The organism is Cellulosilyticum ruminicola JCM 14822 (assembly GCF_001311925.1).
GTDB classification, from domain to species: Bacteria; Bacillota; Clostridia; order Lachnospirales; family Cellulosilyticaceae; genus Cellulosilyticum; species Cellulosilyticum ruminicola.
Map to the genome: position 1 here is coordinate 57,672 of NZ_BBCG01000001.1, position 112,917 is coordinate 170,588.

Sequence of the window (112,917 nt, forward strand, 5' to 3'; positions counted from 1 at the left end):
CATTTATTTAAAAAACATTCATATAGATACGATATAATGTAGAAAGCATAAATGAATGAGGTGAAAATAATGATCTTAGAAATTATTATGGATATCCTATTAATCATAGGGGCAATTAGCTTCTTTAATTTACTTGTAGCACTATTTAAAGTAAGAAGAATAATGAAGATGCAAAAAGATAATCCCAATATCCAAGGCATTAGTATTGTGAATGGTGAAGTGAAAATTATTGAAAAAGGCCAAATGCCAGATGAAATGGTAAAAGAAAAATCTCCAGCAGAAGAAATTGTTATAGATCCAGTTTGTCATAAAGAGATTAAAAAAGGAGACGCATACCGCGTATTTAAAGATGGAAAAGAATATTTCTTCTGCTCTTGGGATTGTCGTGAAGCATTTTTAAAAGCAGATCATATTCAGATAGAAGAAAAATAATCAAAGTGTTACAAAACTAGTAATCAAAGTTTTGTAACACTTTTTTTAAAAGTTTAATTATAAACTGTGATATAATAAAATTTATATTACAAAGAGAGGTGTATGAAATGAAAGCAGAAATTATTGCAGTAGGAAATGAAGTTGTAATGGGAAATACAATCAACACGAATGCAGGATATATTGCAAAACAGTTGCAAACAATGGGTATTATGCCTAAATATCATACAGCTATATGTGATGAACCAGAAGCGATTAAATCAGCAATGGACATTGCTTTAAAACGTGCAGAAGTGGTTATATTAACAGGGGGGCTTGGGCCTACTAAAGATGATTTAACAAAGGAAGTTATATGTGAGCATTTAAATAAGCCATTAGAAATGAACCAAGAAGCCCAAGAAGCCCTTGAAGCTTATTTTAAAAGTATTAATCGTATCATGAGTGAAAATAATAAAAAACAAGCATTATTTCCTAAAGATGCTTATATATTAACAAATAATCATGGGACAGCACCAGGTTGCATTTTAGAATATAATGGAACACCAGTTGTATTACTTCCTGGTCCACCAAAAGAAATGCAGCCTATGTTTAATGATTTTGTGATACCATATTTTAAAAAACTCATGACAATTTATTATGAAACAATTGATGTGAAGTTGTTCGGTATAGGGGAGAGTATTATGGCAGAGCGAATATCAGACTTGTTAGGTGAGTTTGAATGGGGAACAGTAGCACCTTATATTAGTGGTTATGAAGTCATTGTACGTATTATAGCAAAAGGATTTACAAAGACCGAAGCTAAGCAAAGAGCACAGGCACATAAAAATAAGGTTGAAACACGTTTAAGAGAATATGTTATCGGTTATAATGAAGATAAACTGGAAGAACAAGTCCTAGAATGCTTAAAGAAACATGACTATACCGTATCAACAGTAGAATCATGTACAGGAGGTCTCTTAGCTGGAAGATTAGTAAATTGCAGTGGTATTTCAGCTTATTTCGAACAAGGTATGGTGACTTATAGTAATGAGGCAAAAACCAAGTTAGTCGGTGTTAAAGCAGAAACACTAGCAAGTGTAGGAGCAGTGAGTCCAGAGACAGCTAAGGAAATGGCAGAAGGGGTCAAACGTGTTACAGGTGCAGATATAGGTTTATCTACAACAGGGGTAGCAGGCCCTACAGGAGGAAGCAAAGAGAAACCAGTAGGCCTTGTATATATTGGTTTAGCATTACCAGATCAAACATATGTTCATGAGTTACGTTTAAAAGGCACAAGAACACAAGTAAGAGAAAAAACGGTAAAAACAGTATTATATGAACTCTATAAACTTTTAAAATAAATCACTTGCTATTAAGTGTAAAGTTATGTATAATGTTTTTAGAACAAATGTTCGATTTGACAAAACGAGTATTAATCATCTATAAGATTTAATTTAAAAGATAATCGAGTATAAATGTACGATGAAGGAGAGATAAACAAATGAACGAAGAATCAAAAAAGGCATTAGATGCAGCCATTTCACAGATACAAAAACAATTTGGTAAAGGGTCTATTATGAAGCTTGGGGAAGCTACAGATACTAATGTACAAACATTTCCTACAGGTTCATTAAGTTTAGATATCGCCCTTGGAGTAGGTGGACTTCCAAAAGGTAGGGTTGTAGAAATCTATGGACCAGAATCTTCAGGTAAAACAACAGTTACACTTCACATGATAGCAGAAGTTCAAAAACAAGGTGGTATTGCAGCGTTTATCGATGCAGAACATGCGCTTGATCCAGCTTACGCTAAAAAATTAGGTGTTAATATTGATGAGCTTTATATATCACAACCAGACAATGGAGAACAAGCATTAGAAATTGCAGAAATAATGGCGCGTTCAGGTACGATTGATTTAATCATTGTTGACTCTGTAGCAGCGCTTGTACCACGTGCAGAAATTGAAGGAGATATGGGAGATTCTCATATGGGTCTTCAAGCAAGACTGATGTCACAAGCTCTTAGAAAGTTAACAGGTGTTATTAATAAATCTAAATGTACAATCGTATTTATCAATCAACTTCGTGAAAAAGTTGGAATTATGTTCGGAAGTAATGAAACAACAACAGGTGGACGTGCTCTTAAATTCTATGCATCAGTTCGTATGGATGTACGTAAAATTGAAACACTTAAACAAAGTAATGAATTTATCGGAAGTCGTACACGTGTAAAAGTCGTTAAAAATAAAGTAGCACCACCATTCCAACAAGCTGAATTTGACATCATGTATGGTGAAGGTATTTCTAAAGAAGGAGATGTTCTTGACCTTGCATCAAATATCGATATCGTTAATAAGAGTGGTGCATGGTACTCATATGGGGATATTCGTTTAGGACAAGGGCGTGAAAACGCTAAGATTTATATCAAAGAGCATCCAGAATTATTAATGGAAATCGAAAATAAAGTACGTGAACACTATGGTGTAACAGCACTTAGTGAAGAAGGTCATTTTGATTTAGATGAAGAAGAATATAAAGACTTTGATGATGAAACAAGCATTGAAGAATAAGGATAAAAGATAGGGAATTCCCTATCTTTTATTTTATGTAAAAAAATTCTAAAAAAGTAAGTTGATATTATAAGGGATATATGGCACAATGCTTGACAGCATTTTTAAAAAGTTATACAATTATGTTGTAATTTGCACACTGATAATTAATGGGAGGTGGTAAAAATCGATGCAGATCTTAATTGATATTATAATTTTAATTTTAGCAGTAATAATAGCCTTTTCAGGTGGCATTTTTTATAGAAAACGTATAGCGGAGGCACAAATTGGTAGTGCAGAAGAAAGGTCACGTAAAATTATTGAGGACGCTATAAAAAATGGGGAAACAAAAAAGAGAGAGATGCTTTTAGAAGCAAAAGAAGAAGAAATTCGTGTTAAAAGTGAACTGGATCAAGAAGTTAAAGAACGAAGAAGCGAACTTCAGCTATCTGAAAGAAGACTTTTACACAAAGAAGAGACATTAGATAAGAAAGCAACTGCTTTAGAACAAAAAGAAGAGCAGATGCAACGTAAACTTGATAAAATTGATAAGACTAAAGATGAGATTGAATTACTTGAACAAAAGCAAGTTGAAGAGTTAGAAAGAATATCAGAGCTTACTTTAGCTGAAGCTAAACAATATTTGTTCCAAAAAGTTGAAGAAGAAGTTAAACATGATTCAGCCATTTTACTTAAAGAAGTTGAAGCAAAGACAAAATTAGAAGCTGATAAAAAGGCAAGAGAAATTTTAACAAATGCGATTCAAAAATGTGCTGTAGATCATGTAGTAGATACAACAGTATCGGTCGTACCATTACCTAATGATGAAATGAAAGGGCGAATTATTGGTCGTGAAGGTCGTAATATTCGTACTTTGGAAACACTTACAGGTATTGATCTTATTATTGATGATACACCAGAGGCAGTTATTTTATCTGGGTTTGATCCAATTCGTAGAGAAATTGCACGTGTAGCACTCGAAAAACTTATTGTAGATGGTCGTATTCATCCAGCTCGTATTGAAGAGATGGTTGAAAAAGCTAAGAAAGAAGTTGAAGTTCTCATTCGAGAAGAAGGGGAGTCAGCAACATTTGAAACTGGGGTACATGGACTTCATCCAGAACTTATTCGTTTATTAGGTAAAATGAGATTTAGAACAAGCTATGGTCAAAATGTTTTGAGACATTCAATCGAAGTTTCTAATTTAGCTGGTCTTATTGCTGGAGAATTAGGGTTAGATGTACGTCTTGCAAAACGTGCAGGTTTATTACATGATATTGGTAAGTCTGTAGACTATGAAGTAGAAGGTTCTCATGTAAGTATCGGTGTAAACTTATGCCGTAAATATGGTGAAAACCCTATTATTATTAATGCAGTGGAGGCGCATCATGGCGATGTGGATCCTGAAACTGCTATTGCAGTTATCGTACAAGCTGCAGATACTATTTCAGCAGCTAGACCAGGTGCACGTCGTGAAACATTAGAAACTTATATTAAACGTTTACAAAAACTTGAAGAGATTGCTACATCATTTAAAGGTGTAGATAAATCATATGCAATTCAAGCTGGACGTGAAGTGAGAATTATGGTTGTTCCAGAGGAAATTGATGACAATGGTTTATTACTTCTTGCAAGAGATGTAACGAAACAAATTGAAAATGAAATGGAATATCCAGGTCAAATTAAAGTAAGTATTATTAGAGAAACAAGAGCAACAGAATATGCTAAATAATAAAAGGTGCTACACTTAGTAGCCAATGTCATTAAGTTAAGATGACAAAAAAGATTTCTATACTAATCAAATGGTATAGGGATTTTTTTGAAAAAAATATTGACAAGTCTAAAAAATGTGTGGCCGCTCTCACTACTGACTGAATATAAAGGTAGTGAGAGCGGCCCTTGTAATTAAAGGAAACTTAGTTACAAGGAGGATACATATGAAACCAAACCAAATTAAAAAGCTTTTATTAAATAAAATTCAAAAGATAAGTAATAATCCGCATGATTATTGTATTAATCCAAATTGTGATTTTTACGCACAAGAAAATTGTCTATGAATAAGGTTTTACCTAGAATCATTGGGAATGGGAAGTGGAAGTCTTACAAATGAATTATTAGATTTATTTGGTGCATCTGTAGATACGCCAACTTCTTCTGCGTTTGTTTAGCAGAGAAAAAAGATAAAGCCTGAAGCGTTTAAGAACATATTTGATGGCTTTTTAAGCAAACTTACGGCTAACTTTAATGAAGATATGCCTATACTTGCTGTTGATGGGTCTGATGTATATCTTCCAATTAATCCTGATGATCTAAATTCATTTCATTCTGGAAAAGATGAAAGAAAACCATATAATCTTCTGCATATAAATGCATTGTATAATATAAATTATTCTATTTATCATGATGTAATAATACAAAAGTCTAAAGAAAAAAATGAACATAATGCTTTACAAGAAATGGTCGATCTATCAGCAATTCCTAAAGCTCTCGTTATTGCTGATAGATGTTATGAATCTTTCAACAGTATGGCTCATATTCAAGAGAAAGGATGGTTCTTTCTTATTCGAGTTAACGATGGGATTAATGGTATAAAAAATGGACTAGATCTACCCAAAATAGACTGTTTTGATATGGATATTTCATTAAAACTTACAAGAAAGAAAACAAATGAAGTCAAAGAACTTTTCAAAGACAAAAACCATTATCGAAGTATTTCTTCAACTCAACTGTTTGATTATTTACTACTTAAAAACAAGAAATCTGAACCTGCTAAATTCTATGAATTACGTTTTCTTTCATTCAAAGAAGGTGATGTGCATCCAACAGGAAATCTATGCACATATGATAATGTATAATTTTTCGGAAATGATCACCTCGCATGTAGTCATTGAAAAAAACAGAGAAAACATACATATAAAGCTAATTTCTCAGTTGCAGTACATATGTGTAGGTTATTCTATCATGGAAAAGCAACACCACCTGATTTAGAAGCTATAATTGCAAAAATCTTCCTATAAGGCCTGATAGGCATAGGAAACGACACCTAACTATTAAGATTTTTCATAGCTTCCTTTATAGGGTAGGATAAATTTTTATAATTGAATAGAAATTTTGAGACAGATGCAAATCTGTCTATTTGTAGTGCCTAAAAATAGAAAAAGAAGTTGAAGAAATGAATCTTCAACTTCTTTTTCTAAAGAGTGCGTTTCTAACATAATGTTAACTTAATGACAGTGCACTTAGTAGCACCTTTTATTATTTGTATGAATAGTAAAGATTAGTGGTTTTGTTTTAGAAATGCTCAAATTTCGAACAAATTATGTTGAGAATATGGAAATGTTCGAAAATGCGTTGTCAGAAAAGGCTTTTTTTTGTATAATATAATCATCATTAAAATAAGTGAAAGGAAATGAAACATGAGAAACGCTTATAAAAGCCCATTACAAGGGAGATATGCAAGTAAAGAAATGCTTTATTTATTTTCAGAGGAAAAGAAATTTAGAACATGGAGAAAGTTATGGGTTACTTTAGCTGAAACAGAAATGGAATTAGGCTTAAATATTACACCAAAGCAAGTTGAAGAACTTAAAAAATATAGTGAAGATATTAACTATGAAGTAGCTGAAGCTTGGGAAAATAAAGTAAGACATGATGTTATGGCACATGTACATGCTTATGGGGAACAAGCAACTACAGCTATGCCTATTATTCATTTAGGTGCAACAAGTTGCTATGTAGGCGATAATACAGACCTTATCATTATGTATGAAGGATTAGAGCTTATTCGTAAAAAACTTATTAATGTAATTGATCGATTAGCTAAGTTTGCTGATGAATATAAAGAATTACCTACTTTAGGTTTTACACATCTTCAACCAGCACAACTTACAACTGTAGGGAAACGTGCAACATTATGGCTTCAGGATTTATGGCTTGATTTAATGGAAGTAGATAAGATGTTAGAGAACAAACGATTAAGAGGTGCCAAGGGAACAACGGGTACACAAGCTACATTTTTAACACTATTTGAAGGAGATTACGAAAAAGTCAAGAAATTAGATCAAACAATTGCTAAGAAATTAGGTTATGATGAAGTATATCCTGTGACAGGGCAAACTTATACAAGAAAATTTGATTCATTGGCACTTAATGTATTAAGTTCTATTGCACAATCAGCTTATAAATTTAGTAATGATATTCGTATTTTACAACACTTAAAAGAAATTGAAGAGCCATTCGAAAAGAATCAAATCGGATCTTCAGCAATGGCTTATAAACGTAATCCAATGCGTTCTGAACGTATTTCTTCACTTGCACGTTACGTAATTTGTGATACACTTAATCCAGCTATTACAGCATCTACACAATGGTTTGAAAGAACATTAGATGATAGTGCGAATAAACGTATTGCTATTTCAGAAGCATTTTTAGCTGTAGATGCTATCTTAGAAATTTACTTAAACGTTGTATCTGGGCTTGTAGTTTATCCAAAAGTTATTCGTAAACATATTATGGCTGAACTTCCTTTTATGGCAACAGAAGTTATTTTAATGGAAGGTGTAAAACGTGGAGGAGACCGTCAAGAATTACATGAACGTGTACGTGTCCTTTCTATGGAAGCTGGCGCACAAGTTAAAGAACATGGTAAATCAAATGACCTTATTGAACGTATCTTAGAAGATGAGGCATTTAAAATGACAGAAGAAGAACTTCATAATATTTTAAAACCAGAAAACTTTATTGGTTGTGCACCAATGCAAGTTACAGATTTCTTAAATGAAGTGATTAATCCTATATTAGAAGTAAATAAAGAGTTATTAGGATTAGATGGTAACGTAAGAGTATAATTTAAAAATAGAATGAAAAAAGAGGGCATTTTTAAACTGGACCCTTTGCTAAGGACACAATAAAAAAGAGATTAAGCAACATTTAAAAGATGGCTTCTATATTGTTTAGGAGTCATCTTTTTGTAATCCCCATTGGCATCTATGATTTTTATAGTATATAGTATTCTATATATTCATCAACTACAGTAATGATTTCTCTTAAAGTGTTACATGCATTAAAATCTATCTCATTTTTCATGTGTCCAAGGAAAGATTCTTGAGGTGCATTATCCTAATAATTACTAAGTCTTGACATTGATTGACCTAGATTATTTTCCTTTAATAACTTTTGAAGCTTTGGACTTGTATAATGAACGCCTTGAGCCGAATGAATAAATGCATCCTTATGCAGTTCATCTTTATGAGCTTTAATAAGCTCCTCTATAGTTATTGTTGCAAATATCAAGTGTAATATGCCTAGAAACATAATGGACAAGAATATCATTACTGCTTCTATCTTTTATGCATGATAAATAAGCCATCTGGTTATTACCATATGGCAGATATGTAATATCAGCTAATAATACTTTCACAGGTATACCTTGCTTAAAATTTCTATTAAGTAAGTTTGGGACTACTCTATGTTCTTTAGTTGCACTAGTCATTTTTATATAAGGATTTGCTTTATGGATAGGGTACACGGTGTTATATTTTCTCATGATTCTTTGAATCTTTTTTCTAATATATCTAATGTTAAAGACCTTCTCTAGGGTCATTTTTTAATATTTTTATATCTTCTTCTGAAAAAATAATTTTACTCATAATCTAGTATTTCCTTCAAGTCATTTATAAGTATATACAAAAAAAGTACCTATAGGCTAGGCGCATTTTTTCTATGTGTCTAATCTATAGGTACCAGTTTAGAATGATTAACTCTTTTTTATTGATATTAAAAGAATATATTATTTGACGGCTGGTTTAGTATTTTTAGAAGCTCCGTCAGAAGACATAACTTCTTTAATGCCTTTAAATGTACCTAAGAAGTTGATTGCATCTGAAGGAAGAACAAGTTTACTAGAATCACCTTCAGCGATTTTTTCAAGTGCTTCCATAGAACGAATAGCAAGAACATTATCATCTACACCAGATTCTTTAATCGCTGCAAATACTGCGCGAAGCCCATCTGCTTTAGCTTGTTGAAGTTTTAAGATAGCGGCAGCTTCACCTTCAGCTTTTAAGATTTCAGCTTGTTTTTGACCTTCAGCGCTACGGATCATAGCTTCTTTTTTAGCTTCAGCTTGTAAGATGGTAGACTGCTTTTCACCTTCTGCCATAAGGATAGCAGATTTCTTTTGACCTTCAGCTGTAAGAACTGATTCACGTCTTTGACGTTCAGCACGCATTTGTTTTTCCATGGCTTCTTGAATATCTTTGGGTGGAAGGATGTTTTTAAGTTCTACACGGTTAACTTTGATACCCCATTTATCAGTAGCTTCGTCTAAGATGATGCGAAGTTTAGAGTTGATAATATCACGAGATGTAAGTGTTTCATCTAAATCCAATTCACCAATAATATTACGAAGTGTTGTGGCAGTAAGATTTTCAATGGCGCTAATAGGATTAGCAATTTCGAAAGTATAGTATACAGGGTCTGTGATTTTGTAATAAACAACGGTATCTATTTGCATTGTGACATTATCTTTTGTAATAACAGGTTGAGGTGGGAAGTCAATAACAACTTCACGTAAATCAACTCTTCTGTAGATGGTTTCTACAAAAGGAATAATAAAGTTTACACCCGTCTCAGCGCGACGACTAAATTTACCAAGGCGCATAACAATACCAACTGTAGATTGTTTGATGATGCGTATTGAACTAAAAGTTATAATGAAAACTAAAATTAAAATGAATAGTAATGCATACATATGAATGCCCCCTTAATTTTGGATAGAAGATACGATTAAACGTACTCCATTGATTTTTTTAATTTCAACCAAAGAGCCTTTTTCAATTACTTCATCATGTAAAGATGTAGCTGTCCAGACTTCACCGTCTAATTTTACAAGTCCTGGTTCAAGACTGTTTTTGCCAATTGCTTCAATAACAATTCCCTTTTTACCAATGAGTCCATCAATGTTCGTTGCAATAGTTGATTGCTGTGAAAGTTTTTTTGTAATACGTTTTGTTAAGGTGATAAGTAGTATGAGAGAAACAATTAAAAATATAACTGTTTGAATAATAAGATTACTTGTAAAAAAAGAAGTAATCAGAGCCACTAAGCTACCAATGGCAAACCATATAATGAAAAAACCATTGTAAAGTATTTCGGCAACACAAAAAATAATAGTAGCGATTAGTCAAATATACCACATAAAATATTCCTCCTTTTTAATAAAATATTCTCTCGGAATTTATAAGCCAATAAAATCAAGGCTTTTAGATTCCTTTTTTATTAAAATCCCCCACTTTTTTTACCAATAAACACTTGACATTAACCTCAAAAAATGCGGCGCTACGCGCCCTTGTCGATAAGCATATTTTGGTTCTGGCCACGCCGGTGATGTTTATTGATTGGAGGCGATTTTTTGTTACCTATTATTTTAGGCGGGCATTCCGCCTATCAAAACTTTGTTCTTGAAAATCTCCGTAAATACTATCCTAATCCTAATTCTATTCCTTGTTCTACTTGGAGATTATTGATCGTTTTTGGAACCTTGATCTTTCTTTTGCTGATGATTTTTTGAAAAATAAATAATCTAAATTCGGTCCTAAACCACGTATTCCTTCTTGCATGCAACGCTCTTATCTTTTATCCATTGCTTTTAAGGTTACTTCAATAACTGTTTGGGCTGCTCAGCTTAAGATCAATCCTTTATATGCCATTTTAAGTGGTTTCCAAGTCGGTGATACTCCTGGTGTCGGTACCTTTTATGACTTTTTTAAACGTTTATGGGATTTAGATGATAATAATCTTTCTCCTCATATTCATCCTATTAAGTTGAAAGTTAAGAAGCCTAAAACTAAAGGGTCTAAAGCTGACTCTGTTGAAAAAGTAACTGTGGCCGAACTACTCTCAATACTTGAAAATACTACATTTCACATTGAAGGTCAGCCCTACGGTTCACTTTTTCAGTTATACAAAAATGAATTTCTTAATCTTTCTGTTTCTAAAGGGCTTATTAATAAAACTTCTCTTGCCTTAGCTGGTGATGGTACACCTGTAGTCACTTCTCACAGAGAATGTAAGCATCGTGTTTGTGATTGTAAATCTAAAGGTGTTTCTGATTGCATTTGTGATAGATATTTTTCTCAACCAGACTGTGATATAGGATGGGATTCTTCACGTGATTACTTTTATCATGGCTATGATCTATATATGCTCGTTGCTTCTGACTCTGAAAGTAATCTACCCGTATTCCCTCTACTTTCAAGTACATCTACACATGATTTACATGGCTTTTTACAAACTTTTTTTAGAATGAAGGACTTTCTTTCCGACTACAAAGCATCTAAACTTCTTCTTGATTCTGCTCATGATGCCATGCCTTATTATGAATACTGCAAGCGTGAAAATATAACCCCTTTTATTGATCTAAAGGGAAAAGGTGGCGTCAAACACGCTTATAAAAATGACTTTATCATTGATAAGGATGGTGTTCCTCTGTGCAAAGAAGGCCTTCGTATGCACTATGATGGCTCTGAGCCATCATAGTATCGTATTAAATATAGATGCCCGCTTGCTAGCAGAAAATATGGTTGCTATTGTGAGCATCCTTGCTCTGATTCAAAATATGGAAGGACGGTTCATTTAGCTATGAAAGATAACCCAAGATTATTTAACATACCACCTCAAGATAGTGACGATTGGAAAAAGGAATATAATGCAAGAACTTCTGCAGAACGCTCTAATAAACGTGAGAAATGGGACTATAAATTAGAAGACGGCAAACACCGATCATCTAAGATGTGGTACTGTTGCCTATATCATATCCTCATGCTTCAGCATTTGGAGGCTTGGGATTTGCTATATGAATCTCCACTGAGAAAGTTGATTCAACACACGGCATAATCTTAAAACTATTATACTATTTTTTTGACATAGCGACAGTTATGTCTATTTCTTATGCTCATTTTTCTGTTCTTTGATTGTATTTACTTTTCAATGTTCAGTGTAAACAAACTGTTGGCATGATCACTCAAAATTCCGAGAGATCATATAATAAATATTATTTGTTATTGAAAATTAAGTTAATTATATCATAATTTTGATAAAAATTAAAGTTCATAATTAAGCATAAAAAAGGAAAGAAAAGCATAGGGTATAGAAGGATAAAAAGGAGGAAGCCTTATGAAGAATAAATGGATGAATTACATAGTGGTAATAATAGCTATTCTAGCAGGGGTTGTATATTGCATATATTTACAAAATTATAATATGGATTTTTTTAAAAGTATTTATAAGCATATGTTAAGTATATATCAACAAAAATTAGTGGGGAAATTATTTTTGAACTAATTTTTGAGTATGTTAAGAAAATGTGTATAGTCTTTGTTATGGCTAGTTTTGGAAGTTTAATGCCATTAGGAGTTATTGTGATTGCTATTATTGTATTTAGTTATAGCTTTTCGATTAGTTGTTTTGTTGTATTATATGGTATAAAAGGAGTTTTAGCAGCATTTCTATTGTATGGTATTCAAAGTATGATTGTTATTGTATGGAGTTTTTATATATTAAGCTATGGAAAACGAGTAGAGAATATGGAACGAAGTAAGATTTATATGGTTGGAATAGATATTTTGGGATTAGGAATAGTGGTAGGCTTGGATTTGGTTGGTATATTGAATTTTCATACAATAGGACAGTTACTTATTTAGCAATTAGCCCCCAAAAACAAGCGTTTTTGAAGTTGTAATACAATTACATTTATTTACATATTCTAGTACTTTCAATATTTTACCAATAAATATATATATTTAAAAATGAATTAGAAGTTAAGATACCTTTTTTTTAAAGTATCTTAGCAATTTATTGAAGTTATATCCTCCAATTTTGAAGTCAAACACTATTTTTGCGTTTCTTCATCTACTTCAAAAAAACTATATGACAGCTTCTCTTGGGTTGGTGATTTTCCTACTAATTGACTTATGGTACTTTACTGAGGGCATCTAGTACATCTTCACAAAATCTAATATCAGAATAGGTGTTAGGTTTAAGATCATAATGTGTAATAACACCACTATTGTCATTAAAACTTTCTACTAGATTTGCAACATATCCTACATTTCCACTATATTTCTCTCTATAGGTTGCATCTGAATCACTTGGATTTTGAAGTATTTCAGAATGAAGGCTCTTCCCATCCTTTGGAACAGTTTTACCTTCTTCATTTACTTCTACTTGTTCTTCTAGGAGACGCTTTAATAGTTCAAATGCTCTACATTCTAGAATCTGAGTATCATATTTTGAACATACTTCCTTTTAAAAGGATTGAATGTCCTAATAGCCATTCTAACTTAGTTGTAGCATCTTTATCACGTGTTCTGTGGATTGTTTCGTTTTTATGTCCTTTCTTCTAAATAGCACTTTAGATCTTCTGGCATAAGCTTTGAATCAATCTTATTGAGTGCTTTTATGAGCTTTAGATTAACAGTATAGACTAATTCAATACGAGACAGTTTATTACAGGATGAACTTATCATCATAGAATCCATACGAAGCATTTTGCCATCAAGTTTCATCTCTGTTTCAATAAGCGCAGCAAGAACTTCTATTTCTTCTTTTATCAAGTCTCTACTTATTTTCTTTTCATACTCCAAGACTCTTGTTCTAAAGTTATAAAGAGTATTGATGGATACAGGCTGTTTCTCATAACTTGTTGTGCTTAAAGCGAACTGAAATCTCATATCGAAATTTAAAGCGCCAATAAGGTTTTCGTCTGATAAACTAAAGTTCTATTTAAGAATAAGAAGACCTACTAATACATTAACAGGAGAATTTGGTCTAAAAACTTCATCACTATAGAGCATTTCAAAACGTTCTTCATTAATGTTAGAAAAAATATATTTATTAAAAGGAGTAGCCCAACTCTTCTTAAGATTTTTACGAAGATATTTAGGTAGATTAATTGTTGGATCCTTAAGATTAAGTTATTGGACTGTATTTTTACGAAACATAAAATTATCCCCTTTATTTTTTGCTTAATTATATCATAATAATGTAAAGTAGTTTTAAAAACTAGCTTTTTTGTGGGCTAATCATTTAGCTATATCATTTAATTGATGTAGCTATTTTTTTGTTACGAATATGTGTTTTTTTGTAAAACTTTGTTGTATAAAGTGTGAAAAAGGATATCATAATTAAGAATATAAATGTTTTTGTAGTTAAAAAGTGGGAAATAACTAAATATTGAAAAAACTTATTGAAATGTAGTAGTTGTTTACTTGTTTGTTAATATTTATTGCTTTATGAAAAAGAAGAATATATAATTAAAATTATAGTAATAGAGAAAAATTTTAAATAACACAAAATGTTAAGATAAAACATTGAAAAAGAGGGGGAGCACATGGACTTATTTGCTAATATAGATTTGCTAAATAGAGCGTTAGATGCAGCACTTGTTAAAAAAAATGTAATTAGTGAGAACATTAGTAATGTAGATACACCAAACTATAAAAGGAAAAATGTGAGTTTTGAAACTATTTTGCAGAAAGAAATAAAGAATAAGAAAAGTATATTAAATGTAGATTTTAATAATATTCAGCCGAAGTTTATGTTGATGAAGCTTCATCTCGTTACAGGATGGATAATAATAATGTAGACATTGATGTAGAAATGGCAGAAGAAGCTAAAGTATATGCCAGATACAATGCACTTATTACAAGAGTTAATGCGCAGCTTAATCGTTTTACGACTGTGCTACAAAATATAAAATAATAAGGGGGAAGTCGAATGGGATTTTTTGGTTCAATGGACACAGCTACGACAGGGTTGACAGCTCAGCGACTTAGATTAGATGTAATTTCACAAAATATTGCAAACGCTAATACAACAAGGACAGCTGAAGGTGGCCCTTATAAACGTAAAAGTGTTATTTTTGAGCAAATTGATAATACAGAAGGTAGCTTCGCCAATATACTTCAAAAAAAGATTCAATCCGGCAATAATGGTGTAAGAGTGTCACGTATTGTTGAAGATCAAAGTGAAGGGGCAATGACATATGATCCGACGCATCCAGATGCAAATGAACAAGGATATGTTGAATATCCCAATGTAAATGTAGTTGATGAAATGGTAAATATGATTTCTGCAAGTAGATCATATGAAGCTAATGTAACTTCTTTTAATACAATGAAAGCAATGTTTAATAAAGCATTAGAAATTGGTAAATAAGTGGTAGGAGGAAGAAAATGATATCGCAGATACAAACGCTAAATGGCTTAGTAAATGCATCTGATGTGAATAAACGAAATGTAAATATTACAGGTGATGCAAGTTTTACTAATAGCCTACAAGTTGCTAAAGATTTAATAAATGCGAATCTAAAGGCAGAACAAGAAACAGATAAGTTAACAATAGATTTTTTGACAGGGGCTAATGACAACATACATAGTTTACTTATTTCACAATCTAAAGCAAGCATTTTATTACAATATACAATGCAAGTTAGAAATGGTGTATTAGACGCATATAAAGAAATTATGCAACTCTCAGTTTAATACCTGCTTTTAAAAGGAAGAGGTGAATATATTGCAAGAAACGGTAAGACAAATATCAAATCAGGTAACTGAGAAATGGAATGGTTTGAGTAAAAAACATAAGATAGAAATAGGTATAGCAGTAGGACTTTTGATGATTATCATTGTAGTAGCTGCCTATTTAACAAGACCACAAATGCGTGTACTTTATAATGATAAGATGGATACAAAGTTTGTGGCACAAACAACTCAAGTTTTAAGTGAAAATAATATTACATACAAAGTCATTAATGATGGTACAAACATTGAAGTGAATGAAGATCAATATAATGCGGCAGTATTAGCTTTATCATTAAATGGTGTAACGGATACAGATTATTCGTTTGCTGATATGATTAATACAACGATGTCGACTACAGAAAATGAATGGAATGAACGTGTAAAACATCTTACAAAAGAGGATTTACAAGCAACTTTAAAACAAATTAAAGGTGTAAAAGATGCAACAGTACAACTTAATATTCCAGAAGAGAAGAATTCATTTATTCAGTCTAAGCAAGAAAGTTCAGCAAGTATATTCTTAACACTTAGTGAACCACTTTCAAGTAAACAGGCTGAAGGCATTGCCAGTTTTATGGCTTATGCAGTGAAAAATTTAGATAAGAAAAATGTTATTATTTTAGATTCAACTGGTAATACCATCTATCAAGGTGGTGAAGAAGCAAGTTTAGCTTTAAGCCAACAACAAGAAGTTAAAAAAGCTGCAGAAGCTGTTGTAAAAGAAAAAGTAACAGATTTATTAGGTGATATTTATAATGATGTACGTATAAGTCCTAACCTTGTATTAAACTTTGATCATTATGTAGAAAATAACAAAGAATACACAGCACAAGGTGATGATGGACAACGCGGTGTAATTACTCAAGAAAATACAATGAGTAGTTCTTCAAATTCAACAGATGAAAGTGGCGGAGAACCTGGTACTGCTACAAATGGTGGGGATGTAACAAATTATGTACAAGATGATAATTCAGGAACAAGCTCAAGCAAAGATAATCAAAAAGAGATTACATATGCACCAAATGTAAAAGAAACACAATATCAAAAAAATATGGGGGATATTGATTTAGAAAAGTCTTCTATTGCGGTTAATGTTATTCGTAACAAGATTTATCGTGAAGAAGAAATTACACCCACTTTAGTTGGTACAACATGGGCAGAATTTAAAGCTCAAAATGGTAATCAACAAGCCTTTACTATAGAACAAGGAGTTGTAGATGCTATTAAAGCAGCAACAGGTATTCAAACAGTAAGTGTAAATGGATATGAAATTCCTAAATTCATTGATCAAGAGGCATATGCAATTAGTATTAAAGATTACTTAATGTACATTGTACTTGCATTAATCTTTATAGTTGGTGCGTTAGCAATTGTTATGAGATTTAGAAAACATGATAATGAAGTGGAAGTAGAACCAGAATTAGAAGTAGAAGAAATGCTTAAGACAGCAAAAGAAGAAGTGGAACTTGAAGAGATTGAACTCAAGGAAACACTTGAAACAAAACGACAAATTGATAAGTTTGTAGATGAAAAACCAGAGGCAGTTGCTAACTTATTACGTAACTGGATTACTGAAGAAGATTGGGAGTGATCGTTTGACTAAGGATGAATATACAAGTAAACAAAAGGCAGCTATGCTCCTTATAGCTTTAGGTCCTGAGAAATCATCTAAGGTATTTAAACATTTAAAAGAGGAAGAAATTGAGCAGCTTACATTAGAAATTGCCAATATTAAAGCGGTATCTCCTAGAGTAAAAGAGGAGGTACTGCAAGAATTCTATGAAATGTGTCTGGCACAAGATTATATCGCAGAAGGTGGTATTGGTTATGCAAGACAACTTCTAGAACAAGCATTAGGGTCAGATAAAGCAGTTGAAGTGATTAATAAATTAACTGTATCGCTCCAAGTAAGACCATTCGAATTTGCAAGAAAAACAGATGCATCTCAACTTGTAAATTTTATACAAAACGAGCATCCACAAACAATTGCACTTATCCTATCTTACTTAAAGCCAGCACAGGCGGCACTTATTATTCGTTCACTGCCAGCAGAAATGCAATCTGATACAGCACGAAGAATTGCACTTATGGATCGTGCGTCACCAGATGTTATTAATCAAATTGAACGTGAGTTTGAAAAACGACTTTCAACACTTGTTTCTGAGGATTACACAACAATTGGTGGTATTGATTCAATTGTAGAAATCATCAACCAAGTAGACCGTACAACCGAGAAGAATATTATGGAAAACTTAGAAATCGAAGATCCGGAACTTGCAGAAGTTATCAGAAAACGTATGTTCGTATTCGAAGATATTACTATGCTTGATCCAAAATCTATCCAGCGTGTTCTTCGTGAAGTTGATAATCATCAACTCGCAGTTGCTCTTAAAGGTGCAGGTGAATCTGTTAAATCTGTTATCATGGAAAACGTTTCAAAACGTCTTGCTGCTATGATTGAAGAAGATCTCGAATATATGGGACCAAAACGTGTTAAAGAGATTGAGGAAGCACAACAACAAATTGTTAACATTATCCGTAAATTAGAGGATGCAGGTGAAATCATTACATCACGTGGAGCAGGAGATGAGGTAATTGTCTAGTATTATAAAAGGTGAACGCATAAGAAACCAAAGTATTATCAATTTATCAGAAAGATTCAAAGCTATTCATATTGAATATGAAAAAGCCGAAATAGAAGATGAAGCTTTTGAAAGAATAAATCATACAACTATAGGAGTTGCACAAAATGAAGTATTAGCTACTATAGTTGATAATACGGAAACTGTAGCTACCCATTTACTACAGCAGAATGTACCAGATGAAATAATCGAAGAAGCACAGCAAATGGCAGCACAAATTCTTGCAGATGCTAAGCAACGTGCAGAAGAAATTTTGTCAGAGGCTCTTGCAAAAGCTCAAGGAATTAAAGAAGACACAAGAGCAAAACAAACACAGTTACTTTATGAGACACAAGAAAAAATGCAGTCAATGCTAGAAGAAGCACATCAAGAAGCTAAAATAATAAAGAGACAGGCACATGAAGAAAAAGAAGAGCTCATAAGAAGTTCAGAAAAAGAATTAACAGAAGTACTTCAAAAACTTCTGGGACATATTGTAAGTGAAGAGTTATTTGACAATACCGACTGGCTTGCATGTTTAGTACATAAAATGTTACAAGAATGTCCTACAAAGGAAGAGATTATAGTATGTGTATCACCAGAAACTTATGAGAAGTTAAGTGAGGAAGTAAAAACAAATATTATAGCCTCAGGCGACAAGATTAAATTAGAAGTAAAAAATAACGTAAGTAATACAGCCTGTATAGTAGAAACAAAACAAGGTAACATTGTTTATGATGTTATGAAAGGCCTGGAACGTGTGATTTCACAAATTAAAATTTTAGACAAGTTGTCATAGGAGAGCATATGGTCGATTTAGGGAAATACATCAATATTACAAACAATCAGTTATGGACATATACAGGTGAAGTTACAAAAGTTGTAGGTATGGGGATTGAATCTTGTGGGCCGATGGCCAATATTGGGGATATTTGTTATATTACAACACGTAAAGGTGATAGGTCAATCAAAGCAGAAGTAATTGGTTTTAGAGACCAAAATCTATTACTTATGCCATTAGGGCAATTAAAAGGTATAGGGCCTGGATGTAAGGTAACAGCTTATGGTGATAAACTTAATGTTAGTGTAAGTGAGAATCTTTTAGGGAAGGTTGTAGATTGGCAAGCTAAGCCTATTGATGGGACTGAAATATACTGTGCTGATACAGTATCTATTGATAATGAAGCACCTAATCCATTAACAAGGCAAAGAATTCATGAACCTATTTCACTGGGCATACGTGCTATAGATGGCATGCTTACTGTAGGAAAAGGTCAAAGATTGGTATTTTTGCAGGTAGTGGTGTTGGGAAAAGTACATTAATGGGTATGATTGCTAGAAATGCTTTATCAGATATTAATATCATTGCTCTAATTGGTGAACGTGGGAGAGAGGTTCGAGAGTTTATTGAAAAAGACTTAAAAGAAGAAGGTCTTAAACGTTCTATAGTTGTTGTTGCAACATCAGATCAACCTGCACTTATGCGTTTGAAAGCTGCAATGACGGCTACAGCATTAGCTGAATATTTTAGAGATCAAGGTAAAAATGTACTTTTAATGATGGACTCATTGACCAGGTTTTCAATGGCACAACGTGAAATTGGTCTTGCCGTAGGTGAACCACCAGTTTCAAGAGGTTATACACCTTCAGTATTTGCAGCATTACCTAAACTTTTAGAAAGGGCAGGTAACTCGGACAAAGGAAGTATTACAGGAATGTATACAGTTTTAGTAGATGGGGATGACTTTAATGAACCAATTACTGATACTGCAAGGGGTATTTTAGATGGACATATTGTTTTATCTAGAAAGCTTGCTAATAAAGGCCATTATCCTGCTATTGATGTACTTGCAAGTATATCTAGGGTTATGAGTGATATTGTAACAGATGAGCATAAAGCATTTGCAAGAGAAATTAAGAAACAGATGGCTGTTTACAAAGAATCAGAAGACCTTATTAATGTAGGAGCGTATAATCGAGGAAGTAGTCAAGAAATTGATGAAGCTATCGATAAGATTGGACCAATTAATCACTTTTTACAACAACTAACATATGAAAAAGTAGATTTTGCAACGACTTATGCAATAATGTCACAAATAACAAAGTAAGGTGAGTAAATGTTTAAATTTGAATTACAACCAGTCTTAGCTCTCAAGGAAAAACTTGAAGATCATAAAAAAAGAGAATTAGGTGTAGCCAATACACGTAAGGTAAAGCTTGAGAGCGAGAAAAATACGCTAATGGGACTACATGATGATGCTTATAATGAGATATGTAGGCAATATCAAGAAGGAATGAATGTAAATCAGTTAAAGCAATTTAATTATTATACAGCGCATCTTAATAAACAAATTGAAAAAAAAGAGCTTGAAATTGTTAAAGCAACAAAAGAAGTAAATCAAAAAAGAAATGAACTTCTTGAAGCAGTCAAACAAAGAAAAATTTTAGAAAATCTAAAAGAAATTAAGTTTGAGCAATTTAAAGGTGAAGAAATAAGAGCAGAAAATCAAATTGTAGATGAAATTATAAGCTACAAATATGGCGCTGTGAAAAGGAGTGAATAACAAGTATGGCAAAGATGGTAGAGAAAGCTGAAGACATAAAAAATAAAACTCCTTCCACTAAAGCAGTAAAACCTAAAAAGAAAAAAGTTTTTTTAATTATTTTAGTACTACTTCTTTTAATCGGGGTTGTCGGTTTTATCTTTCGTAAGCCATTAGGTAAGCTACTAAAAGATGTTCCTGTGGTAGGTAGTTTCATACCAGTAGAAGAAGAAAGTAAGCTTTCTTATAATGAATTACAAAGCAAACTTGCAACTACAGAATTAGAAACAACTACTTTAAAAGGAAAAGTGGAAAATTATGAAGCTGAAATTAAGGCATTAGAAGAAAAAATAGAAACACTCAAACAGTATGAAACAAGTTATAGTAATTTCTTGGCACAAAAAGAAGCTTGGGACGAAAGTGTAGCAGGTACTAATAAAGAATTGTTCATTCAGCAGTTTGAACAAATGTACCCAGAAACAGCAGAAAAGATTTATAGTCAATTTAAAAATAAGAGTATAATGTCGAAAGAACAAAAGGCATATGCAAATACAATTGGCCAAATGGATGCACAACAAGCTGCGAGGGCATTAGAAATTTTATTAGGCACAGATCCGGAAATTATCCAAATGATTTTTGAGAATATGGGGCAAGAGCAAAAAGCAGCAATTATGGATAATATGAGTTCTGAGAAAGCTGCACAAGCAATAAAGCTTATATCACCAGATATGACAGAGAGTGAGTAGGAGGTGTCAAATGGGTAGTGTGAATTTTGGAAATTTATTAGTTAATATGCAAACAGGTTCTGTTAATAATGGTGAGACAGGAACAAATAATACAAGACCAAAAACAAATAGCCATGATGAATTTCATAAAACATTAAGCAAAACTCAAAAAAGGGGAACTGGTGTTGATAAAAAATTGACAACAGGTGTAGATAGGGCTGTTGTCAAAAAATCTGGAAAAGCAGGTGATACTAACCTAGAAAAAGTAGAAGAAATGGAAGAAGTTACAGAAAAAGTAATGGAAGCTGTTTTAAGTACATTAAGTCAACAGCTTAATGTGCCAGTAGAAGATATCACAAGTAAGTTAGGAGAACTGGGGCTTACACCAATAGCTCTTTTAACTGAAGATGGTTTTTCACAGTTTATAACAGATTATTATGGTGACAACACATTAGATCTTTTAACAGAGAATGCTGATATGAAAGATATTAGCAAATTATTTACTAAGCTTGAAGAAGTAAGTAAACAAATTGTAGGAGATGAGTTACATAAGGTTATAGAACAAACTATTGGTCAAGGTCAAGATAACATACAAAAATTACAAACAATAGTTACTGAAGAAATTGGTGATGGTTTAGGTCAAGATATGGCTGAAATTTTAAACGGTATTTGGAAGCCAACAGAAGAAGTAATTACTCTAGAAAGTGATACAGAACCAGTAGTAAGTAGTGATTACATGGCTGTAACACATGATATAGAAACACTTAAAGATTTAGGATTAACTGTGCCAGTACATGCATTTGGAACCACTATGAATGTAAAAAATGATGTGGCAGCAGTAAATACCTCAATCACTGATGATGTATATGTGAAACCACAGCTTAATTTGACTTCTCAAATTGTAGATCATATAGAGGTTACAAAGCTTGAGCAAATGCAAGAAATAAAAATGCAATTATCACCTAGAGAATTAGGACAACTTACAATTAAAATGCTTGAAAAGAATGGAATGTTAGTTGCGGAGATTCAAGTAGAAAGTGAAAAAACAAAAGAAAGTATTCTTAATGAAATTAATTCACTTAAAGAGAGTTTAACTTATCAAGGCCTTGAAGTTGCCAATGTACAAGTAGATGTAAGACAAAATGATCAAACAAAACAAATGTATCAACAACGCCAAAAGAGTTCAAAACGTATTCAAGAAATTATTTCAAAACATCTACAAGAATTTGAAGATGAAGAAGTTCAAGCAAATACAGCAGAGAGATTAGATGTTGGTGAAAATGAAATAGACTATATGATTTAAGGAGGGTGCTATGAGTATAGTTAATTCAGTAGTTGCTGCAGATAGTGATTATTTAAAATTACAAGAAGCTACAAAGACGCAAAGTGAAATGGACAAAGATGCTTTTATTAATCTACTAGTAACACAAATGAAATATCAAGATCCAATGGAACCAATGGAAAATACTGAGATGCTTGCACAACTTGCACAATTTACAGCACTTGAACAAATGCTTAATGTAGCACAAACTAATCAAAAGCAACTCGCTAATAGCATGATTGGTAAGTATGTAGAGTATCAATATATAGATAGTATATCAAATCAAACAACTGATGAAGTTGGTAAAGTAGATTATGTAAAACTTTCAGGGGATACACCAATTCTTGGAATAGGTGATAAAGAGATAGAACTGGATAAAGTATATCAGGTTGTAGATACAAACAATATCCAAACAAGTTCAACAGCCTTTGATGTTATTGATAAGACAATTCAAGCTAAATATGCTGAAAAAGGTACAGACGGTAAAGATGTAGAATCTGTCATTGAAGGAAAAGTACTTAGTGTAGAAATGGATAAAAATGAACCTTACGTAATCATTGGAACTGGTGATAAATCAGTTAAAATTCCATTCAAAAATAGTCAAGGTATTATACAGACACCAAGTATTACTGGAAGACAGATTACAGCAACTACCGTTGATAGTAATGGTAATAGTGAAACAGTATCTGGTGAAGCTGAATATATTAAGATTACATCTGCTGGTACAGAAATATATGTAAATGGAAAATTTGTAAACTTTACGGATATTAAAACAGTTAAATAGATAGAGTTTTAGAGGAGGTAGATCATTATGATGAGATCAATGTTTTCTGGTGTATCAGGACTTAAGGTACATCAAACAAAAATGGACGTTATTGGTAACAATATTGCCAATGTAAATACAGTAGGATATAAGTCACAACGTGTAACATTTAGTGACGTGTTCTCACAAACACTTCAAGGGGCAAGTTCCGCTAGCGATGATACAGGTCGTGGAGGACTTAATCCAATGCAAGTTGGTTTAGGTGTAAAAGTTTCTTCAATTGATATGCTTATGACACAAGGGGCAGCACAGAGAACGGACAATCCATTTGACCTTATGATTAATGGATCTGGGTTTATCGTTGTTGGTGATGCAACAGGGCAATACTTTACACGTGCTGGTGCATTAAGACAGGATGACGAAGGTAACCTAACAATTGCAAATGGGATGAGGGTACAGGGATGGCCTTCAGTATATAATGAGAAAACAAATAAGTATGAAATTTCTCAACAAGAGGTAAGTTCAATTAACTTAGCAGATCCAACAATCAAAAATTCAAAACCAAGTATGACAACTAAAACACAACTTTCAGGGAATATTTGTAATACTGCCGACGCAGCAACTACAACAATCAGATTTTATGATAGTGTAGGAAATCCATATACATTAGATATGCATTTCAAAAAAGCAGAAGGTGCACAAAATCAATGGAATATAGAGTTAGGCACAACAATTAAAGATTCAGCAGGTAATGAAATAAAACTTGCTAAGGCGCCTACACTTGCAGAAGGAACAAGTATTACGTTTACACCTAATGGTTCATTAGATAGTGATAAAGGACATTTAGCACTTAAATTTGGTGATGGAAATAATAGTGATAATGGAGGAGCTACTTTACTAGAAACGACTGGATCAACAATTAGTGATTTAGATATTGATATTTCTGGTCTTACACAATATGCAGTACAAACAGATATTGATCCTAAAACATTAAATGGTAATGCAGCAGGTACGCTTACAGGATATAGTGTTGGTAGTGATGGTATTATTACAGCATCATATAATAATGGAGATAAACGTTCTATTGCACAAGTAGTAGTTGCTGAATTTGATAATCCAGAAGGTCTTGAAAAAGCTGGTGAAAACTTATATACAACAACAACGAACTCAGGTGATTTTGATGGTGTTGGTAAAGCTGGTATATTTAATACAGGTGTATTAGAAATGTCTAATGTAGACCTCTCAAGTGAATTTACAGATATGATTATTACGCAAAGAGGATTCCAAGCAAACTCAAGAATTATTTCTGTATCAGATGAGATGTTACAAGAACTAACTCAACTTAAATAATTAGGAGCAGAATATGGTTATACTTACTAAGTTAAATACGCAGAACTTTGCACTTAACTCAGATTTAATAGAGACAATAGAAGAAACACCAGACACTGTAATTACAATGACAAATGGCAACAAATATGTGGTGAAAGAAACAACTCAGGAAGTGATAAACAAAATTATAAACTACAAAAGGCAGATATCACTTCCTGTAGAAAGTTAGGAGTGGAAAGATGGATATTTCAACAATAGTAGGGTTAGCAGTAGGGGCGTTCTGTATGGTCTTCGGGGTTATACAGACAGGAACAAGCTTAATGAGTTTCGTAGATCCAGGTTCTATCTTAATTGTAATTGGTGGAACAGTTGCCGGATTACTTATTTCTAATCCATTACCTAAATTTATAGAAGGATTAAAAACAATCAAATATACATTTTCAAATCAAGAATCAGACCCAGTGCATGTTATTAAAAAAATCAATGAACTTGCTCTTGCAGCAAGAAAAGAAGGATTACTAGCACTTGAAGAAATTGCACAAAGTATGGATGATGCGTTTTTACAAAAAGGTATTATGCTTATTGTCGATGGAACAGATGCTGAATTACTTCGTAGCATTATGGAAACAGAGATTGCATTTGTTGAAACAAGACATAAGGATAATCAAAGTTCTGGGATGCCATGGCAGAAGCAGCTCCAGGTTGGGGAATGATTGGTACACTTATCGGTCTTATTGGGATGTTAGGAGCTCTCGATGACCCTACGGCAATCGGGCCTAAAATGGGGGTTGCGTTAATCACAACTTTATATGGTTCAATGATTGCCAACTATATAGCAGGACCAGTTGCAAGTAAGCTTAAAGTAAGAAGTGCAGAAGAAATCTTACATAAACAAGTTATGATTGAAGGATTACTTTCAATACAAGCTGGGGAAAACCCACGGGTAATTGAAGAAAAATTAAAAGCCTTCTTGGCACCATCAAATCGTGGGGCAATTAGTGAAGAAACTGCTAAAGAAGAGTAAGGTGGTGAATCTAGATGAAAAAGAAGGAAGATGAACCTAAGAAAGGTGCACCCGCCTATATGAATACATATGGAGATATGATGACATTGCTCCTGACTTTCTTTGTATTACTTTTCTCAATGTCTACAATTGATGCTGCAAAATTCAAAGCAGTTATTGCTTCCTTTGAAGGATCAATTGGGATATTAGATGGAGCAGATACAATTAGTGAAAGTGCTAATATATTAGGGAATGGTGTTAGTCAGTTTCCGGGTTCAAGTGATCGCTCAACTTTAGAACAAGAAGCTAAGTTAGAGGCAGAACTTGAGAAAGCAAAAGAAGATTTACAAGAGTTCACAAGCAATGCGAATATAGACGATCAACTTGTAGTTGAAAGAAATGGTGATGAAGTTATTATTCGATTTGCAGATACAGTACTTTTTGAAAGTGGAAAAGCAGAAATTAAAGCAGGTGCTATTCAAACTTTAGATACTTTATCTTCTAAATTAAAAGAATATAGAAGATGGTTATTCATTAAGATTTGAGGGGCATACAGATAATGTACCAATTCATACAGCATATTTCCCAAGTAACTTTGAACTATCAAGTGCAAGGGCATCAGCAGTAGCAAGATTCTATATTGAAGAAAGAAGCTTTAGTCCAGAAAAGATTTCGATAGAAGGTATGTCAGAGTATCATCCTATTGCAGATAATAAGACAGAAGAAGGCAGAAGTAAAAATAGACGTGTAGAGATAAAGATTGGTAAATCATTGACAGCAAGGTAGAAAGGCATGGATATACTTAGAAAATAAATTTAAAATATTTGGAATAGTTGGTTTTGTTGTTTTAGGGCTAGGAATAGCGGGAACTACATTTTTTGTTTTAACCCAACTGAATAAAGATCTTAAAGAAGTAATTAAAGTACAAGAAGATGAATTAAAAAAATAAATCTTGCAAAAGTTGAATTAGCTGACGCTATTACAAGTAATGTATATGGTGAAGACAATATGTAGCATATTGCTAGAATTAGTGTAAGTTTAGGTGTAGATTAATCTGACAAAAAAGGTTATGAAGCCTTTTCAGTATTATATACTGAAAACGTAGCACTTGTTAGAAATGAAATTATACAAGTTATACGTGAACAAACATATAGTATGATGTCAAAAGCTGATGCACAAGTAAAGCTTGGTAGTGAAATCATAAATAGACTTAATAAGCTTTTAGATACAGAGCTTATTAAAGAAGTTTATTTTAAAGATTTCTTTGTCCAATAAATAGCAGTGTAAGAAACAACTCAGATAAAAGGAGGTGACACGACGTGGGTGAAGTATTGTCACAAAGCGAAATAGATGAACTATTTAAAGCACTTAATACAGGAGAGCTGAGTGTAAATGAAATCCAAGAAGCTAATGAACAAAAAGGTGTAAAAGTATATGACTTTGCGAGACCTTCTAAATTCTCTAAAGAGCAGCTTAGAACATTAGAAATTATATTTGAAAGTTATGCAAGGCTTGTTTCTACTTACTTATCAGGACATCTAAGAACGCTTGTATCAGTTGAAGTAATGAATGCCGAGGCAGTTACATATTCAGAATTCTCTAATGCCTTAATTAACCCCGTCATTTTAGCCATTACAGATTTTAAACCACTTAAAGGGTCGGTTATATTAGAGCTTACACCTAATATGGGTTATGCAATTATTGATCGAGTACTAGGTGGAAGCGGTGTAGGAATTGAGAAAATTCGAGAATTCACAGATATTGAACGTGTTATCTTAGAGAAGATATTTGTTCAGTTCGTACAATTATTAAGAGAACCTTGGCAAAATGTAGTAGAACTTGACCCTATATTGGAAAAGATTGAAACAAACTCTCAAGTTGTACAAATTATATCACCTAATGAAATCATTGCCCTTGTAACACTTAATATAAAAATAGGGAATGTAGCTGGTATGATGAATATATGTATTCCACATTTAGTGATTGAATCTATCATGGATAAGCTCAATACAAAGTATTGGTTTACACAAAAAGAGCAAGAACTTGGGCCTTCATATGAAGAGTATATCGAAAAGATGATTGAGAGAAGTAAGGTTCCTGTGAAAGCAGTATTAGGAAAAACACATATTACAGTAAGAGAGTTTCTTGAACTTAAGTGTACAGATATTGTGAAGCTAGATAGAGATATTGATTCAGATCTTGATATTTATGTAGGGAATATATTGAAATTCTCAGGTACACCAGGAGAATATAAAAATAAAGTAGCAATTAAAATAAACGAGGTAATACAGAGGGAGGATGAGTAATGGTAGCCGAAATGCTTTCCCAAGAAGAAATCAATGCATTATTAGGAAATATGGATTCAGACCCTTCTAATGATGCAGTAGATGCAACTGAAGAAATAATAGCCCCAACTGAAGAAACATTAAGCCCAGAAGAAATTGATGCCTTAGGTGAGATTGGGAATATTAGTATGGGAACAGCTGCAACAACGCTGTTTACATTATTAAATCATAAGGTTTTAATTACAACACCTAAAGTAGAGGTTTTAAGTTGGGATAACTTTGTAGAAACATTTACAAATGATTTAACAGCAGTTTCTGTAGATTATACAGAAGGGTTTATTGGTTCTAACTTAATGATTTTAAAAGATAACGATGTAAAAGTTATCGCAGACTTAATGATGGGAGGAACAGGGGCTTATGTAGAAGGGCCTGTAACAGACTTACATTTAAGTGCAATTGCAGAATCTATGAATCAAATGATTGGTTCATCTTCTACATCAATGGCACAGATTTTCAATAAGAAAATTGACATTAGTCCACCACAAGCTGTTAGAAAAGGAACAGATTTAGAGAGCATATTTGGACCTAAAGGAAACGTTGTAAAAGTATCTTTTAGACTTCAAATAGAAGAAAATATTATTGATAGTGAATTAATGCAAATCCATCCAATTGGTTTTGCAAAAAATCTTATTGCAGGATTATTAGAAGAAGAAAATAATAATGCTTCAGCAGCAGTAGTACCACAATCAGAACCACAAATACAAGCAGAGCCAGCAGTAGTGCAGCCTGCGCCACAACAAGTGGCACCAACACCAGTAGCACCACAGATGCAAGGAGCACCAGTTTACAATCAAGTGCCACCTATGCAAGCAAGGACCAAGTTATTATGGAGAAAGCGCTGTAAGAGCCGATGTAGATGTACAAACACCACAATTCCAAAGCTTCGATACACGTCCGAAAGCATATCCAAAAGAAAATATGGATATTTTAATGGATGTTTCATTGGAAGTATCAGTAGAACTTGGACGTACATCACGTAAGATTAAAGAAATTTTAGAATTTGGACCTGGTAGTATTATTGAACTTAATCGTTTAGTAGGAGAACCAGTAGATGTACTTGTTAATGGTAAATTTGTTGCAAATGGCGAAGTTGTTGTAATTGACGAGAACTTTGGTATTCGTATTACAGATATAATTAATCCAGATCAAAGAATTTAAGGAGAGGTGTAAGAATATGGCAAAGAGTGTATTAATAGTTGATGATGCAGCATTTATGCGTATGATGATTAAAGATATTTTAAGTAAAAATGGATATGATGTAGCTGGAGAAGCTGAGAATGGCTTGAAAGCTGTAGACAAATATAAAGAACTTACTCCAGATTTAGTACTCATGGATATTACAATGCCAGAAATGAATGGTATTGATGCTGTAAAAGCGATTAAAGGATTTGATCCAGCAGCTAAAATTGTAATGTGTTCAGCAATGGGACAACAAGCAATGGTTATTGAATCTATTCAAGCAGGAGCTAGAGATTTTATTGTTAAACCATTCCAAGCTGACCGTGTACTTGAAGCGGTTAGAAAAGTTGTTGGCTAGATATAAACATGTAACTAAGTGTATATTGCATGTTTAAAAGAAAATAAAAATGTGTAATATGTTTAGGTGTTTGAAGTATTAGTGGTAAGCCTTAGGGCTACCACTAATACTTATATATACAGAATTAAATCATTATGAGGATGTATCTAAACTGGAGGTTAAGATGATAAAAGACATAATTGAAATTATAATGCTCCTTATAATATTTGGTGGGGTATTACTACTTACATATTATGTGACACAGAAGATGGCTATGATGAGTAAGCAAATGAATTTTAATAAAAATATGGAAATTGTAGAAGTACTTCAAGTAGGAGTAGGAAACCATATTTATATTATTAAAATAGGAGAGTCATATCATCTTTTTACAGGCGGGCAAAAACAAGGGCTTAGCTATTGTAAACAAATTGATGAAAAAGAGCTTCAGCTTAGTGAAATAGCACCTGTGTCTTTTGCAGAGCAACTTAGTCATTTTGTGAAAGGTAAAAAGGTGGAAAAATATGACCAAGAATAAATATAAAATAAAAAATATAATACTTATAAGTTGTTTAATGGTGGTATGTTTTATGCTATTAAGTTCGAACCTTTTTGCAACGAGTATTACTTTTCCAAGTGTAACGATTGGTGGAGAAAGTGCTAGTGATGTTGAATCAACAAGTAGTGTATTACAGATGGTATTTGTACTTACTATTTTAGCATTAGCACCATCTATTTTAATAATGATGACTTCTTTTCTTAGAATTATTATTTCTCTTCATTTTCTAAGATCAGCAATTGGGACGACAACAATGCCACCTAATCAGATATTAGTAGGACTTGCGCTATTTTTAACATTTTTTGTAATGAGTCCTGTTTTCTCAAATATAAAAACTAATGCCATAGATCCATATCAAAATCATGAAATTACACAAGAACAAGCTATAGAAAAAGGTGTAGAACCTTTAAAAGAATTTATGCTTAATCAAGTGCGTGATGAAGATATTAAACTATTTATGGATTTATCGGGAAGAGAGCCTATCTCAGATAGTAGTCAAATATTAAAAGAATTACCTTTATACGTTTTAGTACCTGCATTTGTTATTAGTGAATTACGTGCTGGGTTCATAATAGGATTTTTGATTTATTTACCATTTATTGTAATAGATATGGTTGTCTCATCTACATTAATGTCCATGGGGATGATGATGTTACCGCCTGCTATGATTTCTTTGCCATTTAAGGTGTTACTATTTGTTTTAGTAGATGGTTGGAATTTAATAATAGGACAGATTTTAAAGACATTTAGTTAGGAGGAGACTATGGAACAACTTGTTTTAGATATTATGAGAGAAACGATGTTGATGATTATTAAGGCGTCACTTCCGTTGTTATTAACAGGTTTGGTAATTGGTTTGGTTATTAGTATTTTTCAAACCGCGACTTCAATTCAAGAACAAACATTATCATTTGTACCTAAAATAATAGGTGTATTCGTAGCAAGCATTTTGTTTGGACCTTGGATTATCAACATATTGCAAACCTATACAATTAGGATGTTCAGTCTCTTCAGTACATTGTTATAAGGAATGAGAGCATGGAAGAATTAATGTATTTATATACGCATATTGACGTGTTTTTATTTATATTTTGCCGCATTATATGTGCTATTACATTTTTACCAATTATAACAGAAACAAGAGTGCCACTTAAGGCTATAAGCGGTATGTCGGTTTGTTTAGCACTTGTTACGGTACTTACAATTGGCGAAGTAACTATTACCTATAATGAAACACTTTTAGGTTTTACATTGGCTGTACTTAAAGAAGTGTTTGTAGGTCTTATTATAGGATTTTCATTTCATATATATTTTCAAATTTATAGTTTTGTAGCAAGTTTATGGAGTACACAAGGTGGACTTTCCATGAGTACTGTAATGGATCCAACAAGTAATACACAAGTTCCTGCATTAGGTAAAATATATCAGTTAGCATTTGTAGTATTATTTATAACAAGTGGAGGTTATCATTGGTTTATACAAATGGTTGTAGAATCCTTTAAAGTTATACCACTTAATCAAGCTATATTTAGTGAAAGTATTACGTATACAATTATAGGAGCGGTTACTGAATATTTCTTAATTGGTTTCAAATTAGCTATTCCAATATTAAGCGTGCTTATTATTATTGACTGTGGTCTTGGAATACTAGCTAGAACTGTTCCACAAATGAATATGTTTGTAATTGGTATTCCACTTAAAATGTTAATTCTATTTGGATTAATTATTATTACACTTAATTTATTACCAACGTTTAATAGAATGATTACCGATGGACTTACAAATACAATTATGAATTTAATACAAGGAATGATGCCACAGTGAATGAACAGTTAATTACTTTAAATCTGCAGTTCTTTTCAGCAGAAAGTGAAGGTAGAACTGAAAAGGCTACTACTAAAAAAAGAGAAGACTCTCGAAAAAAGGGACAAGTTGCTAAAAGTAATGATTTAAATACAGCAATTATAATCGTTGGATTTTGTGGTGCCATGACAGTACTAGCTAGTTATATGAATAAACAAATATTGAAGTATATGAAAGATAGCTTCTTACATTTAAACAATAACTTACAAATACAAAATGAAAGATATTTGCTATTAAATATTAATCAAGGCATTAAATCACTTTTAATTATTTCGTTGCCATTATGGTTTATTCTTGTATTAACTGCTTTTTTGATTAGTTATATTCAAGTTGGATTTAAAGTAACTTGGGAACCCATGCAGCCTAAATTTTCAAAAATGAATCCTATGAATGGCTTTAAGAAAATGTTTTCAAAGGATACAATAGTTACTTTATTAATTGCATCCGCTAAAGTAAGTGTTTTAGGGACAATTGTTTATAAAATAATTATTTCTAAGGTACCTTTATTTTTAAGTTTTTATAATATGAGTGTGAATCAAATTTTCACCAATATTGGTAAGACAATTTTAAATATAGGATTTTTTACAGGTGGGGCATTTTTTAGTTCTTGCAGTACTTGACTATGCATATCAACGTTATAAACATGAAGAGAGTATTAAGATGACAAAGCAAGAAGTAAAAGAAGAGTATAAAAATGCTGAAGGGGATCCACAAATTAAGGGTAAGATTAGACAAAAGATGCGAGAAGGTTCTATGAGACGTATGATGCAGGCAGTACCGGATGCAGATGTCATTATTACCAACCCAACTCACTTTGCTATTGCAATTAAATATGATCCAGACAAAGGAAGAGCACCGGTTGTTGTTGCAAAAGGGGTAGACTATGTAGCGCAAAAAATTAAAGAAAAAGCAAAAGAGTGTAATATACAAATTGTAGAGAATAAACCTTTAGCAAGATCACTGTATTATACAGTGGATTTAGATAGAGAGATTCCACCAGAATTATATGGGGCAGTAGCAGAAGTCTTAGCCTTTGTATATAATTTGGAAAACAAACATAAAAAATAGGAGGGGTTAAAGTGAAATTTAAATCGGGAGACGCAATACTAGGGCTATTTGTTATTGCAATTATATTCTTAATTATTATTCCGCTACCGGATACTATTTTAAGTATCTTACTTATTTTAAATATTTCCATAGCAGCTATGATTTTGATGAGTGCGCTTTTCTCAAAAGAACCTCTTGATTTATCATTGTTTCCAACATTGTTACTTTTAACAACATTGTTTAGACTAGGTCTAAATATTGCAAGTACAAAATTGATTTTACAAAATGGTGATGCAGGAAAAGTTGTACAGACCTTTGGTGAATTCGTTGCAGGTGGGAAACTTGTAATCGGGATTATTATTTTCATCATTATTACAATTGTAAATATGCAAGTTATCACAAAAGGTTCTGAACGTGTAGCTGAAGTAACAGCACGTTTCACATTAGATGCAATGCCTGGTAAACAAATGGCTATTGATGCTGACTTAAATACAGGTTTTATTGATGAAGCAGAAGCTAAAAAAAGAAGAAAAAAAATTCAAGATGAAGCAGCTTTCTTTGGTTCTATGGATGGGGCTTCTAAATTCGTAAAAAATGATGCAGTTGTTGGTATTTTTATTACATTGGTTAATATTATTGCAGGTATTATTATTGGTGTTGTAATGAAGCAAATGGAATTTACAGATGCACTTCAAAAATATACAGTTATGACTGTTGGAGATGGACTTGTAAGTGCTATTCCATCACTGCTTATTTCTATTGCTACAGGTATTTTGGTAACTAAGACAGCTTCTGAAGATAGCATGAGTAATGTGATTCTTGGTCAAATTGCTTATTCACCAGTTGTACTTTATGTAGTAGGTATTGTCTTAATAATTTTTGGTTTACTTACACCAATGGGAGCACTTACAACTTTACCAATGGCAGCAATATGGTTCTTCTTAGCATATCGCATGAGTAAACTTAGTAAGGTACAAGCAGTAGAAGAAGAATTAGCATCAGAGGATGAAGAAGTTGGCGAAATTCGTAAGCCAGAAAATGTTATTTCATTATTACAAGTAGACCCTATTGAATTAGAATTTGGTTATGGAATGATTCCACTGGCGGATGTTAATCAAGGTGGAGATTTATTAGATCGTGTCGTTATGATTAGACGACAAATTGCGTTAGAGTTAGGAAGTATCGTACCAATTGTACGTTTAAGAGATAATATTCAATTACCACCAAATGCTTATAGTATTAAGATTAAAGGAATTGAAGTAGCTAAAGGTGAGATATTATTTGACCACTATATGGCTATGAATCCAGGATATGTAGAAGAAGAGATTGATGGTATTGCTACAACAGAACCAGCTTTCGGACTTCCAGCATTATGGATTACAGAAGCACAACGTGAGAAAGCGGAGATGAGAGGGTATACAGTTGTAGACTGTCCATCTATTGTTGCAACACATTTAACAGAAGTTATTAAACGTTACTTACATGAACTTTTAAATCGACAAGATGTTCAAACATTAATTAATAATGTTAATGAAACACATCCAACACTTATTAGTGAATTAACCCCTAAACTTTTAAGTATAGGGGATATTCAAAAAGTACTTGCAAATTTACTACAAGAAGGTGTATCTATTAGAGACCTTGTAACGATTTGTGAAGTGCTGGCAGATTATGCAACATCTATTAAAGATACGGATGTATTAACAGAATATGTAAGACAAGGATTAGCACGTGCAATTTCTAAGCGTGTATTTGGTGCGGGGACGAACAAGGTTATTACATTAGATCCTGCTATTGAGCAACAAATTATGGAGCACGTGCAACATACTGAACAAGGTGCTTACATTGCATTAGATCCAAAAACAATTCAAGTTATTGTTAATCAACTTAAGAAAGAAATTAATAAATTAACATCTATTGGACTTCAACCTATTATATTAACTTCACCAATTGTAAGAATTTACTTTAAGCAGTTAACAATGCAATATATACCTGATTTAACAGTTATTTCTTATAATGAAGTGGAACAAAATGTGGAAGTTCAATCAATAGGAATGGTGAGCATTGTATGAGAATACTAAAAATTAAAGGAAAAGATGAAAAAATAATTTTAAATCAAATAGAGAAGCAATATGGTGATAAAGTAGTTGTTTTAAGTACACAAAAAGAAGCAGTAGGGCGTTTTAAATTATTTAAAACCCCTAAAACTGTAATAACTATTGCTGTGAAAGATGAAGAATATGATCTATCTGTTCATGAAAATTTAGAAAGAATTAAAAATGTTCCTAATATCCAAAAAGAGGATAATAAAGAGAGCAATGAAGCTGTTAAAATGCTTTTAGATTTAAATGAGCATATTAAGAATATGGAAATGACTTTACAAAATCTACAAAATCAAGCAGCTCCAAATAGAAAAATAATAGAATCTAGTTCAAACAATGTATTAGCATATTTAAAAGAAAAAATGATTGGAATAGGTATTAAACAACCTATATGTGAATGGATGTTGGATTCAGTTGCTGAGGAAAATAATGCAGAAGAGATTATTAAAATTATTCATATAAAGATTGAAGAGTTGTTAACTAATCATAAAGCAGATGAAGAATTGCCACAAACTGTATTTTTTATCGGTTCTACAGGGGTTGGAAAAACAACAACAATTGCTAAGTTGACAGCGCAATATGTGTTAGAAAAACATAAAAAAGTAGTGCTATTTACATCGGATACATATCGTATTGCAGCAATTGAACAACTTAAAACATATGCGGACATTTTGGGTGTACCAATAGAAATTATTTATGATGAGCAAGATATACCAGAGCTTCTAAAAAAATGGCAGCATGTAGATTATATTTTTATTGATACTGCTGGACGTTCTCATAAAAATGTGGAACAAGTAAATGAACTTTTAAGTCTATTAAAAAGTGTTACAGAAAAGAGAGTATTTTTAGTTGTTAATGCTAATACAGCTACAACAGATGTCATGAATGTTATTGATACTTATGGGGAAGTACAAAATGATGTAGAACTTATCATTACAAAATTAGATGAAACAGATGAGATTGGAAATATATTAAATATCCAAAGTTATGCACAACGTCCAATTAAGTATATTACAATCGGGCAAAATGTACCGGCAGATATTAAACTTTTCACTCATGAAGAATACATAGCTGACTTACTAGGGAGAGTACAATATGAATGATCAAGCACAAGTATTAAGAACTTTAATGGCTAATAACGGAAATGGTGATATATTTTCAAAAAATAGTAATATGAAAGTTATTACAGTAGCAAGTGGAAAAGGTGGTGTGGGTAAAAGTAATTTTAGTGTTAATCTAGCACTGGCATTGAAGGAACTTGGTAAGAAGCCGCTTATTCTAGATGCAGATTTTGGACTTGCAAATGTAGAAATTATATTGGGTGAGAGACCTAAATATAATCTTTCTCATGTATTAAATGAACAATGTAGTATGCAAGAAATTGTAACAGAAAGTAAATATGGTGTTTCATTTATTTCAGGAGGTTCAGGTATTAAAGACATGATGTTTTTGACACCTACACAAATTGATAAAGTGGGAAGAGGAATAGCTTCTTTAGAAGAAATGAGTGATTTGTTAGTAGTAGATACAGGAGCAGGAATTAATGAAATTGTACTTAAGTTTTGTAGATTAGCACAAGATGTGTACATTATTATTACACCAGAACCAACTTCTATTACGGATGGCTATGCACTTATTAAAACAATTGCAAATCAAATGACAGAGCATGTGCGAGTTAATATTATTGTAAATAAGGCTGCTTCAAGACAAGAAGCTGTACAAGTTTTTAATAATCTTCAAAGTGTTGCTAAGGCTTTCTTAAAATTAGAAATACAATATGCAGGTTTTATTCCATATGATGAAAAACTATTTATGGCAGGTAAGAATCAAGTGCCAATAGCTATATATGATCAAAGAGCAAAATCTAGTGTGGCATATAGAGAAATTGCAAAACAAATTTGTGATGTAAAAGAGTCAGATGAAGGGGAAAAAAGAAATTTATTAAATAAATTTAAAAGTTTATTTTCACATTAGCTGTAAAATGTTAACAAAAAATGCATAACATTATGGAATGCATAAAAATAAATAGTTAAAAGGTTTATAGTAATAGTATACTCCGAATTATAGGAGATTGATTAGATGAGTACTGATATAAATCACAGAGCAGTGTATAAAGAAGAATATGAGTATATTGTTGCAATGGGCATTTCAACTGGTGGGCCGAAGCTTTTAAGTCAGATTATACAAACTTTAGACGAAAGCGTATCAGCCACATATATTGTTGTACAACATATGCCACCGGGATTTACTAAAACGCTTGCTGAAAGGTTAAACACAATGACGAAGCTTACAGTAAAAGAAGCGGTAGATAATGAGATGCTAAAACGAGGCGTAGTTTATATTGCACCAGGAGGAAAACAGCTTAAGATTAATGATGCAGATAACCCTTATATTATGATTACTGATGAAGCACCATATAAAGGACATAGACCAGCTGTGAATATTATGATGAATGCGTTAGCACAGTTAAAACGGTGTCGTAAAAAATATATTGCCATTATTATGACAGGTATGGGCTCCGATGGGTTAGAAGGTATTATGAATCTAAAGAAGAATAAAACCTGTACAGTAATTGCACAGGATGAAGCAACTTGTACAGTGTATGGCATGCCAAAGGCGGTTATAAATGCAGGATTAGCAGATTATATATGTCCAGGTTATGAGATTACTAAAATAATTAAAAAGATAGCGGGGGATTAAAATGGAAGTTAGTCAATATTTAAATATGTTTATCGAGGAATCAAAAGATAACTTACAAAGATTAAATGAGAATTTATTAAAGTTAGAGAACAACCCAGATGATATTCAAATTTTAAATGAAATTTTTAGGGTTGCACATACATTAAAAGGTATGGCTGGAACAATGGGATTTGTAAGAATGCAAAAACTAACACATAATATTGAAAATGTACTTTCAGATATTCGTTCAGGAAGTATTAAAATCAATTCAGACATGGTAGATACATTATTTATGTGTTTAGATGCATTAGAAAATTATGTTGAAGAAATTGTGAATACATCAAGTGAAGGAACAGATGACCACAATGACTTAATTGAGAATTTAGCTGAGATTATTAAAAGTAAGGGTGAAGTAACACACACAGAAACACCAGTAGTAGATCAGGAAACAAAAGAAGAAAAGACAGCTGGTAATTTAATTGAATTACCAGATACACAAAAACTTGTAAAAAATAATGCAATTGAAATGGGAATGAACGTATTCCAAATTAAAGTAGATTTATCCCCAAATTGTGTATTAAAATCAGCGAGAGCATTTGTTATTTTTACAGATTTAGAACGTTTTGGTGAAATTATTCATTGTATTCCAAGTACACAAGATATCGAAGATGAAAAATTTGAAAATGACTTTACAGTTGTAGTTGTAACTAAAGAAATAAAAGAAAAGCTTGAACAAGTTATTATGAGTGTTTCTGAAGTAGAAGGTGTAACAATTGAAGCGTTTGCAAAAGATCATGATGCTAAAATTGAAGAAGTAGCTCTTAAAAAAGAAGAGCAAGCAGAAGCTCATCCAACAGCGTCAGTAACGCCAGCGAATTCTGAAACAAATAATAGTAGTAATAACAAGCAAGTATCAAATAAAACTGTAAGAGTTAATATTGATCGTTTAGACACATTAATGAATTTAGTAAGTGAGCTTATTATTGTTAAAACACAATTAGAAGGTTTAAATGTAACTTCTCAAGATGCAAATACAAATTATAATGATTCAGTGGAGTATTTAGAGCGTGTAACAACAAATTTACATGATGCAGTTATGAAAGTACGAATGGTACCAGTTGAAATTGTATTCAATCGTTTCCCACGTATGATTCGTGATATTTCTCGTAAATTAGGCAAGGACATTGATCTTGTAATGTCAGGTGAAGAAACAGAACTTGACCGTACAGTAATTGATGAAATTGGTGATCCACTTATTCATTTACTTAGAAATGCAGCAGACCATGGTCTTGAAACAATTGAAGAACGTGCTACTATTGGTAAACCTAGAAAAGGAACAATCAAGTTACAGGCATATCAGGATGGAAATAGTGTAGTTATTGAAGTTGAAGATGATGGTAAAGGTATTAACGTTCAAGCCATTAAAAATAAAGCTGTTCAAAAAGGTACTATTACAAAAGAAGAAGCTGATGCTATGAATGAGCAAGAAGCTCTCGACTTATTATTTAGACCAAGCTTCAGCACAGCGGAGAAAATATCAGATCTTTCAGGACGTGGTGTAGGCTTAGATGTAGTAAAAAGTAAAATTACAGAACTTGGTGGACATGTTGAAGTTCAAACAGAACTCGGAAAGGGAAGTAAGTTTATTGTAAGATTACCACTTACACTCGCAATTATTCAAGCACTTATGATTAGTATCGGTGATGAAAAATACGCTATTCCACTTAGTAACATTCAAAATATTGAAGATGTGCGTAAAGAAGATATTAAACTTGTTCAAAATCAAGAAGTTATTATGGTACGTAATGAGATTATACCAATTGTGAGATTACATAGTGTACTTGGTTTACCAGAACAAGAAGATAAAGATTTAATGATGGGTGTTATTGTTAAAAAAGGTGAGAGACAAGTAGGATTTATTATTGATTCATTAATTGGTCAACAAGAAATCGTTATTAAATCATTAGGAAAATATTTAAGTGGTATTGATATTATTGCAGGTGCAACAATCTTAGGTAATGGTGAAGTTGCATTAATTTTAGATATTAATTCATTAATCTAGGGGTGAAGTAAATGGAAAATACAGTAGATAGCATGACACAATATATTGTGTTTAGATTAGATGAGCAATCATATGGGATTGATATTCAAAATGTCCAAACGATTGAAAGAATGAAAGCAGTTATGCGTGTACCCAAAGCACCATATTGTGTAAAAGGTGTAATGAATCTTAGGGGAGAAATTATTCCAGTTGTAAGTTTAAGAGATCAATTTGGTCTTGAAAAGATTGATTATACAGATAAAACAAGAATTATCATTGTGAAAATTGAAGATGCAATGGTAGGAATTATTGTAGATGAAGTAAAAGAAGTTATTGAAATTGAAGAAACAGAAGTTGAAAATGTTCAAAATATCCAAGGAAAGATAAAAACAAGCCATATATTAGGTGTTGGTAAAGTAGTTGATAACATTGTCACATTATTAAACTTACCTAATATTATTGAAGAAGCTTTCGACAACTAATAGATTGGGGGGAGAAAATGGGGGAAAGACAATATCAGGATATTACTGATGAAGAGGTTGATATTTTAAGAGAGGCAGGTAGTATTGCTTCTGGTAATGCCATGACGTCATTAGGCAAACTATTAGGATGTACCCTTGACATGAATGTGGCAAGGGTACGTATTGAACAAATCCAAGAATTAAGTGAAGTATTGGGTGATGCAGAAGAAGTTATTGCAGGAATGATTATTAATGTATATGGCGATTTCAATGCCATGCTACTTCTTGCACTAGAGACTGAAAGCGCACTAAAAGTTATTAATTTAATGCTAGGAAGAGAGAAGACAAATATAGAAGCATTAGATGAGTTGGATTGTTCAGTACTTTGTGAAACAGGTAATATTCTAGCAGGTTCTTATTTAAGCGCATTAAATACATTTACTGGCCTAGCATTTGATGTGTCTACACCACAGATGGCAATCGATATGGCAGGTGCCATTTTGAGTTATCCGGCTATTGAGTTTGTGCGAAATGATAATACAATGTTATTTATAGAAACAGCCTTTCATGATAAAAATGATGTACTGAGTGGAACATACATCTTAATCTTAGATAATGATTCGTATAATAAGATTATCGATACATTAGGAGCTAACATATGAGTGAAGGGAAAATAATTAAAGTAGGAATGGCAGATTTAAAGGTAGCAAAGGCACCAGATATCTTGACAACATTAGGTTTAGGGTCATGTGTAGGAATAGCATTATATGATAGTGTCAATAAAATAGGTGGGCTTGCTCATATTATGTTGCCAGATAGTACACAGATTAAAAGCAATAGTAATGTAGCAAAATTTGCGGATACTGCGATAGAAGAGCTTATCGAACAAATGATAAATATTGGTGCAAGAAATACACGGTTAGTAGCTAAAATAGCAGGTGGTGCCCATATGTTTGAGTTTAAAAATATGGATGATGTAATGCGCATAGGGACAAGAAATGTAAATGCAGTAACAGAACGTTTGAAGAGTTTTCGTGTTCCTATAGTAGCAAGTGATACTGGCAGCAATTATGGGCGAACAGTAGAACTACATACAGAAACAGGAGTGTTTGTTGTAAAAACCATAGGGCATGGCGTAAAAGAAATATAGGTAGAGACAATGGGGGTTCTTATATGGATAAAAGAGAAATAGACGCTATTTGGTTAAAATATAGTAAAACAAGAGATGAAAAAGCAAAAACAGTAATTATTGAAAATTATGTTTACCTTGTAAAATTAGTTGCGGGTAGACTGGGAATATATCTTAATCAATATGTAGATTTAGATGATTTAGTAGGGTATGGCATATTAGGGCTTATAGATGCAATTGATAAATTTGATTTAAATAAAAATGTTAAATTTGAAACATATGCTTCCTTAAGAATTAGAGGTGCTATTTTAGATGCAATTCGTAAGTTGGATTGGGTACCAAGAACTTTAAGAAAGAAGCAAAAAGAATTAGATAAAGTATATGTAGAACTTGAAACAAAGTTAGGTAGAAGACCAGAAGATGTAGAAGTAGCATCTTTTTTAGGCATTTCTTTAGATGAATATAATGAACTCTTAAAAGATGTTAATATTAGTGCATTAGTTTCAATTGATGAATATACGTTCCAATTTGAAACAATTAAAGATCCGAAGGCACCATTACCAGATGATTATGTAGAAGATAAAGAAATGAAGGAAACACTTGCAGAACTTATTGAAAAGTTACCAGAAAGAGAAAGAAAAGTTATTTTTTTGTATTATTTTGAAGAACTTACATTAAAGGAAATTAGTAAAGTACTCGAGGTATCAGAATCTAGAGTGTCACAACTTCATACAAAAGCGGTGTCTAGATTAAGAGCAAGTCTTAGAAAATATAATATGATATTACCACTTTAATATAGAAAAGGTAACGACTATAAATACAAACTGGGGGGAGGAAAATGTTAAGACCAATAGATACACAAACAGTTTATCAACAAACGCAAGAGATTGCAGCAAGAGAACAAATGTATAAGCAAGCACAAATACTTCAGCAAGATCAATTCTCTGAGTTGTTAAAAAAAGAAGTTAGTCATAAGCAAGATAAAGTGAATGAAATGCAAAAAGGTGAACAAGTAGATAATGATCTTAATAAAAATAAAAATAAAAATAAAAATAAAAAACATGGAAATGACAGGCAAAAAGAAAATGCTAGGTCTAATACCCCTAAAAAAAAGCAAACTACTATAAAAGATGAACAAAGGACATCAATTGATATTAGAATTTAAAGGAGAATGCATATGGAGATGACAATACAAAATTTTCCCTTTATTTATTTACTATGGATTACAATAGGTGTTTTACTCATTTTAATAGGTGTTTTTATGCTTGTAGCACATGAAAATGCAGGTTATTATACAAGTATAGAAGATAAAAAAGATGAATCAAAAGAAGACTTAGAGGGGATTTTAAGTTATTTCTTAGAGGAAGAAGAAAAGAAAAATCAAGGTTTTCGTGAGATGTTAGAAAGCTATGCTAAACAAATGGGTAATAAAAATGAAAAGAATATAAAACAAAGTATGAAGAATAGTACTTCTCAGTATGTAAATGAAATAGTAACACTAGCAGATAAAGGGTTTGAAATAGAAGAAATAGCAAGACAGTTAGGTAAAGGTGTAGGAGAAGTACAGCTTATATTGTCACTTTATAAAATGAGGTAAATAAGATGCATGGAAGAAAAAGACAATTTATATTTGGGTTAATTGGACTTGGATGTGGGATGGTTTTATCTGGCATTTTTAATTTATTAATAGTACTGAATACAGTAGAATATAAAAATGGTGTTACCCTAAATACAAATCAGATAATTCAAGAAGAAATGAAATCTGAAAGCAAACTAAAAGAAAAGGAAACCTCTATAGAAAAAATGAAGCCAAACGAATTAGCAGCAAAGCCAAATGAAATTAAAGAGGCAGTAAATGAAATGACATTAAAGCAGAATGAAGTTGAAGTTAAAAAACAAGAGACAAGCCGTTCTGAAAAAGTAATAGATAATGAAGACGAAGAAATAACAATAATAATTCCAGAAGAACAAAGTGCAACACAAATTTGCGAATTATTGCAGGCAGAAGGGGTTATAAAAGATGCCAAAGAATTTAGAGCGTATATTGGTGAAAAAGAGATGACGACAAAACTAAAAGAAGGCACAATTATTTTAAGGAAAAATATGTCATATAATGAATTGCTTGATAATCTTATGATAGATTAGGTAAAAAAGTTTATAAAAACGATTGAACTTATAGATAAGGTGTGCTATACTAATTCAGAAAAACGCACGTATATAGATGTACACATGGGGTGCTTACAAAAGTTCATATGTATTCAATATATACGGAGGAAAAACCAGGAGGTATTACAATGAGTGTAATTTCAATGAAACAATTATTAGAAGCAGGTGTACATTTCGGTCACCAAACAAGAAGATGGAATCCAAAAATGAAAGAATACATCTTCACAGAAAGAAACGGTATCTACATTATTGATTTACAAAAAACAGCTAAAAAAGTTGATGAAGCATATAATGTAATTCGTGAAACAGCTGCTGAAGGTGGTAAAGTATTATTCGTAGGTACTAAAAAACAAGCTCAAGAATCAATTAAATCTGAAGCTGAAAGAAGTGGTATGTACTACGTAAACAACAGATGGTTAGGTGGTATGCTTACAAACTTCTCAACAATTAAAAGTCGTATTGCGAGACTTAAACAATTAGAAACAATGCAAGAAGATGGTACATTTGAAGTACTTCCTAAAAAAGAAGTAATTGAACTTAGAAAAGAAATGGAAAAACTTGAAAAGAACTTAGGCGGTATCAAAGAAATGAAAGAACTTCCAAGCCTTATGTTCGTAGTTGATCCACGCAAAGAAAAAATTGCTATCCAAGAAGCTCACATCTTAGGAATTCCAGTAGTATCAATCGTAGATACAAACTGTGACCCAGAAGAAGTTGATTATGTAATCCCAGGTAACGATGATGCTATTCGTGCCGTTAAATTAATCGTAGCTAAAATGGCTGATGCTATCATCGAAGCTAACCAAGGTGAAATGGCTGAAACAGCTGAAGAAGTTAACGAAACAATCGTTGAGTAATTATAGATTATTGGAGGGAACTAACAATGGCAATTACAGCTGCTATGGTAAAAGAATTACGTGAAAGAACACAAGCAGGTATGATGGACTGCAAAAAAGCATTAAATGCTGTAGATGGTGATATGGAAAAAGCCATCGAGTATTTACGTGAAAATGGTTTAGCAAAAGCTGCTAAAAAAGCTGACCGTATTGCTGCAGAAGGTCTTGTAAAAGAAGTTATTTCTGCTGATGGTAAAACAGCTGCTATCGTAGAAATTAACTCAGAAACAGACTTCGTTGCTAAAAATGATCAATTCGTATCATTCGTAAATGAAGTAGCAAATATCGTTCTTAACAACGATGTAGTTGATGTTGAAGCATTAAAGGCGTTAGCTTGGCCAGAAGATGCATCTAAAACTGTTGGTGATGTATTAACAGAAAAAATTGCAACAATCGGTGAAAACTTAACAATTCGTCGTTTCCAAAAAGTATCAACAGAAGGTACTATCGCAGCTTACACACACGGTGGTGGAAAAATCGTTGCTTTAGTAGAAGTTGCTGCAGAAGGTGAAAAAGCTCATGAAGTAGGAAGAAACGTAGCTATGCAAGTAGCTGCTGTTAACCCAGAATTCGTATCTACAGCAGATGTTTCTGAAGAAAAGAAAAACCACGAAAAAGAAATTTTAATGCACCAAGCACTTAACGAAAATCCAGGTAAACCAGAAAACATTATTGAAAAAATGGTTATCGGTAGACTTAATAAACAACTTAAAGAAATTTGTTTATTAGAGCAAGAATACGTAAAAGACCCAGATTTTACAGTTGGTAAATACGTAGCTGCTGAACTTGGAAGTGCAGATGCTATTAAAGGTTTCGTTCGTTTCGAAACTGGTGAAGGTATCGAGAAAAAAGAAGAAAACTTCGCTGAAGAAGTAGCAAAACAAATCCAAGGTTAATTTATAAATTACTGGAAAATTATAAGGGGGCACTCGAGTGTCCCCTTTTTTATGAATCAGGAAAATGGTATTTTTTAACTTTATATTTGTTATAGAAATGGAATATCTGATATTTTAATAGTATAAGATTATAGTTAGGTGAAAAATAACATTTTCCTTAAAAATTAACGTAAAATATATCTAGAAATTAGCAATTTTTTATGATAGAGTAGTGGTAGCAGAAAGGAGAAGACAATGAAACATAAACGTGTATTAGTAAAATTAAGTGGTGAGGCTTTAGCAGGAGCAACACAAAGAGGTTTTGACCATGAAATCATTGTAAGTGTTGTAAAACAACTTAAACAAATCGCTAAAAATGGTACAGAAGTAGCTGTAGTTATTGGAGGTGGAAATTTCTGGAGAGGGCGTACATCAGGTGATATGATCGTACAAAAGCAGATCAAATTGGTATGCTTGCAACTGTTATGAATGCTATTTACGTTGCAGATGTATGTCGTGCAGAAGGAATTGGTAGTGTTGTGCAAACACCATTTGTATTAGGTAGTATGACAGAACTTTTCTCTAAAGATAAAGCTTTAGAGCATATGACACAAGGCAAAATTGTATTCTTTGCAGGTGGAACAGGTCATCCATTCTTTTCAACAGATACAGGCGCTGTGCTTCGTGGATGTGAAATTGAAGCAGATGCATTATTATTTGCAAAAAATATTGATGGGGTATATGATAGTGACCCTAAAGTGAATAAAGAAGCTAAGAAATATACACGCATTTCTTGTCAAGATATGTTGCGTCAAGATTTAAAAGCGATTGATGCAGCAGCTGCTACGCTTTGTATAGAGCAAAAATTGCCTATTATTGTATTTGACTTAGGTGCAGACAATAGCATTATAAGAGTTTCAGAAGGTGAAGAAATAGGTACAACTATTTATATAGAAGGGTAATTTAAGGAGGATATTAGAGTGAAAGAAACATTAAAAAGATTTGAAGAAAAAATGGATAAAACAATTGCTGCTTTAAAAGCAGATTTAGCAACAATTCGTGCAGGTCGTGCAAATCCACATGTATTAGATCGTATTACAGTAGAATACTATGGTTCACCAACGCCTATTCAACAAGTAGGTAATGTAAGTGTTCCGGAAGCCCGTATTTTACAAATTCAGCCATGGGATGCAACAGTATTAAAAGCTATTGAAAAAGCAATTAATGAATCAGACCTTGGAATTAACCCAACTAATGATGGAAAAGTAATTCGTTTAGTATTTCCAGAACTTACAGAAGAACGTCGTAGAGATCTTACAAAAGATATTAAGAAAAAAGGTGAAGCTTCTAAAGTAGCTATCAGAAATATCCGTCGTGATGCTATGGATGCAATTAAAAAAATGGAAAAAGATAATGCAATTAGCAAAGATGAACAAGAAGTTGCTGATAAAGATGTTCAAAAAATGACAGATAAATTTGTAGATGAAATCGATAAAATTGTTGAAGCTAAAAACAGAGACATTTTATCTGTATAGTATAAAGCTCCTCTTTAAGAGGAGTTTTTTAATATAGGAGGAAATAAAATATGACAATTACAAATTTACCAGAACATATTGCGATTATTATGGATGGCAATGGAAGATGGGCAAAAAAACGTTTCTTGCCACGTAATGAGGGACATCGTAGAGGAGTAAAGGCATTAGAAGATATTATTGATTATGCAGAAGAGAAAGGAATTAAATACCTAACTGTATATGCATTTTCAACTGAAAACTGGCGTAGACCTGAATCAGAGGTAAATGGATTAATGGGACTTTTTAGGCGTTATCTTGATAATAATATTAAAACAGCTGGGAAAAAAAATCTACGTTTTAATGTAATTGGAGACTTAAAATCTGCCAATATTCCAGAAGATATAAAAGAAAAGATAAATCAGCTTAAAGAAATTACAAAGGATAAAACTGGAATTTGCTTTAACATGGCTTTTAATTATGGTGGACGTGATGAAGTAAAGCGTGCACTGCAAAAAATTGCACAAGATGCTAAAGATGGGAAAATAACAGTAGAAGCTATTACAGAAGAATTAATTAGTGGTTATTTAGATACATCACATATGCCAGACCCTGACTTAATGATTCGCACAAGTGGTGAAGAACGTACAAGTAATTTTTTACCATGGCAGTTAGCTTACTCAGAATTTTACTTTACTGATTGTTTATGGCCTGATTTTACAAAAGAAGAATTTGATAAGGCATTAGAAGTATATAATACACGTAAAAGAAGATTTGGCAAGAGTGAATAGGAGGAAAAACTGTGGGTACAAGAATATTAACAGCGGTAATAGGACTGCCTATTGTAGTAGGGCTTATTTTATTGGGAAATCCTATACTTCAGCTTACAATGTTAGGAATTAGTTTAATTGGAATTTTTGAATTCTATCGTGTAGTTGAAGAGACACATAAGCCAATGAAATATATTGGATATGGTGCAACGATTATTTATTTTTTAGGGTTAGATTTGATACAAAATTATTTTGACATATTTTTAAGCCTTTTAGTATTAGCTACATTACTCATAATGATTATATGTTATCCTAAATATGAGATTGTAGATGTAGCATTAACAATAATGGGTGTATTATATATTCCTATACTTTTTGCTTTTATAGTCCTTATTAGAAAAACACAATATGGTAATTTTTGGATTTGGCTTATTTTTTTGAGTTCATGGGGATCTGATACGTTTGCCTATTTTACAGGACGTGCATTAGGAAAACATAAGTTGGCACCTGTTTTAAGCCCTAAAAAGACAATAGAGGGTAGTATAGGTGGAATGATAGGTGCTGGTGTACTTGGATTTATCTATACCATAATTTATACACATTATAGATATAATATATTAGTAGACTATATGGCATTAGTAGTTTCTGCAGTAGTCATTGCTGCTCTGATTTCACAATTTGGGGATTTAGCAGCATCAGCAATCAAAAGAAAATATAGTAAAAAAGATTTTGGGAATTTATTACCAGGTCATGGGGGCATTTTAGATCGATTTGATAGTATCTTATTTGTTGCACCTATGATTTATTTAGCAGTTGAAGTGGCAGAAAAAATTATTGGATAGGAGCTTTTAGAATGCAAAAGAGAATTGCTATTTTAGGATCAACAGGTTCTATAGGTACACAGACTTTAGACATTGTAAGACAAGATACTAATATGGAGGTTGTAGGTTTAAGTGCAAATAATAATATTGATTTATTAGAAGCACAAATTAAAGAATTTAGACCACGCCTTGTATGTGTAATGAAAGAAGAAAAAGCTGAGGAGCTAAGAGCACGTTTAAGTGGAAAAGAATATGAAATAGAAATTGTAACAGGGTAGAAGGACTTATTAAAGTTGCAACATTAGAAGAAGTTGAAATAATTGTTACGGCAGTAGTAGGTATGATTGGGCTTTTACCTACAATTCGTGCAATAGAAGCTAAAAAAACAATTGCACTTGCAAATAAAGAGACACTTGTAACAGCAGGAGAACTTGTAATGAAGCTTGCAAAAGAAAATGGTGTGGCAATTTTACCAGTTGATAGTGAACATTCAGCAGTATTTCAATGTTTAAGAGGTAATAAACATAAAGCAGTTGAGCAAGTTGTTTTAACAGCTTCAGGTGGACCTTTTAGAGAATATACAAAAGAGCAGTTAGAAAATGTAACAGTGCAGCAAGCACTTAATCATCCGAATTGGAAGATGGGAAGTAAAATAACAATTGATTCAGCGACTTTAATGAATAAAGGACTAGAGGTTATTGAAGCAAAACATCTATTTAATGTGGCGCCTGAACAAATTGATGTTGTTGTTCATAAAGAAAGCATTGTGCATTCTATGGTTGAGTATGTAGACGGGTCAACAATTGCACAACTCGGTATGCCTGATATGAGACATCCTATTGGCTATGCACTTTATTATCCAGAACGTACACATTTAGACTGCATTGCAAAATTAAAGCTTGCAGAAATTAAAAATCTATCTTTTGAATATCCTAGAAAAGATGTCTTCCCTTGTTTACAATATGCTTATGATGCACTTAAAGTAGGTGGAACAATGCCTGCTGTTTTAAATGCAGCTAATGAAGTTGTTGTAGAAGCATTCCTAAATGGAAAAATTAGTTTTATGCAAATACCACAAATTATACATAACGTGATGGAGGAACACATATGTATAAGTAGTCCAACTTTAGAGCAGATTTTAGAGAGCGATGCTTGGGCAAGGAAATGTAGTGGAGAGAAGGTAGGTAAATGCTAGATAAAGTCATATTTGTATTGATGCTTATCTTAATATTTGCATGTGTTGTAATTATTCATGAGTGGGGTCATTTCATTATGGCAAAGAAAAATGGTGTATTAGTACATGAGTTTGCTATGGGAATGGGGCCTAAAGTATGGTCTGTTCAAAAAGGTGAGACACTATATTCTATTCGTCTGCTTCCTATAGGCGGGTTTTGTAGTATGGAAGAAGAAGTAGGATCAAGTGACAATCCAAAGGCAATGAGTTCCAAAAAGCCATGGCAGAAGTTTTTAATTGTAGTAGCCGGTGCTGTGATGAACTTTATTTTAGCTTGGATTTTAATGAGTATTGTAGTGGGATATATAGGATGTAATACAAATGAAATTGCAACATTACAAGAAAATATGCCAGCAGTAGAGGCTGGACTTCAAGTAGGAGATAAAATTACAGCTATTAATGGGGAAAAGGTTAAGAAGCTTGCAGATTTATCTAACGCATTAAGTAAAGAAGAAGCAACGTATAATCTAGTAATTAAGCATGTAGATGGTAAAGAAGAAGCTATTGCACTTAACACTAAAAAACAAGAAGATGGTGTAGCACGTTTTGGATTTACAGTTACACAGAATCATTTTAATATTTTATATAACCTTGAAAGTGGATTTGTCCTCATGGTTCGTACAGTAGAGATGATTTGGCGTAGTTTAATTCAACTTTTGACAGGTGAGGTAGGTATGGATCAAATGGCTGGAATTGTAGGAGTTGTTGATCAAACATCCAAGCAATGGGATCAAAGTGTTCGGATAGGTGGATTAGGATATGCAGTTATAGATTTACTTTATGTAGGTGCAATCTTATCTGCTAACTTAGGAATATTTAATTTATTGCCATTTCCAGCGTTAGATGGTGGACGTTTAGTGTTTATTATTATTGAAATGATTCGTGGTAAAGCTGTATCTGCCGAAAAAGAAGGCGCTGTTCACTTTATAGGAATGGTGCTCTTAATGTTATTAACAGTTGTAGTTTTATATAATGATTTAATAAGGATGGGAATTGGACGATGAGTTTTTATACAAGAGAAAATACACGTGCAGTAAAAGTTAAAGATTTAATAATAGGTGGTGGTAATCCAATCATTATTCAGTCTATGGCAAATACAAAGACTGAAGATGTAGATGCTACTGTAGCGCAGATTTTAGTATTAGAAGAAGCTGGCTGTGAAATGGTGCGAGTTGCTGTACCAAATGAAACAGCAGCTAAAGCAATTGAAAAGATTGTACCACGTATTCATGTGCCACTTGTAGCAGATATTCATTTTGACTATCGTTTAGCACTTATGGCAATTGAAAACGGAGTTAATAAATTACGTATTAATCCAGGGAATATTGGCAGTGAAGAAAGAGTTATTGCAGTTGTTGAAAAAGCAAAAGCTTATAATATTCCAATCCGTATTGGTGTGAACTCTGGTTCAGTAGAAAAAAGTGTCATGGAAGCTTGTGGTGGTGTGAATGCAAGAGCTATGGTAGAGAGTGCAAGAAAACATATTGAAATATTAGAAAAGCTTGATTTTAGAGATATTGTAGTTTCTTTAAAGGCTTCTAATGTACCACTTGCAATTGAAACATATACAACATTTGCAGAAGAGTTTGATTATCCTCTACATGTTGGGATTACAGAATCAGGAACACTTTACAAAGGAACAATTAAATCTTCAGTAGGTCTTGGTGCAATTTTATCAAGGGGTATAGGAGATACAATTCGCATTTCTTTATCAGATGATCCTGTAGAAGAAATTGCATGTGCACAAAATGTGCTTCAAGCATTACAGCTTAGGAAATTTGGGCCAGAGATTATTTCATGTCCAACTTGTGGTCGTACAGAAGTAAATCTTATTGAACTTGCTAAAAAAGTGGAAGAAGCTACTAAAGCACTTAAAAAAGATATTAAGATTGCTGTTATGGGATGTGTAGTAAATGGTCCTGGTGAAGCAAGAGAAGCTGATATTGGTATTGCCGGTGGACGTGGTGAAGGCTTAATCTTTAAAAAAGGTCAAATTGTAAAAAAAGTCAAAGAGGAAGAGTTATTTGATGCGTTAATGCAAGAAATTGCTGAAATTTAAAAGAAGTAAGAGATATTTACTAAGAGACTTGCTTTTTTTACTTATTAGTAGTATAATTCATAATTATAATCATGAACGTTTGAGAAAGAGTGGGTTTTTACCCACTCTTTCGTATTGTTTAGATGTATATATAATTTAGTTTAAGTCAAACTATATTGTATGAAAGGATGAAAAGCATGAATAAAAAACAACTAGTAGAAACAGTAGAAGGTTACTTAGAACCAATTCTTGCTGAACTTAACTATGAACTCGTTGATGTAGAATACGTTAAAGAAGGACCAGACTATTATTTAAGAATATATATCGATAAAGAAGGTGGCATCAATATTGAGGATTGCAGACTTACAAGTCGTGCAATTGAAGAAGTACTTGATGAAAAAGATATTATTAGAGATGCTTATATATTAGAAGTAAGTTCGCCAGGACTTGATCGTATCTTAAAAAGAGAACGTGAGTATGAAAAATACAAAGGTCGTATGGTAGATGTTAAACTTTATGAAGCAATCAATAAACAAAAACATCTTACAGCAGAGCTTGTAGAAAAAACAGCAGATGAACTTATCTTAGATGATGAAGGCACACGCTTAGCTATTAATCTTAAAAATGTAGCACAGGTTAGACTTGCAATCATGTTCTAATACATGATACGTAACATGGGTAATAAACATAAGCTTGAATAAAGCACAAACTTGGAGGAGGATTAAAATGAATCAGGAATTTATTATGGCAATTGAGCAAATTGCGGCGTCTAAAGGAATTAACAAGGAGAAGCTTATTGATGCAATTAAGCAATCAATCGAAGTAGCTTGCAAAAAACACTTTGGTGTAAGTACAAATGGTAAACAAAATCTTAAAATTAACATTGATGAAAAAACAGGTGATGTAAAAGTATATGCTTCTAAAACAGTTGTAGAAGATGGTTGGGTAGACAATGAACTTTTAGAAATTGATTTAGCAGATGCTAGAGCAATTAACTCTATGGTAGAGTTAGATGATGTTATCGATGTAGAAATTACACCTAAAAACTTCGGTCGTATTGCAGCACAAAATGCAAAACAAGTAGTTATTCAAAAAATTAAAGAAGCCGAAAGACAAATGGTTTACGAACAATATAGCGTTAAATTAAATGATATCATTAAAGGCAAAGTTTTAAGAAAAGAAAAAAATGGTTATATTGTACAATTAGATTTCACAGAAGCATCACTTCCAACATCAGAAGCTATGCCAAATGATAACTTCGATGCACAAATGGAAGCTAATGGTGGTATTGGTGAATATAAATCATTCTATCTTTTAGCAGTAAAAGACTTCAATAAAAATGAAGGTAAAGCTGAAGGTAAGAATAGAAATGCAGGTGCACAAGTTATTGTTTCACGTACACATCCAGAACTTGTAAAAAGACTTTTCGAGCAAGAAGTAGTAGAAATCAAAGATGGTACTGTTGTTATTAAAAGTATTGCAAGAGAAGCTGGTTCTCGTACAAAAATTGCAGTTTACTCAAATGCTCCATTAGTAGATCCAGTAGGTGCTTGTGTAGGTGAAAAAGGTAAACGTATCAATAACATCGTTCAAGAATTAAACGGTGAAAAAATTGACGTTGTACACTGGAACGAAGATCCAAAAGAATTTATCAAGGAAGCACTTAGCCCAGCTAAAGTACTTAGTGTAGAACTTGAAGAAACAGAAAACGAAAGAAATGCAAAAGTTATCGTTCCAGAAAACATCTTAACACTTGCTATTGGTAAAGGTGGACAAAATGTAAGACTTGCTGCAAAACTTGCAGGCTGGAAAATTGACATTAAAAGTGTAAAACCTGAAGAATTAGAAGCACTTCAAAATGAAACAGCTCTTGAAGTTGCTGATGAAGTAGAAGAAGCTAAAGTTGTAGAGGAGTAATAGCCTATGAAAATAAGAAAGATTCCTTTGCGTAAATGTACAGGTTGTAACGAAATGAAAAATAAAAAAGATATGATTCGTATTGTAAGAAATCAAGAAGGAAATTTTTCACTTGACTTTCATGGAAAGAAGCCAGGTAGAGGGGCTTATATTTGTAAAGATATTGAGTGCTTAAACAAGGCTGAAAAGAATAAAGGATTAGAAAGATCTTTTAAGATGGCAGTAGATAAATCAATTTACAGCGAATTGAGAAAAGAGTTTGAGGCTTATGATGGACAGTAGAATTTATCAAATGCTAAGTTTATGTCAAAAAGCTGGTAAGCTAGTGACAGGTGAATTCGCAGCAAAAGAAGCTGTGCTTAGTAAAACAGCTCATTTAGTAATTGTTGCTACAGATGCATCAAATAACACTAAAAAGTTATTTAATAATAAAACAAGTTACCGCGGTATACCATGTGTGACATGGGGCACTAAAGAAGCAATTGGTGACAGAGTAGGTAAGAACCCACGCGCAGTTATTGCGATAGTAAATGAAAACTTTGCCAAGAAAATTGAGGAGTTAATTGGCTTAAGTAAGTAATCACATTTGGAGGTGGAGGTATGTCTAAAGTAAGAGTGTATGAAGTTGCCCAGAAACTTAATATTACCAGTAAAGAAATTATGGATATGTTAGCTAAGTATGGCTTTGAAGTACATAGTCATATGAGTACTTTAGAGGATGAAGAAGCAAATCTAGTTATGAATTACTATAAAGAAGTTACTAAAGAGACTAATACAGAAATTGCGGCAGTGACAACAAAGCCAACCCAAAAAAAATTACAAAAAAAACAAGGTAAAGAGAGCGATATGATAGAAAATAAGAATAATCAACCAGAAACAAATGAAGATGAAATTAAAATAATCCAAATCCCAGCTAGTCTTACACTTAAAGAATTAGCTGATAAGTTAGACGTAACAGCAACAGAACTTATTAAAAGATTAATGAAAAGAGGCAAACTTGCCACAATGAATCAAGAAATCGACTTTGATACAGCAACAGAACTTGCTGAAGAATTTGATGTACTTACAGAAGTTGAAGAAGAAAAAGACTTAATGGAAGAAATCTTTGGGGAAATCATAGATGAAGAAAAAGATTTAGAAAAACGCCCACCAGTAGTAGTTGTAATGGGACACGTTGACCATGGTAAAACATCATTACTTGATGCAATTCGTTCAACACACGTTACAGCTAAAGAAGCAGGTGGTATTACACAACATATTGGTGCTTCACAAATTAGCATAAAAGGTGAAAAAATTACTTTCTTAGATACACCAGGACACGAAGCTTTCACAGCAATGCGTTTAAGAGGGGCTCAAGTTACAGATATTGCAATTCTTGTAGTTGCTGCTGATGACGGTGTTATGCCACAAACAATCGAAGCGATTAACCACGCACGTGCAGCTAATGTACAAATCATTGTTGCAATGAACAAAATTGATAAACCAGGTGCAAATCCAGACCGCGTAAAACAAGAACTTGCAGACCAAGGACTTCTTGTAGAAGATTGGGGTGGAGATATCATCTGTGTACCAGTATCAGCGCTTAAAGGTGAAGGTATTGATACACTTCTTGAAATGGTACTTCTTGTTGCTGAAATGGGTGATCTTAAAGCTAATCCAAGACGTAAAGCAAGAGGAACAATTATTGAAGCACAACTTGACAAAGGTCGTGGTCCAGTAGCTACAGTACTTGTACAATCTGGTACACTTCAAGTTGGTGATCCAATCGTTGCAGGTAGCGCATATGGTCGTGTACGTGCGATGATTGATGATAAAGGTAGAAATGTTAAAAAAGCACTTCCAAGTACACCAGTAGAAATCCTTGGTCTTTCAGAAGTACCAACAGGTGGAGAATTATTTTATGTAGCTAAAAATGATAAACAAGCTCGTCAAGTTGCAGAACAAATTCGTGCACAAGGTAGAGTACAAATGATTGGTCAAACACCAAACAAAGTATCTCTTGATGATTTATTCTCTCAAATCCAAGAAGGTAAAATGAAAGAACTTAACATCATTATTAAAGCTGACGTTCAAGGTTCAGTAGAAGCTGTAAAACAAAGCTTAGAAAAATTAAGTAATGAAGAAGTACGTATCCGTACAATTCACGGTGGTGTTGGTACAATTACAGAATCTGACGTACAATTAGCTTCAGCGTCAGGGGCTATCATTATTGGTTTCAACGTAAGACCAGAATCTGCTGTTAAAGCTATTGCTGATCGTGAAGAAGTAGACGTACGTTTATACCGTGTAATTTACAATGCGATTGAAGATATTAAATTAGCGATGAAAGGTATGCTTGATCCTGAATATGTTGAAAAAGTAGTAGGTCATGCAGAAATTCGTCAAACATTTAAAGTATCAGGACTTGGTACTGTTGGTGGTGCTTACGTATTAGATGGTAAAATTGTAAGAAATGCTGGCGTACGTATCGTGCGTGATGGTATTGTAGTATACGAAGGAAACCTTACTTCACTTAAACGTTTCAAAGATGATGCAAAAGAAGTAAATACAGGATATGAATGTGGTGTTATGTTCGAGAAATACAACGACATCAAAGAAGGCGATAATGTAGAAGCATTCATCATGGAAGAGGTTCCAAGATAGTTTTAAACTACAAATGATGTAGCTTAAAAATGAGGAGTGATAAAAATGGCAAGTCAAAGATTAACTAGAATTAACGAAGAAATCAGAAGAGAGATTGCAGAGATTATACGTACTGAAATTAAGGATCCAGCTGTACAGGATACAATGATTAGTGTTGTAGCAGTTGATACAACAAATGACTTAAAAACTGCTAAAGTTTATATCAGTGTACTTCAAGATAATAAAAAACAAGATGTAATGGCAGCTTTAACAAAAGCTCAAGGTTATATCCGTAGAGAAGTAGCACGCCGTATTAATCTTAGAAATACACCTGAATTTTTATTTAGATTAGATGAATCTATTGAACGTGGTATGCAAATGTCTAAAATGATTTCAGATGTTATGAATAAATAAATGAAATTAAGGGGCTGCTTTTAGCAGCCTTTTAATTTTGAAGTTATTTTTAGAAAGGATAACGTATGTTAAATGGAATTATTAATGTATATAAAGAATGCGGCTATACTTCTCATGATGTAGTTGCTAAAGTAAGAGGGATTTTAAGAGAACGTCGTGTAGGGCATACAGGCACATTAGATCCAGAAGCAGAAGGCGTATTACCACTTTGTATTGGACCTGCAACAAAAGTAGTACCTTATTTAACAGATGCTGATAAATGTTATGAAGCAGAAGTGATTTTAGGTGTAACAACAACAACAGAAGATGCAACAGGGGAGATTTTAGAAACACGTCCTGTGAATGTAACAAAAGAACAAGTTGAAGAAGTAGTAAAAAGTTTTATTGGTACTTATGAACAAATACCACCAATGTACTCAGCCATTAAAGTAAATGGTGTAAGATTATACGAACTAGCTCGAAAAGGAATTGTAGTTGAACGACCAAAACGTCAAGTTACAATTTATAATTGTGAAATCGTAGAAACACTTCATAAAAATCGCTTTAAAATACGTGTGCATTGTTCAAAAGGAACTTATATTCGTACACTCTGTACTGATATTGGTGAAAAATTAGGCTGTGGGGCACATATGGGAACTTTACTTCGTACAAAAGTAGGTCATTATGAATTGGAAGACAGCTTAAAATTATCAGAATTAGAAGCTGTAAAAGAGCAAATCACAGAGCATATTGAAGGACTAGAAGAAATCTTTAAGAATTTGCCAAAGTGTACAATTAAAGCGTCTTTAGAAAAATTACTTTATAATGGTAATGCTTTAAAATTACATGCTGTAGAGAAATTTGATGAAAGTTATAAAAAAGATTTTATACGCATTTATGATACAAAAGGAAGTTTTATTGCACTTTATAAATGGGATGAAGCAAAGAAGTGTTTACAAGTGGAAAGAATGTTTCTTTCTTAATTAATTTAAGAATATAAATGGGTAGGTTTATAAATAAGAACCTACCCATTTATATAAAGTATAACAATATAGTTGTAAAGAATTTTGAAAAGTTATATGGAGAAATAACCTTTTAATAAATAAAAAAACATGCTATATTAGAAAAAACAGTATGAAAATAGTTTGAGAGGTATGAGGATGGAATATATTTATGGCACGCGTGATGTAAATCAAAGTGAAAATAGTGTAGTGGTTTTAGGAAATTTCGATGGTGTACATAGAGGGCATCAGAAATTATTGCAGGTTGCAATGCAGCAGGGAGAGGCAAAAAATCTTAAAACAATTGTTTTTCTTTTTATCCTCATCCAAGTTGGGTTATTGGAAATCACCCAAAACCATTAATCACATCACGTAGGGACAAGAAACAAATTATAAAAAGTTTAGGGATGAATACACTTATTGAATATCCTTTTACAAAGGCGTTTGCAAGTGTTTCTCCAGATGAGTTTTTTGAAGAAATTTTAGTTAAGCAATTAAAAGCTAAGGTATTAGTTGTAGGCGAAAATTACTATTTTGGTAAAAATAAAGCAGGAAATCCAGAGTATTTAAAAGTACTAGGTACAAAACATGATATTGAGGTATTTGTAGTATCTGCTGTGAAAAATGAGAATCAAATGATTTCAAGCTCAACAATTAGAAATTTAATTGTTGAGGGCAACATAGAATTCGCTAATGAAATGTTAGGACATCCTTATACGATAGTAGGTAATGTTATGGCAGGAAAACAGCTTGGACGTACAATTGGTTTCCCAACAATTAATTTAATAGCAGATCCAGATCGCGTATATCCACCAAATGGTGTGTATGCAACAAAAGTGACTGTATATAATGAAGAATATTTGGGAATGACTAATATAGGATATAATCCTACAGTGAATGGCAACAAAAAAATGATTGAAACACATATATTTGATTTCAATAAGGATATCTATGGTGAAACTGTAGAAATAAGATTTTATCATGAGATAAGAGAAGAACAAAAGTTCACCAATTTAGAGGCTTTGCAACAACAAATTGTAAAAGATTCTCTTACAGTAAAAAGAATATTTAATTCATAATAAAGGTGTTTGCAAAATAAGAGGAGTTATGTTATACTAATCTACGTTGACGACCATTACTCAGATATTGGACGCTCCGACCGTATCTTAGTAAATGGCATATATATTTAAATTTTAGGAGGTCATGACAATGACAAAAGAACGTAAACAAGAACTTATTGCTCAATATGGTAGAAAAGCACAAGATACTGGTTCTCCAGAAGTACAAATTGCTTTATTAACAGAAAGAATTAATCACTTAACAGATCACTTAAGAACACACAAAAAAGATCACCACTCACGTCGTGGTTTATTAATGATGGTTGGTAAAAGAAGAGGTCTTCTTGACTACTTAATCAAAACAGATATCGAAAGATACCGTGCAATCATTGCTCAACTTGGAATCAGAAAATAATTTTAAAAAGGGTGGAGTATTCCGCCCTTTTTTGTAAAGTTTCTAAAGAATTCGATATATTAAAGTATTGAAAATACTTTACATATTTTTAATAACAATCTGAAAATAAGCTTGTAAGAAGATGAGGAATGATGTTTTTGTGTGCAATGTTATAATTTGCTTAAAGATAATGAGAGTATAAAAGGCGATTTAGGCGAACTATAAGATTGCGCAACAAAAGTTTCTCTTCTTACTTCTTACAGTGATTACTTGAAAGGAGAAATGTATATGGTAAAAAATTATTCAACCATGTTAGCTGGAAGAAAGCTTTCAGTAGAAATTGGAAAAGTAGCAGAACTTGCTAATGCATCAGCTATGGTAAGTTATGGTGATACAGTTATTCTTGCAACTGTAGTTGCAAGTGAAGAACCTAAGGAGGGAGTAGATTTCTTCCCACTTAGTGTAAACTATGAAGAGAAGTTCTATGCAGTAGGACGTATTCCAGGTGGTTTCATTAAACGTGAGTCAAGACCATCTGAAAAAGCGATTTTAACATCAAGGGTAATTGACCGTCCAATGCGTCCATTATTCCCAAAAGATTATAGAAATGATGTTGTTATTACAACAACTGTACTTTCAGTAGATCAAGATTGCAGTCCAGAAGTAACAGCTATGATTGCGGCATCACTTGTTGTAGATATTTCTGATATTCCATTTGCAGGTCCAGTAGGGTCTGTACAAGTTGGGTTAGTAGATGGGAAACTTGTATTCAATCCAAATCAAGCTGAACGTCAAAAATCAGATTTAGCATTAACAGTATCTTCTACAAAAGATAAAGTAATGATGATTGAAGCTGGTGCAAATGAAGTTGCAGATGACCTTATGTATGATGCAATTATGAAAGCACATGAATTCAACCAACAAGTTGTAACTTTCCTTCAATCTATTAAAGATGATTGTGGTAAAGAAAAAGATGCAGATTACGTAAAATTTGCTGTACCAGATGAAATTTATGCTGAAATCACTTCATATATTGGTAGTGAAGAGATGGAAAATGCAGTATTTACTGATGATAAACAAACAAGAGAAAAACAACTTAAAGTACTTAAAGATATGGTAATTGAAAAATTAACTGAAGCTGGTAAAGAAGATTACCTTGAGTACTTAGAAGATGCTTTTTATCAATTTGAAAAGAAAACTGTACGTAAAATGATCTTAAAAGACCATAAACGTCCAGATGGTCGTAAACTTGAGGAAATTAGACACCTTGCAGCAGAAGTAGATTTACTTCCTAGAGCACATGGTACAGGTCTTTTCACAAGAGGACAAACACAAGTACTTACAGTAGCAACACTTGCTGCATTATCAGAAATGCAAGTACTTGATGGATTAGATGAATTAGAAGTATCTAAACGTTATATGCACCACTACAACTTCCCTCCATATTCAGTAGGTGAAGCGCGTGCACCACGTGCACCAGGACGTCGTGAAATTGGTCACGGTGCTTTAGCAGAACGTGCACTTGTACCAGTACTTCCATCAGAATCAGAATTCCCATATGCTATTCGTACAGTATCAGAAGTACTTAGCTCAAATGGTTCTACATCACAAGCTAGTATTTGCGGTTCTACTCTTGCACTTATGGCTGCAGGTGTACCTATTACAGCTCCAGTTGCTGGTATCTCAGTAGGTCTTGTAACAGGTGAAACTGATGATGATTTCGTACTTCTTACAGATATCCAAGGTCTTGAAGACTTCTTCGGAGATATGGACTTTAAAGTAGGTGGTACACACAAAGGTATTACGGCTATCCAAATGGATATGAAGATTCAAGGGTTAACACCAGAAATTATTAAAGGTGCTTTAGAAAATACAAGAAAAGCTCGTTACCATATCATTGATGATATCATGTTAAAAGCTATTCCAACTGTGCGTGATCACTTATCACCATATGCACCAGTTATTACACAAATCACAATTGACCCAGAGAAAATTAGTGAGGTAATTGGACCAAAAGGTAAAATGATTAACCGCATTATTGAAGAAACTGGCGTTAAAATTGATATTGAAGATGATGGACGTGTATTCATTTGCGGTGTTGATGCAGAAAAAGCACAACAAGCTATTAAAATGATTGAGGGTATTGCAAAACCTGTAGAAGAAGGTCAAGTATTTACAGGAAAAGTAGTTCGTCTTATGAACTTTGGTGCTTTTGTAGAAATCGCACCAGGTAAAGAAGGACTTGTGCATATTTCTCAACTTGCACATGAACGTGTAGCAAAAGTGGAAGATGTTGTAAATATTGGTGATTCAATCGAAGTTAAAGTTATTGAAATTGACAAACAAGGTCGTATTAATTTATCACATAAAGTGTTAGTTGAAAAACCAGAACAACAATAATGAAAAGACCTACTGAAAAGTAGGTCTTTTTTATTTCTTAAATACAAGGAGGGAAAGCCTTGAAATGTAATAGGAAGATACTAGTCGTAAGCTATGTGATTTTATTAGTTTTATGGTTTATAGGAAGCCAAATACTTATAGTAAATGGAGTTTATTTCATATTTGGTAAAGAAGCATATAATAGCATTTATGAAGAACATCGGTATTTTATGAATTTATGTGCTCAAATAATATGTTTAAGTGTAGTACTTGGTATTGATTATAAATATAGACATTTTGAAATCAAAGAATGGGACCTTAAATTCAGCGAAGTTTTAAAATTTAGTGGTATAGGCATTTTAGTATATTTGGCGTGTATTGTTATTAATATGATTTTATTGCCGTATTTCCCGGGTTATACAGCTATTAGTGAAATGTTTACAGGGTATGAACCTATTTTAAGTTTTACTGTCATTGTATTTGTAGCACCTATTTTAGAAGAGTATATATTTAGAGGAAAGGTTCAAAGTTTAATGCGTTCTGAATTTAGTACACCTATTGCCATAACAACTCAGGCATTATTGTTTGGTAGTTTACATGCATTGGCGCTTCAAAAGATTTATGCTGTTATAATGGGATGTTTGTTTGGCATCATAAAAGCAAAAAGCAACAAGTTACAATGTACAATAATCGTGCATATGACAGTAAACTTTATTGGCTGGCTTATTGGATTTTATATAGCCACATAATTTAAGATGATGGTGCCATATTAATAATGAGTAATATATTGAAAGGATTTAAAGAATGAATGAGATTAAAAAGCAAAAGTGGAAAGCAGGCAACATGCTCTATCCACTTCCAGCAGCTATGGTAAGTTGCGGAGATTTAGAGCATACTAATATTGTAACAGTAGGATGGACTGGAACAATTTGTACAAATCCAGCTATGACATATATTTCACTTAGAAAATCTCGTTTTTCATATAATATGATTAAAGAGAGTGGATATTTTGTAATCAATCTTACGACAAGGGATTTAGTTTTTGCTACAGATTATTGTGGCGTAAAAAGTGGACAAGATGTAGATAAGTTTAAGAAGATGTCTTTAACGCCTATTTGGGATGAAGATACAAAGTGTCCTATGATTGGAGAAAGTCCAGTAAGCATTGTATGTGAAGTAACTGAAATTAAGGAATTAGGGTCACATGATATGTTTATTGCTAAAGTATTAAATGTGTATGTAAATGAAGACTTTATGGATGAAAAAGGAAAATTCCATTTAAATGATAGTGATTTAATTGCTTATTCACATGGCACATATCTTACTTTAGGAGAGCCTTTGGGAACCTTTGGTTATTCAGTCCGTAAAAAGGAAGTTAAAAAAGGTAAGGAAAGTAAAAAAACTTCAAAAGAAGTAGTGAATCAAAAAACTAAATCAGTTAAAGAAAATAAAAAGCCAGCAACTAAAGTGCCAGCAAAGAATAAAGGTAAAAAAGCAACTAATCATCAAACAAAACAAGCTAAAAAATCAGGAAGTAAGTCATTTGTTTTTAAAGGTAAATCACGTAAGAAAGACAAATAGTTAGCTTTCTACTTCTGGTTTTATAAAACGTAAATAGGAGTTACCATCAATAGATAAGAGAATCTGTGGTGGTGTCTCCTTTTTTTCATTTCCGATAATATAAAAAGTATAAAAACGATCTAATTTAAGTTCTAAGTTTTTTAAAGTGATAAAGCTTTTTTGGGTAAGATTAATAGTGGTGTTTAAAGAATAGGTATTAATAAGCAGTGGAAAATAAGGAGTCATTTCATAACAAGATACTTTTTTATAAGTATCTTTTTTTGTACTATCAGTAAAATAAAAATCTAGAAGAGGGGTGGCATAGTTAAAGTGACCAAGGCGGCACATGCAATGGTGGGGTGGGATACTACGCTGAATATCTTCTATAAGATAGAGTGTAGTCTTATCATTATGTTTAGGATCTGTTAGAAAGATAAGCGTATAAATTTTATAAGGACTTAGTGAGATATTGCGTTCATAAATAGGGGTTAAGTCATCATGTAAGGTGAGGGTAATAATATGCTCTCCTTGAGAAATAAGCATATATTGGGTAAAGTCTTCATACAATATTGCCTTATAATATTTTTTATAATCAACATAAATATCTATGGAAGGTGTGAAGCATGCAATATGAAATAACCGTAAATAGGATTCATTTGCTTTATTTTTTTTGGACATACATACCTCCTAGAAATCAAAAATAAACTTATTACAGTATATGTTAAAAAAAGTTAAAAATGATAATAGATTAAGTTAAATGGACATACAGGAGAGAAAGATGAATATAAATAAAGTAAGGCATTTGGTAACGCAGGATGAAAGCCTTAAATTGGATTTTAAGCTTAAGTTGTCCATTGAACTAGATTCGGAGAAGAAAGAACTTGTAAAAGATATTATTGCTATGGTTAATACGCATGGTGGGAGAAGATACATAATTTTTGATGTAAGAGAAATAGTGGGCATTGAAGATTTATCTGAAAATATTGAAGAACGTATTCAACAAATTATAGCAAATCGAAGTATGCCGCCTGTGACTATTGCTTTTGATGTTATTTCTTATGAAGGGAAGAAATTAGGAATTATTACAGTTTAGTGAAGTATGCAGGTATCATATCAAATGCTTATGGCAGGAGCTTTTTATATTCGAAAAGGTTCTACAACTGGCAGAGCAACACGTCATGAAATTGCTACTATGCTACAGCAATATGGTATGTTAAGTTTTGAAAATGTGCCTTGTAGAAGTAGTAGGCTTGAAGATTTAGATGAAGACATGATTAAAATGCATATGGAACATCTGTAAGGTACAATTAATGAAAATAGAACATTATTAGAGGCATTAGGAATTATAGCTGTAGACTTGGAAAGTGAGAATTATTATCCCACTTATGGGGCTTATTATTATTTGGGAAGCTTCCACAAGATATATTAGCAGTAGATACTAAAATTGGTATGAAGGTAATAGGGGGAAATATCAGTAGATTCTTTAACGGGTTTATTTGAAGTTGTTTTACTAGGTATGAAGTATTATAGAGAGGAGGTCTCAGAATGAAGCTTAAACAGGTTCAGAAAATATTAAAAGCTCAGTCGCATACAGGAGAAGCATTATTAGAGGCAGAAGTTTCTGCAGCCTGTGGGTGTGATTTAATGAGTGATGTACTTGCCTTTGCCAGTGACCATATTTTGCTTTTAACAGGACTTGTGAATTTACAAGTAATTCGTACAGCAGAAATGCTAGATATAAAGGGGATTGTGTTTGTGAGGGGAAAGGTTCCTACAGAAGATATGAAAAAATTAGCTGAGGAAAAACAAATCTGCTTGCTTTCTACAAATCAGCCACTTTATGTTGCATGTGGTAAGTTGTATAGCAAAGGGCTTGGGGAAAAGGGTGGAAGCTAGATGCGGTTACACTATGAAGTGGAGGGAGAAGATTTTTTACGTGCTGGAGAAGCTTCAGCAGCTGTAAAACGCATATTAAAGCAACTTGGAATAAGCACAGAATATATACGTAAGGTTGCCATTGCAATGTATGAAGCTGAAATGAATATGGTGATTCATGGCAAGGGTGGAGAGATTGATGTAACTTTAACCGGAGAAAAGATAGAAATTACATTAAAAGACAGAGGACTTGGGATACCGGATATTGATTTAGCTATGCAAGAGGGTTATTCAACGGCATCTGCTCAAATTAGAGAATTAGGATTTGGAGCGGGTATGGGGCTTCCTAATATTAAAAGATATAGTGATACATTAAAGATTACATCTAAATGTGGAGAGGGGACAATGGTGTACATTGAAGTATTACTTAAATAGGAGGTGAAAAGGTGCAAAGTCATTCAGTAACCTTAGATAAAGCTAGATGCATAGGGTGCACAGATTGTATTAAGAGGTGTCCGACAGAAGCTATTCGTGTAAGAGGATCAAAAGCAACCATTATAGAAGAACGCTGTATTGATTGTGGCAACTGTATTCGTATTTGTAGAAATGGGGCAAAGCAAGCTGTAACAGATGAACTTAGTTTAATGAATCAGTTTAAATATAAAGTAGTATTACCGGCACCTTCTCTATATGGACAGTTTCCTAAAGCTCCCAATATTACGGCTATCTTGAATGCTTTATATGAAATAGGTTTTACAGAAGTGTTTGAAGTGGCTACAGCCAGTGAAATGATTACAAAGTATATAGGTGATTATTTAGAATCTGCAAAGTATTTTCCTATGATTTCGTCATCTTGTCCTGTAATTATTAGACTTATTCAAAGACGATTCCCATCACTTATGCAGCAGGTACTTCCGATTATTTCACCAATGGAACTAGCGGCAAGATTTATTAAAACGCAGTATAAATTGAGAAAAATTGATGAGTCACAAGTTGGTGTGTTTTTTATTTCACCGTGTCCTGCTAAGGCAACAGAGCTTCATCGCCCTAAGGGTATTGAAAAGTCGTCAGTGGATGGTGTATTTGCTATTCAAAGTTTATATAAACCTATTTTAAATATATTAAGTCATCCTAGTTATAAGGGAGCTAAAAGGCAAAGTGGGGCAGCAGGAATTGCTTGGGCTATGCAAACTGGTGGAATTGATGAAAAACGTATTAAAAATCATATTGCAGTTGATGGTTTGGATAATGTCATTGCCATATTGGAGAAGGTGGAAGACGGCAGTTTAAATCATGTAACTTATATTGAAGCATTAGCTTGTACTGGAGGGTGTTTAGGAGGTGTTTTAAATATTGAAAATGCTTTTATGAGTAGAAATACACTTAAAAAGTGGATTGATGAAGAAGAAAAAGATACGAGAGAAGTTTTATCTAAGTATCAAATACAATTACTTCAGAGCATTCCTTATTTATTTGAAAAGGACTTAACACCACGTCTTGTTTTTACATTAGACCAAGATGTAAATAGGGCATTAGAAAAAATGACAGAAATAGAGCTTTTATACAATAGATTGCCACATATTGATTGTGGTTCATGCGGGGCACCAACATGTAGATGTTTTGCAGAAGATGTGGTGATGCAAAAGTCTAATATAGAAGAATGTATTTTTATTTTACGTGAAAAAATTAAAGAATTATCTGATCAAATGTATCAATTAACGCAAACAGTTATTCCTACAGATAGTAAAAAATGAAAGGTGGAAATTAAATGACAGTAAGAGAAATGAAGGAAAGTATGCACCTTAAATTGCTAGGTAAAGAAACTGGTATGGATGAAGAAGTAAAAGGTGGTTATATTGGTGATTTATTAAGTTTTGTAATGGCACATGCTCAAAGTAAAGATGCATGGATTACAGTACAAGGGCATATGAATAGTATAGCCGTGGCAATTATGACAGGTGTAAGTGCAATTATTTTAGCACAAGGAGTAGTACCTAATTTAGAAACTATTGAAAAAGCTAATGAGGAAAAGATTTCTATTTTTACATCAGAAAAAAGTAGTTTTGAATTAGCTTATGAACTGGGGAAATTATTAGAGTAGGTGAGGCATGAAGGGATATTATGATTTGCACATTCATACAGCTGCATCTCCTTGCGGTGATGAATTGATGTCACCACATAATATTGTCAATATGGCGAAGCTTAATGGATTAGATATCATTGCTATTACAGATCATCAAACAAGTTGTAATGTACAGGCGGTTCAATCAGTAGGTGCACAAAATGGATTACTAGTTATTCCAGGAATTGAAATAGAATGTATAGAGGAATTTCATCTTATTGCTTTATTACCTTCTTGTGAAGCAGCTCATGAAATAGAAGCTGATGTAAGAAAAAATATGTTAAAAGTTAAAAATAAGCCAGAGGTTTTTGGTCATCAATATTGTTTTGATGATCAAAGTGAAGTGATAGATGAATTAGAAGACTTTTTACTTGTTGCAACGTGTCAAACAGCTTATGACATTACTAAAAAAGTATTGGCTATGGGCGGTGTGATTTATCCAGCCCATATTGATCGGGCTAGTTACAGTATTATAAGTCAATTGGGGGTTTTGCCTGAAAAACCATTTTTTACGGCATTAGAAATTTCTAAAACAGCACACTTAGTACAATATAGACAGCAGTATCATGAACATCATATTATTCAATCTTCTGATGCGCATTATTTACAAGATATTAATAAAAGGAGACAGTTCATAGAGCTACCAGAAGTTAGCATTGAGGCATTATTTAGTTGGTTTAAGCAGCTAGTTTAAGATATAGAATAAGGAGGATAACCTATGGGATGTGAAGGTTGTACCAATCAATTAACAGAAAGCTTGTATAAGAAATTAGAACAGTTTATTGATGAACTGCCAGAAAAAGAAGGGGCGCTGATTGCTGTGCTGCATAAAGCACAAAGTATATTTGGGCATTTGCCAGCTGAAGTACAACAATTTGTAGCGCAAAAACTTAATGTGCCTGTTGCGCAAGTCTATGGGGTAGTAAGTTTTTATTCTTTCTTTACAATGACACCAAAAGGAAAAAATCCGATTTCTGTATGTTTGGGAACTGCTTGTTATGTAAGAGGTTCTGACAAAGTCCTTCAAGCTTTCAAAGAAGAACTAGGCATAGAAATTGGTGAAACTACAAAGGATGGGCTATTTTCATTAGATGCATTAAGATGTGTAGGCGCTTGTGGGCTTGCACCAGTTGTAATGATTGGTGATAAGGTATATGGCAAAATCACATCTAAAGAGCAAGTTAAAAGTATATTAAATGAATACCGCTAAATAAAAGGGGGGATGATTATGCCAAAAATTATGTCTTTAGATGAATTGAAAAACTTACGTGATAAAGTTAAGAATCAAGTGGATCTTCGTGAAAAAGGGGAAAAGGTAGAACAAATGGCAGTAATCAGAGTCGCAATGGCAACTTGTGGTATTGCAGCTGGTGCAAGGGAAGTTATGAACTTCTTAGCAGAAGAAGTCGCAAAGCGTAATCTGAATAATGTAGTGATTACACAGGGAGGATGTATGGGGTATTGTTATGCAGAACCTACTGTAGAGGTAAAATTACCAGGACAGGAATCTATTGTTTATGGTCATGTTACAAAAGAACGTGCATTAGAAATATTAGAGAAACATGTTTTAGGTGGGGAAATGATAGAGGGAATCATTCCTGTAGGACACAAATCCCTAGATGAATAATAAGGAGGGAGCAAAATGTCTAAGTATACAATGCATATTTTGGTATGTGGTGGTACAGGGTGTATGTCTTCACATTCTATCGAAATTGTAGAAAATCTAAAGAAGTACATAGCTAAGACAGGAATGCAGGATATAGTACAGGTACTTAGAACAGGATGTTTCGGTTTCTGTGAAAAAGGGCCTATTGTAAAAATTTTACCGGATAATACTTTCTATGTACAAGTAAAACCGGAAGATGCAGAAGAAATTATAAAAGAACATATTGTGAAGGGTCGTAAAGTAGCAAGATTGCTCTATACAGATCCCACTACCGAAAGACACATTTCTGATTCTAAGCATATGGAGTTCTATAAGAAACAGATGCGTGTAGCACTTAGAAATTGTGGCTTTATTGATCCTACTAATATTGAAGAATATATTGCAAGAGATGGTTATGCGGCATTGGCTAAAGTGTTGACGATGAGTCAGGAAGACGTTATTAATGAGGTGAAAAAATCAGGACTGAGAGGACGTGGAGGTGGCGGATTCCCTACAGGTTTAAAATGGGAGTTTGCTTATAAAAATAAGTCTGATCAAAAGTATGTAGTATGTAATGCAGACGAAGGGGATCCAGGTGCTTTTATGGACCGTTCTATATTAGAGGGGGACCCCAATTCAGTTGTAGAAGCTATGGCGATTTGTGGTTATGCTATAGGTGCTCAAAAAGGTTTAGTGTATATTAGAGCAGAATATCCATTAGCGATTAAACGTTTGGAAGCAGCTATTCATTCTGCTAGAGAATATGGTCTTTTAGGTGAGAATATTTTAGGTACATCCTTTAGTTTTGATATTGAGATACGCTTTGGGGCAGGTGCATTTGTATGTGGTGAAGAAACAGCTTTGATTCATTCTATGGAAGGCAAAAGAGGAGAACCAACAACGAAGCCACCTTTTCCAGCAGCAAGTGGTTATTGGGGAAAACCAACTAATGTTAATAATGTAGAAACATTTGCTAATATCCCAGTGATCTTCTTGAAAGGTGCAGATTGGTTTAATAAGATTGGAACAGAAAAATCTAAGGGGACAAAAGTATTTGCCCTAGCAGGAAAAATTAATAATGTAGGTCTGATTGAAGTGCCTATGGGAATTACATTAAGAGAAGTTATTTACGATATAGGTGGAGGTATTAAAGATGGTAAGAAGTTTAAGGCTGTACAAACAGGAGGGCCATCGGGTGGTTGCTTGACAGAAAAAGATTTGAATACACCAATTGACTTTGATAACCTTATTGCAAAAGGTTCTATGATGGGGTCTGGCGGTATGATTGTTATGGATGAAGATGACTGTATGCCAGCTGTTGCTAAATTCTATCTTGAATTTACAGCAGAAGAATCTTGTGGTAAATGTACGCCTTGTAGAGTTGGTACAAAACGTCTACTTGAAATCCTTGAAAAGATTGTAGCTGGCAAAGGCACAGAGGGAGATTTGGTGACCTTAGAAGAGTTAGGCAATACCATTAAAGATACTGCATTATGCGGTTTAGGTCAGACAGCACCGAACCCAGTTTTATCTACACTTAAAGAATTCAAAGCAGAGTATATAGCCCATGTAAGGGATAAGAAATGTCCAGCAGGGCAATGCAGTGCGCTGCTCTCATATATGATTACAGATAAATGTATTGGTTGTACAGCATGTGCAAGGAACTGTCCTGTAAATGCCATTACAGGTGTTGTGAAAAAACAACATACTATTGACCAAAGTAAATGTATTAAATGTGGTGCATGTATAAATAAATGTAAATTCGACGCTATTATAAAAGGTTAGGGGGAGAGGAGATGGCACAAGTTAAAGTTACCATTGATGGAATTACGCTAGAAGTACCTAAAGAATATACAGTGTTAGAAGCAGCCCAAAAAGCAAATATTGATATTCCCACACTTTGCTATTTAAACTTACATGAAACAAGTATGAAAAGTAATAAGGCTTCTTGCCGTGTCTGCGTGGTTGAAGTAGAAGGCAGACGTAACTTAGCACCAGCCTGCGTAACACCTATTACAGAGGGCATGGTTATAAAAACTAATACCATGCGAGTGCTTAAGGCAAGAAAAAAGATTGTTGAACTTTTGTTATCAGATCATCCAAAAGATTGTTTAGTCTGCACCAAGGCAGGAGATTGTGAACTACAGAATTTAGTTGAGAAATTTGGCATCAGAAATAGCAGCGAAATTAATAAAGGTGAACAATCTACTTATCCTATTGATCAAAGTTATTCTTTAATAAGAGATATGGATAAGTGTGTGATGTGTAGGCGCTGTGAAACCATGTGTAATCAGGTGCAAAGTGTAGGTGCATTAGCAGGAGTAGAACGTGGTTTTAAAGCTATTGTAGGTACAGCTTTTAATAAGCCAATTATGGAAACAGTATGCACTCATTGCGGTCAATGTGTAGCAGTTTGTCCAACAGGAGCCCTTACTGAACGTGAAAATATAGATGAGGTGGTTAAAGCTATTGCTAATCCACATAAAAAGGTAATCGTACAAGTAGCACCAGCGGTAAGGGTGGCATTAGGTGAAGATTTTGATTATCCAGCAGGGAGTATTGTAACAGGTAAAATGGTAGCTGCTTTAAAGCAGATTGGATTTGATTATGTGTTCGATACAGACTTTGCAGCAGATGTGACGATTATGGAGGAAGGAGCTGAACTTGTAAGCCGTATTGAGAAAGTACTTAAAAGAGAAACTGATGTGAAACTTCCTATTTTAACAAGTTGTTGTCCAGCATGGGTGAATTTCTATGAAACTCAGTTTACGGATTTATTAGATTTACCTTCTACAGCACGTTCACCACAACAAATATTTGGCGCAATAGCTAAATCTTATTTCTCAGAAAAAATGAATATTCCTAAAGAAGATATGGTAGTTGTTTCAGTTATGCCATGTCTTGCAAAGAAATATGAGGTAGAAAGGCCAGAATTTAATCATGATGTAGATATTAGTATTTCAACAAGAGAACTTGCACGTTTGATTAAGCAAATGAATATTAATTTTGAGAGTCTAAAAGAAGCTGAATTTGATAGACCCTTAGGTGAATCCAGTGGTGCAGGTATTATTTTTGGTACAACGGGTGGTGTCATTGAAGCAGCAGTAAGAACAGCTTATGAAAAAATCACAGGTGAAAGTCTAGAAAAAATAGATTTTTATGAGCTCAGGGGATTTGAAGGAGTTAGAACAGCCACCGTTAAAGCGGGGGATTTAGAAATCAATATTGGCATTGCTCATGGACTTAAAAATGCAAGGATGATTATGGATGAAATTCGTGCAGGCAATCCAAGAAACTTACATGCAATAGAAGTTATGGCATGTCCTGGAGGATGTATTGGTGGTGCTGGGCAGCCTTATCACCATGGTGATGGTGAGATTTTACAAAAGAGACGTCAAGCACTTTATAAAGATGACGTAGCAAATGAAATTCGTAAGTCTCATGAAAATTCAGAAGTAATTGCACTTTATGATACTTACTTAAAGACACCAATAAGTGAAAAGGCACATGCATTATTACACACTTATTATAAAGCACAAGAACGCATCTAGATATAAATTAGATATGAAATTAAAAGGGCTACGCTGATAAAATACGTAACCCTTTTTACAAATGAAGTATGTTTATAAGGGAAAGGAGAGCACATGAAAACGATTTAAATTTGTATTGGAAGTACTTGCTATCTTAAAGAATCTTATGAAGTGATTGAAATTTTTAAAAAGCTTATTGTGAAATATCATCTAGAAGAGGTTATTGAATTGACAGGAGCATTTTGTACAGGAAATTGTACAAAAGCTGTAGCAGTTTATAAAGGCATGGCGGAAGTCAATATGTGTTTACCTTTTATGCGTCAAAAGCAGAAACATTAACTAATATGATTATAATGATTAATGAAAAGCTAGAGATTTTAGAAACTAATCCTTACAAAACTTAAAAAACTGATACAAGAAGAGGATTAAAAATATGAGATTTTTGGGTGGGAAGTTTAAATAAACATGGAGAAGAGCTATGCGGAGACAAGGTAGAATTTTTTAAGGCGAAGAAAGTGCTTTCAGATGGTTTAGGAAGTAGGATAAAAGCTAATATACTTGCCACGCTTATAGTAAAGATTGCTATGACCATGCTATATGCAAAAGGAAGGATTAGCATTAGAAGAAGCAGTGGATACTATCATATATACATTACCTATTTGTTCAGTAAGAAAGTTAGCTTATTCAACTTTTACAATTGTAAAGGTAGATTAAAGTGGCATGGTGTATATTACAGAGTTTGATAATCCAAGTCTATTTTTTATAAGAGAGGATAAAATTTGTTCAAACTAAAGAAATTAATGGACGGCTTATTAAAGAGAGTCATTTTGCCCTGCAGGAAAAAGATACATTGTTTTTTGTAAGTGATGGCGTATTCATGCTGGTGTAGGTATGGTGCTGAACTTAGGATGAAGTTGGAGAGAAGTTGCTAATTATCTTCAGGAGCTAGGAACTTCGATGCTCTCGGCTAAAAAGATTACTTCATCTTTATTAGGTGTATGTGAGGATTTATATATTAATCAGCCAGGGGATGATACAACTGTTGTGACTATGCAGGCTATTAAGCCAAGAGAAGCAGTTTTATTTTCAGGACTGCCTAAAGATAGTAAAAATGATACACTGATTCATGCAAAGCAGAGGAAAAAATTATTTGTGGAGGGATGCGGCTAATATTGCAGCAAGAATATTAGGCAGGGAAATTAAAACAAGTATTGAAAATTGACCGTAGTATTCCACCTATCGGTTATGTAGAGGGAATAGACCTAGTGACAGAAGGCGTTTTAACAATCGGAGTAGCAATACAAAAGTTGGAAAGGTTACAAGGTAGTAATGATTTTGAAATTTTATATGGTAAAGATGTGCTTCAAAGTTAGCAAGAATGTTATTTGAGGAATGTACACATATTAAGTTTTTAGTAGGGCAAGCCATTAATCAGGCTTATCAAAATCCGGATTTTCCAGATACATTGAGTATTAAATTTAATGTTTTAAAAAGATTGCAGATAGTTTTAACTGAACTTGGAAAAATAGTTACAATTGCATATTATTGAGAATGAATAATTTGTAAAACTTATATTATACTATACAGTAGGGTAAAGTTTGGTATATAATTATGTAATATAATACAAAATTTAATTATGGTATAAGGAGAAAGACATGTCAGAAGAAGTAAAAGAATTAAAAAAAGAATATAAAAATGTATGGGAATCATATAAAAGATCAGATTTAGAGGCTTTATTTACTTATGGTGAACGCTATAGACAATTTATTTCTGAGAATAAAACAGAGCGTGAATGTGTACGTAGTATGATTAAAAAAGCAGAAGCAGCAGGATATCGTAATATTGAAACACTTATTGGTGGAGATGTTATGTTAAGAACTGGTGATAAAGTATATGCAAATTATAATGATAAAACACTTATCTTATTCTGTATTGGTCACAGACCACTTTCAGAAGGCTTAAACTTATTAGGTGCGCATTTAGACTCACCAAGATTAGATTTAAAACCAAATCCACTTTATGAAGATACTGATTTTGCTATGTTTAAAACACACTATTATGGTGGTGTTAAAAAATATCAATGGGTTACAATGCCACTTGCCATTCATGGGATAGTTGTAAAACAAAATGGTGAAGTTGTAAACGTAACAGTAGGTGAAGAAGAAACAGATCCAGTAGTAGGAATTTCAGATTTGCTTATTCATTTAGCAAATGAACAAATGGGGAAAAAATTAAGTGAAGCGATTAAAGGGGAAGACCTTAATGTTTGTTTAGGAACTATGCCACTTGAAGGAGAAGAAAAAAATAAAGTAAAAGCAAATATTTTGAAGCTTCTTCATGAAAAGTATGGTATAGTGGAAGAAGACCTTGTTTCTGCTGAATTACAAATTGTACCAGCGGGGCCAGCACGTGATTATGGTCTTGATCGCAGTATGATTATTGGTTATGGTCAAGATGACCGCGTATGTAGTTATGCGTCTTTTGAAGCACAACTTGAAGTAACAAATCCAGTTAAAACAACAGCTACAGTACTTGTAGATAAAGAAGAGATTGGAAGCGTAGGTGCTTCAGGTATGCAATCTAAATTCTTTGAAAATATGGTTGCAGAAGTACTTGAACTTGTAGGCGATTATTCTAGCTTAAAATTACGTAGAACGCTTGCAAACTCTAAAATGCTTTCATCAGATGTAACAGCAGGTTATGATCCAAATCACCCAAGTGTTCTTGAAAAAAATAATGCTGCTTACTTTGGCAAAGGTGTTGTATTTAATAAATACACAGGTTCAAGAGGTAAATCAGGTTCTAATGATGCAAATGCTGAATATGTAGCAGAACTTAGAAATATCATGGCACAAAACAATGTAACATGGCAAACTTCAGAACTTGGTCGCATTGACCTTGGTGGTGGCGGTACAATTGCGTATATCCTTGCAAATTATGGTATGGAAGTAATCGATTGTGGTGTACCTGTACACAGCATGCATGCACCTTGGGAAATCACAAGCAAGGCTGATTTATATGAAATGAGAAAAGCATACATTGCTTTCTTAAAAAATGCATAAATTTAAATGATGCATAAAAAACTTACATCATGTATAAAAGCATATACAATGTAAAATAAGTAGAACACACATTAAAGGAGAATTAAAATGGAAAACCCAATTGTAACATTTACTATGGAAGATGGCGCACAAATGATCGCTGAACTTTATCCAGAAGTAGCACCAGAAAGTGTAAAAAACTTCATTTCACTTATTCAAAAAGGATTTTATGATGGTCTTACATTCCACCGCATTATTCCAGGATTCATGATTCAAGGTGGATGCCCAGAAGGTAGTGGAATGGGTGGCCCAGGTTACTGCATCAAAGGAGAATTTGCATCAAACGGATTCAAAAATGATCTTAAACACACAAGAGGTGTACTTTCAATGGCACGTGCAATGAACCCTAACTCAGCTGGTTCACAATTCTTTATTATGCATGCTGCTGCACCACACTTAGATGGTGATTACGCTGCATTTGGTAAAGTAATTGAAGGTATGGATACTGTAGATTACATTGCTAAAACACCTACAACATACGGAGATAAACCCAAAAATCCAGTTGTTATTAAATCAGTAACAGTAGATACAAAAGGTCAAACATTCGAAGAGCCTAATAAATTCTAGGAGGGAAATATGCCATTTATAGATATGCATTGTGATACGATTGACAGACTCTATAACGACAAAACCCATTTATTTTCTAATGATTATCACATTGACATTTATAAATTACGTGCAAGTAAGTATTTCGCACAATGGTTTGCCTTATATTCAGATATTCAAAAGGTACAAGAGTCTTTAATGGATTATGTCAAGCATATGCGTGATTATTTTCTTCAAGAGATTGAAAGTAATAAAGATCAAATAGGGCTTGCTACAAATTATGAAGAATATATGGATTTGAGAAACAAAGGGAAGCTTGCAGCGTTTTTATCCTTAGAAGAAGCCGCACCTATCGGTAATGATATTAATGAGCTAGATACATTATGGCAGATGGGTGTCCGTATGATGACATTTACGTGGAATCATAAAAATCAATTAGGTGCACCACATAGTATGAAAGAAGGGCTTAGTCCCTTTGGCAAGCAAGTGGCTGATAGGCTCAATGATTATAAAATATTAGTAGATATCTCTCATTTATCAGAACAAGGTGTACGAGATTTAGCTACTATTTATAAAAAAACAATTATGGCATCCCATTGTAATGCATATGCTTTGATGCCGCATAGTCGTAATTTATCTGATGATACGATTCGTCTTATTGCTAGTGCTGGAGGAGTTATAGGGGTTAATTTTTATAGTGTCTTTCTAAACGGCAGTGATGAGAGTCTGGTAGAGGATATTGTACGTCATATAGATCATTTCTATAAAGTAGGAGGCAAAGAAGTTCTAGCATTAGGTACAGACTTTGATGGGATGGATTGTAAACTTGAAGTATGTGATGCAGGGAAAATGGATAAACTAGTAGCAAGATTGTCTAAAAAGTATTCTGGTGATGTAATAGATGCAATAACTTATGGCAATGCTGAGCGGCTTATAAAAGAAAATTTATAAGAAGTCTTGGTAAAATTTCTCAAACTATGTTATAATCGAATCTGAATCTTTCCTAAGGAGGACTTAAAAATGGAAGAAAACAAAAACCATGATTGCTGCGGTTGCGGTGAACACGAACATGAAGGTTGCGGTTGCGGCGGACACGATGAAGAAGAAACATTAATCTACGTAACATTTGAAGATGAAAATGAAGAAGTACCTTGTGCTGTTCTTGACATTTTTGAATGTGAAGGTAGAGAATACATTGCAATCGTACCTGCTGATCAAGTAGAAAGCGAAGAAGCAGAAGTTCTCTTCTATCGTTATTCAGAAGATGGTGAAGAAGTAAAATTAGACGATATCGAAACAGACGAAGAATGGGATGCTGTAGCAGCATTATTTGATTCAAATTTCTTTGCTGATTATGATGAAGAATAATTTATAATTTAACTTAATGACATTGAGCTTAGGTCCTGTTTTTTTATTAAGAGGAAAGACATTCTTAAAACAATGTCATTAAGTTAAGACATTGCTTCTAAGATTTCTTAAAATAACCAAGTACTTATTATAGGTACTTGGTTATTTTTGTGCGAAAAAAGCTTAACAAAGTATAGAAAATTTGCGGCGAAGCCCCTCGTTGAGGAGGTGTTGTGATGAATACACACGCAAATGAACTAAAAAATTGTTTAATAGAAATTACAAAAGAAATGAGTAGCAACCCTCAGGAATTTTCTACTCTGGAAAAAGGTTGTTTTATGCTAAACGAAATGATTATTCCACTGCCTTATTTCAAGGCTACCATCTATAGCTAATAGACGATAATGTGATAGGAAAAAATCATGTATCAATATTACATTTAAATGCTGCTTTTGATGTAGAAACTAATCAGTTTGTAGATGCAGTTGTTCAAAAAGGAATCAAAGAAAATGAGTGTAGTGCGGCTTGTGAGCTTGTAGATAGGCTTTCAGAAAAGTATCCCGTTATCATTATGGCTAATAATGGATATGAGAACTATAATCTATTCGCTCATATTGAAGAACGACTTTTTGATTATGTCATCAGAATCAAGGATGTTAAAAGTAACGGTATACTTTTACAGGAAATCGATGTTCGTTTGGTGATGTATAACTTCAATATGTCTATTACATTAAAAACGCCATTAAAAGAAAAAGGCAAAGAAAAAGACCTAAAGCACCACCTTCAGGTCAATTTCACGCAGGCTACAAAAATCTGTCTGCATTTTTTTAGCTCAGAAAATTGGAGCCAACATATGATATAAAAGCTACAATACGGCGATTTCTTCTTCCCATAAGATCAAATCGTTAAAGGCAACGAATAGCTGCCAGTACTACCGGAGTTTCATTCAATTATAGATTATCATAAATCTAGAAAAATACAACTTTTTTACTCCGCTTTTTACAACGGAGTATTTAGCATGGGCAAAAATAGAAAATCATAAAAATAAACCAAGAATGAAACAGTATTATTTTACTGAAACATTCTTGATTTATAATTAATCATTAAGAAAGATAGCTAACTTAATGACATTAATTCTTAAAAAATGTCTTTTTTGTATAGAAAAGTAAGAGTTTATGAATACTAAACTAAAAATAGATGTTGTATAAAAATATACGCAGGTTGATAACAGTATTATTAAACAAATAGTGATGTATAAAAAAATAACAGGTGACGATACTTTAAGAAATAGAGGTGAAGAAAATGAAAAAATGCATAGGTTTTATACTTGCTATTTGTTTTTTGAGTATAGCTGGTTATTCTTATATCAAATTTAATAAGATTCCCAAAATAGAGGAGGAGAATTGTCCTGTTGTAAAGGTTATTTTATCTAATCAAACATCGTTTAAAATACAACTTAGACCTGATGCAGCACCTAATACAGTGTGTAATTTTATCGACCTTGTAGAATGCGGATTTTATAATGGATTAGGCTTTAGTAAAATTTTACCTAATTATTTGGTGCAAACAGGAGATACAATAGGTAATGGAACAGGTTATCCAGGTTATTTTATTAAAAGTGAATGTAAAGCCAATGGATATCCTAATAATTTGCTTTGTGTGCAAGGTACAGTATGCATGGCACGAGGTCAAAAATTTAATACAGAAGGCTCACAATTTTTTGTATTGTTAAGAGATGCACCAGAATTAAATGGGCGTTATACAGCATTTGGTATAGTTACACAAGGATTGGAGAATTTAATGGCACTGACAACACAAAGTGATTTAACAGTTAAGCAAATGACAGTTGAAAAATTTTATGGAGCATATAAAGAACCAAAAGTATTATCTATGGTAGAGATAAGAGATACAGCACAGTAATATATGGGGGATAGAAAACATTTAGAAGATTATTTAAAACTTGACAATAGGATAGCTTTTAATTTAGAGTAAGTAGATGAGACTAAATATATAGGTGATGAGAGATGAAAGAAAAAGTATATGATAATCAGAGTATATCTGCCTTAAAAGGTGCAGATCGTGTAAGACTGCGTCCTAGCGTTATATTTGGCTCAGATAGTATTGAAGGCTGTCAACATGCAGTGTTTGAAATTTTAGCCAACTCTATCGATGAGGCAAAAGAAGGCTATGGACATACAATTAATGTCACTTTGCATAAAGACCACTCCATTACCATTGAAGACTTTGGGAGAGGGATTCCTGTAGATTATAACGAAGCTGAACAACGTTATAACTGGGAATTAGTATTTTGCGAGCTTTATGCCGGGGGGAAATATAACAATAATAATGGCGACAACTATGAATTTAGTTTAGGTCTTAATGGACTTGGTAGTTGCGCGACACAATATAGTTCAGAGTATATGGACGTAGAAGTAAAAAGAGATGGATATATCTATGAACTTCATTTTGAAAAAGGTGAAAATATAGGTGGTCTTAGAAAAACAAAAGCCGATTACAAACGTACAGGAAGTAAAATTCACTGGATGCCAGACAAAGAGGTATTCACAGATGTACAAATTAGTTCGGCTTATTTTCATGATGTTTTAAAAAGACAAGCCGTTGTTAATAAAAATATTGAATTTGTTTTTAAAGATGAGATTCAAGATCAAAAAACAGTTTACTTATATGAAGATGGTATTATAGGCTATGCCAAAGAATTAGCTGGAGAAAAAGCGTTTATAGATGTAGCCTACTTAGAACAAGAAACAAGAGGACGTGATACAGCAGATCGTCCTGAATACAAATTAAAGTTCCAAGTTGCTTTTGCATTTTGTAATGAAACGAACTGTTTAGAGTACTATCACAACTCAAGCTACTTAGAGTACGGTGGATCACCAGATAAAGCGGTTAAAAATGCCTTTGTTTATGCAATTGATCAATATCTTAAAAACGAGGGTATTTATAACAAAGATGAGAAGAAAATAACTTTTGTAGATATTCAAGATAGTTTAATTTTGATAGTCAATTCCTTCTCAACAATTACAAGTTATGAAAACCAAACAAAGAAAGCGATTACAAACAAATTTATTCAAGAAGCTATTCAAGATTATTTGAAAGAATATCTTTTTATTTACTTTACAGAGAATAAAGCAGATGCTGATAAGATTGCTAAGCAAGTACTTGTGAATAAACGTAGCCGCGAAAAAGCAGAGCGTACGCGTATTAACGTACGTAAACAATTAAGTGGAAATATTGATATTGCCAATCGTATTAAAAAATTTGTAGACTGTCGTAGTAAAGATGTGACAAAACGAGAACTTTACATTGTAGAAGGGGATTCAGCTCTTGGTTCTTGTAAACTTGGGCGTAATGCAGAATTCCAAGGGATTATGCCAGTTCGTGGTAAAATATTAAACTGTTTAAAAGCAGATTATGATAAAATCTTTAAAAGTGATGTTATTGTGGATTTATTAAAAGTATTAGGTTGTGGGATTGAAATTACTTCAAAACATAATAAAGATTTAAATACTTTTAATATGGAAAACTTAAGATGGGATAAAATTATTATTTGTACTGATGCCGATGTAGATGGTTATCAAATTCGTACACTAATTTTAACAATGCTTTATACTTTAGTGCCAACACTGATTAAAGAAGGTAAAGTATTTATTGCAGAAACACCACTTTATGAAATTAATACAAAAAATCATACATTCTTTGCCTTTACAGAAAATGAAAAAGCAGAGATCTTGGATAAAATCAAAACAAAGTATACGATTCAACGTTCAAAAGGGCTTGGTGAAAATGACCCAGATATGATGTGGGAGACAACTATGAACCCAGAAAGTCGTAGACTCATTCAAGTGCTACCAACAGATGTAGCAACAACACAATTTATGTTTGATGTACTTTTAGGAGATGACTTAAAAGGACGTAAACAATTTATTGCAGATGAAGGACATCGTTATTTAGAGTTAGCAGACATGAGCTAAGAAAAGGCGAAAATGTGTACATTAGGAATATTTGCCTTTATGACAAAAGAAAGGACGGGGACGATGAACAAACATGTTTTAAAACAAAGAATTACAGATACACTTGAAAACAACTATATGCCCTATGCAATGAGCGTTATTGTCTCTAGGGCATTACCAGAAATTGATGGATTTAAGCCATCACACCGTAAATTACTTTATACAATGTATAAAATGAATTTAATTAAAGGTGTTAGAACAAAATCAGCCAATATTGTAGGGCAAACAATGAAACTTAATCCTCACGGAGATGCAGCTATTTATGAAACAATGGTGCGTCTTACAAAAGGGAATGGGGCATTAAATGTACCTCTTGTAGATTCTAAAGGAAACTTTGGAAAAGTTTATTCAAGAGATATGGCTTATGCAGCTGCCCGTTATACAGAAGCTAAGCTTAGTGAAGTATGTAGTGAGGTATTTGGTGATATTGAAGAAAATGCTGTAGATTTCGTAGATAACTATGATGGTACTTTAAAGGAACCAGTACTTCTGCCAACACGTTTTCCTAATATTTTAGTGAATCCAAATCAAGGGATTGCGGTAGGGATGGCAAGTAATATTTGTAGTTTTAATTTAAGTGAGATTTGTGATGCCACAATTGCTTATTTAAAAGATGAAGATGTAGATGTACTGCAATATATTTTAGCACCAGACTTTCCAACAGGTGGGACAATCATTTATGATGAAGCAGAAATGATTAGCATTTTAGAAGCGGGTAAAGGAAGTTTCAAAGTACGTGCTAAATATACTTATTATAAAAAAGAAAACTGTATTGAGATTACAGAGATTCCTTATACAACAACAGTAGAAGCTATTATTGATAAAATTGAAGAGCTTGTAAAAGCCGGTAAGATTAAAGAAATCAATGATGTACGTGATGAAACAGACCTTTCAGGTCTTAAACTAACTATTGATTTAAAACGTAGTACAGATTCAGAGCTTTTAATGCAAAAATTATTTAAAGCGACACCACTTGAAGATAGCTTTAGTTGTAACTTCAATATCTTAATTGATGGTATGCCACGTGTAATGGGTGTAAAAGAAGTTATTAGTGAGTGGTGTAAATTTAGACAAGATTGTATTGTACGTAAATATAACTTTACAATTGAAAAGTTAGAAAAACGTTATCATTTACTTTTAGGACTTAAACAAATTTTACTAGATATTGATAAAGCCGTAGAGATTGTACGTCATACAGAAAAAGAAAAAGAAGTTGTGCCAAATCTTATGGCTTACTTTGATATCAGTGAAATGCAAGCTGAATATGTCGCTGAAATTAAACTGAGACATTTAAATAAGCAGTATATTTTAGAGACTTTAAAAGAACTTGAAACACTTGAAAAAGAAATTGCTAGATTAAAAGATATTGTGGCAAATCCACGTAAAGTACGAAAAGTAATCAGTGATGAATTAAAACAAGTTCAAAAGAAATACGGTACACCTCGTTTAACAGAACTTTTACATCATACAGAAGTTGTACGTCCAAAGAAAGAAGAACTCATTGAAGATTACAATGTAAGACTCTTCTTAACAGATCACCAATACTTAAAGAAAATTACACTTGTTTCTTTAAGAAGTAGTGGGGAACAAAAGCTTAAAGAAAATGATGTGATCATTCAGGAATATGAAACAAGCAACCGCAGTGATTTATTACTCTTTACAAATAAATGTAATGTCTATAAACTAAAGTTACACGATATTGAAGATACAAAGGCGAGTCAATTTGGAGTTTACTTACCAAACTTATTAGATATGGAAGAAGGCGAACAAATTATTAGTATGCATGCAACAGCTGATTATAGAGGTTACATGGCCTTTGGATTTGATACAGGTAAAGTTACAAAAGTACCTGTAAATGTGTATGAAACAAAAACGAATCGTAAAAAATTAATTAAAGCCTTTTATGGTAAATCACCTTGTGTAGGTATTAGCTATGTAACAAATGAGGATGTATTAGCGCTTACACGTGAGGATGGTAAAACTGCTTATGTAGCAGTAAGTAGCATTGAAGAAAAGCAAAAGAAAGATGCAAATGGCACTTTGACACTTACTATTACTAAGAAAATAGGTATGAAGAGACTAATGAAGGTTCAAGAAATTACAGAAGAAATCAGTAGCAAGGTTGCTACTGATTTACCTGTGAGTGTACGTGGCCTTTAATAAACTTGTTAGATTATGAGGGGGAAAGTATGAGAACGCAAATTCAAACAGCAAAACGTATTGTTATTAAAATTGGTACATCTTCATTAACACATGAAAATGGAAAAATTGATTTGGAAAAAATGGATAAACTAGCCCGTGTTTTAACGGACTTTAAATAATTCGGGCAAAGAAATTATGCTTGTGTCATCTGGAGCTGTTAATGCAGGAATGCAACGTATTGGAAGAAGCAAAAGACCAGATGATTTATCACTCAAGCAAGCAACAGCTGCGATTGGTCAAGGGATTTTGATGAAAATGTATGAAAAGTTTTTTGAGGAATATAATCAAGTTATTGCCCAAATACTACTTACAAAAGATGTTATTCAAGATGAAATCAAAAGTACAAATGCCAAAAATACATTTGAAACACTTATAGAACTTGGGGTTATTCCAATTATCAATGAAAATGACTGTATTTCAACTTCAGAAATTGCAGGTTATAGATTTGGTGACAATGATACACTTTCAGCTACAGTTACAGAACTTGTAGGTGCGGATTTACTCATTCTACTCTCAGATATTGAAGGGTTATATACTGCAAACCCTAAAAATGACCCATCAGCTAAACTGATTCCAGTTGTAGAAGAAATTACACCTGAAATTGAAGCTTTAGCAGGTGATGCAGGGACAGCAATGGGAACAGGCGGTATGACAACTAAAATTATAGCAGCTAAAATTGCTAAAAAGGCTAAGGCGCATACTGTCATTGCATCTTCTACAGATATAAATGTGCTCCGAGATATTCTTAAAGGTGAAGAAGTGGGTACATGGTTTAAAAACTAGATTAATGCATTGTTAGAAAGGAATTTATAACATGGAAATGGATTTACTCATTAAACGTATTAATGAACTTGCACATAAGAAAAAAACATTAGGCTTAACAGAAGAAGAAACTATTGAACAAAATGATTTAAGACAAGAATACTTAAAAATCTTTAGATCAAACTTCAAAAATCAATTAGCAAATACAAAAATTAAAACACCAGATGGCAAACTTCATCCTTTAAAATACATGCCAGATAATAGCAAAAAGAATCTTCACTAAGAGAAAACATGCGTCTTTAAAGCCTACATATGTTGCTTTAAAGGCGCATTTGCTATTTATGATAGAGTAAGTTAAAATAAAAAAGAAATGCCTACTAAAAATGAAGGAGTAGACTATGATCACATATTTAAAAGGAACATTAGAAGAATTAAATGAAAATAGTTTAGTGATTGAAGCTTGTGGCGTGGGTTATGAAGTGTTTTGCAGAGGAAGTGCTTTTAGCCAACTTTTACAAGATAAATCACCAATAAAAGTATATATATATGAACATATTAAAGAAGATGGGCATGATCTTTATGGCTTTCAAAACAAAGAAGAACGTGAACTCTTTAAAAAACTGATTAGTGTAAGTGGTATTGGCCCAAAAGGTGGTATGCAAGTTTTAAATACTTATGCAAGTCAGGAGGTCATTGAAATTATTTTAGAACAAGATAGTAAAGCATTAAGCAAAGTTAGTGGTATAGGACCAAAGACAGCACAACGTATTATTTTAGAACTTAAAGATAGTATTGGTAAGCTTTATGTACCAGACTTAAGTTTACTTGAAACAGGACTTAAGGATGACACTGCAAAACATGAGGCAATTGAAGCTTTAACTGCTTTAGGTTATAAGGATACAGATGCTAGAAAAGCTGTGGAAGCGATCTTTGACTATAGTTCAGATAGTGAAACACTTATAAAAAAAGCTTTAAGCTTATTAGGAATGTAAGGGGGATAGCATATGGAAAGACGTATTATGTCTTGTGATTTACAATTAGAAGATAATGAAATAGAAAGTAGCATTAGACCCCTTTCATTAGATGAATACATTGGTCAGTCAGCGATTAAAGAAAATATTAAGATTTTCATTGAAGCAGCTAAATTGCGTTCTGAGTCGCTTGATCATGTACTTTTATATGGACCACCAGGATTAGGAAAGACAACTCTTGCAGGAGTTATTGCTTCAGAGATGAGTGTAAAGATTAAAGTGACATCAGGCCCAGCAATTGAAAAACCAGGTGATATTGCAGCGATTTTAAATAATTTGCAACATGGAGATATTTTATTTATTGATGAGATTCATCGTATGAGTCGTCATGTAGAAGAGGTTTTATATTCTGCCATGGAAGACTATTGCATTGATATTGTAGTTGGGAAAGGACCAACAGCCAAATCAATCCGTTTGAGTCTGCCACACTTTACTTTAATTGGGGCAACAACACGTGCGGGGATGCTTAGTTCACCACTTCGTGACCGTTTTGGGATTATTCAGCGCCTCGAATATTATAGTGCAGAAGAGTTAGCCCAAATTGTGAAACGTACAGCTGGTCTTTTAAATACACCTATTACAGATGATGCGGCACTTGAAATTGCACGTTGCAGTCGAGGAACGCCGAGGGTGGCCAATAGGCTTTTAAAACGTGTCCGTGATATTGCGCAGATTAAATATGAAAATAATATTCATACAGAAAGCTGTGAAAAGGCATTAGAACTTTTGAATATTGATAAAAATGGGTTAGATGAAATTGATAGACGTATTATTCATGCGATTGCACTTCAGTTTAAAGGTGGACCTGTAGGCCTTGAAACATTAGCAGCGGCTATTGGGGAAGAAAGAGATACACTTGAAGATGTTTATGAACCATACCTTATTCAGCAAGGTTACTTACAACGTACACCAAGAGGACGTATGTTAACACCAAAAGCCTATGAGGCTTTCCATTTAGAAGAGCTCTAAAGAATAAAAACTTTATAGAATAAAGATTGTAAAATAAATTCAGAAAGTAGTATTTAGTTGAGGGTTATGCTATAATTGTGTGAAGAAAAACAATAACTAGAATAATGAGGTGTTAAAAGTGGCCAAAAATAGAATTGAAGTCATTATTGGCGGAAATATTTACGCACTGCAAGGCGATGAGTCTGAAGAACATATTCAAAAAGTGGCACGTCTCATTAATGATAAATTATTAGAGATTCAGGAAATTGGGGGTAAAAGCAGAATGACAAGTCATAAGGCAAATATGCTTGTGGCGCTTAATGTAGCTGATGAGTACATTAAGACCAAAGAGCAGCTAGAAGCCCATATGACTGAGTTTGAGAGATGTAGTGCTGAAAATGCCGCATTAATAAAGCGTGTTGAAGAACTTTCTTTAGAAATTGCTCGTACCAAAGAGCAGTTAGCAGCAGTAACCCATTCATATCATAAAAAAGATTATACTAACAGGGGAAGATAAACGAAAGTTTCTCTTTCCCTATATTATTTTAATAAGAAAAGGTGAGACAATAGATGAAAGCAGAATTATTAGCACCTGTAGGAAAAATGGAAAATGCCATTGCAGCAGTAGAAAATGGTGCAGACGCCTTATTTGTAGGTGGTAAATTATTTAATGCAAGACAATATGCAGATAACTTTACAGATGATGAATTAGAGGAAATTGTGCACTATGCCAAATTACGTGGTGTACGTGTTTATGTGACAGTAAATATATTAATTAAAGAAACAGAAGTACAAGGTGTATATGAATATCTTAAGTATTTAGAAGAAATCGGTGTACACTCTATTATTGTGCAAGATTTAGGGGTAGCGGCTATTGCTAGAGAGCACTTTCCTAAACTTCGCCTTCATGCAAGTACACAGCTTTCAGCTCATAGTATTGAAGATGTCATGTTCTTAAAATCATTAGGTTTCAAACGTGTGGTACTTGCAAGAGAATTAGGTCTTAAAGAAATCGAAAAAATTGTTAAAACATGTGGTGTAGAGATTGAAACATTTGTACATGGTGCTTTATGTTACAGTTATTCAGGTCAATGTTTAATGAGTAGTTTAATTGGTGGACGTAGTGGAAACCGTGGACGCTGTGCACAGACTTGCCGTATGAAATATAGCTTAATGGATGAAGATAAAACACTTGTAAAAGAAGCGTATTTATTAAGTCTTAAAGATATTTGCAGTATTGAGTTCATTCCAGACTTATAGCTTGTGGCATTCATTCATTTAAAATGGAAGGACGTATGAAATCACCAGAATATGTAGCTTCTATTGTGAAGACTTATCGTAAATATGTAGATCTTGCCTTAAGCGGTGAGAAATATGAAGTATCACAAGAGGATTTAGATATTGTAAAAGGTGTCTTTAATCGTGGTGGATTCTCAAAAGGTTATTACTTTGAACATGGTAGCAAAAAAATGTTAACACCAGTAAGTCCAAAACACATTGGTTTAAAAGCTGGGGTAGTCACACAATTTATACCTAAAACAAAAACTGCAACGATTTTATTAGAGCGCGACTTAAATCCTGGAGATGGTCTTGAGATTATCCGTAAAGGCAAAGAAAGTGTAGGAATGGGTATTTCTAAGAAATGTGAAAAAGGGACAACAATTAAGGCGCAATTTGAACACTTTGTAGAAGTAGGCAGCGAGGTTTATCTTACTAAAAATCATAATTTATTAAAAGCATTACGTGCTACTTATCAAAAACCAATACGTAAGATGCCAGTTCATTTGAGCATTGTAGGAAAAGTAGGTGAGCCTTTATTAGTAAGTCTTACAGTAAATGATGAGACAGTAACTTATAAAGGAATTATAGTGGAAAATGCTATGAATGCACCACTTACAAAAGAACAAGTTGTGAAACAATTAAGTAAGCTTGGAAGTACTTCTTTTGTGGCAAAAACACATGAGATTGAATGGGATGAAAATGCTTATTTACTAATTAGTCAGCTTAATGAAGTAAGAAGACAAGCTGTAAGCTTATTAGAAGCGCAGCTTTTAAAAGTAGAGACAAAAGTACATCCAGAACATTTAAAAGAGCCAGTTCATGCATCAAAATCTGAAGGATCAGTAGGCAATTGGTATGTCCATGTAACGACTTTAGACCAATTAGATGAATGTTTAAAATGGTCACAAATTAAACGTATTTATTGGGAGTGGCAGTATGATAATGCCTTAGCACATGAAGCACTTAAGAAATGTGAAAAAAAGGAAGTTCCTATGTACCTGTCATTCCCATCAATTATCAAAGAAAGTACATTTAGACGTTTTGAAAAAGATATTAAATCATGGGAAGATACAGCACTTACAGGCTACTTAGTACGCACAAATGGGATGTATTATGTGCTAAAAGATAGTAGCAAAGAAATTATTATTGATTATAATTTAAATGTTATGAATCATAAAACTATTAATTTATGGGAAAGTTTAGGTGCAGCAGGCGAAACAGTATCAGCTGAATTAACTTTAGAAGAAATCATGCTACTTGAAGGAAACTTAGAAAAAATCGTATATGGTTATATTCCAGTGATGACTTCACAACAATGTATTTTACGTCATACAAATAATTGTCAAAAGAAAGCAAAAGAAAAGAAACTCTACACAATTAAAGACCGTAAAGATACACCATGGGCAATTCAAACAGATTGTGAAGCTTGTGTGATGCAAATCTTAAGTTATGAGCCAATTGTGATAAAATCAGGTGAGCTGCAGCGTATTAAAAATCAAATGAATGTACGCCTTCAATTTAATAAAGAAGATATGGTTGAAACACATAAGATTTTATCAGCTTATTTAGAAGGAAAAACATTTACACCAGCAAGCCTAGAAGGGATCAACTTTAAAGGAGCACTATAAGGAGGAAATGGTGTGGGCTATTTTAATTTAGTCATTTTATTAAGTCGCTATATATTTGCAGGGTTTGGGATTATCTTTATGTTAGTAGCCTTTAGCTTTATGCGACCATTTGTAAATTATAATATGGGGACGACAAGAGAGAAAAATAGATTTTTAAACTTATGTATTACTTTTGTCCATTTAGCAGGCATTAGTATTTTAATAGGTAAACAAGCTGATGAAACATTAAGAGCACCTATTGCGATTAATGGGCTTGTAATGTATGTGATTATTATACTGACTTTATGGCTTTTAAAGCTTTGGAAAAGACAACATGAACTTGTTTTATGGCAAATTATGTTCTTTATGATGGACATTGGATTTATTATGCTTGAGAGACTGGATCATGATTTAGCAACGAAACAATTATTTGCATATGTAATAGGGGTGGTTGCGGCTTTAATCTTTCCAAGTATTTTCTCTATTTTAATTAAACCAGGTAATAAATATATTTATCTGGGCATACTGATTGTTACGATGTTCTTGCCATTTGTTGCAGGAACAACAATGCTTGGAGCAACTAACTGGGTAAGTATTGGTGGCTTTAGCTTTCAACCTTCAGAAATAGGGAAGGTAGCTTTAGTACTCTTTTTAGCTTCTATGCTCAGTGATGGAGAAAAAATAAAAAGAGGTTATAAAGGTTTGATTTTCCATGGAATAGTTGTAATAGGTGCATTAGGATGTTTAGTATTACAACGTGACTTAGGGGCAGCGTTATTATATTACTTAACAGCATTAATGATGTTATTTATGGCCACACGCAGTGCCTTGTTGCCATGCTTAGGATTATTAGCAGGGGCAGTAGGTAGTGTAGGCGGATACTTTGCCTTTTCTCACGTAAGAGTAAGGGTAGAAGCTTGGCTAGATCCTTGGGCAGATATTAGTGGCAAAGGGTATCAAGTTGTACAAGGACTTTTTGCTATGGGAACTTGGGGATGGCTAGGCAGTGGTTTAACAAGAGGGGTGCCGAATAAAATTCCTCTTGCTACATCAGACTATATCTTTGCAGCAATCTGTGAGGAATTTGGAAATCTCATGGGAATTGTTATTTTACTTGGTTATTTAGGGATTATCTTATTATGTATTCAAGTCGCATTTCGCTATACTCATGCCTTTTATCGATTGATTATTGTAGGGATTGCAACAATCTTTGCTGTACAAGTATTTATTATTATTGGTGGGGTTATGAAACTCATTCCACTTACAGGGATTACAAGTCCATTTTTAAGTGCAGGTGGTACTTCAGCAGTAGTAAGTATGGGAATGATTGGACTGATTACGTATTTTTCTTATAAAGGTAGAGTTAATGATGATGAAAAAGGTGGAAACTAAAGTGAGGAAGAATAAAAAAGAAGTTTCAAGTCAAACGCGAAAACAAATGCAAGTCACGAAAGATCAACAAATTATTTATGTGATTACAGGTATATTTGTGGCTATGTTTGCACTTTTAATAGGTTACTTTATTTATTTTACAGTAGCTAAAGAAAAGCAAATTGCAGCGCATCCACAAAATACAAGACTCAATACTATGGCAGAAGAAGTCATTCGCGGGACTATTTATGACACCAATTTAGAGGTACTTGCTACAACTGAAGATGGTGAAACACGTGTTTATCCTAAAGGTAAGCTCTATGCCCACGCAGTAGGCTATTGTATAAATGGGAAAATCGGGGCAGAAGCTTTAGCAAATTCTCAATTACTTTATCCAGATTATAGTGTGAGCTCATTATTTAAAGCCGCTTTTTTGGAAGAAAAGTTTGAAGGACGAGATGTGGTATTAACTCTAGATGACCGCTATCAAAGTGCTGTAGCAGAGGCGTTAGCTGGAGAAAGAGGCGGCGTTGTAGTACTAGAACCTTCTACGGGCAAAATTCGTGCCATGTATGCAAGTCCAGCATTTGATCCTAACAACATAGTAGAAGAATGGGAATATTTGCGTACAGATGAAGAAAATACACCACTTGTTAATCGTGCCACCCAAGGCCTTTATCCACCAGGGTCTATTTTTAAAGTTGTAACAGCTTTAGCATATATTGAAAAACAAGGTAATAAACTATTAGATTTTACCTATAATTGTACAGGTGAAGTAAGTGGAGATGAATATACCATTGAATGTTATGATCATACAGCTCATGGAGAAGTAGATTTAGAAAGTGCTTTTGCTAAATCATGTAATAGTTATTTTGTAAAACTAGGCGAGCAGCTTTCGGTAGGACAGCTTCGCGCTGCAGCAGAAAAACTTGGATTTAATGACAAATTAGATTTTGATATGCCTTATTCAAAAAGTAAGTTTTCATTAAACTCTAAGGATACTGATTTTGAAAAAGCAGCAACAGCTATTGGGCAAGGTCGTACATTAGTCACACCATTACATATGGCAATGGTGGCAGGAATGATTGCAAATGAAGGTGTAAGTATGAAGCCTTATCTTATGGATTATAGTATGAGTAAGAAAGGCAGTATAAAATTAAAAAATATGCCTGTTTATGAAGGGACTACACTGGATGTAGAGACCTCAAAAAAATTACAAAATCTTATGTTACAAGTTACAGATTATGGAACAGCTAGTTCTTTAGAGTATAGTGGGATGACTGTAGGCGGTAAAACAGGTACAGCACAAAATGAAACTTCAGCAGACCACTCGTGGTTTATGGGATTTGCAAAGGATAATGCAGGTGAGAAAAATGATATTGCCTTTGCAGTTGTTGTAGAAGGAGGTAGTATTCGTGCAGTAAGTGTAGTGCAAAAAATATTAAATGTATATAATCAGGTAAAACCTTAGTAAAAGACCTATTCATTGTAAAAAATGGATAGGTCTTTTTTGATGATTTTAAATAATTACAGTAAATATTGAACTGAAAAGGTGTGAAAATTTAAAAAAATATGATAAAATAAAATTGTATAAGCAAATTATTAATAAAAAAATTGTGGAGGGACAAACATGTGGGAGGAAAAAATCAAATTAGATGATATTAGAGAAATTCGAACAAGAACAACCACTTATTTTGGAGTTGGGGCCACCTCGAAATATGAGTGAAGAGTAAATGCTACAAAAGCTTTACCTATAGTTGCAATTAATACAACACATGGGACAGGAACAGAGGTAAATCGTTTTGCGGTTATGAGTTTAGTGGATAAACAGTAGAAAAATTAGAAGATTTAACGACAAGATATTACTTAACTTATGTGGCAATGATTATAGAAACATGTTTTGATAATATTTTTTTTACAGTTACCTATTGCTAGAGCATCCTTTAAGTGGTATGAAACCGAATGTTATATATGGATTGGTTATTTTATTACCAGCATTTATAGAAAAAATTTATCCAGCATGTTCAGAAGTATTAGAAGAGTTTTTATCGCCAATTGGAGAATGTAAGAATTTAGAACAAATAATGAAAAATGTTAAAGGATTTATAGAACATATGGGTGTTCATGAAAGCTTAAGTGATTTAGGATTTCAAGAAAAAGATATAAAATATCTTATGGAACTAACTGTAGATACCTCAAGCTTAGATTTATTATTACAGTTAGCCCCAATTTATGGTACAAAAGAGTTGTTAAAAGAAGTATATTCATTATCAATGTAATGGAAGATTGATTATAAAACTTAGAATAACTTTTAGTACATAGCTATTATTCTAAATAAAAGTTATTAAATAGTTATATTAAAGTTTAAAGTAGTAAAATTTTAGAACAAGGAGGAGAATGATTATAAACTATAATTTAAATATTCTATAAGGATAATTTGAGATAATTTGAGTAGAAAGGATGATAAAACAATGAAAGAAAGTTTAACTGCAATTGAAGAGTATCGTATAAAATCTTTAAACTTTACAAAATGGATATGTGTAATTGCAGGTGTATCAGCACCGGTTGTACACATATTAGATAAGTTAAAAGGTAGTTTAGAAAATGTATCATGGTTTTTAGCAATATTTAACCTACTTAGTGTAGGTCTGTTGTCAATAGTAATTTTTATTACAGCAAGTCAATCAATTGTAAATGGAAAATTAAACTTAAAAAAATATAATATTGTAAAGTATCTTATTGCAACAATAGCATTATTAAATCCTACTATAATGATATTAATGAATCCTATTACAGATATTTATGTGACGTGTATATATTGTATGTTAATATTAATTTTATTCTTGGATATAAAGGTTATGCTAGGGGTGTCTGCAGGAATGGGAATAATTATTATGCTAGCCTGTATAAAATATCCAACGATGCAAATGAATAGTGACTTATTAGCTACAATATTATTTACATTGATATCTATCAATTCAATTGTATATTTAATTGAAAGTACATTAGCTGTTGCAAAAGAAGAAGAATTAAAGCAAAATCAAAAAAAATTAGAAGCAGTTATAAATAAAGTCGCTGGATTAGCTAATTCATTAGGTGATTCAGTACTTTCATTATCAGCTATTGCAGAAGAAGAAAATGCTAGCATGGTAGAAATTATTGATAACAGTGGTAATTTAGATAGAAATAGTAAAGAAATTTTAGAAAGAGCAGAGAAGACTATAGTGCATCTCAATAGATTAGAGAAAAATAGTACAGATATTAGTAATCAAATGAACATAACTCAAGAAACATCTTTAAATTTATCACATATGTCAATGCAAAATGAAAGTGCATTAAATGAAGTATTAGAAATGAGTAAATTAGTTGCAGATTCTACGAAAAATACATTAGATGTGGCTAGAAGATTACAAAGTGAAACAAAAGAAATTGATAGTTTATTAAATGTTATTAATAATATGTCAGAAGAAACTAATTTACTTGCATTAAATGCAAGTATTGAAGCTGCTAGAGCTGGGGATTTAGGAAGAGGTTTTGCAGTAGTAGCTGATGAGGTTCGTAAGTTAGCAGATAATACAAGATTATCTCTACAAAATGTAAATAAGGTAGTAAGTGTATTTAAAGGAGATGTTTTACAAGTAGAACAATTAGCAGTAGAAAACTCTGAATTAATTGTAAGCCAAAATGGAGTTTTAACTAAAACAGCGGATGAAATTAAAGAGCTTATTGTAAATTTACAAAAATCTGTTGATGATATTGCTAAGGTTAGTAATCTAAGTAAGAATCAAGGAAGTTATATAGGTGAAAGTGTAAAAATAAATAAAGAAATTATAGGAAGTATTCAACAAGAAATTAGACAATTTGAAGAAATTACAGAATTAGTTAAGGCTAATATGCAGTCTATAGCAGAAATTACTAAGAGTGCAGAAAGCTTAAGTGCAATGATAGATGAAGTTCAATCAATATTAGTGGGATAGAGAGCAAAGTTATAGAAAAATAAAGGTTTGTTATTACAATAATATAATTAAGGAGAAAAAAAATGAGCCATGTACAAATAAAAGGGATAGAAGTATATTATCCAGAAAATGTGAGAAATACTGATGAAATTATTGAAGAATTTAAGCAAATAGGAGAGGATGTTGAGGTAAAAGTAAAAGAATTCTTTGGAAAAGAGGAATTACATTTAATTAACAATGATAAAGAAAATAGTGTAACAATGGGAATAGAGTCAACTAAAAAGGTATTAGAAGCAACAGGTATAAAAGGATCAGAAATTGATATGATTGTATTCTCAAGTATGGTGCCAGAATATTTTTCGCCACTATGCTCCTTGATTATACATAATGCAATAGAAGGGAAATCTTCGGCTGTTTGTTATGATATGAATGCTAACTGTATTGGAATGAGCTTGTGCTTAGAACAGGTTACTAGACAAATGGAGACTGATTTGAGTTTAAATAAAGTTTTAATAGTAGGTGCAGATTATGTATCTGTACATACAAGGAAATTAAATCCAATTTTATATCCTAATTTAGGAGATATGTCTTGTGCAATTCTTTTAGAAAGAACAGAAGAAGAATGTGGAATAATTGCAAGTAAACATTATGTCGATAGCAAAAAAATAGATGAAATGAGATATCCTATTTGTGGTATGTCAAACATTAAAAAAGCTAAAAAAGAAGATTTATATGGTAAATGTGAGCTTGGGAACCCAGATTTAGAAGTATGTTTGGAACATATAAATGGTGTAATAGAAGAAAATAATCTTTCAATTGATGATATTTCATTATTCTGCTGTTCTCAGTTTGCTGAGTTTAATTTACAATATTTAGGTGATAGGTTAGATGTGCCAGAAGAAAAGATTCCGTATGTAGCAGATAAAATTGGTTATGGGGGAACTTCATCTCCATTTATGGCATTAAATGAAGCAGTTAAAAGTGGAAAAGTAAAACATGGTGATTACATACTAATATGGACAATAGGGGCAGGAGAACAATACATAACATTATTGATGAAATACTAAAGGGGAAAAAACTTATGAAGAATGATATTGTAAGATATATTAGATATTGGAGTAAGGAGACTCCAGATAAGAACAATTATACATTTTGGTCATATGTAAATGGAGAAAAAAATGAACATCATATAACATGTAAAGAAACTTATGAAAATGCACGTATTTATGCAAGCTACTTAAAAAAGATAGGTTTGCAAAAAGGTGACAGAATAATTATTTTAGCAGAGCAAAGAGCAGAAACAATATATGGGATTTACGGAAGCTTAATGATAGGTGCAATATTTATATTAGTACCTATGGTAAATGATACAAATAAACAACAAAGACTTATTTCAACAATAGAATCTTCTAGGGCTCAATATATTATATATAATGGACAGGAAATACCAAATAGAGAGAATATGTCAGTTGAATTTATTAATACACAAGATATGCTAGATGTTAATGCAGATGAATTAGTAGAGTATAATCCAGATGATTTTCAAGATGATGATGTTGCTTTTTTACAGTATACATCTGGATCTGTTAATGCACCTAAAGGTATTATGTGTACACGCAAAAATATTATGGCAGGAATCAACAATTTACAATCTGTATATAAACTTACACAAGATGATATAAATGTTAGTTGGCTACCATTTTATCATGTTATGGGGCTTGTTTATGGAATATTTTATGCGGGCTATATTAATCGAAAAGAAATTATTATGACAACAGAAGTATTTCAAGAAAATCCCCTTAGATGGTTACGAGGAATCTCAAAATACAAAGCAACATTCATTTTAGCGCCTAACTCAGCTTATATGACATGTGTTAAGATGGCAAATGAAGATGAGGTAAAGAGATTAGATTTTTCAAGCATTAAATATATGATAAGTGCATCAGAAATTATACAAAAGAGTAACTGGGAAGCTATATGGAATACTTTTAAACAATGTGGGTTAAGAAGAGAGGCATTAACACCAAACTATGGGTTATCAGAAGCTACAGGAGGTGTAACAATAGGAAGAAATGGATTGAAATATTTTGAAGCTGAATGGAAGCAACTTCAAAATAACATAGTTACAGAGGTTTCTGGTGAAGAAAAAGTAGGGCGAACTTTATCTGGTGTTGGAGCAAGTTCACCAGTATTGAACACAGTGATTGTTGATATAGATACATTAGAAGAATGTAAGGAGGGGAAGATAGGAGAAATCTGGATACAAGGCGATAGTGTAGCATTAGGATATTGGAAGAATGAAGAGGCTACTGAACAAACATTCAAAGCTACATTGCCTAATCATGAAGGAACATTTCTAAGAACAGGTGATTTAGGAGCAATTATTAATGAAGAAGTATATGTAACTGGACGTATTAAAGAAATGATTGTAATAAACGGTCGAAATATTTATGCTAAAGATATTGAGTTATATGTAAAACAAGCAATTCCAGAGTTAAAATCTGTTGTAATGTACAGTTTTACAGTGCCTATAAGAAAGAGAGAACGTGGTATCATAGGAGTAGAGTTTATTGATAGTGTAGAAAATTATAAAAGATTAGTAACACAGATTAATAGTATTATGTACGAATACTTTAATTTTGAAGCGTATGATATCTTTTTTGTAGCACCTAACGGCTTACCAAGAACAGATAATGGTAAACTAGCAATAATGAAGATTTATCATGCCTATGTAGGAAAGAATTTAGAAATACTATATAGCTCATTAAAAGATGAAAGAGAACATCCAGTATCAGAGTTTAATGAATCAGAGTTCAAAATTAAAGAGATATTTGAAAGTATTCTAGAGACAAAATGCAAATCTAGTAAAGATAATTTCTTGGAATTAGGTGGAAGTTCTTTGGAAATATTCAACTTGCTTATGAAAGTAAAGAAGGTATTTCAAGTAAAAGTTACAGTAAGAGATATTATGAAGAATCCAACGATTGAAGGAATATCTAAACTTGTATGCAAATAGTATCAGTATATTTTATTAAATAATCCCTATTTTTATGTTAATAAATTTAATCTAAAAATAGGGATTATTTATGAATGTGTATGAAAAATAATTAATTCTAGATACTTTTTATAGGATTATTAATCGAAATTATAGCAGGTATGTATAAAGGTTTTGATTTCTTCCCAAGCAAGTTTACTTTCTGGTAAATTAGGGAGGAGCTCTTGGAAACAATGGCACATGCCAAAATAACTTGAAAATGTTACAGAGCAACCAGCAGCAATAGCTTTTTCTGCTACTCTTTGAGAATCATCATAGAGCATTTCATATGTACCTACCTGGATGAGTAAATTAGGAAAGTTAGAGTAGTCTCCATAAAGAGGGGAAAGGTAAGGTGTTTTAAAATCTGTATTAGCTCGGTAGAGTGTTTTGTAAACTTGTTGAGCGAGAGGATATTCTTGCTTCCCTATGATAATATCATTTTTGGCATTAAGAGTATGTGAAAGTGAAGTGTTATTAACCTCAGTCCAAGGAGAGAGCGCTATAACACCTTTAGGAAGTGGTAAATTATGATCCTTAAGATAAAGTGTAAGTGCCAATACCAAACCACCACCAGCAGATTCGCCAGTTAATAAAATATCATCTCCAGTATAGCCTGAATCAAGAAGATAGGTGTAGGCAGTTATACAATCTTCAAGAGCAGCAGGATAAACATACTTTGGAGCAATGCGATAGTCTACATTTATAACTTCTGCATTATTACCAAGTTGAGAAAAAAGAACAGCTAAATTACGATTGGTATCTAATAAAGGCCAAATATAAGCACCACCATGTAACATTAAAATCACTTTGCCATTCTTGCCTTTTTCAGGAATTAGACGTTCGATAGGAACATTATTAATGGTTACTTTTTCTAAAGTATAGCCTTCCGGTGGTAACCAATTAGACGTAATTTTTTCGATAGGAGCAGAACAAAGTTTAAAAAACTCTGATAACATTTGATTAGTAATAGGTGTAGCAGTTTCTAATGTGCCAACTACATTTTGTAAGTTTAGATTTTTCATATGAATTCTCCTTAGTATAAGTTAATAATTTTTTGCTTAATCATAAAGTGGAAATGTGGTTTAGTTTATAGATTATATGAGATGAGTTTCAATAAAACTTTTAATTTGTTGACAAGCTAATTTACTCTCAGGTAATTCAGGAAAAGCTTCTTGAAAACAATGACACATACCATAGTAACTAGAGAATGTGATATCAACACCTGCTTGTTCACATTTTTCAGCAACAAGAACAGAATCATCATAAAGCATTTCACGTGTGATGGCAGTAGTAGTTTTAGCTGAGCCAATGACATTTTTTTTTAATTTAAACTTTCCATAGTATCCTCCTTTGTAGAATGTATAAAATACTCGATTAAAGTGTTAAATGATAAGTAAATACTTTAGTGATGAATTACCTACAAATAGTCTAATATACTTAATAATAAAAATAAATATAAAATTCACTAAATTTTATAAAAAATAAAGAGATAACTCTATGTATTATGAGTTATCTCTTTATTAGTCAAAGTCATATGAATACTGCCGCTGGTCGGACTCGAACCGACACGTACATAATACGCTTGATTTTGAGTCAAGTGCGTCTGCCATTCCGCCACAGCGGCCTATAAATTACTTAGGACAAGTATTATATTAACATGAATCTTAGTATATCGCAAGTGTCATTTTGATTTTAATAAAAAAATGTAAAATTGGATGCATATTATTAGAGTACGTATAATGTTGCATAAGTCAAAGATTATGTTTTAAAATAATAGCCTTCAAAAAAGATAACATAGAAAGGACAGAATATATAGTGGAACAGCAAGCATTAATTCAAGCTGCTATAAAAGGTGATTTTAAGGCGTTTGAAACACTTATAGAATTGTATGAAAATAACATTTATAAGTTATGCCTTAAAATTATGCAAAATGAAGAAGCAACAGAAGCTTTTCAAGAAGTTTGCTTAAAGAGTATGGAAACAGCTGAAACATTATAAGGGTGAGGCTAAACTTAGCACATGGATTTACCGTTTAACAACTAATCAGTGTATTGATTTATTGCGTAAAAGTAAGAAACATACAGGACATCTTTCAATTTTTCAACGGAATGAAAAAGATGAGGAATGGTTATTAGAAGATGAAGCCAAAGACAATGTGGCACTAGAAGTTGAGACAAAAGCATTACAGGAAGTCGTACAAATAGGGTTTAAAGAACTTAAGCCAGAACATCGTGTCATTATTGTACTAAAAGATGTAGAAGAATATTCTTATGAAGAAATAGCAGAGATTTTACAGATTTCATTAGGAACAGTTAAATCTAGACTTTTTAGAGCAAGAAGAGCTTTAAAGAAAATTTTGGAACAAGATAAGGAACCTTATAAATCTTTTTTCGTCAAAGAAATTAAGGAGTGAATAAAATGAAGTGTAATGAATGTCAAGAAGCTTTATCAGCTTACATATTCCAAAGGAAACAACTGAGATGGTTGAGGTGGCAATGGATGAGAGCATACAAAGTCGTAATTTACAAGTACCGGAAATAGCAGCCTATATGGAAGATGAAGCAGAAGAGGAAATAAGTGATGAAATAGGAACTGTAGCCACACAAGTATGGCAGATAGAAACAGATGAAGTGTCTGATTTAGAAATATACTTGAAACACTATTTGATACTTTAGTGGTTCAAGATTTTACAAGAAGTCTTATAAGAATTACAAATACGGGGGAAAATATTAAGATTATCGTAAAAGCCTAAAAACAGACTTGACAGTTTATGGGATTTTTGATACATTAAAAATTAAGAAAGCTATATTATTACGATGAAAAAGAAGAGTAGTAAGGAGTAAGGCATATTAGCGAGATTGGAATGGTGGGAGCCAGTTATGACACTTTTTATGAAGGCACTTTGGAGTAAGTTTTAAGTAAAAGAGGAATGCAATGAATTTCATTGAATTCAATAAGGGTGGAACCGCGGAAGATAACCTTTCGTCCCTTACTGGTAAGGGATGAAGGGGCTTTTTTTATGTTTTTACCTTTTCCCATATATTGATAATTTTAAGGAGGAACTAAAATGCAAGAAAAAAGCATGCAACAAATCGTAGCGGTAGCTAAATCTAGAGGATTCGTTTATCCAGGTTCAGAGATCTATGGTGGTCTTGCAAATACTTGGGATTACGGTCCACTTGGTGTAGAATTCAAAAACAACGTTAAAAAAGCTTGGTGGAAAAAATTCATCCAAGAAAGTCCATATAATGTAGGGGTTGACTGTGCAATTCTTATGAATCCACAAGTATGGGTAGCTTCAGGACATGTAGGCGGTTTCAATGACCCACTTATGGACTGCAAAGCATGTAAAGAACGTTTTAGAGCAGATAAAATTATTGAAGATTACCTTCAAGAACAAGGTACACCAGAAGTAGTAGATGGTTGGTCAAATGAACAAATGCAAAACTTCATTAAAGATAAAGCAATTGCTTGTCCTACATGTGGAGCACATGACTTCACGGACATTCGTCAATTTAACCTTATGTTCAAAACTTTCCAAGGTGTAACAGAAGATTCTAAAAACACAGTATACTTAAGACCAGAAACGGCACAAGGCATCTTTGTTAACTTCAAAAATGTACAAAGAACAAGCCGTAAAAAAGTACCATTCGGTATTGGTCAAATTGGTAAATCATTCAGAAATGAAATTACACCAGGTAACTTCATCTTCAGAACAAGAGAATTCGAACAAATGGAAATGGAATTCTTCTGTAAACCAGGTACAGAACTTGAATGGTTTGATTACTGGAGAAGCTACTGTAAAAACTTCTTATTAAGCCTTGGTGTAAACGAAAATAATATGAGACTTCGTGATCACTCTGCTGAAGAACTTTCTCACTATAGTAATGCAACAACAGATATCGAATTTAAATTCCCATTTGGTTGGGGAGAACTTTGGGGTATTGCATCTCGTACAGACTTTGACCTTACAAGACACCAAGAAACATCTGGTCAAGATATGACATACTTTGATCCAACAACAAATGAAAAATATATTCCATATGTTATTGAACCATCATTAGGAGCAGACCGTGTAACACTTGCATTCTTATGCGAAGCATATGATGAAGAAACATTAGAAGATGGTGATACAAGAACAATCTTTAGATTTCACCCAGCTTTAGCACCAGTTAAAGCAGCTGTATTACCACTTTCTAAAAAGTTATCTGAAGATGCAATCAAAGTATTCGATATGCTTGCTAAAGACTTCAATGTTGAATATGATGAAGCAGGTTCAATCGGTAAACGTTATAGAAGACAAGATGAAATCGGAACACCATTCTGTATTACATTTGACTTCGATTCATTAGAAGATAATAAAGTAACTGTACGTGATCGTGATACAATGGCACAAGAACGTGTGGCTATTGAAGATTTAAAAGCATACATCCAAGAACGTATGGCATTTTAATAGATTATAAAAAAGCACAAGATTTAAATCTTGTGTTTTTGTGTATAAAATAGATATAACTAGGGAAAAACGTTAAAATTATAGCAAATTATCAAAGGAAATAAGTTAAAAAAGTAGTATATATGGAAAATTAGAATATAGCAACTGCAATAAAATATAAAAAATATAAAAAACATACAACACCTAAATTAGTAGAAGCAAATAAAGGATATTACTTAAATATGATGAATATTCCTAGAAAATACAATCAAAATAGTGAATGATGATATAAAATTAACAAAATATTTATTACAAATATATAAAAGTATTTAAAATTATAATATTTTATATTAAAAAGTAAAATTTATGATATAATGTAGGAGAAATAAAGAGGACAAGCATTTCAAGATACCGCCAAGTCTTAAAGTGCTTAGAGACTTTATTATGTGAAAATTAGGAGGGAATATTCAATATGGCAACTAAATGGGTATATTTATTTAAAGAAGGTAACGCAGATATGAGAAACCTTCTTGGAGGTAAAGGTGCTAACTTAGCAGAAATGACAAATCTCGGTCTTCCTGTACCACAAGGTTTCACAATTACAACAGAAGCTTGTACACAATACTATGAAGATGGAAGAAAAATTAACGATGAAATCCAAGGACAAATCATGGAATACATCGCTAAAATTGAAGAAATCAATGGTAAGAAGTTTGGAGATAAAGAAAACCCACTTTTAGTATCTGTTCGTTCAGGTGCTAGAGCTTCAATGCCAGGTATGATGGATACTATCCTTAACCTTGGATTAAATGAAGATGTTGTAGAAGTATTAGCTAAAAAATCTGGTAATCCTCGTTGGGCATGGGATTGTTATAGAAGATTCATTCAAATGTTCTCAGATGTAGTTATGGAAGTTGGTAAAAAATACTTTGAAGAACTTATTGATAAAATGAAAGAAGAAAAAGGCGTTACTCAAGACGTTGAGCTTGATGCAGACGACTTAAAAGAACTTGCAAATCAATTCAAAGCTGAATACAAAGCTAAAATTGGTGAAGATTTCCCAAGTGATCCTAAAGTACAATTAATGGAAGCTATTAAAGCAGTATTCCGTTCATGGGATAACCCAAGAGCAAACGTTTACCGTCGTGATAACGATATTCCATATTCTTGGGGTACAGCAGTTAACGTTCAACCAATGGCATTCGGTAACATGGGTGAAACATCTGGTACAGGTGTTGCTTTCACACGTGACCCAGCTACTGGTGAAAAGAAACTTATGGGTGAATTCTTAATGAATGCTCAAGGTGAAGACGTTGTTGCTGGTGTTCGTACGCCACAAAAAATCGAACAATTAGCCGAAGTAATGCCAGAAGTATTCGAACAATTTAAAGGTGTATGTGCTAAACTTGAAAACCACTACAGAGACATGCAAGATATGGAATTCACAATTGAAGACCGTAAACTATACATGTTACAAACACGTAATGGTAAGAGAACAGCTCAAGCTGCTCTTAAAATTGCTTGCGACCTTGTTGATGAAGGTATGAGAACACCTCAAGAAGCTGTTGCAATGATTGATCCTAGAAACTTAGATACATTACTTCACCCACAATTTGATGCAAAAGCATTAAAAGCTGCTACTCCAATGGGTAAAGGTCTTGGTGCTTCTCCAGGAGCTGCTTGTGGTAAAGTTGTATTTACAGCTGAAGATGCTAAAGAATGGGGAGCAAGTGGTGAAAAAGTTGTACTTGTTCGTCTTGAAACATCTCCAGAAGATATCGAAGGTATGAAAGCTGCTCAAGGTATCTTAACAGTTCGTGGTGGTATGACATCTCATGCAGCTGTAGTAGCTCGTGGTATGGGGACATGTTGTGTATCTGGTTGTGGCGATATCAAAATGGATGAAGCAAATAAAAAATTCGAACTTGCTGGTAAAACATTCCACGAAGGAGATTTCATCTCTATCGATGGTTCAACAGGTAATATCTATGAAGGTATCATTCCAACGGTAGATGCTACAATTGCTGGTGAATTCGGAAGAATCATGGCTTGGGCTGATGAATTCAGAAAACTTAAAGTTCGTACAAATGCAGATACACCTGCAGATGCTAAAAAAGCTCGTGAACTTGGTGCAGAAGGTATTGGTCTTTGCCGTACAGAGCACATGTTCTTCGAAGCTGATAGAATTGCTGCATTCCGTGAAATGATTTGTGCAGATACAGTAGAAGAAAGAGAAGAAGCTCTTGAAAAAATTCTTCCATACCAACAAGGAGATTTCGAAAAATTATATGAAGCTCTTGAAGGGTGCCCTGTAACAATTCGTTTCTTAGACCCACCTCTTCATGAATTCGTACCAACAGAAGAAGAAGATATCGAAAAACTTGCTAAAGCACAAAACAAATCAGTTGAAGATATCAAAGCTCTTATTGATTCATTACATGAATTCAACCCAATGATGGGTCACAGAGGATGTCGTCTTGCAGTTACATATCCTGAAATTGCTAAAATGCAAACAAAAGCTGTTATCCGTGCAGCTATCAATGTTCAAAAAGCACATGCAGATTGGACAGTTAAACCAGAAATCATGATACCACTTGTTTGTGATATTAAAGAACTTAAATTTGTTAAAAAAGTTGTTGTTGAAACTGCAGATGCTGAAATCGCAGCAGCAGGTGCTAATCTTCAATACGAAGTTGGTACAATGATTGAAATTCCAAGAGCTGCTCTTACAGCTGATGAAATCGCTAATGAAGCTGACTTCTTCTGCTTCGGTACAAACGACTTAACACAAATGACATTCGGTTTCTCTCGTGATGATGCTGGTAAATTCTTAGATGCTTACTATGATACAAAGATTTTTGAAAACGATCCATTTGCTAAACTTGATCAAACAGGTGTAGGTAAATTAATGGAAACAGCTATCAAACTTGGTAAACCAGTTAATGATAAATTACATATTGGTATCTGTGGTGAACATGGTGGAGATCCATCTTCAGTAGAATTCTGCCATAAGATTGGTCTTGATTATGTATCTTGCTCACCATTTAGAGTACCAATCGCAAGACTTGCAGCAGCACAGGCAGCTATCGCCGAGTCACGTCAGTAAAAGATGCAAGCTGTTTTTTGGGAACTTTTGAAATCTCCAAAGATTTCATGAGACAAAGTATGAGGATTTATCATCCGGAAAATACTTTCCATTACCCAGAAAAGCTTGAAATAAAGCTATTCCTAGTATAGGGTGTCTGCTTAGACACCCTATATTTTTTACTTAAGAATAATTTCAACCAGGCTGTAATGAGAGCTAGACACAAGAAATTGTTGACTGCATTCGACTAAAATTTTGTCAGAAGTTCGGGAAATCCGAACAGTGAAAATTAACCATTTTGGAAAAAGTTCGGAATATCCGAACTTAGAAGGAGGTTCAAAAATGTCGGAATTTACAGCTAAAAAGCTTAAAGAAGCGCGTGTTAGGGCAGGTTTTACTCAGGATGAAGCTGCAAAGCTCATGAACTTGAAGAAGACGACCATGAGCGAAATGGAAGCTGGGAAGAGAAGTATATCTGCTGATGAACTTGCACAGTTCTCTCGTATTTATGAAGTTGATGTAAGAGAATTACTGTTCCTAGAGTTTACAGAAGCCGGTGAAGAGCAGAGACTTGCAGCTAAGTACAATTCGTTCTTTAAATTACTTGTTGTCTAGGAAAGTCCTACTTTCCTGGCTGATTTTACAAAAATTCCATCAATGAATCATTTTCCGAGGACCATCCAAATATAAGACGAGTTAAATGGACTGATAAAGTTAATTGTCATACAGAAGATACATTTGCCATGAAAACTCTTACGGATATTACGAATTATCCGGATTTTCTGGAAAAAGTATTATCAGTGTTTGAAGGAGGGAAAGAAGATCCAGAAGATGTTAAGGTTATAAATTATCCTAAGTATACGTTAGAAGAGTTTTTCAATCAGGTATATATAAGCGAAGAATCTTACAATGACATAGTGGGTGTGCTTGAAAATAAAAAGAACATTATTCTTCAGGGAGCTTCAGGCGTTGGTAAAACATATATTGCTAAGAGATTGGCTTATTCCATCATGGGTGAGAAAGATGTAAATCGAGTTATGATGGTTCAGTTCCATCAGAGCTATTCCTATGAAGATTTTGTCATGGGCTTTAGGCCTTCGGCGACAGGGTTCGAATTGAAAAAAGGTGCTTTTTATAATTTTTGCAAGAAAGCAGAAATTGATAGCGACAACAAGTATTTCTTCATTATAGATGAGATTAACAGAGGAAATCTTAGTAAGATTTTTGGCGAGTTATTCATGCTAATTGAAAATGATAAGCGCGGAAATAAAAATAAATTGCAGTTGCTGTATTCAGATGAGATGTTCTATGTTCCTGAGAATGTATATATCATCGGAATGATGAATACTGCGGACAGAAGCTTGGCAATGATGGATTATGCGCTTCGAAGAAGATTTGCTTTTTTCAATATTGCACCGGGATTTGATTCAGAAGGCTTTAAAGCGTATAAGACTGATCTTGACAATAGCAAGTTTGATTCGCTCATTGCTTGTGTACAGGAATTAAATAAGAAGATAGCTTCAGATGAATCATTGGGAGATGGGTTTTGCATAGGACACAGTTATTTCTGTAATCTTGAAAAAGAAGATATTACTGACGCTAAGTTGCATGCAATTGTAGATTATGAATTAATACCAATGCTCAAGGAGTACTGGTTTGATGAACCGCTAAAGGTAACAGAGTGGAGCGATAATCTAAGGAGAGCAATCAAGTGATAAAGATTCAAAACATTTATTACATGCTTGCGTATGCTTATCAGGTTTTAAATGAGCAAGGGTATAAAAGTATCGCTACGGAAGAATTTGAAAACACTGCGGATTTGTGCTCAGCAATCTTGGCAAAGGGATTAAGCACACAGATCAAACGTGGATTAGGAAAAGAGTATATACCGGCAACAGAAGCTTTGTCGTCACTGCGTGGAAAGATAGATATATCGGATTCTATCAAAAGCCAGACATTGATGAGAAGACAGATGATTTGTACTTATGATGAGTTTTCAATTAACTCATATATGAATCAGATTATAAAAACAACCGTTCTGGTGCTTTTAAAATCGGATATAAGCTCTAAACGAAAAAAAGAACTAAAAAAGCTGCTGGTTTATATGAGCGAAGTTGATGTACTGGATATTCATTTGATTAACTGGAATCTGCAGTATAACAAGAATAATCAGACGTATAGAATGTTGATCTCAGTGTGTTATCTGGTAATAAAAGGCTTGCTTCAGACACAATCTGATGGTTCAACGAAGCTTATGGACTTCTTTGATGAGCAGCGCATGTGCAGATTATATGAGAAATTCATATTGGAATACTACAGGAAAGAACATCCTGAAATTAAAGCGGCTGCATCACAGATACTATGGCAGCTTGATGATGATTTTAATGAGATGCTTCCGATAATGCAGACTGATATTATGCTTTCTTCTGCTGATAAGACTTTAATAATAGATGCAAAGTATTATGAGCATTCATTACAGCAGCAATATGATAGTTATTCAGTTCATTCCGGGAATCTCTATCAGATTTTACGTATGTAAAAAATAAGGAAGTGGAGCTTAAAAATCAGAATCATGAAAGTGTTTCTGGAATGTTGCTTTATGCCAAGACAGATGAAGTAGTTTATCCGAATCATGAGTATAAAATGAGCGGTAACAGTATAGCCGTTAGAACATTGGATTTGGATAAGGATTTTCCTGAAATTAGAAAACAGCTAGATGGGATAGTTGAAAAGTATTTTTAATTGTATGGGAAAATTTTTTTACAGTCTGATGAAACGAGGAGGAGAATTAATGTTTAATCTTTATTATTTGAATTATACTAAAGCATTTGAAATAGCTATGCAGATAGATAATAAAGTTTTAGAGAAACAAACAAAGGAAAGAAATTTTGAAGGGTCTGCAGACTTGAATGCAAGTGGAGAAACTCCAGAAATTAGCCTGTTGTCAAAAATACTTCCTAAATTAAATGCTGATATCTCTGTTCATGGATCTAAAGCGACAAGGGCGGAAGATACCCTGAAAGTAGTTTCTACTAAATCAACTATACTTAATCCTGTGATTCAGAAATCTGTTGAAGTCAGAAAATTGGGTATTGAACAGGTCGGAAAGCTTTTAAAAATAAGAGATGTATCGTTAAAGATTGCTAATCAGCAAGATATTAGTGGTACAAAAATTCTACTCAGCGGTCTTTTGAAAGATATTCCTGTAGATGGGTTGGGACAGATGGATTTTGGCGCATTATTTAATGTCTTTTTAAAAGATGCATCTTATATTGTTTCCGGCAAACTTCCTGAGAAGGTTAATAAGGATAGAAGAGATAGTGAGAACTCAACAGATAGATTGCTTTTTAAGATTCCTATGCAGATGGAACAAGAAATGGAGAATTCTTATTCAATTTCAGATTTAGAGATTGGTCCAGTGACGCTGATTGGTATATATAGGGGGATATTTAAATACAAAGATATAAGAAAAAAGATAGATATAATATCACAAATGCAGACAGAAAAAGAACCTATCGACATAGATGTTGAGACCGACGAAGAACAGGATAACAAGAGTGATTCATTAGCTGAGCTTGGTCCTGATGATGATGTTCATTATATTGATGTGATTGCAATTATACAGGAATTATTTTGATGAGGTTGGGAGGCTAAAGGCTCGGTGCTAAATAGGATAATACTATATACATATAATTCTAATAATATCGAAGATATTATGGCTGAAATAAATGGGCAACTAAAAATAATAACTTCGAATGATATATACATAGAACTAAAGAAAGAATATCCGTTTAAGGAAATCTTTGAACAATTTAAATATATCGATTTGTCGTTATTGATGCTTGGGGAAAATGAAAGAGCAGATGCTTGGCTTTATTCAGTTATTACTCTTGTACAGGCTTATTTAAATAGTAATAATCATGAAATTAGTTTCATAATGGACAAACGTTATGGAAAGAATGTGCAGATAAATGTTCCGTATTTTATTTCTGGGACAGAACCTCTGGAACAGTACTTGGGGTTGGATCAAAGGATTATTACAAATATTGTAGATATCAGCAATGATGAATTGAACTCTTTAGAAACGTATTTTAACAATAATCTATTTGGAAATGAGAAGTTTAAAAAGAGGTTATTTGAAGAAATTGTTAAGTTCCGTGTATTCAACAAACTTGGAGAGCATAAAATTTTTTCGATTTTTATATGTGGACCTTCGGGTATAGGAAAAACTGAATCTGCATGGCTCTTACATAATAAGTTAGCACCAAAAGAACGATTTATAAAAATTAATTTAGGTAACTATTCTGAGCAAAATGCATTAAGTAGCTTAATTGGTAGTCCCCGCGGTTTTATTGGAAGTAGTAAAGGGGAATTGACTGATAAAATTGAAACAAGTAAATCAAAAGTTATTTTAATTGATGAGTTTGAAAAGGCGTCAGGGAGGTACATAATTTTTTCCTTGAGTTATTAGCAGATGGGAAATTTACAGATTCACTTGGCAGAGAATATGATCTGGATAAATATATAATCATTTTTACGTCTAACTTTTCACCAGACGAGTTTACAAGAAATGTTTCTCCAGAATTAAGGTCTAGGTTCGACTTAAAATATCAAATGAATCAATTAAGCAGCATAGAGAAACATAATTATGTAAACTATAAAACAAATTATTATCTAGCTAAGGTTAAAGAAATTTATAATCTGTCACCTACAAACAAAGAAAAAGATGCGATTTCAGATATTGATTTTTCTGATGTTCATAATTTGAGAGAAATTAATAGATTGATTGAGAATAAGATTACAGAGTATGTTTGTAAGAACTTTAGCGGAGACGGTGTGGAGTAAAAAAGAATGCATTATTTTTTGATGACATAGACGCTTTTAAAGAAAAATTTAAGGAGTATTATCCGTTAGATCGTTGTGAATGTGGCGGATTTCAAGAGATGGAAGTATCTACAGTTGATTTTGCTATAGGTGATAAATTTATCGAAATCACCGGATGTCCAATTTTGAAATGCGGAAAATGTAAAAAAGAAATTGTTGGTCATAGGGTGGTGGATGCAGTATATCAGATTTTTTTTGAATTCGAAAAGCATCCTGGTATAAATACTTGTAAAACCACAATGAGAAGTGATATTAGGTTTGAATATGCTCAGAAAGCGGAATTTATTTATGACAGTAGGGATTTGAATATTCCTGCATGTGATTTTGATTTAGATCCAACTAATAAAGAGGGCTATTCCTTACCTGTATACTTTGATCGAAAAGTATTGAACGGGTTCTATACAGATAATGATTATGAACTTGACTTTTTTTCAGAAAGCTATGGTGAAATAGGGAAAAAAGGAGTGACGGATGGCTTTATGAATGGAAGATCCCATTCGGCATAAACAAGAATGATAGGGTAATATTATTCCTTAGGGATTTAGATCAGATAGATGATGACAGATCTATTTTTATGTTTAAGACTTATAATGTGGATTCTGATCATAAGCTTGTGGAGACGGAATTATATCAAGCTCAAATGAATTGCATTTTTAGTGAGCCTATATTGGAAGAAAGAATAATACAACTCAGAACCGGCTTTTATAACAGAATGATTAAGCAGGTTAATGTTGATTTAAGTCATCTAGAGGATGAGATAAAGCAGAAAAAAGAAAGTGTTGCTAAACCAATTTCTTATTCGGAGCGTGAAGTGTCGACTAATATTATCGCTTTAGATGGAATTCTAAATGAGGGGATTTCATAGGAGGGGCTGAGAGAAATTTCAAGAAAACTAAGTGTTGAAGGAGCTATTGAACAATTACGAACAAGAAAGCTTTTGCAAGGTATTATTGCTAAAAAGGAAGGGGCAGAGAAGGCAAAAGGCATAATAGCACCTTTGTTTCATCTCAATGACTTACGAGTTTGTTTTGCACACTTACTTCCAGAAGAACAAATTCAAAAATATAAGGATGGTATAGTGGAAGCATATGGATTAAATGATTTTTCTGAGTATCGAAGAATGTATGATAGCTTAATTAGTGAGCTATACGAGTTATATAAATATCTGAATTTAGTGGATTTTAGTGATATTCTTGATGATAAATAAATTGAAGGATGTTGATTAATAATGCCATTTCAAATAGTCAGGAACGACATTACAAAAATGCATGTAGATGCCATAGTGAACACTGCGAACCCTATGCCAGGATATGGTGCAGGGATTGATAGTGCTGTCTATGAAGCCGCAGGTAAAGACAAGCTTCTTGCAAAACGTCATGAGATTGGTGCTATTGATCGTGGCACTTTAGTTATTACTGGTGGATATAATTTGCCTGCAAAATACATCATTCATACGGTAGGAACGGCATGGCAGGGAGGAAAAGAGGGCGAAGAGGATATCATTAGAAGTTGCTATAGGAGTGTATTTATGTTGGCTTCGAAGAATGATATCTCAAGCCTTGCAATCCCTCTTTTAGCATCAGGAAGTTATGGGTTTCCAAAGGGGATTGCGCTTAGGATAGCTTTATCTGAGATTGAAGCATTCATGTCTGGAAGTGATATGGATGTTTACCTTGTAGTTTTTAATGAAAAGTCAGTTTCTCTTTCATCAGAATTATATGGCGATATTGATGAGTATATCAATGACAATTATGTAGATGAAAAGAAGCGAGTAGAATATCCTGATCCTTATGGCAGCACTGAAAGGGCTATACGAGGTTCAGAATCATTTGCTGGCGGATTGGCTTCTATTGGTGCTGTTCCTAGATTTTTAAAAGCAAATAAGGCCGAGAAGAGAAAGAAAAAAGGCTCAAATAAAAAAGCTGAATCAATTGAGGCTGCATTTGAATATGAAGAGGAAATGCTTTCTTCTGATATGTGCTTATCAGAGCACCTATATTAGAGGAAGAAAGAAGCCTAGACGATGTTGTAAATAATCTGGACAAAACCTTTATGGAACTTGTTTTTTCATTTGCTGATGCAAAAGGACTTACTGATGCAGAAGTTCAAAAGAAGGCTAATCTTGATAGAAAGGCGTTTTCTAAGCTGAAATGTGGAACTACAAAGAATCCTAGTAAGGCTACAGCTCTTGCTTTAGCAGTAGCTCTTGAGTTGGATTTAGATGATACGAAGGATCTTCTTTCCAGAGCAGGACTGGCATTATCACCTTGCAGTAAACAGGATGTTATTGTTCAGTACTTTATTGAGAAGGAAGCTTATGACATATATGAGATTAATGTAGCTCTTTTTGAACATGGAGAGCAGTTACTTGGAACACAGGCTGTGTAAATGTCGCCTGGCAAGTGACCGGCAGAAACACATTTAGAGATATGATTACCTCAGAAACAAGCAAATAAGCTAATTATGGAGGTAATCACTATGAGAGAAAACTTAACAGAAATCGTATTTATTCTTGACAGAAGTGGCTCTATGAGCGGATTGGAATCAGATACTATCGGCGGATTTAATTCCATGATTGCTAAACAGCAGAAGGAAGAGGGCGAGGCTATTGTATCGACCGTCCTTTTTGATGATGAGACAGAAGTCATTCACGATAGAGTCCCTATTGGTAAAGTAAAGAAGCTTACAGAGGAAGATTATTATGTTCGTGGATGTACGGCTCTTTTGGATGCAGTGGGTGGAGCAATCCATCATATTGGAAACGTTCATAAGTATGCCAGAGATGAGGACAGACCTGCTAAGACTCTTTTTGTAATTACAACTGATGGTTTAGAAAATGCCAGCAGTCATTATTCTTTTAAAGATGTAAAGAAATTGATCAAACGTCAGAAAGAGAAGTATAACTGGG

General features: G+C 33.1%; 123 protein-coding genes, 1 tRNA gene, 9 pseudogenes and 1 other annotated feature. Of the genes and pseudogenes, 125 read left to right on the forward strand and 8 right to left on the reverse strand.

Translation table 11 applies throughout. The features are described from left to right. Positions 1-69: 69 nt before the first annotated feature. From JCM14822_RS00260 to purB, 6 genes are all read left to right on the forward strand, one after another. Positions 70-432 (forward strand): YHS domain-containing protein, encoded by a 363-nt coding sequence (locus JCM14822_RS00260; RefSeq protein WP_054738586.1) that lies wholly within the window; start codon positions 70-72, stop codon positions 430-432. A 107-nt stretch (positions 433-539) separates the two neighbouring features. Then, positions 540-1,769 carry a competence/damage-inducible protein A gene (locus JCM14822_RS00265; protein WP_054738588.1) on the forward strand — a complete coding sequence of 410 codons (1,230 nt, stop codon included), beginning with the start codon at positions 540-542 and terminating at the stop codon, positions 1,767-1,769. Between the two features lie 140 nt (positions 1,770-1,909). Further along, complete coding sequence (gene recA, locus JCM14822_RS00270) at positions 1,910-2,977, forward strand: recombinase RecA (protein WP_054738591.1); 1,068 nt, start codon at positions 1,910-1,912, stop codon at positions 2,975-2,977. Between the two features lie 169 nt (positions 2,978-3,146). After that, the gene (rny, locus tag JCM14822_RS00275; protein ID WP_054738592.1) at positions 3,147-4,688 is read left to right on the forward strand and encodes a ribonuclease Y; all 1,542 of its coding nucleotides are present in this window, start codon (positions 3,147-3,149) and stop codon (positions 4,686-4,688) included. Positions 4,689-5,208: 520 nt separating this feature from the next. After that, positions 5,209-5,811, forward strand: a complete 603-nt coding sequence (locus JCM14822_RS21365; RefSeq protein WP_242861351.1) for a transposase — start codon at positions 5,209-5,211, stop codon at positions 5,809-5,811. Positions 5,812-6,372: 561 nt separating this feature from the next. Next, entirely contained in the window at positions 6,373-7,803 is a 1,431-nt protein-coding gene (gene purB / locus JCM14822_RS00285; protein ID WP_054738594.1) for an adenylosuccinate lyase, read from the forward strand. Positions 7,804-7,951: 148 nt separating this feature from the next. Here purB and JCM14822_RS21370 read toward each other — a convergent pair. The 4 genes and pseudogenes from JCM14822_RS21370 to JCM14822_RS00300 all read right to left on the reverse strand — a co-directional run. Beyond that, positions 7,952-8,047: pseudogene (locus tag JCM14822_RS21370) on the reverse strand (IS3 family transposase); the annotation flags it as partial. Between the two features lie 27 nt (positions 8,048-8,074). After that, entirely contained in the window at positions 8,075-8,248 is a 174-nt protein-coding gene (locus JCM14822_RS21375; protein WP_242861353.1) for a hypothetical protein, read from the reverse strand. A gap of 496 nt (positions 8,249-8,744) precedes the next feature. Next, on the reverse strand, positions 8,745-9,707 hold the full coding sequence (locus tag JCM14822_RS00295) for an SPFH domain-containing protein (RefSeq protein WP_054738597.1): 963 nt from the start codon (positions 9,705-9,707) through the stop codon (positions 8,745-8,747). Between the two features lie 12 nt (positions 9,708-9,719). Further along, entirely contained in the window at positions 9,720-10,058 is a 339-nt protein-coding gene (locus JCM14822_RS00300; RefSeq protein ID WP_054738598.1) for an NfeD family protein, read from the reverse strand. Between the two features lie 515 nt (positions 10,059-10,573). Between JCM14822_RS00300 and JCM14822_RS21380 the strand changes: the two genes are divergently transcribed. The 3 genes from JCM14822_RS21380 to JCM14822_RS00310 all read left to right on the forward strand — a co-directional run bounded on the left by JCM14822_RS21380 (position 10,574) and on the right by JCM14822_RS00310 (position 12,657). Further along, positions 10,574-11,494 carry a hypothetical protein gene (locus JCM14822_RS21380; protein ID WP_242861354.1) on the forward strand — a complete coding sequence of 307 codons (921 nt, stop codon included), beginning with the start codon at positions 10,574-10,576 and terminating at the stop codon, positions 11,492-11,494. Positions 11,495-12,130: 636 nt separating this feature from the next. Beyond that, positions 12,131-12,298, forward strand: a complete 168-nt coding sequence (locus JCM14822_RS19840; RefSeq protein WP_157047562.1) for a hypothetical protein — start codon at positions 12,131-12,133, stop codon at positions 12,296-12,298. Positions 12,299-12,357: 59 nt separating this feature from the next. Next, positions 12,358-12,657, forward strand: a complete 300-nt coding sequence (locus JCM14822_RS00310; protein WP_054738600.1) for a hypothetical protein — start codon at positions 12,358-12,360, stop codon at positions 12,655-12,657. Between the two features lie 684 nt (positions 12,658-13,341). Here JCM14822_RS00310 and JCM14822_RS21385 read toward each other — a convergent pair. Continuing rightward, on the reverse strand, positions 13,342-13,686 hold the full coding sequence (locus tag JCM14822_RS21385) for a hypothetical protein (RefSeq protein ID WP_242861355.1): 345 nt from the start codon (positions 13,684-13,686) through the stop codon (positions 13,342-13,344). A 659-nt stretch (positions 13,687-14,345) separates the two neighbouring features. On the opposite strand from JCM14822_RS21385, the gene JCM14822_RS00320 reads away from it, so the two are divergent. The 62 genes and pseudogenes from JCM14822_RS00320 (at position 14,346) to JCM14822_RS00605 (ending at position 63,237) form a co-directional block, all read left to right on the forward strand. Continuing rightward, complete coding sequence (locus JCM14822_RS00320; protein ID WP_083461185.1) at positions 14,346-14,600, forward strand: flagellar basal body rod protein FlgB; 255 nt, start codon at positions 14,346-14,348, stop codon at positions 14,598-14,600. Beyond that, the gene (locus tag JCM14822_RS22345) at positions 14,582-14,716 is read left to right on the forward strand and encodes a hypothetical protein (RefSeq protein WP_278287146.1); all 135 of its coding nucleotides are present in this window, start codon (positions 14,582-14,584) and stop codon (positions 14,714-14,716) included. Before JCM14822_RS00320 ends, JCM14822_RS22345 begins: the two co-directional genes overlap by 19 nt. A gap of 15 nt (positions 14,717-14,731) precedes the next feature. Then, on the forward strand, positions 14,732-15,172 hold the full coding sequence (flgC, locus tag JCM14822_RS00325) for a flagellar basal body rod protein FlgC (protein ID WP_054738604.1): 441 nt from the start codon (positions 14,732-14,734) through the stop codon (positions 15,170-15,172). 17 nt (positions 15,173-15,189) lie between these two features. Further along, the gene (locus JCM14822_RS00330; protein WP_054738606.1) at positions 15,190-15,498 is read left to right on the forward strand and encodes a flagellar hook-basal body complex protein FliE; all 309 of its coding nucleotides are present in this window, start codon (positions 15,190-15,192) and stop codon (positions 15,496-15,498) included. Between the two features lie 31 nt (positions 15,499-15,529). Then, the gene (locus tag JCM14822_RS00335) at positions 15,530-17,128 is read left to right on the forward strand and encodes a flagellar M-ring protein FliF C-terminal domain-containing protein (RefSeq protein ID WP_054738608.1); all 1,599 of its coding nucleotides are present in this window, start codon (positions 15,530-15,532) and stop codon (positions 17,126-17,128) included. Positions 17,129-17,132: 4 nt separating this feature from the next. Then, the gene (gene fliG, locus JCM14822_RS00340; RefSeq protein WP_278287147.1) at positions 17,133-18,140 is read left to right on the forward strand and encodes a flagellar motor switch protein FliG; all 1,008 of its coding nucleotides are present in this window, start codon (positions 17,133-17,135) and stop codon (positions 18,138-18,140) included. Then, positions 18,133-18,957: a FliH/SctL family protein gene (locus JCM14822_RS00345; protein WP_054738610.1), complete on the forward strand. Its 825-nt coding sequence runs from the start codon at positions 18,133-18,135 to the stop codon at positions 18,955-18,957. Before fliG ends, JCM14822_RS00345 begins: the two co-directional genes overlap by 8 nt. An 8-nt stretch (positions 18,958-18,965) precedes the next feature. Then, positions 18,966-20,266, forward strand: a pseudogene (gene fliI, locus JCM14822_RS24325) (flagellar protein export ATPase FliI). Between the two features lie 9 nt (positions 20,267-20,275). Continuing rightward, on the forward strand, positions 20,276-20,722 hold the full coding sequence (gene fliJ / locus JCM14822_RS00355; protein WP_054738612.1) for a flagellar export protein FliJ: 447 nt from the start codon (positions 20,276-20,278) through the stop codon (positions 20,720-20,722). Between the two features lie 5 nt (positions 20,723-20,727). Next, positions 20,728-21,447 carry a MotE family protein gene (locus JCM14822_RS00360; RefSeq protein ID WP_054738614.1) on the forward strand — a complete coding sequence of 240 codons (720 nt, stop codon included), beginning with the start codon at positions 20,728-20,730 and terminating at the stop codon, positions 21,445-21,447. Positions 21,448-21,457: 10 nt separating this feature from the next. Beyond that, on the forward strand, positions 21,458-22,729 hold the full coding sequence (locus JCM14822_RS00365; protein ID WP_054738616.1) for a flagellar hook-length control protein FliK: 1,272 nt from the start codon (positions 21,458-21,460) through the stop codon (positions 22,727-22,729). Positions 22,730-22,739: 10 nt separating this feature from the next. Continuing rightward, on the forward strand, positions 22,740-23,531 hold the full coding sequence (locus tag JCM14822_RS00370; protein WP_054738617.1) for a flagellar hook assembly protein FlgD: 792 nt from the start codon (positions 22,740-22,742) through the stop codon (positions 23,529-23,531). Between the two features lie 27 nt (positions 23,532-23,558). Beyond that, positions 23,559-24,860: a flagellar hook protein FlgE gene (locus JCM14822_RS00375; protein WP_054738619.1), complete on the forward strand. Its 1,302-nt coding sequence runs from the start codon at positions 23,559-23,561 to the stop codon at positions 24,858-24,860. A 13-nt stretch (positions 24,861-24,873) separates the two neighbouring features. Further along, the gene (locus JCM14822_RS00380) at positions 24,874-25,068 is read left to right on the forward strand and encodes a flagellar FlbD family protein (protein WP_054738621.1); all 195 of its coding nucleotides are present in this window, start codon (positions 24,874-24,876) and stop codon (positions 25,066-25,068) included. A gap of 10 nt (positions 25,069-25,078) precedes the next feature. Continuing rightward, positions 25,079-25,552, forward strand: coding sequence for a motility protein A (locus tag JCM14822_RS22950; protein WP_306307268.1), 474 nt, complete (start codon positions 25,079-25,081; stop codon positions 25,550-25,552). Next, on the forward strand, positions 25,522-25,863 hold the full coding sequence (locus tag JCM14822_RS22955) for a motility protein A (RefSeq protein ID WP_306307269.1): 342 nt from the start codon (positions 25,522-25,524) through the stop codon (positions 25,861-25,863). The genes JCM14822_RS22950 and JCM14822_RS22955 overlap by 31 nt, the downstream gene beginning before the upstream one ends. Before the next feature lie 14 nt (positions 25,864-25,877). After that, on the forward strand, positions 25,878-26,387 hold the full coding sequence (locus JCM14822_RS00390) for a flagellar motor protein MotB (RefSeq protein WP_054738622.1): 510 nt from the start codon (positions 25,878-25,880) through the stop codon (positions 26,385-26,387). Between the two features lie 22 nt (positions 26,388-26,409). Continuing rightward, positions 26,410-26,526 (forward strand): annotated as a pseudogene (locus JCM14822_RS24705) (hypothetical protein); the annotation flags it as partial. Between the two features lie 429 nt (positions 26,527-26,955). Further along, a pseudogene (locus tag JCM14822_RS18900) lies at positions 26,956-27,117 on the forward strand (flagellar basal body-associated FliL family protein); the annotation flags it as partial. Positions 27,118-27,161: 44 nt separating this feature from the next. Continuing rightward, positions 27,162-28,148, forward strand: a complete 987-nt coding sequence (gene fliM, locus JCM14822_RS00395) for a flagellar motor switch protein FliM (protein WP_054738624.1) — start codon at positions 27,162-27,164, stop codon at positions 28,146-28,148. Beyond that, positions 28,148-29,167: a flagellar motor switch phosphatase FliY gene (gene fliY / locus JCM14822_RS00400; RefSeq protein ID WP_054738626.1), complete on the forward strand. Its 1,020-nt coding sequence runs from the start codon at positions 28,148-28,150 to the stop codon at positions 29,165-29,167. The genes fliM and fliY overlap by 1 nt, the downstream gene beginning before the upstream one ends. Next, a complete protein-coding gene (fliN, locus tag JCM14822_RS22960; RefSeq protein ID WP_054738628.1) occupies positions 29,130-29,345 on the forward strand; it encodes a flagellar motor switch protein FliN in 216 nt (71 codons plus the stop codon). The genes fliY and fliN overlap by 38 nt, the downstream gene beginning before the upstream one ends. Before the next feature lie 16 nt (positions 29,346-29,361). Then, a complete protein-coding gene (locus JCM14822_RS00410; protein WP_054738630.1) occupies positions 29,362-29,724 on the forward strand; it encodes a response regulator in 363 nt (120 codons plus the stop codon). 163 nt (positions 29,725-29,887) lie between these two features. Continuing rightward, positions 29,888-30,238, forward strand: a complete 351-nt coding sequence (locus JCM14822_RS00415; protein WP_054738632.1) for a flagellar biosynthetic protein FliO — start codon at positions 29,888-29,890, stop codon at positions 30,236-30,238. A gap of 52 nt (positions 30,239-30,290) precedes the next feature. After that, positions 30,291-31,013: a flagellar type III secretion system pore protein FliP gene (gene fliP, locus JCM14822_RS00420; protein WP_242861357.1), complete on the forward strand. Its 723-nt coding sequence runs from the start codon at positions 30,291-30,293 to the stop codon at positions 31,011-31,013. A 9-nt stretch (positions 31,014-31,022) separates the two neighbouring features. Next, positions 31,023-31,286 carry a flagellar biosynthesis protein FliQ gene (gene fliQ, locus JCM14822_RS00425; protein WP_054738638.1) on the forward strand — a complete coding sequence of 88 codons (264 nt, stop codon included), beginning with the start codon at positions 31,023-31,025 and terminating at the stop codon, positions 31,284-31,286. 11 nt (positions 31,287-31,297) lie between these two features. Then, entirely contained in the window at positions 31,298-32,083 is a 786-nt protein-coding gene (locus tag JCM14822_RS00430; RefSeq protein ID WP_054738641.1) for a flagellar biosynthetic protein FliR, read from the forward strand. Next, complete coding sequence (locus JCM14822_RS22350; RefSeq protein WP_278287148.1) at positions 32,080-32,742, forward strand: EscU/YscU/HrcU family type III secretion system export apparatus switch protein; 663 nt, start codon at positions 32,080-32,082, stop codon at positions 32,740-32,742. Before JCM14822_RS00430 ends, JCM14822_RS22350 begins: the two co-directional genes overlap by 4 nt. After that, the gene (locus JCM14822_RS22355; RefSeq protein ID WP_278287149.1) at positions 32,711-33,190 is read left to right on the forward strand and encodes an EscU/YscU/HrcU family type III secretion system export apparatus switch protein; all 480 of its coding nucleotides are present in this window, start codon (positions 32,711-32,713) and stop codon (positions 33,188-33,190) included. Before JCM14822_RS22350 ends, JCM14822_RS22355 begins: the two co-directional genes overlap by 32 nt. An 11-nt stretch (positions 33,191-33,201) precedes the next feature. Then, positions 33,202-35,241 carry a flagellar biosynthesis protein FlhA gene (flhA, locus tag JCM14822_RS00440; protein ID WP_054738643.1) on the forward strand — a complete coding sequence of 680 codons (2,040 nt, stop codon included), beginning with the start codon at positions 33,202-33,204 and terminating at the stop codon, positions 35,239-35,241. Then, on the forward strand, positions 35,238-36,374 hold the full coding sequence (gene flhF / locus JCM14822_RS00445) for a flagellar biosynthesis protein FlhF (RefSeq protein WP_054738645.1): 1,137 nt from the start codon (positions 35,238-35,240) through the stop codon (positions 36,372-36,374). Before flhA ends, flhF begins: the two co-directional genes overlap by 4 nt. Then, the gene (locus tag JCM14822_RS00450; protein ID WP_054738647.1) at positions 36,367-37,245 is read left to right on the forward strand and encodes a MinD/ParA family protein; all 879 of its coding nucleotides are present in this window, start codon (positions 36,367-36,369) and stop codon (positions 37,243-37,245) included. The genes flhF and JCM14822_RS00450 overlap by 8 nt, the downstream gene beginning before the upstream one ends. 105 nt (positions 37,246-37,350) lie before the next feature. Beyond that, entirely contained in the window at positions 37,351-37,971 is a 621-nt protein-coding gene (locus JCM14822_RS00455) for a CheB methylesterase domain-containing protein (RefSeq protein ID WP_054738649.1), read from the forward strand. Between the two features lies 1 nt (position 37,972). Continuing rightward, entirely contained in the window at positions 37,973-40,012 is a 2,040-nt protein-coding gene (locus tag JCM14822_RS00460; protein WP_054738651.1) for a chemotaxis protein CheA, read from the forward strand. A gap of 11 nt (positions 40,013-40,023) precedes the next feature. Next, positions 40,024-40,473, forward strand: coding sequence for a chemotaxis protein CheW (locus tag JCM14822_RS00465; protein WP_054738654.1), 450 nt, complete (start codon positions 40,024-40,026; stop codon positions 40,471-40,473). Between the two features lie 17 nt (positions 40,474-40,490). Then, positions 40,491-41,114 carry a chemotaxis protein CheC gene (locus JCM14822_RS00470; RefSeq protein ID WP_054738656.1) on the forward strand — a complete coding sequence of 208 codons (624 nt, stop codon included), beginning with the start codon at positions 40,491-40,493 and terminating at the stop codon, positions 41,112-41,114. Beyond that, positions 41,111-41,602, forward strand: a complete 492-nt coding sequence (locus JCM14822_RS00475; protein WP_054738658.1) for a chemotaxis protein CheD — start codon at positions 41,111-41,113, stop codon at positions 41,600-41,602. Before JCM14822_RS00470 ends, JCM14822_RS00475 begins: the two co-directional genes overlap by 4 nt. Before the next feature lie 23 nt (positions 41,603-41,625). Next, complete coding sequence (locus JCM14822_RS00480) at positions 41,626-42,375, forward strand: FliA/WhiG family RNA polymerase sigma factor (RefSeq protein ID WP_054738661.1); 750 nt, start codon at positions 41,626-41,628, stop codon at positions 42,373-42,375. Between the two features lie 44 nt (positions 42,376-42,419). Continuing rightward, positions 42,420-42,746 carry a hypothetical protein gene (locus JCM14822_RS00485; RefSeq protein WP_054738663.1) on the forward strand — a complete coding sequence of 109 codons (327 nt, stop codon included), beginning with the start codon at positions 42,420-42,422 and terminating at the stop codon, positions 42,744-42,746. A 12-nt stretch (positions 42,747-42,758) separates the two neighbouring features. Next, on the forward strand, positions 42,759-43,178 hold the full coding sequence (locus JCM14822_RS00490) for a DUF6115 domain-containing protein (RefSeq protein WP_054738664.1): 420 nt from the start codon (positions 42,759-42,761) through the stop codon (positions 43,176-43,178). 5 nt (positions 43,179-43,183) lie between these two features. Beyond that, positions 43,184-43,726: an endolytic transglycosylase MltG gene (locus tag JCM14822_RS00495; RefSeq protein WP_054738666.1), complete on the forward strand. Its 543-nt coding sequence runs from the start codon at positions 43,184-43,186 to the stop codon at positions 43,724-43,726. A 149-nt stretch (positions 43,727-43,875) separates the two neighbouring features. Beyond that, a complete protein-coding gene (gene rpsB / locus JCM14822_RS00500) occupies positions 43,876-44,604 on the forward strand; it encodes a 30S ribosomal protein S2 (RefSeq protein WP_054738668.1) in 729 nt (242 codons plus the stop codon). 26 nt (positions 44,605-44,630) lie between these two features. Then, positions 44,631-45,539 (forward strand): translation elongation factor Ts, encoded by a 909-nt coding sequence (tsf, locus tag JCM14822_RS00505; protein ID WP_054738670.1) that lies wholly within the window; start codon positions 44,631-44,633, stop codon positions 45,537-45,539. 234 nt (positions 45,540-45,773) lie between these two features. Then, positions 45,774-46,480: pseudogene (gene pyrH, locus JCM14822_RS00510) on the forward strand (UMP kinase). An 18-nt stretch (positions 46,481-46,498) separates the two neighbouring features. Then, entirely contained in the window at positions 46,499-47,053 is a 555-nt protein-coding gene (gene frr / locus JCM14822_RS00515; RefSeq protein WP_054738672.1) for a ribosome recycling factor, read from the forward strand. A gap of 50 nt (positions 47,054-47,103) precedes the next feature. Further along, a complete protein-coding gene (locus JCM14822_RS00520) occupies positions 47,104-47,820 on the forward strand; it encodes an isoprenyl transferase (RefSeq protein WP_054738674.1) in 717 nt (238 codons plus the stop codon). 11 nt (positions 47,821-47,831) lie between these two features. Then, complete coding sequence (locus tag JCM14822_RS00525; RefSeq protein ID WP_054738677.1) at positions 47,832-48,641, forward strand: phosphatidate cytidylyltransferase; 810 nt, start codon at positions 47,832-47,834, stop codon at positions 48,639-48,641. Between the two features lie 11 nt (positions 48,642-48,652). Next, positions 48,653-49,815 (forward strand): annotated as a pseudogene (locus JCM14822_RS00530) (1-deoxy-D-xylulose-5-phosphate reductoisomerase). After that, positions 49,809-50,858 carry a M50 family metallopeptidase gene (locus JCM14822_RS00535; protein WP_054738680.1) on the forward strand — a complete coding sequence of 350 codons (1,050 nt, stop codon included), beginning with the start codon at positions 49,809-49,811 and terminating at the stop codon, positions 50,856-50,858. Before JCM14822_RS00530 ends, JCM14822_RS00535 begins: the two are co-directional and overlap by 7 nt. Beyond that, positions 50,855-51,913 carry a flavodoxin-dependent (E)-4-hydroxy-3-methylbut-2-enyl-diphosphate synthase gene (gene ispG / locus JCM14822_RS00540; RefSeq protein ID WP_054738682.1) on the forward strand — a complete coding sequence of 353 codons (1,059 nt, stop codon included), beginning with the start codon at positions 50,855-50,857 and terminating at the stop codon, positions 51,911-51,913. Before JCM14822_RS00535 ends, ispG begins: the two co-directional genes overlap by 4 nt. A 176-nt stretch (positions 51,914-52,089) precedes the next feature. Continuing rightward, a complete protein-coding gene (locus JCM14822_RS00545) occupies positions 52,090-52,551 on the forward strand; it encodes a ribosome maturation factor RimP (RefSeq protein ID WP_054738684.1) in 462 nt (153 codons plus the stop codon). Between the two features lie 67 nt (positions 52,552-52,618). After that, positions 52,619-53,809: a transcription termination factor NusA gene (gene nusA, locus JCM14822_RS00550; RefSeq protein ID WP_054738686.1), complete on the forward strand. Its 1,191-nt coding sequence runs from the start codon at positions 52,619-52,621 to the stop codon at positions 53,807-53,809. A gap of 6 nt (positions 53,810-53,815) precedes the next feature. Further along, positions 53,816-54,091, forward strand: a complete 276-nt coding sequence (gene rnpM / locus JCM14822_RS00555; protein WP_054738688.1) for an RNase P modulator RnpM — start codon at positions 53,816-53,818, stop codon at positions 54,089-54,091. Continuing rightward, a complete protein-coding gene (locus tag JCM14822_RS00560) occupies positions 54,081-54,389 on the forward strand; it encodes a L7Ae/L30e/S12e/Gadd45 family ribosomal protein (RefSeq protein WP_054738689.1) in 309 nt (102 codons plus the stop codon). Before rnpM ends, JCM14822_RS00560 begins: the two co-directional genes overlap by 11 nt. A 20-nt stretch (positions 54,390-54,409) precedes the next feature. After that, positions 54,410-56,452, forward strand: a complete 2,043-nt coding sequence (gene infB, locus JCM14822_RS00565) for a translation initiation factor IF-2 (protein ID WP_054738691.1) — start codon at positions 54,410-54,412, stop codon at positions 56,450-56,452. 45 nt (positions 56,453-56,497) lie between these two features. Next, complete coding sequence (gene rbfA / locus JCM14822_RS00570) at positions 56,498-56,845, forward strand: 30S ribosome-binding factor RbfA (RefSeq protein ID WP_157047565.1); 348 nt, start codon at positions 56,498-56,500, stop codon at positions 56,843-56,845. 65 nt (positions 56,846-56,910) lie between these two features. Then, positions 56,911-57,807 carry a tRNA pseudouridine(55) synthase TruB gene (truB, locus tag JCM14822_RS00575; protein ID WP_054738692.1) on the forward strand — a complete coding sequence of 299 codons (897 nt, stop codon included), beginning with the start codon at positions 56,911-56,913 and terminating at the stop codon, positions 57,805-57,807. Positions 57,808-58,044: 237 nt separating this feature from the next. Beyond that, a pseudogene (locus JCM14822_RS00585) lies at positions 58,045-58,901 on the forward strand (hypothetical protein); the annotation flags it as partial. Between the two features lie 133 nt (positions 58,902-59,034). After that, positions 59,035-59,298, forward strand: a complete 264-nt coding sequence (gene rpsO, locus JCM14822_RS00590; protein WP_083461192.1) for a 30S ribosomal protein S15 — start codon at positions 59,035-59,037, stop codon at positions 59,296-59,298. Between the two features lie 267 nt (positions 59,299-59,565). Continuing rightward, positions 59,566-61,677, forward strand: a complete 2,112-nt coding sequence (locus JCM14822_RS00595) for a polyribonucleotide nucleotidyltransferase (protein WP_054738701.1) — start codon at positions 59,566-59,568, stop codon at positions 61,675-61,677. 59 nt (positions 61,678-61,736) lie between these two features. Next, positions 61,737-62,405 (forward strand): CPBP family intramembrane glutamic endopeptidase, encoded by a 669-nt coding sequence (locus tag JCM14822_RS00600; protein ID WP_054738703.1) that lies wholly within the window; start codon positions 61,737-61,739, stop codon positions 62,403-62,405. Positions 62,406-62,460: 55 nt separating this feature from the next. Then, entirely contained in the window at positions 62,461-63,237 is a 777-nt protein-coding gene (locus JCM14822_RS00605; protein ID WP_330377200.1) for a flavin reductase, read from the forward strand. Here the strand turns inward: JCM14822_RS00605 and JCM14822_RS00610 are convergent, their stop codons facing one another. Further along, positions 63,238-63,894, reverse strand: coding sequence for a DUF4397 domain-containing protein (locus tag JCM14822_RS00610; RefSeq protein WP_054738705.1), 657 nt, complete (start codon positions 63,892-63,894; stop codon positions 63,238-63,240). A gap of 100 nt (positions 63,895-63,994) precedes the next feature. Here JCM14822_RS00610 and JCM14822_RS00615 point away from each other — a divergent pair, with 100 nt between their 5' ends. The 37 genes and pseudogenes from JCM14822_RS00615 (at position 63,995) to JCM14822_RS00775 (ending at position 97,587) form a co-directional block, all read left to right on the forward strand. Beyond that, positions 63,995-64,309, forward strand: coding sequence for an AlbA family DNA-binding domain-containing protein (locus JCM14822_RS00615; RefSeq protein WP_054738707.1), 315 nt, complete (start codon positions 63,995-63,997; stop codon positions 64,307-64,309). Between the two features lie 24 nt (positions 64,310-64,333). After that, positions 64,334-64,516, forward strand: coding sequence for a hypothetical protein (locus JCM14822_RS00620; RefSeq protein ID WP_172674738.1), 183 nt, complete (start codon positions 64,334-64,336; stop codon positions 64,514-64,516). Positions 64,517-64,761: 245 nt separating this feature from the next. Beyond that, positions 64,762-65,112 carry a hypothetical protein gene (locus JCM14822_RS00625; RefSeq protein WP_054738712.1) on the forward strand — a complete coding sequence of 117 codons (351 nt, stop codon included), beginning with the start codon at positions 64,762-64,764 and terminating at the stop codon, positions 65,110-65,112. Then, a complete protein-coding gene (locus JCM14822_RS00630; RefSeq protein WP_054738714.1) occupies positions 65,113-65,526 on the forward strand; it encodes an ATP-binding protein in 414 nt (137 codons plus the stop codon). 11 nt (positions 65,527-65,537) lie between these two features. Continuing rightward, entirely contained in the window at positions 65,538-66,845 is a 1,308-nt protein-coding gene (locus JCM14822_RS00635; RefSeq protein ID WP_054738716.1) for a [Fe-Fe] hydrogenase large subunit C-terminal domain-containing protein, read from the forward strand. Positions 66,846-66,859: 14 nt separating this feature from the next. Further along, complete coding sequence (locus JCM14822_RS00640) at positions 66,860-67,192, forward strand: hypothetical protein (RefSeq protein WP_054738718.1); 333 nt, start codon at positions 66,860-66,862, stop codon at positions 67,190-67,192. A gap of 7 nt (positions 67,193-67,199) precedes the next feature. Beyond that, entirely contained in the window at positions 67,200-67,907 is a 708-nt protein-coding gene (locus tag JCM14822_RS00645; protein WP_054738720.1) for a PHP domain-containing protein, read from the forward strand. 24 nt (positions 67,908-67,931) lie between these two features. Next, complete coding sequence (locus JCM14822_RS00650; protein ID WP_054738722.1) at positions 67,932-68,423, forward strand: NADH-quinone oxidoreductase subunit NuoE family protein; 492 nt, start codon at positions 67,932-67,934, stop codon at positions 68,421-68,423. An 18-nt stretch (positions 68,424-68,441) separates the two neighbouring features. Next, a complete protein-coding gene (locus JCM14822_RS00655; protein WP_054738724.1) occupies positions 68,442-68,840 on the forward strand; it encodes a (2Fe-2S) ferredoxin domain-containing protein in 399 nt (132 codons plus the stop codon). Between the two features lie 15 nt (positions 68,841-68,855). Continuing rightward, entirely contained in the window at positions 68,856-70,643 is a 1,788-nt protein-coding gene (gene nuoF / locus JCM14822_RS00660; RefSeq protein WP_054738726.1) for an NADH-quinone oxidoreductase subunit NuoF, read from the forward strand. Positions 70,644-70,654: 11 nt separating this feature from the next. Beyond that, complete coding sequence (locus tag JCM14822_RS00665; RefSeq protein WP_054738729.1) at positions 70,655-72,409, forward strand: NADH-dependent [FeFe] hydrogenase, group A6; 1,755 nt, start codon at positions 70,655-70,657, stop codon at positions 72,407-72,409. A gap of 150 nt (positions 72,410-72,559) precedes the next feature. Further along, positions 72,560-72,727 carry a hypothetical protein gene (locus tag JCM14822_RS19850; protein WP_157047566.1) on the forward strand — a complete coding sequence of 56 codons (168 nt, stop codon included), beginning with the start codon at positions 72,560-72,562 and terminating at the stop codon, positions 72,725-72,727. Positions 72,728-73,345: 618 nt separating this feature from the next. After that, positions 73,346-73,558, forward strand: a complete 213-nt coding sequence (locus tag JCM14822_RS21200) for a hypothetical protein (RefSeq protein ID WP_207643245.1) — start codon at positions 73,346-73,348, stop codon at positions 73,556-73,558. Between the two features lie 41 nt (positions 73,559-73,599). Further along, positions 73,600-73,761 carry a hypothetical protein gene (locus JCM14822_RS21205; RefSeq protein ID WP_207643246.1) on the forward strand — a complete coding sequence of 54 codons (162 nt, stop codon included), beginning with the start codon at positions 73,600-73,602 and terminating at the stop codon, positions 73,759-73,761. A gap of 5 nt (positions 73,762-73,766) precedes the next feature. Then, on the forward strand, positions 73,767-73,937 hold the full coding sequence (locus tag JCM14822_RS21210; RefSeq protein WP_207643247.1) for a hypothetical protein: 171 nt from the start codon (positions 73,767-73,769) through the stop codon (positions 73,935-73,937). A gap of 106 nt (positions 73,938-74,043) precedes the next feature. Then, positions 74,044-75,450: an aminopeptidase gene (locus tag JCM14822_RS00675; RefSeq protein ID WP_054738731.1), complete on the forward strand. Its 1,407-nt coding sequence runs from the start codon at positions 74,044-74,046 to the stop codon at positions 75,448-75,450. 87 nt (positions 75,451-75,537) lie between these two features. Next, positions 75,538-76,056 (forward strand): peptidylprolyl isomerase, encoded by a 519-nt coding sequence (locus JCM14822_RS00680; RefSeq protein ID WP_054738734.1) that lies wholly within the window; start codon positions 75,538-75,540, stop codon positions 76,054-76,056. A 9-nt stretch (positions 76,057-76,065) separates the two neighbouring features. Continuing rightward, a complete protein-coding gene (locus JCM14822_RS00685; protein WP_054738736.1) occupies positions 76,066-76,986 on the forward strand; it encodes a dipeptidase in 921 nt (306 codons plus the stop codon). 69 nt (positions 76,987-77,055) lie between these two features. Then, entirely contained in the window at positions 77,056-77,403 is a 348-nt protein-coding gene (locus JCM14822_RS00690; RefSeq protein WP_083461194.1) for a DUF1292 domain-containing protein, read from the forward strand. 215 nt (positions 77,404-77,618) lie between these two features. Beyond that, positions 77,619-77,777, forward strand: coding sequence for a hypothetical protein (locus JCM14822_RS19855; RefSeq protein ID WP_157047567.1), 159 nt, complete (start codon positions 77,619-77,621; stop codon positions 77,775-77,777). 11 nt (positions 77,778-77,788) lie between these two features. Further along, on the forward strand, positions 77,789-78,244 hold the full coding sequence (locus JCM14822_RS00695; protein WP_054738738.1) for a transposase: 456 nt from the start codon (positions 77,789-77,791) through the stop codon (positions 78,242-78,244). A 440-nt stretch (positions 78,245-78,684) separates the two neighbouring features. Beyond that, positions 78,685-79,302 (forward strand): peptidylprolyl isomerase, encoded by a 618-nt coding sequence (locus JCM14822_RS00700; RefSeq protein WP_054738740.1) that lies wholly within the window; start codon positions 78,685-78,687, stop codon positions 79,300-79,302. A 104-nt stretch (positions 79,303-79,406) separates the two neighbouring features. Further along, complete coding sequence (locus tag JCM14822_RS00705) at positions 79,407-81,374, forward strand: DNA gyrase/topoisomerase IV subunit B (protein WP_054738742.1); 1,968 nt, start codon at positions 79,407-79,409, stop codon at positions 81,372-81,374. A 63-nt stretch (positions 81,375-81,437) separates the two neighbouring features. Further along, positions 81,438-83,573 (forward strand): DNA gyrase subunit A, encoded by a 2,136-nt coding sequence (locus tag JCM14822_RS00710; protein WP_054738809.1) that lies wholly within the window; start codon positions 81,438-81,440, stop codon positions 83,571-83,573. Between the two features lie 29 nt (positions 83,574-83,602). Next, positions 83,603-84,398: pseudogene (gene proB, locus JCM14822_RS00715) on the forward strand (glutamate 5-kinase). Between the two features lie 31 nt (positions 84,399-84,429). Beyond that, positions 84,430-84,660, forward strand: a complete 231-nt coding sequence (locus tag JCM14822_RS00720; RefSeq protein WP_054738744.1) for a DUF896 domain-containing protein — start codon at positions 84,430-84,432, stop codon at positions 84,658-84,660. A gap of 115 nt (positions 84,661-84,775) precedes the next feature. Then, on the forward strand, positions 84,776-85,369 hold the full coding sequence (gene ruvA / locus JCM14822_RS00725; protein ID WP_054738746.1) for a Holliday junction branch migration protein RuvA: 594 nt from the start codon (positions 84,776-84,778) through the stop codon (positions 85,367-85,369). Positions 85,370-85,381: 12 nt separating this feature from the next. Next, positions 85,382-86,377, forward strand: coding sequence for a Holliday junction branch migration DNA helicase RuvB (gene ruvB / locus JCM14822_RS00730; RefSeq protein WP_054738748.1), 996 nt, complete (start codon positions 85,382-85,384; stop codon positions 86,375-86,377). 118 nt (positions 86,378-86,495) lie between these two features. Further along, entirely contained in the window at positions 86,496-86,873 is a 378-nt protein-coding gene (locus JCM14822_RS00735; RefSeq protein WP_054738750.1) for a cell division protein ZapA, read from the forward strand. Between the two features lie 86 nt (positions 86,874-86,959). Then, positions 86,960-87,756, forward strand: a pseudogene (locus JCM14822_RS24710) (peptidase U32 family protein); the annotation flags it as partial. Between the two features lie 225 nt (positions 87,757-87,981). Beyond that, positions 87,982-89,265, forward strand: a complete 1,284-nt coding sequence (locus tag JCM14822_RS24715; RefSeq protein ID WP_408606164.1) for a DUF3656 domain-containing U32 family peptidase — start codon at positions 87,982-87,984, stop codon at positions 89,263-89,265. Positions 89,266-89,277: 12 nt separating this feature from the next. Further along, on the forward strand, positions 89,278-90,636 hold the full coding sequence (locus JCM14822_RS00750) for an FtsW/RodA/SpoVE family cell cycle protein (RefSeq protein ID WP_054738756.1): 1,359 nt from the start codon (positions 89,278-89,280) through the stop codon (positions 90,634-90,636). 1 nt (position 90,637) lies between these two features. Beyond that, on the forward strand, positions 90,638-92,086 hold the full coding sequence (locus tag JCM14822_RS00755; protein WP_172674739.1) for a peptidoglycan D,D-transpeptidase FtsI family protein: 1,449 nt from the start codon (positions 90,638-90,640) through the stop codon (positions 92,084-92,086). A gap of 481 nt (positions 92,087-92,567) precedes the next feature. After that, on the forward strand, positions 92,568-92,894 hold the full coding sequence (locus JCM14822_RS00760; protein ID WP_054738760.1) for a dehydroquinate synthase/iron-containing alcohol dehydrogenase family protein: 327 nt from the start codon (positions 92,568-92,570) through the stop codon (positions 92,892-92,894). Between the two features lie 192 nt (positions 92,895-93,086). Further along, positions 93,087-94,592 (forward strand): methyl-accepting chemotaxis protein, encoded by a 1,506-nt coding sequence (locus JCM14822_RS00765; RefSeq protein WP_054738763.1) that lies wholly within the window; start codon positions 93,087-93,089, stop codon positions 94,590-94,592. 62 nt (positions 94,593-94,654) lie between these two features. After that, complete coding sequence (locus tag JCM14822_RS00770; protein WP_054738765.1) at positions 94,655-95,638, forward strand: 3-oxoacyl-[acyl-carrier-protein] synthase III C-terminal domain-containing protein; 984 nt, start codon at positions 94,655-94,657, stop codon at positions 95,636-95,638. A gap of 14 nt (positions 95,639-95,652) precedes the next feature. After that, a complete protein-coding gene (locus JCM14822_RS00775) occupies positions 95,653-97,587 on the forward strand; it encodes an AMP-binding protein (protein ID WP_054738767.1) in 1,935 nt (644 codons plus the stop codon). Between the two features lie 119 nt (positions 97,588-97,706). On the opposite strand, the gene JCM14822_RS00780 is transcribed toward JCM14822_RS00775, so the two are convergent. After that, the gene (locus tag JCM14822_RS00780; protein ID WP_054738769.1) at positions 97,707-98,630 is read right to left on the reverse strand and encodes an alpha/beta hydrolase; all 924 of its coding nucleotides are present in this window, start codon (positions 98,628-98,630) and stop codon (positions 97,707-97,709) included. Positions 98,631-99,150: 520 nt separating this feature from the next. Then, positions 99,151-99,232: transfer RNA gene (locus JCM14822_RS00785), tRNA-Leu, on the reverse strand. A 191-nt stretch (positions 99,233-99,423) separates the two neighbouring features. Here JCM14822_RS00785 and JCM14822_RS21400 point away from each other — a divergent pair. From JCM14822_RS21400 to JCM14822_RS00870, 17 genes are all read left to right on the forward strand, one after another. Further along, the gene (locus tag JCM14822_RS21400) at positions 99,424-99,606 is read left to right on the forward strand and encodes an RNA polymerase sigma factor (protein WP_054738771.1); all 183 of its coding nucleotides are present in this window, start codon (positions 99,424-99,426) and stop codon (positions 99,604-99,606) included. Further along, complete coding sequence (locus JCM14822_RS18905) at positions 99,593-100,021, forward strand: RNA polymerase sigma factor (protein WP_242861359.1); 429 nt, start codon at positions 99,593-99,595, stop codon at positions 100,019-100,021. Before JCM14822_RS21400 ends, JCM14822_RS18905 begins: the two co-directional genes overlap by 14 nt. A gap of 19 nt (positions 100,022-100,040) precedes the next feature. Beyond that, complete coding sequence (locus JCM14822_RS00800; RefSeq protein WP_054738776.1) at positions 100,041-100,283, forward strand: hypothetical protein; 243 nt, start codon at positions 100,041-100,043, stop codon at positions 100,281-100,283. Between the two features lie 132 nt (positions 100,284-100,415). Next, positions 100,416-100,601, forward strand: a binding site (T-box leader). A 74-nt stretch (positions 100,602-100,675) separates the two neighbouring features. Beyond that, a complete protein-coding gene (locus JCM14822_RS00805) occupies positions 100,676-102,061 on the forward strand; it encodes a glycine--tRNA ligase (protein ID WP_054738778.1) in 1,386 nt (461 codons plus the stop codon). A gap of 451 nt (positions 102,062-102,512) precedes the next feature. After that, positions 102,513-105,146, forward strand: coding sequence for a pyruvate, phosphate dikinase (ppdK, locus tag JCM14822_RS00810; RefSeq protein WP_054738780.1), 2,634 nt, complete (start codon positions 102,513-102,515; stop codon positions 105,144-105,146). A 321-nt stretch (positions 105,147-105,467) separates the two neighbouring features. Beyond that, entirely contained in the window at positions 105,468-105,740 is a 273-nt protein-coding gene (locus JCM14822_RS00815; protein ID WP_054738782.1) for a helix-turn-helix transcriptional regulator, read from the forward strand. Positions 105,741-105,868: 128 nt separating this feature from the next. Further along, entirely contained in the window at positions 105,869-106,840 is a 972-nt protein-coding gene (locus tag JCM14822_RS00820) for an AAA family ATPase (RefSeq protein ID WP_083461198.1), read from the forward strand. Continuing rightward, positions 106,837-107,664, forward strand: coding sequence for a 5-methylcytosine-specific restriction endonuclease system specificity protein McrC (gene mcrC / locus JCM14822_RS00825; RefSeq protein WP_330377201.1), 828 nt, complete (start codon positions 106,837-106,839; stop codon positions 107,662-107,664). Before JCM14822_RS00820 ends, mcrC begins: the two co-directional genes overlap by 4 nt. Positions 107,665-107,714: 50 nt before the next feature. After that, positions 107,715-107,867 carry a hypothetical protein gene (locus tag JCM14822_RS25350; RefSeq protein ID WP_330377202.1) on the forward strand — a complete coding sequence of 51 codons (153 nt, stop codon included), beginning with the start codon at positions 107,715-107,717 and terminating at the stop codon, positions 107,865-107,867. A 49-nt stretch (positions 107,868-107,916) separates the two neighbouring features. Next, positions 107,917-108,762, forward strand: a complete 846-nt coding sequence (locus JCM14822_RS00830; protein ID WP_054738784.1) for a hypothetical protein — start codon at positions 107,917-107,919, stop codon at positions 108,760-108,762. Between the two features lie 78 nt (positions 108,763-108,840). Beyond that, a complete protein-coding gene (locus tag JCM14822_RS00835) occupies positions 108,841-109,596 on the forward strand; it encodes an AAA family ATPase (RefSeq protein ID WP_157047570.1) in 756 nt (251 codons plus the stop codon). A 472-nt stretch (positions 109,597-110,068) separates the two neighbouring features. Then, positions 110,069-110,515 carry a hypothetical protein gene (locus tag JCM14822_RS00845; protein WP_054738790.1) on the forward strand — a complete coding sequence of 149 codons (447 nt, stop codon included), beginning with the start codon at positions 110,069-110,071 and terminating at the stop codon, positions 110,513-110,515. A gap of 107 nt (positions 110,516-110,622) precedes the next feature. Continuing rightward, complete coding sequence (locus JCM14822_RS00850) at positions 110,623-110,874, forward strand: hypothetical protein (protein ID WP_157047571.1); 252 nt, start codon at positions 110,623-110,625, stop codon at positions 110,872-110,874. Positions 110,875-110,946: 72 nt separating this feature from the next. Then, positions 110,947-111,216 (forward strand): hypothetical protein, encoded by a 270-nt coding sequence (locus JCM14822_RS00855; RefSeq protein WP_054738794.1) that lies wholly within the window; start codon positions 110,947-110,949, stop codon positions 111,214-111,216. Positions 111,217-111,291: 75 nt separating this feature from the next. After that, complete coding sequence (locus JCM14822_RS00860; protein ID WP_172674740.1) at positions 111,292-112,011, forward strand: macro domain-containing protein; 720 nt, start codon at positions 111,292-111,294, stop codon at positions 112,009-112,011. 50 nt (positions 112,012-112,061) lie between these two features. Next, positions 112,062-112,397, forward strand: a complete 336-nt coding sequence (locus tag JCM14822_RS00865) for a hypothetical protein (protein ID WP_172674741.1) — start codon at positions 112,062-112,064, stop codon at positions 112,395-112,397. Between the two features lie 90 nt (positions 112,398-112,487). Continuing rightward, the coding region (locus JCM14822_RS00870; RefSeq protein ID WP_172674742.1) for a vWA domain-containing protein at positions 112,488-112,917 on the forward strand (430 nt) is incomplete at its 3' end.

Coding starts and splice junctions, on each gene's coding strand:
- JCM14822_RS00260 (WP_054738586.1), top strand. CDS start 70: ATGATCTTAGAAATTATTATGGATATCCTATTAATCATAGGGGCAATT.
- JCM14822_RS00265 (WP_054738588.1), top strand. CDS start 540: ATGAAAGCAGAAATTATTGCAGTAGGAAATGAAGTTGTAATGGGAAAT.
- recA (WP_054738591.1), top strand. CDS start 1,910: ATGAACGAAGAATCAAAAAAGGCATTAGATGCAGCCATTTCACAGATA.
- rny (WP_054738592.1), top strand. CDS start 3,147: ATGCAGATCTTAATTGATATTATAATTTTAATTTTAGCAGTAATAATA.
- JCM14822_RS21365 (WP_242861351.1), top strand. CDS start 5,209: ATGCCTATACTTGCTGTTGATGGGTCTGATGTATATCTTCCAATTAAT.
- purB (WP_054738594.1), top strand. CDS start 6,373: ATGAGAAACGCTTATAAAAGCCCATTACAAGGGAGATATGCAAGTAAA.
- JCM14822_RS00295 (WP_054738597.1), bottom strand. CDS start 9,707: ATGTATGCATTACTATTCATTTTAATTTTAGTTTTCATTATAACTTTT.
- JCM14822_RS21380 (WP_242861354.1), top strand. CDS start 10,574: ATGCAACGCTCTTATCTTTTATCCATTGCTTTTAAGGTTACTTCAATA.
- JCM14822_RS19840 (WP_157047562.1), top strand. CDS start 12,131: ATGAAGAATAAATGGATGAATTACATAGTGGTAATAATAGCTATTCTA.
- JCM14822_RS00310 (WP_054738600.1), top strand. CDS start 12,358: ATGCCATTAGGAGTTATTGTGATTGCTATTATTGTATTTAGTTATAGC.
- JCM14822_RS21385 (WP_242861355.1), bottom strand. CDS start 13,686: ATGAGATTTCAGTTCGCTTTAAGCACAACAAGTTATGAGAAACAGCCT.
- JCM14822_RS00320 (WP_083461185.1), top strand. CDS start 14,346: ATGGACTTATTTGCTAATATAGATTTGCTAAATAGAGCGTTAGATGCA.
- JCM14822_RS22345 (WP_278287146.1), top strand. CDS start 14,582: ATGGATAATAATAATGTAGACATTGATGTAGAAATGGCAGAAGAAGCT.
- flgC (WP_054738604.1), top strand. CDS start 14,732: ATGGGATTTTTTGGTTCAATGGACACAGCTACGACAGGGTTGACAGCT.
- JCM14822_RS00330 (WP_054738606.1), top strand. CDS start 15,190: ATGATATCGCAGATACAAACGCTAAATGGCTTAGTAAATGCATCTGAT.
- fliJ (WP_054738612.1), top strand. CDS start 20,276: ATGTTTAAATTTGAATTACAACCAGTCTTAGCTCTCAAGGAAAAACTT.
- JCM14822_RS00360 (WP_054738614.1), top strand. CDS start 20,728: ATGGCAAAGATGGTAGAGAAAGCTGAAGACATAAAAAATAAAACTCCT.
- JCM14822_RS00365 (WP_054738616.1), top strand. CDS start 21,458: ATGGGTAGTGTGAATTTTGGAAATTTATTAGTTAATATGCAAACAGGT.
- JCM14822_RS00370 (WP_054738617.1), top strand. CDS start 22,740: ATGAGTATAGTTAATTCAGTAGTTGCTGCAGATAGTGATTATTTAAAA.
- JCM14822_RS00375 (WP_054738619.1), top strand. CDS start 23,559: ATGATGAGATCAATGTTTTCTGGTGTATCAGGACTTAAGGTACATCAA.
- JCM14822_RS00380 (WP_054738621.1), top strand. CDS start 24,874: ATGGTTATACTTACTAAGTTAAATACGCAGAACTTTGCACTTAACTCA.
- JCM14822_RS22950 (WP_306307268.1), top strand. CDS start 25,079: ATGGATATTTCAACAATAGTAGGGTTAGCAGTAGGGGCGTTCTGTATG.
- JCM14822_RS22955 (WP_306307269.1), top strand. CDS start 25,522: ATGGCAGAAGCAGCTCCAGGTTGGGGAATGATTGGTACACTTATCGGT.
- JCM14822_RS00390 (WP_054738622.1), top strand. CDS start 25,878: ATGAAAAAGAAGGAAGATGAACCTAAGAAAGGTGCACCCGCCTATATG.
- fliY (WP_054738626.1), top strand. CDS start 28,148: ATGGTAGCCGAAATGCTTTCCCAAGAAGAAATCAATGCATTATTAGGA.
- JCM14822_RS00410 (WP_054738630.1), top strand. CDS start 29,362: ATGGCAAAGAGTGTATTAATAGTTGATGATGCAGCATTTATGCGTATG.
- JCM14822_RS00415 (WP_054738632.1), top strand. CDS start 29,888: ATGATAAAAGACATAATTGAAATTATAATGCTCCTTATAATATTTGGT.
- fliP (WP_242861357.1), top strand. CDS start 30,291: ATGCTATTAAGTTCGAACCTTTTTGCAACGAGTATTACTTTTCCAAGT.
- fliQ (WP_054738638.1), top strand. CDS start 31,023: ATGGAACAACTTGTTTTAGATATTATGAGAGAAACGATGTTGATGATT.
- JCM14822_RS00430 (WP_054738641.1), top strand. CDS start 31,298: ATGGAAGAATTAATGTATTTATATACGCATATTGACGTGTTTTTATTT.
- flhF (WP_054738645.1), top strand. CDS start 35,238: ATGAGAATACTAAAAATTAAAGGAAAAGATGAAAAAATAATTTTAAAT.
- JCM14822_RS00450 (WP_054738647.1), top strand. CDS start 36,367: ATGAATGATCAAGCACAAGTATTAAGAACTTTAATGGCTAATAACGGA.
- JCM14822_RS00455 (WP_054738649.1), top strand. CDS start 37,351: ATGAGTACTGATATAAATCACAGAGCAGTGTATAAAGAAGAATATGAG.
- JCM14822_RS00460 (WP_054738651.1), top strand. CDS start 37,973: ATGGAAGTTAGTCAATATTTAAATATGTTTATCGAGGAATCAAAAGAT.
- JCM14822_RS00465 (WP_054738654.1), top strand. CDS start 40,024: ATGGAAAATACAGTAGATAGCATGACACAATATATTGTGTTTAGATTA.
- JCM14822_RS00470 (WP_054738656.1), top strand. CDS start 40,491: ATGGGGGAAAGACAATATCAGGATATTACTGATGAAGAGGTTGATATT.
- JCM14822_RS00475 (WP_054738658.1), top strand. CDS start 41,111: ATGAGTGAAGGGAAAATAATTAAAGTAGGAATGGCAGATTTAAAGGTA.
- JCM14822_RS00480 (WP_054738661.1), top strand. CDS start 41,626: ATGGATAAAAGAGAAATAGACGCTATTTGGTTAAAATATAGTAAAACA.
- JCM14822_RS00485 (WP_054738663.1), top strand. CDS start 42,420: ATGTTAAGACCAATAGATACACAAACAGTTTATCAACAAACGCAAGAG.
- JCM14822_RS00490 (WP_054738664.1), top strand. CDS start 42,759: ATGGAGATGACAATACAAAATTTTCCCTTTATTTATTTACTATGGATT.
- JCM14822_RS00495 (WP_054738666.1), top strand. CDS start 43,184: ATGCATGGAAGAAAAAGACAATTTATATTTGGGTTAATTGGACTTGGA.
- rpsB (WP_054738668.1), top strand. CDS start 43,876: ATGAGTGTAATTTCAATGAAACAATTATTAGAAGCAGGTGTACATTTC.
- tsf (WP_054738670.1), top strand. CDS start 44,631: ATGGCAATTACAGCTGCTATGGTAAAAGAATTACGTGAAAGAACACAA.
- JCM14822_RS00520 (WP_054738674.1), top strand. CDS start 47,104: ATGACAATTACAAATTTACCAGAACATATTGCGATTATTATGGATGGC.
- JCM14822_RS00535 (WP_054738680.1), top strand. CDS start 49,809: ATGCTAGATAAAGTCATATTTGTATTGATGCTTATCTTAATATTTGCA.
- ispG (WP_054738682.1), top strand. CDS start 50,855: ATGAGTTTTTATACAAGAGAAAATACACGTGCAGTAAAAGTTAAAGAT.
- JCM14822_RS00545 (WP_054738684.1), top strand. CDS start 52,090: ATGAATAAAAAACAACTAGTAGAAACAGTAGAAGGTTACTTAGAACCA.
- nusA (WP_054738686.1), top strand. CDS start 52,619: ATGAATCAGGAATTTATTATGGCAATTGAGCAAATTGCGGCGTCTAAA.
- rnpM (WP_054738688.1), top strand. CDS start 53,816: ATGAAAATAAGAAAGATTCCTTTGCGTAAATGTACAGGTTGTAACGAA.
- JCM14822_RS00560 (WP_054738689.1), top strand. CDS start 54,081: ATGGACAGTAGAATTTATCAAATGCTAAGTTTATGTCAAAAAGCTGGT.
- infB (WP_054738691.1), top strand. CDS start 54,410: ATGTCTAAAGTAAGAGTGTATGAAGTTGCCCAGAAACTTAATATTACC.
- rbfA (WP_157047565.1), top strand. CDS start 56,498: ATGGCAAGTCAAAGATTAACTAGAATTAACGAAGAAATCAGAAGAGAG.
- truB (WP_054738692.1), top strand. CDS start 56,911: ATGTTAAATGGAATTATTAATGTATATAAAGAATGCGGCTATACTTCT.
- rpsO (WP_083461192.1), top strand. CDS start 59,035: ATGACAAAAGAACGTAAACAAGAACTTATTGCTCAATATGGTAGAAAA.
- JCM14822_RS00595 (WP_054738701.1), top strand. CDS start 59,566: ATGGTAAAAAATTATTCAACCATGTTAGCTGGAAGAAAGCTTTCAGTA.
- JCM14822_RS00605 (WP_330377200.1), top strand. CDS start 62,461: ATGAATGAGATTAAAAAGCAAAAGTGGAAAGCAGGCAACATGCTCTAT.
- JCM14822_RS00610 (WP_054738705.1), bottom strand. CDS start 63,894: ATGTCCAAAAAAAATAAAGCAAATGAATCCTATTTACGGTTATTTCAT.
- JCM14822_RS00615 (WP_054738707.1), top strand. CDS start 63,995: ATGAATATAAATAAAGTAAGGCATTTGGTAACGCAGGATGAAAGCCTT.
- JCM14822_RS00620 (WP_172674738.1), top strand. CDS start 64,334: ATGCTTATGGCAGGAGCTTTTTATATTCGAAAAGGTTCTACAACTGGC.
- JCM14822_RS00625 (WP_054738712.1), top strand. CDS start 64,762: ATGAAGCTTAAACAGGTTCAGAAAATATTAAAAGCTCAGTCGCATACA.
- JCM14822_RS00630 (WP_054738714.1), top strand. CDS start 65,113: ATGCGGTTACACTATGAAGTGGAGGGAGAAGATTTTTTACGTGCTGGA.
- JCM14822_RS00640 (WP_054738718.1), top strand. CDS start 66,860: ATGACAGTAAGAGAAATGAAGGAAAGTATGCACCTTAAATTGCTAGGT.
- JCM14822_RS00645 (WP_054738720.1), top strand. CDS start 67,200: ATGAAGGGATATTATGATTTGCACATTCATACAGCTGCATCTCCTTGC.
- JCM14822_RS00650 (WP_054738722.1), top strand. CDS start 67,932: ATGGGATGTGAAGGTTGTACCAATCAATTAACAGAAAGCTTGTATAAG.
- JCM14822_RS00655 (WP_054738724.1), top strand. CDS start 68,442: ATGCCAAAAATTATGTCTTTAGATGAATTGAAAAACTTACGTGATAAA.
- nuoF (WP_054738726.1), top strand. CDS start 68,856: ATGTCTAAGTATACAATGCATATTTTGGTATGTGGTGGTACAGGGTGT.
- JCM14822_RS00665 (WP_054738729.1), top strand. CDS start 70,655: ATGGCACAAGTTAAAGTTACCATTGATGGAATTACGCTAGAAGTACCT.
- JCM14822_RS21200 (WP_207643245.1), top strand. CDS start 73,346: ATGCTCTCGGCTAAAAAGATTACTTCATCTTTATTAGGTGTATGTGAG.
- JCM14822_RS21210 (WP_207643247.1), top strand. CDS start 73,767: ATGTTATTTGAGGAATGTACACATATTAAGTTTTTAGTAGGGCAAGCC.
- JCM14822_RS00675 (WP_054738731.1), top strand. CDS start 74,044: ATGTCAGAAGAAGTAAAAGAATTAAAAAAAGAATATAAAAATGTATGG.
- JCM14822_RS00680 (WP_054738734.1), top strand. CDS start 75,538: ATGGAAAACCCAATTGTAACATTTACTATGGAAGATGGCGCACAAATG.
- JCM14822_RS00685 (WP_054738736.1), top strand. CDS start 76,066: ATGCCATTTATAGATATGCATTGTGATACGATTGACAGACTCTATAAC.
- JCM14822_RS00690 (WP_083461194.1), top strand. CDS start 77,056: ATGGAAGAAAACAAAAACCATGATTGCTGCGGTTGCGGTGAACACGAA.
- JCM14822_RS19855 (WP_157047567.1), top strand. CDS start 77,619: ATGAATACACACGCAAATGAACTAAAAAATTGTTTAATAGAAATTACA.
- JCM14822_RS00700 (WP_054738740.1), top strand. CDS start 78,685: ATGAAAAAATGCATAGGTTTTATACTTGCTATTTGTTTTTTGAGTATA.
- JCM14822_RS00705 (WP_054738742.1), top strand. CDS start 79,407: ATGAAAGAAAAAGTATATGATAATCAGAGTATATCTGCCTTAAAAGGT.
- JCM14822_RS00710 (WP_054738809.1), top strand. CDS start 81,438: ATGAACAAACATGTTTTAAAACAAAGAATTACAGATACACTTGAAAAC.
- JCM14822_RS00720 (WP_054738744.1), top strand. CDS start 84,430: ATGGAAATGGATTTACTCATTAAACGTATTAATGAACTTGCACATAAG.
- ruvA (WP_054738746.1), top strand. CDS start 84,776: ATGATCACATATTTAAAAGGAACATTAGAAGAATTAAATGAAAATAGT.
- ruvB (WP_054738748.1), top strand. CDS start 85,382: ATGGAAAGACGTATTATGTCTTGTGATTTACAATTAGAAGATAATGAA.
- JCM14822_RS24715 (WP_408606164.1), top strand. CDS start 87,982: ATGGGTATTTCTAAGAAATGTGAAAAAGGGACAACAATTAAGGCGCAA.
- JCM14822_RS00760 (WP_054738760.1), top strand. CDS start 92,568: ATGAAACCGAATGTTATATATGGATTGGTTATTTTATTACCAGCATTT.
- JCM14822_RS00765 (WP_054738763.1), top strand. CDS start 93,087: ATGAAAGAAAGTTTAACTGCAATTGAAGAGTATCGTATAAAATCTTTA.
- JCM14822_RS00770 (WP_054738765.1), top strand. CDS start 94,655: ATGAGCCATGTACAAATAAAAGGGATAGAAGTATATTATCCAGAAAAT.
- JCM14822_RS00775 (WP_054738767.1), top strand. CDS start 95,653: ATGAAGAATGATATTGTAAGATATATTAGATATTGGAGTAAGGAGACT.
- JCM14822_RS00780 (WP_054738769.1), bottom strand. CDS start 98,630: ATGAAAAATCTAAACTTACAAAATGTAGTTGGCACATTAGAAACTGCT.
- JCM14822_RS00800 (WP_054738776.1), top strand. CDS start 100,041: ATGTCAAGAAGCTTTATCAGCTTACATATTCCAAAGGAAACAACTGAG.
- JCM14822_RS00805 (WP_054738778.1), top strand. CDS start 100,676: ATGCAAGAAAAAAGCATGCAACAAATCGTAGCGGTAGCTAAATCTAGA.
- ppdK (WP_054738780.1), top strand. CDS start 102,513: ATGGCAACTAAATGGGTATATTTATTTAAAGAAGGTAACGCAGATATG.
- JCM14822_RS00815 (WP_054738782.1), top strand. CDS start 105,468: ATGTCGGAATTTACAGCTAAAAAGCTTAAAGAAGCGCGTGTTAGGGCA.
- JCM14822_RS00820 (WP_083461198.1), top strand. CDS start 105,869: ATGAAAACTCTTACGGATATTACGAATTATCCGGATTTTCTGGAAAAA.
- JCM14822_RS25350 (WP_330377202.1), top strand. CDS start 107,715: ATGTTGCTTTATGCCAAGACAGATGAAGTAGTTTATCCGAATCATGAG.
- JCM14822_RS00830 (WP_054738784.1), top strand. CDS start 107,917: ATGTTTAATCTTTATTATTTGAATTATACTAAAGCATTTGAAATAGCT.
- JCM14822_RS00835 (WP_157047570.1), top strand. CDS start 108,841: ATGGCTGAAATAAATGGGCAACTAAAAATAATAACTTCGAATGATATA.
- JCM14822_RS00845 (WP_054738790.1), top strand. CDS start 110,069: ATGGAAGTATCTACAGTTGATTTTGCTATAGGTGATAAATTTATCGAA.
- JCM14822_RS00865 (WP_172674741.1), top strand. CDS start 112,062: ATGGAACTTGTTTTTTCATTTGCTGATGCAAAAGGACTTACTGATGCA.